The organism is Nonomuraea sp. MTCD27, from assembly GCF_041950495.1.
Classification (GTDB): domain Bacteria; phylum Actinomycetota; class Actinomycetes; order Streptosporangiales; family Streptosporangiaceae; genus Nonomuraea.
Genome location: NZ_JBGNUW010000018.1, coordinates 227,850 through 331,324, shown reverse-complemented (window position 1 = coordinate 331,324; position 103,475 = coordinate 227,850). Strand labels below are relative to the sequence as shown.

At 71.2% G+C, this 103,475-nt stretch carries 89 protein-coding genes; 43 read left to right on the top strand and 46 right to left on the bottom strand.

Translation table 11 applies throughout. The features are described from left to right. Positions 1–157: 157 nt before the first annotated feature. From ACBJ59_RS43460 to ACBJ59_RS43450, 3 genes are all read right to left on the bottom strand, one after another. Positions 158–3,061, bottom strand: a complete 2,904-nt coding sequence (locus ACBJ59_RS43460; RefSeq protein WP_375115939.1) for a ComEC/Rec2 family competence protein — start codon at positions 3,059–3,061, stop codon at positions 158–160. A 442-nt stretch (positions 3,062–3,503) separates the two neighbouring features. Further along, positions 3,504–3,917: a helix-hairpin-helix domain-containing protein gene (locus ACBJ59_RS43455; RefSeq protein ID WP_375115938.1), complete on the bottom strand. Its 414-nt coding sequence runs from the start codon at positions 3,915–3,917 to the stop codon at positions 3,504–3,506. Between the two features lie 831 nt (positions 3,918–4,748). Next, positions 4,749–5,525 carry a DegV family protein gene (locus ACBJ59_RS43450; protein ID WP_375115937.1) on the bottom strand — a complete coding sequence of 259 codons (777 nt, stop codon included), beginning with the start codon at positions 5,523–5,525 and terminating at the stop codon, positions 4,749–4,751. 133 nt (positions 5,526–5,658) lie between these two features. On the opposite strand from ACBJ59_RS43450, the gene ACBJ59_RS43445 reads away from it, so the two are divergent. Then, positions 5,659–5,838 carry a hypothetical protein gene (locus ACBJ59_RS43445; protein WP_375115936.1) on the top strand — a complete coding sequence of 60 codons (180 nt, stop codon included), beginning with the start codon at positions 5,659–5,661 and terminating at the stop codon, positions 5,836–5,838. 51 nt (positions 5,839–5,889) lie between these two features. Here ACBJ59_RS43445 and hutI read toward each other — a convergent pair whose 3' ends face one another. The 3 genes from hutI to ACBJ59_RS43430 all read right to left on the bottom strand — a co-directional run bounded on the left by hutI (position 5,890) and on the right by ACBJ59_RS43430 (position 9,761). Next, positions 5,890–7,098 carry an imidazolonepropionase gene (gene hutI, locus ACBJ59_RS43440; RefSeq protein ID WP_364133489.1) on the bottom strand — a complete coding sequence of 403 codons (1,209 nt, stop codon included), beginning with the start codon at positions 7,096–7,098 and terminating at the stop codon, positions 5,890–5,892. Between the two features lie 449 nt (positions 7,099–7,547). Then, positions 7,548–8,960, bottom strand: a complete 1,413-nt coding sequence (gene hflX / locus ACBJ59_RS43435) for a GTPase HflX (protein WP_375115949.1) — start codon at positions 8,958–8,960, stop codon at positions 7,548–7,550. A gap of 108 nt (positions 8,961–9,068) precedes the next feature. Then, positions 9,069–9,761 (bottom strand): DUF4097 domain-containing protein, encoded by a 693-nt coding sequence (locus ACBJ59_RS43430; RefSeq protein ID WP_375115935.1) that lies wholly within the window; start codon positions 9,759–9,761, stop codon positions 9,069–9,071. A 157-nt stretch (positions 9,762–9,918) separates the two neighbouring features. On the opposite strand from ACBJ59_RS43430, the gene aceB reads away from it, so the two are divergent. From aceB to ACBJ59_RS43405, 5 genes are read left to right on the top strand one after another with little or no spacing between them, the layout of a single operon-like run. Further along, positions 9,919–11,496 carry a malate synthase A gene (gene aceB / locus ACBJ59_RS43425; RefSeq protein WP_375115934.1) on the top strand — a complete coding sequence of 526 codons (1,578 nt, stop codon included), beginning with the start codon at positions 9,919–9,921 and terminating at the stop codon, positions 11,494–11,496. A 16-nt stretch (positions 11,497–11,512) separates the two neighbouring features. Then, positions 11,513–12,949, top strand: coding sequence for an FAD-binding oxidoreductase (locus ACBJ59_RS43420; protein ID WP_375115948.1), 1,437 nt, complete (start codon positions 11,513–11,515; stop codon positions 12,947–12,949). A gap of 8 nt (positions 12,950–12,957) precedes the next feature. Next, positions 12,958–14,124, top strand: coding sequence for an FAD-binding oxidoreductase (locus ACBJ59_RS43415; RefSeq protein ID WP_375115933.1), 1,167 nt, complete (start codon positions 12,958–12,960; stop codon positions 14,122–14,124). A gap of 1 nt (position 14,125) precedes the next feature. Further along, positions 14,126–15,328, top strand: coding sequence for a (Fe-S)-binding protein (locus ACBJ59_RS43410; protein ID WP_375115932.1), 1,203 nt, complete (start codon positions 14,126–14,128; stop codon positions 15,326–15,328). Further along, the gene (locus tag ACBJ59_RS43405; protein WP_375115931.1) at positions 15,325–16,077 is read left to right on the top strand and encodes an IclR family transcriptional regulator; all 753 of its coding nucleotides are present in this window, start codon (positions 15,325–15,327) and stop codon (positions 16,075–16,077) included. The genes ACBJ59_RS43410 and ACBJ59_RS43405 overlap by 4 nt, the downstream gene beginning before the upstream one ends. Here the strand turns inward: ACBJ59_RS43405 and ACBJ59_RS43400 are convergent. Both ACBJ59_RS43400 and ACBJ59_RS43395 read right to left on the bottom strand, forming a co-directional pair. Further along, positions 16,052–16,423, bottom strand: a complete 372-nt coding sequence (locus ACBJ59_RS43400) for a VOC family protein (protein WP_375115930.1) — start codon at positions 16,421–16,423, stop codon at positions 16,052–16,054. The genes ACBJ59_RS43405 and ACBJ59_RS43400 overlap by 26 nt on opposite strands. Further along, on the bottom strand, positions 16,420–16,791 hold the full coding sequence (locus ACBJ59_RS43395) for a VOC family protein (RefSeq protein ID WP_375115929.1): 372 nt from the start codon (positions 16,789–16,791) through the stop codon (positions 16,420–16,422). The genes ACBJ59_RS43400 and ACBJ59_RS43395 overlap by 4 nt, the downstream gene beginning before the upstream one ends. Positions 16,792–16,837: 46 nt before the next feature. On the opposite strand from ACBJ59_RS43395, the gene ACBJ59_RS43390 reads away from it, so the two are divergent. The 3 genes from ACBJ59_RS43390 to ACBJ59_RS43380 all read left to right on the top strand — a co-directional run bounded on the left by ACBJ59_RS43390 (position 16,838) and on the right by ACBJ59_RS43380 (position 19,761). Further along, entirely contained in the window at positions 16,838–17,578 is a 741-nt protein-coding gene (locus ACBJ59_RS43390) for an IclR family transcriptional regulator (RefSeq protein WP_375115928.1), read from the top strand. A gap of 3 nt (positions 17,579–17,581) precedes the next feature. Beyond that, positions 17,582–17,794 carry a DUF2277 domain-containing protein gene (locus tag ACBJ59_RS43385; RefSeq protein WP_364133512.1) on the top strand — a complete coding sequence of 71 codons (213 nt, stop codon included), beginning with the start codon at positions 17,582–17,584 and terminating at the stop codon, positions 17,792–17,794. 62 nt (positions 17,795–17,856) lie between these two features. Continuing rightward, positions 17,857–19,761 carry a hypothetical protein gene (locus ACBJ59_RS43380; protein ID WP_375115927.1) on the top strand — a complete coding sequence of 635 codons (1,905 nt, stop codon included), beginning with the start codon at positions 17,857–17,859 and terminating at the stop codon, positions 19,759–19,761. A 149-nt stretch (positions 19,762–19,910) separates the two neighbouring features. Here ACBJ59_RS43380 and ACBJ59_RS43375 read toward each other — a convergent pair whose 3' ends face one another. Beyond that, positions 19,911–20,330, bottom strand: a complete 420-nt coding sequence (locus ACBJ59_RS43375) for a hypothetical protein (protein WP_375115926.1) — start codon at positions 20,328–20,330, stop codon at positions 19,911–19,913. 92 nt (positions 20,331–20,422) lie between these two features. Between ACBJ59_RS43375 and ACBJ59_RS43370 the strand changes: the two genes are divergently transcribed. The 3 genes from ACBJ59_RS43370 (at position 20,423) to ACBJ59_RS43360 (ending at position 22,749) form a co-directional block, all read left to right on the top strand. Next, positions 20,423–21,100, top strand: a complete 678-nt coding sequence (locus tag ACBJ59_RS43370) for a response regulator transcription factor (protein ID WP_364133521.1) — start codon at positions 20,423–20,425, stop codon at positions 21,098–21,100. Beyond that, positions 21,097–22,335, top strand: a complete 1,239-nt coding sequence (locus ACBJ59_RS43365; protein WP_375115925.1) for a sensor histidine kinase — start codon at positions 21,097–21,099, stop codon at positions 22,333–22,335. The genes ACBJ59_RS43370 and ACBJ59_RS43365 overlap by 4 nt, the downstream gene beginning before the upstream one ends. Before the next feature lie 66 nt (positions 22,336–22,401). Next, entirely contained in the window at positions 22,402–22,749 is a 348-nt protein-coding gene (locus ACBJ59_RS43360) for a PepSY domain-containing protein (protein ID WP_375115924.1), read from the top strand. A 75-nt stretch (positions 22,750–22,824) separates the two neighbouring features. On the opposite strand, the gene ACBJ59_RS43355 is transcribed toward ACBJ59_RS43360, so the two are convergent. From ACBJ59_RS43355 to ACBJ59_RS43330, 6 genes are read right to left on the bottom strand one after another with little or no spacing between them, the layout of a single operon-like run. Next, a complete protein-coding gene (locus ACBJ59_RS43355) occupies positions 22,825–23,613 on the bottom strand; it encodes an endonuclease/exonuclease/phosphatase family protein (protein WP_375115923.1) in 789 nt (262 codons plus the stop codon). 33 nt (positions 23,614–23,646) lie between these two features. Then, entirely contained in the window at positions 23,647–24,318 is a 672-nt protein-coding gene (locus ACBJ59_RS43350) for an HNH endonuclease family protein (protein WP_375115922.1), read from the bottom strand. A gap of 60 nt (positions 24,319–24,378) precedes the next feature. Then, on the bottom strand, positions 24,379–27,564 hold the full coding sequence (locus tag ACBJ59_RS43345) for a 2Fe-2S iron-sulfur cluster-binding protein (protein WP_375115921.1): 3,186 nt from the start codon (positions 27,562–27,564) through the stop codon (positions 24,379–24,381). Next, positions 27,561–27,803 (bottom strand): sarcosine oxidase subunit delta, encoded by a 243-nt coding sequence (locus ACBJ59_RS43340; RefSeq protein ID WP_364133539.1) that lies wholly within the window; start codon positions 27,801–27,803, stop codon positions 27,561–27,563. The genes ACBJ59_RS43345 and ACBJ59_RS43340 overlap by 4 nt, the downstream gene beginning before the upstream one ends. Continuing rightward, positions 27,803–29,005, bottom strand: a complete 1,203-nt coding sequence (locus tag ACBJ59_RS43335) for a sarcosine oxidase subunit beta family protein (RefSeq protein WP_375115920.1) — start codon at positions 29,003–29,005, stop codon at positions 27,803–27,805. The genes ACBJ59_RS43340 and ACBJ59_RS43335 overlap by 1 nt, the downstream gene beginning before the upstream one ends. Beyond that, positions 29,002–31,452, bottom strand: a complete 2,451-nt coding sequence (locus ACBJ59_RS43330; RefSeq protein ID WP_375115919.1) for an FAD-dependent oxidoreductase — start codon at positions 31,450–31,452, stop codon at positions 29,002–29,004. The genes ACBJ59_RS43335 and ACBJ59_RS43330 overlap by 4 nt, the downstream gene beginning before the upstream one ends. A 149-nt stretch (positions 31,453–31,601) precedes the next feature. On the opposite strand from ACBJ59_RS43330, the gene ACBJ59_RS43325 reads away from it, so the two are divergent. After that, a complete protein-coding gene (locus ACBJ59_RS43325; protein ID WP_375115918.1) occupies positions 31,602–32,585 on the top strand; it encodes a helix-turn-helix domain-containing protein in 984 nt (327 codons plus the stop codon). 252 nt (positions 32,586–32,837) lie between these two features. Here ACBJ59_RS43325 and ACBJ59_RS43320 read toward each other — a convergent pair whose 3' ends face one another. From ACBJ59_RS43320 to ACBJ59_RS43295, 6 genes are all read right to left on the bottom strand, one after another. Beyond that, a complete protein-coding gene (locus ACBJ59_RS43320; protein WP_375115917.1) occupies positions 32,838–33,596 on the bottom strand; it encodes an SDR family NAD(P)-dependent oxidoreductase in 759 nt (252 codons plus the stop codon). A gap of 105 nt (positions 33,597–33,701) precedes the next feature. After that, positions 33,702–35,978: a tetratricopeptide repeat protein gene (locus ACBJ59_RS43315; protein WP_375115916.1), complete on the bottom strand. Its 2,277-nt coding sequence runs from the start codon at positions 35,976–35,978 to the stop codon at positions 33,702–33,704. Between the two features lie 19 nt (positions 35,979–35,997). Further along, a complete protein-coding gene (locus tag ACBJ59_RS43310; RefSeq protein WP_375115915.1) occupies positions 35,998–36,753 on the bottom strand; it encodes a hypothetical protein in 756 nt (251 codons plus the stop codon). Between the two features lie 48 nt (positions 36,754–36,801). Continuing rightward, positions 36,802–37,614: a diaminopimelate epimerase gene (gene dapF / locus ACBJ59_RS43305; RefSeq protein WP_375115914.1), complete on the bottom strand. Its 813-nt coding sequence runs from the start codon at positions 37,612–37,614 to the stop codon at positions 36,802–36,804. A gap of 9 nt (positions 37,615–37,623) precedes the next feature. Continuing rightward, complete coding sequence (gene miaA, locus ACBJ59_RS43300) at positions 37,624–38,529, bottom strand: tRNA (adenosine(37)-N6)-dimethylallyltransferase MiaA (RefSeq protein ID WP_375115913.1); 906 nt, start codon at positions 38,527–38,529, stop codon at positions 37,624–37,626. A gap of 12 nt (positions 38,530–38,541) precedes the next feature. After that, on the bottom strand, positions 38,542–39,051 hold the full coding sequence (locus ACBJ59_RS43295; protein ID WP_375115912.1) for a methylated-DNA--[protein]-cysteine S-methyltransferase: 510 nt from the start codon (positions 39,049–39,051) through the stop codon (positions 38,542–38,544). A gap of 1 nt (position 39,052) precedes the next feature. Between ACBJ59_RS43295 and ACBJ59_RS43290 the strand changes: the two genes are divergently transcribed. After that, entirely contained in the window at positions 39,053–39,970 is a 918-nt protein-coding gene (locus tag ACBJ59_RS43290; protein ID WP_375115911.1) for a ribonuclease Z, read from the top strand. Here ACBJ59_RS43290 and ACBJ59_RS43285 read toward each other — a convergent pair. The 3 genes from ACBJ59_RS43285 to ACBJ59_RS43275 form a co-directional block, all read right to left on the bottom strand. After that, on the bottom strand, positions 39,943–40,596 hold the full coding sequence (locus ACBJ59_RS43285; RefSeq protein WP_375115910.1) for a hypothetical protein: 654 nt from the start codon (positions 40,594–40,596) through the stop codon (positions 39,943–39,945). The two genes, ACBJ59_RS43290 and ACBJ59_RS43285, sit on opposite strands and share 28 nt — an antisense overlap. Before the next feature lie 32 nt (positions 40,597–40,628). Then, the gene (locus ACBJ59_RS43280; RefSeq protein WP_375115909.1) at positions 40,629–41,381 is read right to left on the bottom strand and encodes an isocitrate lyase/phosphoenolpyruvate mutase family protein; all 753 of its coding nucleotides are present in this window, start codon (positions 41,379–41,381) and stop codon (positions 40,629–40,631) included. 77 nt (positions 41,382–41,458) lie between these two features. After that, positions 41,459–42,022 carry a hypothetical protein gene (locus ACBJ59_RS43275; RefSeq protein WP_375115908.1) on the bottom strand — a complete coding sequence of 188 codons (564 nt, stop codon included), beginning with the start codon at positions 42,020–42,022 and terminating at the stop codon, positions 41,459–41,461. Positions 42,023–42,425: 403 nt separating this feature from the next. On the opposite strand from ACBJ59_RS43275, the gene ACBJ59_RS43270 reads away from it, so the two are divergent. After that, on the top strand, positions 42,426–42,851 hold the full coding sequence (locus tag ACBJ59_RS43270) for a hypothetical protein (RefSeq protein WP_375115907.1): 426 nt from the start codon (positions 42,426–42,428) through the stop codon (positions 42,849–42,851). 58 nt (positions 42,852–42,909) lie between these two features. Here ACBJ59_RS43270 and miaB read toward each other — a convergent pair whose 3' ends face one another. Further along, positions 42,910–44,406 carry a tRNA (N6-isopentenyl adenosine(37)-C2)-methylthiotransferase MiaB gene (gene miaB, locus ACBJ59_RS43265; RefSeq protein WP_375115906.1) on the bottom strand — a complete coding sequence of 499 codons (1,497 nt, stop codon included), beginning with the start codon at positions 44,404–44,406 and terminating at the stop codon, positions 42,910–42,912. 138 nt (positions 44,407–44,544) lie between these two features. Here miaB and ACBJ59_RS43260 point away from each other — a divergent pair, with 138 nt between their 5' ends. The 4 genes from ACBJ59_RS43260 (at position 44,545) to ACBJ59_RS43245 (ending at position 47,836) form a co-directional block, all read left to right on the top strand. Further along, on the top strand, positions 44,545–45,300 hold the full coding sequence (locus tag ACBJ59_RS43260) for an amino acid ABC transporter ATP-binding protein (RefSeq protein ID WP_375115905.1): 756 nt from the start codon (positions 44,545–44,547) through the stop codon (positions 45,298–45,300). Between the two features lie 31 nt (positions 45,301–45,331). Beyond that, the gene (locus ACBJ59_RS43255; RefSeq protein ID WP_375115904.1) at positions 45,332–46,171 is read left to right on the top strand and encodes a glutamate ABC transporter substrate-binding protein; all 840 of its coding nucleotides are present in this window, start codon (positions 45,332–45,334) and stop codon (positions 46,169–46,171) included. Positions 46,172–46,244: 73 nt separating this feature from the next. Continuing rightward, positions 46,245–46,934 carry an amino acid ABC transporter permease gene (locus ACBJ59_RS43250; RefSeq protein WP_375115903.1) on the top strand — a complete coding sequence of 230 codons (690 nt, stop codon included), beginning with the start codon at positions 46,245–46,247 and terminating at the stop codon, positions 46,932–46,934. Further along, complete coding sequence (locus ACBJ59_RS43245; RefSeq protein WP_375115902.1) at positions 46,931–47,836, top strand: amino acid ABC transporter permease; 906 nt, start codon at positions 46,931–46,933, stop codon at positions 47,834–47,836. The genes ACBJ59_RS43250 and ACBJ59_RS43245 overlap by 4 nt, the downstream gene beginning before the upstream one ends. Positions 47,837–47,925: 89 nt before the next feature. On the opposite strand, the gene ACBJ59_RS43240 is transcribed toward ACBJ59_RS43245, so the two are convergent. Further along, positions 47,926–48,360: a hypothetical protein gene (locus ACBJ59_RS43240; protein WP_375115901.1), complete on the bottom strand. Its 435-nt coding sequence runs from the start codon at positions 48,358–48,360 to the stop codon at positions 47,926–47,928. 327 nt (positions 48,361–48,687) lie between these two features. On the opposite strand from ACBJ59_RS43240, the gene ACBJ59_RS43235 reads away from it, so the two are divergent. Together ACBJ59_RS43235 and ACBJ59_RS43230 are read left to right on the top strand one after the other, a co-directional pair. Then, positions 48,688–49,536 (top strand): glutamate ABC transporter substrate-binding protein, encoded by an 849-nt coding sequence (locus ACBJ59_RS43235; protein WP_375115900.1) that lies wholly within the window; start codon positions 48,688–48,690, stop codon positions 49,534–49,536. Positions 49,537–49,761: 225 nt separating this feature from the next. Further along, complete coding sequence (locus ACBJ59_RS43230; protein ID WP_375115899.1) at positions 49,762–51,597, top strand: S9 family peptidase; 1,836 nt, start codon at positions 49,762–49,764, stop codon at positions 51,595–51,597. Positions 51,598–51,642: 45 nt separating this feature from the next. Here ACBJ59_RS43230 and rny read toward each other — a convergent pair whose 3' ends face one another. The 3 genes from rny to recA form a co-directional block, all read right to left on the bottom strand. Beyond that, on the bottom strand, positions 51,643–53,259 hold the full coding sequence (gene rny / locus ACBJ59_RS43225; protein ID WP_375115898.1) for a ribonuclease Y: 1,617 nt from the start codon (positions 53,257–53,259) through the stop codon (positions 51,643–51,645). Between the two features lie 822 nt (positions 53,260–54,081). Continuing rightward, the gene (gene recX / locus ACBJ59_RS43220) at positions 54,082–55,815 is read right to left on the bottom strand and encodes a recombination regulator RecX (protein ID WP_375115897.1); all 1,734 of its coding nucleotides are present in this window, start codon (positions 55,813–55,815) and stop codon (positions 54,082–54,084) included. A gap of 11 nt (positions 55,816–55,826) precedes the next feature. Beyond that, positions 55,827–56,933 carry a recombinase RecA gene (gene recA / locus ACBJ59_RS43215; protein WP_375115896.1) on the bottom strand — a complete coding sequence of 369 codons (1,107 nt, stop codon included), beginning with the start codon at positions 56,931–56,933 and terminating at the stop codon, positions 55,827–55,829. A gap of 548 nt (positions 56,934–57,481) precedes the next feature. Between recA and ACBJ59_RS43210 the strand changes: the two genes are divergently transcribed. Together ACBJ59_RS43210 and ACBJ59_RS43205 are read left to right on the top strand one after the other, a co-directional pair. Then, positions 57,482–57,676, top strand: coding sequence for a hypothetical protein (locus tag ACBJ59_RS43210; protein WP_375115895.1), 195 nt, complete (start codon positions 57,482–57,484; stop codon positions 57,674–57,676). 73 nt (positions 57,677–57,749) lie between these two features. Continuing rightward, a complete protein-coding gene (locus ACBJ59_RS43205; protein ID WP_375115894.1) occupies positions 57,750–58,028 on the top strand; it encodes a hypothetical protein in 279 nt (92 codons plus the stop codon). Positions 58,029–58,047: 19 nt separating this feature from the next. On the opposite strand, the gene ACBJ59_RS43200 is transcribed toward ACBJ59_RS43205, so the two are convergent. Further along, positions 58,048–58,242: a DUF3046 domain-containing protein gene (locus tag ACBJ59_RS43200; protein WP_364128329.1), complete on the bottom strand. Its 195-nt coding sequence runs from the start codon at positions 58,240–58,242 to the stop codon at positions 58,048–58,050. Positions 58,243–58,285: 43 nt separating this feature from the next. On the opposite strand from ACBJ59_RS43200, the gene ACBJ59_RS43195 reads away from it, so the two are divergent. Then, a complete protein-coding gene (locus tag ACBJ59_RS43195; protein WP_375115893.1) occupies positions 58,286–58,480 on the top strand; it encodes a hypothetical protein in 195 nt (64 codons plus the stop codon). A gap of 1 nt (position 58,481) precedes the next feature. Here ACBJ59_RS43195 and ACBJ59_RS43190 read toward each other — a convergent pair whose 3' ends face one another. Beyond that, positions 58,482–58,970: a VOC family protein gene (locus tag ACBJ59_RS43190; RefSeq protein ID WP_375115892.1), complete on the bottom strand. Its 489-nt coding sequence runs from the start codon at positions 58,968–58,970 to the stop codon at positions 58,482–58,484. Positions 58,971–59,087: 117 nt separating this feature from the next. On the opposite strand from ACBJ59_RS43190, the gene ACBJ59_RS43185 reads away from it, so the two are divergent. From ACBJ59_RS43185 to ACBJ59_RS43125, 13 genes are all read left to right on the top strand, one after another. Continuing rightward, entirely contained in the window at positions 59,088–63,788 is a 4,701-nt protein-coding gene (locus ACBJ59_RS43185; protein ID WP_375115947.1) for a DEAD/DEAH box helicase, read from the top strand. A gap of 183 nt (positions 63,789–63,971) precedes the next feature. Beyond that, positions 63,972–64,577: a TetR/AcrR family transcriptional regulator gene (locus ACBJ59_RS43180; RefSeq protein WP_375115891.1), complete on the top strand. Its 606-nt coding sequence runs from the start codon at positions 63,972–63,974 to the stop codon at positions 64,575–64,577. Next, complete coding sequence (locus ACBJ59_RS43175) at positions 64,574–65,323, top strand: ABC transporter ATP-binding protein (RefSeq protein WP_375115890.1); 750 nt, start codon at positions 64,574–64,576, stop codon at positions 65,321–65,323. The genes ACBJ59_RS43180 and ACBJ59_RS43175 overlap by 4 nt, the downstream gene beginning before the upstream one ends. Continuing rightward, positions 65,314–67,056, top strand: coding sequence for a hypothetical protein (locus tag ACBJ59_RS43170; RefSeq protein ID WP_375115889.1), 1,743 nt, complete (start codon positions 65,314–65,316; stop codon positions 67,054–67,056). Before ACBJ59_RS43175 ends, ACBJ59_RS43170 begins: the two co-directional genes overlap by 10 nt. Before the next feature lie 10 nt (positions 67,057–67,066). Further along, entirely contained in the window at positions 67,067–67,855 is a 789-nt protein-coding gene (locus ACBJ59_RS43165; protein WP_375115888.1) for a hypothetical protein, read from the top strand. 24 nt (positions 67,856–67,879) lie between these two features. After that, entirely contained in the window at positions 67,880–68,557 is a 678-nt protein-coding gene (locus ACBJ59_RS43160) for a GntR family transcriptional regulator (RefSeq protein WP_375115887.1), read from the top strand. Positions 68,558–68,648: 91 nt separating this feature from the next. Then, positions 68,649–70,268, top strand: coding sequence for an ABC transporter substrate-binding protein (locus tag ACBJ59_RS43155; protein ID WP_375115886.1), 1,620 nt, complete (start codon positions 68,649–68,651; stop codon positions 70,266–70,268). Continuing rightward, entirely contained in the window at positions 70,268–71,227 is a 960-nt protein-coding gene (locus tag ACBJ59_RS43150) for an ABC transporter permease (protein WP_375115885.1), read from the top strand. Before ACBJ59_RS43155 ends, ACBJ59_RS43150 begins: the two co-directional genes overlap by 1 nt. After that, positions 71,220–72,065, top strand: coding sequence for an ABC transporter permease (locus tag ACBJ59_RS43145; RefSeq protein ID WP_375115884.1), 846 nt, complete (start codon positions 71,220–71,222; stop codon positions 72,063–72,065). Before ACBJ59_RS43150 ends, ACBJ59_RS43145 begins: the two co-directional genes overlap by 8 nt. Further along, positions 72,062–73,027, top strand: coding sequence for an ABC transporter ATP-binding protein (locus ACBJ59_RS43140; protein ID WP_375115883.1), 966 nt, complete (start codon positions 72,062–72,064; stop codon positions 73,025–73,027). Before ACBJ59_RS43145 ends, ACBJ59_RS43140 begins: the two co-directional genes overlap by 4 nt. Beyond that, positions 73,024–73,992: an ABC transporter ATP-binding protein gene (locus ACBJ59_RS43135; RefSeq protein WP_375115882.1), complete on the top strand. Its 969-nt coding sequence runs from the start codon at positions 73,024–73,026 to the stop codon at positions 73,990–73,992. The genes ACBJ59_RS43140 and ACBJ59_RS43135 overlap by 4 nt, the downstream gene beginning before the upstream one ends. 50 nt (positions 73,993–74,042) lie before the next feature. Next, on the top strand, positions 74,043–75,797 hold the full coding sequence (locus ACBJ59_RS43130; RefSeq protein ID WP_375115946.1) for a gamma-glutamyltransferase family protein: 1,755 nt from the start codon (positions 74,043–74,045) through the stop codon (positions 75,795–75,797). Further along, a complete protein-coding gene (locus ACBJ59_RS43125; RefSeq protein ID WP_375115881.1) occupies positions 75,794–76,534 on the top strand; it encodes a sulfite exporter TauE/SafE family protein in 741 nt (246 codons plus the stop codon). The genes ACBJ59_RS43130 and ACBJ59_RS43125 overlap by 4 nt, the downstream gene beginning before the upstream one ends. Here the strand turns inward: ACBJ59_RS43125 and ACBJ59_RS43120 are convergent. The 3 genes from ACBJ59_RS43120 to ACBJ59_RS43110 form a co-directional block, all read right to left on the bottom strand. Beyond that, a complete protein-coding gene (locus ACBJ59_RS43120) occupies positions 76,531–77,616 on the bottom strand; it encodes a glutamate--cysteine ligase (RefSeq protein WP_364128293.1) in 1,086 nt (361 codons plus the stop codon). The two genes, ACBJ59_RS43125 and ACBJ59_RS43120, sit on opposite strands and share 4 nt — an antisense overlap. Positions 77,617–77,704: 88 nt before the next feature. Further along, the gene (locus tag ACBJ59_RS43115) at positions 77,705–78,355 is read right to left on the bottom strand and encodes a M15 family metallopeptidase (protein ID WP_375115880.1); all 651 of its coding nucleotides are present in this window, start codon (positions 78,353–78,355) and stop codon (positions 77,705–77,707) included. Positions 78,356–78,367: 12 nt separating this feature from the next. Beyond that, the gene (locus ACBJ59_RS43110; protein ID WP_375115879.1) at positions 78,368–79,516 is read right to left on the bottom strand and encodes an ROK family protein; all 1,149 of its coding nucleotides are present in this window, start codon (positions 79,514–79,516) and stop codon (positions 78,368–78,370) included. Positions 79,517–79,654: 138 nt separating this feature from the next. Here ACBJ59_RS43110 and ACBJ59_RS43105 point away from each other — a divergent pair, with 138 nt between their 5' ends. The 4 genes from ACBJ59_RS43105 (at position 79,655) to ACBJ59_RS43090 (ending at position 84,351) form a co-directional block, all read left to right on the top strand. Next, a complete protein-coding gene (locus ACBJ59_RS43105) occupies positions 79,655–80,980 on the top strand; it encodes an extracellular solute-binding protein (protein WP_375115878.1) in 1,326 nt (441 codons plus the stop codon). Positions 80,981–80,985: 5 nt separating this feature from the next. Then, complete coding sequence (locus tag ACBJ59_RS43100) at positions 80,986–81,990, top strand: carbohydrate ABC transporter permease (RefSeq protein WP_375115877.1); 1,005 nt, start codon at positions 80,986–80,988, stop codon at positions 81,988–81,990. Further along, positions 81,990–82,841, top strand: coding sequence for a carbohydrate ABC transporter permease (locus tag ACBJ59_RS43095; protein WP_375115876.1), 852 nt, complete (start codon positions 81,990–81,992; stop codon positions 82,839–82,841). The genes ACBJ59_RS43100 and ACBJ59_RS43095 overlap by 1 nt, the downstream gene beginning before the upstream one ends. Before the next feature lie 70 nt (positions 82,842–82,911). Beyond that, entirely contained in the window at positions 82,912–84,351 is a 1,440-nt protein-coding gene (locus ACBJ59_RS43090; protein ID WP_375115875.1) for a glycoside hydrolase family 3 protein, read from the top strand. 117 nt (positions 84,352–84,468) lie between these two features. Here the strand turns inward: ACBJ59_RS43090 and ACBJ59_RS43085 are convergent, their stop codons facing one another. Further along, entirely contained in the window at positions 84,469–85,650 is a 1,182-nt protein-coding gene (locus ACBJ59_RS43085) for an ROK family protein (protein ID WP_375115874.1), read from the bottom strand. A gap of 291 nt (positions 85,651–85,941) precedes the next feature. On the opposite strand from ACBJ59_RS43085, the gene ACBJ59_RS43080 reads away from it, so the two are divergent. Then, on the top strand, positions 85,942–86,391 hold the full coding sequence (locus ACBJ59_RS43080) for an RrF2 family transcriptional regulator (RefSeq protein WP_375115873.1): 450 nt from the start codon (positions 85,942–85,944) through the stop codon (positions 86,389–86,391). 15 nt (positions 86,392–86,406) lie between these two features. On the opposite strand, the gene ACBJ59_RS43075 is transcribed toward ACBJ59_RS43080, so the two are convergent. The 3 genes from ACBJ59_RS43075 to ACBJ59_RS43065 all read right to left on the bottom strand — a co-directional run bounded on the left by ACBJ59_RS43075 (position 86,407) and on the right by ACBJ59_RS43065 (position 92,496). Beyond that, the gene (locus ACBJ59_RS43075) at positions 86,407–88,494 is read right to left on the bottom strand and encodes an NB-ARC domain-containing protein (protein ID WP_375115872.1); all 2,088 of its coding nucleotides are present in this window, start codon (positions 88,492–88,494) and stop codon (positions 86,407–86,409) included. A gap of 175 nt (positions 88,495–88,669) precedes the next feature. Continuing rightward, positions 88,670–90,580, bottom strand: a complete 1,911-nt coding sequence (locus tag ACBJ59_RS43070; RefSeq protein WP_375115871.1) for a protein kinase — start codon at positions 90,578–90,580, stop codon at positions 88,670–88,672. Beyond that, positions 90,577–92,496: a protein kinase gene (locus tag ACBJ59_RS43065; protein ID WP_375115870.1), complete on the bottom strand. Its 1,920-nt coding sequence runs from the start codon at positions 92,494–92,496 to the stop codon at positions 90,577–90,579. The genes ACBJ59_RS43070 and ACBJ59_RS43065 overlap by 4 nt, the downstream gene beginning before the upstream one ends. Before the next feature lie 196 nt (positions 92,497–92,692). Between ACBJ59_RS43065 and ACBJ59_RS43060 the strand changes: the two genes are divergently transcribed. Next, entirely contained in the window at positions 92,693–93,472 is a 780-nt protein-coding gene (locus ACBJ59_RS43060; protein WP_375115869.1) for a DNA-formamidopyrimidine glycosylase family protein, read from the top strand. On the opposite strand, the gene ACBJ59_RS43055 is transcribed toward ACBJ59_RS43060, so the two are convergent. From ACBJ59_RS43055 to ACBJ59_RS43020, 8 genes are all read right to left on the bottom strand, one after another. Beyond that, complete coding sequence (locus tag ACBJ59_RS43055; RefSeq protein ID WP_090929002.1) at positions 93,469–93,825, bottom strand: helix-turn-helix domain-containing protein; 357 nt, start codon at positions 93,823–93,825, stop codon at positions 93,469–93,471. The two genes, ACBJ59_RS43060 and ACBJ59_RS43055, sit on opposite strands and share 4 nt — an antisense overlap. 286 nt (positions 93,826–94,111) lie before the next feature. Further along, entirely contained in the window at positions 94,112–94,603 is a 492-nt protein-coding gene (locus ACBJ59_RS43050) for a CinA family protein (RefSeq protein WP_375115868.1), read from the bottom strand. Between the two features lie 12 nt (positions 94,604–94,615). Further along, positions 94,616–95,188, bottom strand: a complete 573-nt coding sequence (gene pgsA / locus ACBJ59_RS43045) for a CDP-diacylglycerol--glycerol-3-phosphate 3-phosphatidyltransferase (RefSeq protein WP_364128255.1) — start codon at positions 95,186–95,188, stop codon at positions 94,616–94,618. Then, positions 95,185–96,594 carry a 30S ribosomal protein S12 methylthiotransferase RimO gene (rimO, locus tag ACBJ59_RS43040; protein ID WP_375115867.1) on the bottom strand — a complete coding sequence of 470 codons (1,410 nt, stop codon included), beginning with the start codon at positions 96,592–96,594 and terminating at the stop codon, positions 95,185–95,187. The genes pgsA and rimO overlap by 4 nt, the downstream gene beginning before the upstream one ends. A gap of 70 nt (positions 96,595–96,664) precedes the next feature. Continuing rightward, positions 96,665–97,426 carry a helix-turn-helix domain-containing protein gene (locus ACBJ59_RS43035; RefSeq protein ID WP_375115866.1) on the bottom strand — a complete coding sequence of 254 codons (762 nt, stop codon included), beginning with the start codon at positions 97,424–97,426 and terminating at the stop codon, positions 96,665–96,667. An 83-nt stretch (positions 97,427–97,509) separates the two neighbouring features. Beyond that, a complete protein-coding gene (locus tag ACBJ59_RS43030; RefSeq protein ID WP_375115865.1) occupies positions 97,510–100,020 on the bottom strand; it encodes a DNA translocase FtsK in 2,511 nt (836 codons plus the stop codon). Positions 100,021–100,108: 88 nt separating this feature from the next. Further along, a complete protein-coding gene (locus ACBJ59_RS43025; protein WP_375115864.1) occupies positions 100,109–100,723 on the bottom strand; it encodes a two-component system response regulator in 615 nt (204 codons plus the stop codon). After that, positions 100,720–103,475, bottom strand: a 2,756-nt coding sequence (locus ACBJ59_RS43020; RefSeq protein ID WP_375115863.1) for an ATP-binding protein, incomplete at its 5' end; no start/stop codon positions are given. The genes ACBJ59_RS43020 and ACBJ59_RS43025, both read right to left, overlap by 4 nt.

Genomic DNA, 103,475 nt, shown 5'->3' with positions numbered 1-103,475 from the left:
TAGGGCTCGATGAACTCCCACTCCGCGTCCGTCAATTGCACTCGCGTCACGCAAAACGATCTACCAGATCGGACCCCGAAACGAGGGCGGATCCCGCAGATTGATCACAACCAAATACACGCCCTAGTGCCTCACCTCCCGGCGGCCGGTGCTGCTGCTACGGCCCGCGCGGGACCACCGCCATCCGCCCGTCCCCCGCCTCCACCACCGCCAGGTCTCCCGACTGATCGGTGCGGTAGACGGTGAGCCCGAGCCGCCGCAGAAGCCCGAGTGTGGACATGGCGGGATGACCGTAGTCGTTGTCGGCTCCCACACTGATCAACGCGGCTCGCGCACCAAGCGACGCCAGGAAGGCCGGAGACTGCCGGTTCGACCCGTGGTGCGGAGTCTTGAGGATGTCAGCCCGTACGGCGAGCCCGCGCAGCAGTTCCTCCTGCGCCTCCGTTTCCAGATCGCCGCCGAGCAGGATCGATCCGGATCGCCAGCGTACGTGCATGACCACGCTCGAGTTGTTGATCGCGCTGCCCTCGCCATATCCGTTCATCTCGCCATGAGCGGGATCCGGGGCCAATACGGTCAGTTCCGACGGCCCGAACCTCCAGCGCGTCCCCGGTGAGGCCGTCCATTCGGGTATCCGGCGATGCGCCAGCGTGGCTGAGACACGTGAACCGGCCCTGTCACCGGCACGCAGCGGGCTGACGACCACCGCGCCAACGCGCCTGTTACGGAGAACACCCGGCAGGCCATCCACGTGGTCTGCATGGGGATGGGTGAGAACGAGCAACGGTATGTCCTCCACACCGAGTCTTCGCAGGCACCGATCCATGGCGACCGGGTCCGGTCCCGTGTCGACCACGACGCCTCGCCCCGGTCCGGCCGAGATCACCAGGCCGTCTCCCTGCCCCACGTCGCACATCACCATGAGCCAGCCCTTGGGAGGCCATGGACCGGCGATGGGCCGGACCACCAGCACCGCAATCAGGGCGGCACCGGCCACTGTCGCTGCGATGGCGCGCCAGGCCCGGCGTCGCAGGATCGGGATCGCCACGGCCACCGCGAGCAGGAGCAGGCCCAGCCCAGGCAGTCCAGCAGGCCAAGGCACGGTGGCGAACGGAAGGTTCACCGCCCACCGGGCCACCGTGACGATCCAACCGACCGCGTAACCGGCCGGGATCACGAGCAGCCGCGCACCATCAGGCCACAGGGGTGCCACCAGAGCGGCGCCGAAGCCGAGCAGCGTCGCGGGCGCGACTGCCGGTGCGACCAGCAGGTTGGCGATCACCGCGACGGGCGTCAGCTGTCCCGACATCAGGACCAGCACGGGGGTCACGGCGACCTGCGCTGCCGCCGGCACAGCCACTGCCTCGGCCACCCAGCGGGGTAGCCGGTACGTCGGCTTGTCCGAGGCCGAGTTCCCAGCCGAGGCCGGACTCTGGGCCGAGGCACCACGGGCCGGGGCCACACCACCGGCTGAGGCCTCACCTCGGGCGGAGGCCTCACCACGGGCCGGGGCCTCACCACGGGCCGGGGCCTCACCACGGGCTAGGGCCTCATCACGGGCTAGGGCCTCATCACGGGCTAGGACTGCGCCACGCACTGGGGCCGTACCACGGGCTGAGGCCGTACCACGGGCTGAGGCTGCGCTATCCGCTGGGGCGGTGGCACCGACCGGAACCGGGCTACGGACTGGTACAGGGCCGAATCCGGGGGTCGAGGCACCATCCGAAGACTGAGCACGGCCCAAAGCCGAGGCATCGAGCGGTTCAGGGCCGCCGTCCCGGTGTTGGTGAGGTTCGGTGTCAGGTGCTTCCGATGGGGCGGCCTCGTCTTTCGAGCCTGACAGCTTGTCTCGCCAGCGCGGTGCGAGGAGGAGGATGCCTGCTGTCGCGGCGACCGAGAGGGCGAAACCGTAGGAACGGGCAAGTTCGGGGGCGAACAGCACCAGGAAGAGGACCGTCGCCGACAGGGCCGCGAAGCCGTCCTTCGAGCGGCCTGTGCCCATGGCGATGGCTGCTGCCAGGCCCATCAGAAGAGCTCGCAGGACGCTCGGGGAAGGGCGCGCGACCACGGTGAACGCGAGCATCGCGACGGCGGCGAACACGGCTCTCACGGGGAGGGAGAGGCCGATCAGGCGGGAGAGTGCGAGGGTCGCACCCGCGACGATCGCCAGATTGGCGCCGCTTACGGCGTTCAGGTGGCTCAGGCCGGCTTCTCTGAGGTCGGAGGTCACCTGGGGGTCCATGCGGGACACGTCACCGACTACCAGGCCGGGGAGGAGGCCGCGCTGGTCGGGTGGCAGCACGTCGGCGGCGGATCGCAGGCCCGATCTGAGGGTGCCCGCTGCGGTCTGGAGGCTGGATGGGGATGTCAGGACTCGTGGTGGCTCTCGGACGAGCAGCGTGGCGGCTACCAGGGTGCCAGGGGTCGGTTTCGCCAGGCGGCCGGTGACCTCGACGTGTTGGGTCGGCAGGAGGGTGTTCCAGGCTCGGCCGGTGGCGAAGACAGTGATGGGGACGTTGATGGCTTCTCTGGTCGTGGACGTCTGAATGATCTTTAGGTCTGCGGGGATCACGTAGCTTTCTTGGTTGAAGCGTCCGTTTCCCTTGGGTCTGCGCTTGGGGTCGTCGGTCAGCGCGATCTGGGCGGTGATGAATGCGTTCTGGGCTGCGAGTTCTGCTGCTGGGCCCGTGGTGATGGCGTGGATTCGGAGGGCGACCGAGGCTGCGGCCGCGGCTGCGCAGATGAGTGTGGCTATGGCGATGTTCCGCCATGACCTCTGCCTGGCCCCGCGCCAGCCGGTCCGTTCGGCGCCCAAGCTGGTGGGAGCAGCGGCCCGACATTCGGTGCGGTAGGCGTCACGGCATTCGGTGCGGTCGGCGTGCTGGCGATTGGTGCGGTCGGCGTCCTGCCGTTTGGTGGGGTCGGCGTCCTGCCGTTTGGTGGGGTCGGCGTGCTGCCGTTTGGTGGGGTCGGCGTTATGACGCTCTGTGTGATCGACCGCTGCGCGAGTGAACCAGGCGGTCGCGGCGGCGGCGAGGACGGCGGAAGCGGCGACGATCATGCCGGTGCTGGCTGGGCATGCGAGGAGGGTGAGAGCGCTGGCCCAGGCTGCTAGAGCGGGGAGGGTGAGGGGCCAAGCGTGGTCGCGCGCGCTCGAGGCGGGATCCGAGTCCGGATCCGAGGAGGGGCCAGCACTGGGGTCGAGGCGGAATCCAGCGGCATGGCCCGAGTCGGAGGCGGGGTCATGACAGGGTGCGCAGCCAACGTCAGGGCATGGGGCGGGGACGGCGTCAGGGCATGGGGCGGGGGCAGCGTCAAGGCGGGGGGCGGGGGCAGCGTCGGGACAAGGGGCGGGGACAGCGCCGAGGTGCGGGCCCGGGCTGGGGTTGGATGTGGGGGTGTGGTCGTGCGGGTGGTGCCCTTCGTGGGGTTGATCGCCGGAGAGCCCGTGGGCGTTGTCGGTACGTGCTGGGCCGGTGGGTCCGGTGGGCGGGCCGGGCATGTCAGACCCGGACCTTTGGTTTGATCTCTTCGAACTTTCTTGGGCCGATACCGCTGACTTCGCGGAGTTGGTCGACGGTGGTGAAGCCGCCGCGGCTGGTGCGGAATTCGATGATGCGTGCTGCCAGGACCTCTCCCACGCCCGGAAGCTGCTCCAGTTGGTCGGCGGTGGCGGTGTTGAGGTCGAGGATGGCGGTGGCCGGGTCAGCTGCGGGAGAACCGGCCACCGCCTGGCCCTGGGTGGCGCCCACGACTATCTGCTCGCCGTCGATCAGGCGTCTGGCCAGGTTGAGTTGTCCCGTGGAGGCTCCTCGGGACACCCCTCCGGCGGCGGTCACGGCGTCCGCCACCCGAGACCCTGAGGGGAGGAGGTAGACGCCTGGTTCGCGAATCTTGCCGGCTACGTGGACGGTCACCTTGGCGGTGGTGGGCGACGGGGTCAAGGGCGTGATCGAGGCGATCGGGGTGGGCGGTGGGAGCGGTTGGGGGGAGGGTTGCGATCGCCAGACGAAGAAGGCTGCTACGGCCGTGGCGAGACCGCCTACGGCGAGTAGGACGCGTATGCCTGGCCTGCCTGGATCGAGGGCGGGGCTCTGCGAGCTGAGGATCTTGTGGAGTCTTTTGACCGAGGCTGGTAGCGGGATGGGGGCGGGCCTGGGCGGGGGCTGGGGTGTGGGCGGGGGGTCCTGGGAGATGTTGTCGTTGTTGGTGGTGGCGTGCGTGGCGGTGGAGGGGTCGATCCACTTCGTCCCGTTTCGCAGGGAGGTTGGGGGTGTCGAGGCGGAAGCTTCCTCCTGCCAGTTCTCCGTGGGGGCTGAGTGGTGCGTTTCCCTCCGGGCTCCAGGTCCGCTACCCGTGGCCCACGGCGGGCGGCCCAGGAGACGGCGGGGGCGGCGGGCAGGGGCCGTGATCGACCGTAGCCGGGATTCGGCTATGGCCCGCTCTGCCGACGGATCGGGGGTTCGCACGCAGGCGACGGTATGGCCTGGGAGCCAGCCGGAGCGGACCCGAGCGGCGTTCTGGGGACAGCGGCAGGAGTGGGGGACATGGCTGTGGATGGCGGTGGGAGCGGGTGCTCAGGGCAAGGGACAGGGGGGTTGTGGGAGGGGGCGACGCGTCTGGGATGGCGATGGTCGCGGCTTGCCGGCCGGTAGGGGGTGGTGGGGTGTCCCGTTCGATACGTGGCCGACAGGGCGGTCATGGGACTTATGGCAGAGGGTGCATGGTCACGCGAACCGGCAGGGTGGCTAATGGTCGCATGACGTGACGGTCAGGCCGAGCATGCCCGGCCCCACGTGTACGCCGATCACCGCCCCCACCTCCACCACCCGCAGGTCCACCAGCCCGGAGATCCGCTTCGGCAGCCGCTCCGCCAGCGCCTCGGCCCGTTCCCTCGCGCCAAGATGCTGCACCGCCACCTCGACAGGGCCGTCCCCCGCTGCCCGCACCGCGAGGTCCTCCAGGCGGGCGATGGCGCGGGCGGCGGTACGGACCTTTTCCAGGAGGGAGATGCGGCCGTCCACGACGTGGAGCAGGGGCTTGATCATGAGGGCCGAGCCGACGAGGGAGGCGGCGGCGCCGATGCGGCCGCTGCGGCGGAGGTAGTCGAGGGTGTCCACGTAGAAGAACGTGCGCGTGGCCTCCATGCAGCGGCGGGCGGCCGCCGTCACCGCCTCCAGGGAGGCCCCGCTCGCGGCGGTACGGGCGGCGGCCAGGACCGGATAGCCCAGGCCCATCGCGATCGAGCGGCTGTCGATCACTTCCACCGGTACGGGGGCGTCGCGGGCGGCGGCCCGGGCGGATTCGATCGTGCCCGACAGTTCACCTGATACGTGGATCGAGACGATCGCCGTGGCTCCGGCGGCGGCCAGGTCCGAATAGCACGCGGCGAAGCGGGTCGGCGATGGGCGCGAGGTGGTGGCCGAGGCGAAGTCTCCGGTGAAGGAGCCCTCGTCGAACGACACACCGCCGCCCGTGGGCCGCCCCGATGTGGCCGCATGGACCGTCTGCGAGGGGGTCGTCACGTTGGATGGCCGTGTCGGGCCGAGGTTCGCCGGGCCCGGAGGGGTTGCGGACCGGATCGAGGGGGCGCGCCCAGCGGTTGCCGGAGGCGCGGGCGCGGCGGGAAGAGAAGGGGCGGAGGCCGAGGAAGTGGTGATGGTGGAAGCGGTGGTGCTGGGTGACGTGGTGCCAGGTGACGTGGCGGCGGGTGACGTGGCGGCGGGTGACGTGGTGCCGGGTGACGTGGTGGTGGGCCGGGAGGTGCCGGCATCAGCGGGTGGTCGTGCGATCACCTGTACGGGAACCACGGCCACACCATCCACAGACCCCAGGTAAGCGGTTGAATCCGTGACAACAGCGACCAACGGCGACATAACCCGAGATTAACTACTGAACGGGCGTCCCACCCCGCCATACCCGACGCGGCTTGAGTCCGAACGACCAGGCGAAGGCGCCCTCGTGGTCGGCGTCCCACTGCACGATGTCCGCCAGCCGCCCCGGAGCCAGGACCCCGCGGTCCGGCGCGCCCAGGACCGTGGCGCCGCCGAGGGTGGCCGCGCGGAGCGCGTCGTTGACGCTCATCCCGAACGCCGACACCGCCATGGCGATCACCAGGGACATCGAGGTGATGCCGCAGTAGCCGGGGTTGTGGTCGCTGCCGAGGGCGATCTGGACGCCGTGCTTGATCATCTGGCGGACCGGCGGGAGGTGGCCGCGCTGGAGGGCGGTGGCCGGGCAGACGACGGCGGGCACGCCGTAGCGCGACATGATCGCGATGTCCTCGTCGGACATGTGGTGGAGGCCGTCAGCCGACGCGCAGCCGAGCTCGGCGGCCAGCTGGACGGCGCCGCGGCGGCTGTAGGTGCCGGCGTGGATGCGCGGCAGCAGGCCGACGTTGCGGCCGGAGGCGAGGACCCAGCGGGACTCCTCGGTGGTGAAGTGGCCCTCGTCGCAGTAGACGTCGACGCTGTCGGCGCCCGCCGCGGCCGCGTCGGCGCACCAGGCGCCCACGGCCTCGACGTATTCGCGCTGCCTGCCGAAGTATTCGGGCGGCACCACGTGCGCGGCCAGGAACGTGACGTGCACCCGCGGCATCATCGGCTCCTTCTCCAGCTCGCGAAGGAGCCGCACGTCGGCGAGCTCGCCGTCGCGGGTGAGGTGGTAGCCGGTCTTGGCCTCGACGGTGGTGGTGCCGCTGAGCAGCCAGCCGCGCAGCCGCTCGCGCACGCCGTTGCAGAGCGTCCACGGGTCGGTGCCGCGGGTCACGGTGACGGTGGAGCCCACGCCGCCGCCCGCCGCGGTGATGGAGGCGGAGGTGGAGCCGCCGGTGCGGATGGCCAGCTCGGCGTAGCGGTTGCCGGCGTAGACGGGGTGCGTGTGGGCGTCGATGAGCCCGGGCGTGACGAGAGCGCCGCCCAGGTTTTCGACGTGGTCGACGTCGACGATGTCGTCGACGACTCCGGGAACGCTCTGCGGCAGGTCGGGCGCGCGCCCGACCCACGCGATGCGGTCGTTGTGCACCAGGATGGCGGCGTTGCTGAGGACCTCGTTGCCGGTCCAGAGGCGGCCGATGTTGGTAAGGAGCCGAACGGTCACCGCATCACCACCCAGCACGACCCCCAGGGCATGCGCAGAGCCCAGCGCACGGCCTGGGCCGCGCCCACTGAGTCCGCTCCGGGTCCGGACGACATGGGGGGTCTCCTGCTCTCATCCGCATCAGTGCGGTGACCGTATCGCCGGACGCATGATCCGGCGATTTCAGTTCAGTTACGTTATTTCACATGTTGGGCTGCTGTACAGGGTTATTCGGAAGAAAGACCACTCATCCCACGCGTCACGCAGCCCTACCTTGCCCCCATGACCCCCGCTGACGACTCGACCACCTGCAGTCAGCATTGAAACCAGAACCCAAACCAAAGACCAGACCAACGTTAGGTCTGGCCAATCCTAGCAATCCCAGGGTTCGGGGACCACTGCCGCTTTTGGGCAGCTCTGCGCGCTTTGCGGCGAGAGCTGCCCAACCATGCCGGACAGCGAAGAAAGGGCTAGGAGACGCGCTCCACCGGCTTGCCCACGCGCAGCAGCTCCTGGGACAGGCTCGGAAGCACCCTGGCGTGCAGGATCGTGCCGTCCTCCACGTGGTCCACCGAGAGCACCTCGCCCTCCTTGTGGGCCCGCGAGATCAGGTCACCCCTGTCGTACGGCACCAGCAGATGGACCTCGTGATCCAGCCGCGGCAGCCGCTCCTCGATGAGCCTCAGCAGCTCGGGGATGCCCTTGCCCGTGCGCGCCGAGACCACGATGCTGTCGCGCTCGCGCCTGGCGATCCGGTCGAGCACCTCCTGGTCGGCCGCGTCGGCCTTGTTGATCACCACGATCTCGGGCACGTCGGGCGCGCCCTCGATGTCGGCGAACACCTCGCGCACCGCCGCGAGCTGCCCCTCGGGGTCGGGGTGCGAGCCGTCCACCACGTGCAGGATCAGGTCGGCGTCGGCGACCTCCTCCAGCGTGGAGCGGAAGGCCTCGACGAGCTGGTGCGGCAGGTGCCGGACGAAGCCGACGGTGTCGGCGATCGTGAACAGCCTGCCCTCCGGCGTGCGCGCGCGGCGCACGGTCGGGTCGAGGGTGGCGAACAGCGCGTCCTCCACCAGCACGCCCGCACCGGTGATGCGGTTGAGCAGCGAGGACTTGCCGGCGTTGGTGTAACCGGCGATCGCCACGGCCGGCACCTCGCGGCGCTGGCGCTGGTAGCGCATGGTGTCGCGCGAGGTGGACATGCCGCTGATCTGCCGGCGCAGCTTCGACATCCGCTCGCGGATGCGCCGGCGGTCCAGCTCGATCTTGGTCTCACCGGGGCCGCGGCCACCGATGCCGACACCGCCGGCGGCGCGACCGCCGACCTGCCGGGACAGGTTGCCACCCCAGCCGCGCAGGCGCGGCAGCAGGTAGGAGAGCTGAGCCAGCTCGACCTGGGCCTTGCCCTCTCGGCTCTTGGCGTGCTGGGCGAAGATGTCGAGAATCAGCGCGGTGCGGTCGATGACCTTGACCTTGACCGTCTCCTCGAGCTGGCGGAGCTGCCCGGGGGCCAGCTCGCCGTCGCAGATCACGGTGTCGGCCCCGGTGGACTCGACCACGTCACGCAGCTCCAGGGCCTTGCCCGAGCCGATGTAGGTTGCCGGGTCGGGCTTCTGGCGGCGCTGGATGAGCCCGTCGAGCACCTGCGACCCAGCCGTCTCGGCCAGGAGCTTGAGCTCCAGGAGGGAGTTTTCGGCGTCCTCCGAGGTGCCGGAGGTCCAGACGCCGACAAGGACGACCCGCTCGAGCCGCAACTGCCGGTACTCGACCTCGGAGACATCCTGGAGTTCGGTGGAGAGGCCCGCCACGCGCCGCAGCGCCTGGCGCTCCTCGAGGTCCATGTCGCCGGTCTCGAACTCGTCGAGCGCGGTGTATTCGTGCATTCGTGTCATCTCTATTAGGGAACGTCTGGACACCTCGATGTCTTCCCACGATGGTGGCATGACATCCCCGGCGCAATCACCTGGTTATCCAGGTACCTCACGTCCCTGTCAAGCAGGCGCCACGGTGATGTCACCGGAACCCGCGGTGAGCGAGATCTTGTTCGGTGAGGCGCCGTCGTTCTTGACCGAAACGTTGGCGTCGCCGGATCCAACATCCGTTTTCACGTCATAAGCACCATCGGGAACATTCAGCGTGATATCCCCCGATCCTGTCTTCAGCTCGGCGCTTTCCGGCGCGGCGGCGTACTTGAGGTCGATGTTCCCCGACCCCGCGTCGGCGATCACCTTCTTGCCCCGCAGGTCCGCGGCGTCCACGTCACCCGAGCCCACGTGCACGTCGATCGGCCCGGTCAGGCTCCTGAGCGTGAGGTTGCCCGAGCCGCTGTCCAGGTCGACGTGCAGCCCCTTGGGAATCTCGATCTTGTAGTCGACGCCGCAGCTCCCCCAGTCCGAGGGGCAGCTGTACGTGAGGAACAGCGCGTCACCCTCGACCTTGTGCTCCGGCTTGGGCTTGTCGCCGCCGCGCCAGCGCAGTGTCTCGACGACGCGTACCGCGGAACCGTCCGTCTCCGTGATCACGGCGTCGCCGGAGTTGCTCTTGAGCTGGAGCTTGGTGACCTTCTCCGTCACCTGGTACGAGGCCGTCTCCTCGCTCCCCGGACCGGCCACGCTCGCGAGCCCGCATCCGGTCAGCAGCACGGCGGAGGCCAGCAGGCCGCCCGCGATCGCCATCGTCTTCATGCTGGAAATCCTGCCGTGAAGCGCCCTCGACCGACATCCGGAACACCCCCTAGGCGCCCCCGAGGTAACCCCAACCTTTGACCCGCCTATGTCAGGGGGGTAGCTTAACTTCCACAATCCAGAAGTCGTTTTCCAGGATGCGGAAAGATGAGGACCCATGGAGATCACCGGCCCGATGCTCGACCGGTTCGACGAGATCCTCACGCCGGAGGCGCTCGACTTCGTGGCGGCTCTCCAGCGGGAGTTCGGCGCCAGGCGGCTGGAGCTGCTTGACGCCCGCCAGACGCGCCAGGCGGAGCTGTCGGCGGGCGGCATGCTCGACTTCCTGCCGGAGACCAAGGAGGTCAGGGAGGCCGACTGGCAGGTCGCGCCCCCGGCGCCCGGGCTGGAGGACCGTCGCGTCGAGATCACCGGCCCGGTCGACAAGAAGATGACCATCAACGCCCTCAACTCCGGCGCCAAGGTGTGGCTGGCCGACTTCGAGGACGCCAACTCCCCCCTGTGGGAAAACTGCGTGTCCGGCCACCTCAACCTGCGCGACGCGCTCGACCGTACGATCGACTTCGAGTCCGGCGGCAAGGCGTACGCGCTCAGGCCCGACGCCGAGCTGGCCACCGTCGTGGTGCGCCCGCGCGGCTGGCACCTGGACGAGAAGCACGCCCAGGTGGACGGGCAGCCGGTCTCGGGGTCGCTGTTCGACTTCGGGCTCTACTTCTTCCACTGCGCCCAGCGGCAGCTCGACAAGGGCAAGGGCCCGTACTTCTACCTGCCCAAGATCGAGTCCCACCTGGAGGCCCGGCTCTGGAACGACGTGTTCACCAGGGCTCAGGAGCTGCTCGGCATCCCCCACGGCAGCATCAGGGCGACCGTGCTCATCGAGACGTACCCGGCGGCGTTCGAGATGGAGGAGATCCTCTACGAGCTGCGCGACCACTCGGCGGGGCTCAACGCGGGCCGCTGGGACTACCTGTTCAGCGTGATCAAGAAGTTCCGCACCCGGGGCCGCGAGTTCCTGCTGCCGGAGCGGAACGCGGTGACGATGACCGCCCCGTTCATGCGCGCGTACACCGAGCTGCTCGTGCGCACGTGCCACAAGCGCGGCGCGCACGCGATCGGCGGGATGGCGGCGTTCATCCCGTCGCGCCGGGATCCCGAGGTGAACGCGGTGGCGCTGGAGAAGGTGCGGGCGGACAAGACGCGCGAGTCGGGCGACGGGTTCGACGGGTCGTGGGTGGCGCACCCGGACCTGGTGCCGATCTGCCGCGAGGTGTTCGACGGGGTGCTGGGCTCGCGGCCCCACCAGCTCGACCGGCTGCGCGAGGACGTCAGCGTGTCCGCCGCCGACCTGCTGGCGGTGTCCGAGACGCCGGGCGGGATCACCGAGTCGGGGCTGCGCAACAACGTGGACGTGGCGCTGCGCTACCTGGCCGCCTGGATGGGCGGGCTGGGCGCGGTGGCCATCCACAACCTCATGGAGGACGCCGCCACCGCCGAGATCTCGCGCTCGCAGATCTGGCAGTGGATCCACAACGACATCAGGCTGAAGGACACGGGCGCGCAGGTGACGAAGGAGCTGGTCGAGCGGATCATCTCCGAGGAGCTGGCCAAGATCGCCCAGGAGCCCGCCTACGACGAGGAGTTGTTCGGGCAGGCGACGGCGTTGTTCAAGGAGGTGGCGCTGGACGACGACTTCGCGGAGTTCCTGACGCTTCCGGCCTATGCTCAAATGCCATAAGAAAGGGGGATCGGTGATGGAAACGCTGATAGCAGCCCTGCGGTCGCTGCTGCCCCACGACTCGGTGATCACCGATCCGGTACGCCTGCGCACCTACGAGTGCGACGGCCTCACCTACCACCGGGCGACCCCCGCCGTGGTCGTGCTGCCGAACACGGCCGAGCAGGTCGCCCGCGTGGTACGCCTGTGCAACGACTTCGGCGTGCCATTCGTGGCCCGGGGGTCGGGCACGGGCCTGTCGGGGGGCGCGCTCCCCCGCGAGGACGGCGTGCTGATCGTCACCTCCAAGATGCGCGCGATCCTGGAGGTCGACCTGGACGACCGCCGGGCGGTCGTGGAGCCCGGCGTCACGAACCTGGCCATCACCGAGGCCGTCCGCGACCGCGGCTACTACTACGCCCCCGACCCCTCCAGCCAGCAGGTCTGCTCGATCGGGGGCAACGTGGCGGAGAACTCCGGCGGCGCCCACTGCCTCAAATACGGTTTCACCGTCAACCACGTCGAGGCCTGCGAGATCGTCACCCCCGACGGCGACCTGGTCACGCTCGACCGCATGGACCCGGGCTACGACCTGCTCGGGGCGTTCATCGGCTCGGAGGGCACGCTGGGCATCGCCACCAAGATCACGGTACGGCTCAGCCGCGCGCCCGAGGCCGTGACCACGGTCCTGGCCGCGTTCGAGAGCATCGAGCAGGGCGGGCAGGCGGTCTCGGCGATCATCGGGGCCGGCATCGTGCCGGCCGCGATCGAGATGATGGACGCGCTGGCCATCGCGGCGGCCGAGGCGGCGGTGGCCTGCTCCTACCCCGAGGGCGCCGGGGCCGTGCTGATCGTCGAGCTCGACGGGCCGGCGGCCGAGGTGGAGCGGCAGTTCGCGCAGCTCCGGGAGATCTGCTCGGGGGCGTTCGAGCTGCGGGTGGCGGCCGGGCCGGACGAGCGGGCGGCGATCTGGAAGGGCCGCAAGTCCGCGTTCGCCGCCGTCGGGCGCATCAGCCCGGCCTACATCGTGCAGGACGGCGTGGTCCCGCGTACGTCGCTGCCCGCCGTGCTGGCCGCCATCGACCGGCTCTCGCAGGAGCACGGGATCAGGGTGGCCAACGTCTTCCACGCCGGGGACGGCAACCTGCACCCGCTGGTGCTGTTCGACGACGGGGAGCCGGGGGCGGGCGAGCGGGCCGAGGTGGTCTCGGGCGCGATCCTGGACCTGTGCATCGAGCACGGCGGCTCCATCACGGGCGAGCACGGAGTCGGGGTGGACAAATCCCGATACATGCCGAGGATGTTCAGCGAGGACGACCTGGACACCATGCAGCTCGTCCGGTGCGCGTTCGACCCCCGCGGGCTGGCGAACCCGGGCAAGGTGTTCCCCACCCCGAGGTTGTGCGGCGAGGTGCCGGGCGTGCGCAAAGGCGTGCATCCGCTCGTCGAGTCCGGGAAGGCGGAGCAGTTTTGATCGGCGGGGTGACGACCAGGCCGGCCGGCGCGGACGACGCGGTGAGCGGGGTGCGGCCCAGCCTGGTCGCGCTGCCGGAGACCGTGGAGGAGGTCGCGGCCGTGCTGCGGGCCTGCGCCGAGCAGGACCTGGCGGTGGTGCCCGCGGGCGGCGGCACGAAGCTGCACTGGGGCCCGCCGCCCGAGCGGTGCGACGTCCTGCTGGACATGTGCTGCATGAACGAGGTCCTGGAGCACGCGGCCGGCGACCTCGTCGTGCGGGCGCAGGCCGGGGTGACGATGGCGGCGCTGTCGGAGACCCTGGCGGGCAAGGGGCAGGAGCTGGCGCTCGACGTGCCGTTCGCCGAGGACGCGACGGTCGGCGGCACGCTGGCCGCCCCGATGCCGGGGCCGCGCGCGTTCCGCTACGGCACCGCCCGCGACCTGCTCATCGGCATCACCGTCGTGCTCCCCGACGGGACCGTCGCCAAGTCGGGCGGCAAGGTGGTGAAGAACGTCGCGGGCTACGACCTGGGCAAGCTCTTCACCGGCTCGTACGGCACGCTCGGCGTCATCGCGGAGGCCACCTTCCGCCTGCACCCGCTGCCCGCCGGCCGCCGCTGGGCGGTCGCGGAGCTCGACCCCGCCGAGGTGCCGCCGATCGCCGCGGCGCTGGCCGCCTCGCAGGCCGAGCCGAGCGCGGTCGAGGTGGACCGGCCGGACCCCGCCGGACCGGTCGGCCTGGCCGCGCTGGTGGAGGGCACGGCGGCCGAGGCCAGGGCCGAGGCGCTGCGCGAGCTGATCGGCAAGGGCACGGTGACCGGGGAGCCGCCGTCGTGGTGGGGGCTGATCCAGGGTGACGAGGTGCTGGTCGAGGTGCGGTTCCCGGCCTCGGGCACGCTGGCCGTGCTCGACGCGGCGGCCAGGGGCGGGCTGGCCCTGCGCGGCTCGCCGGTCTCCGGGCGGGTGCTGCTGGAGTCGTGGCGGGCGATGGAGGAGGACGAGCTGGCCGCGGCGGTCTCCGGGCTGCGCGAGCGGGTGGAGGCGGCCGGGGGGCGGGTGAGCGTGCTCGCCACGCCGTACGAGGGGGTCGACAGGTGGGGGCACGTGAGCGGGCTGCCGTTGATGCGGCGGGTCAAGGAACGGTTCGATCCCGGGCGCAGGATGTCTCCCGGCCGGTTCGTGGGAGGCATCTGACGTGGATCCGAAGCTGATCAACGACTGCGTGCACTGCGGGTTCTGCCTGCCTACGTGCCCGACGTACGCGCTGTGGGGGGAGGAGATGGACTCGCCGCGCGGGCGCATCCACCTCATGCAGCAGCACGTCGAGGGCACCCCGATCACCCCTGAGATGGCCGGGCACTTCGACGCCTGCCTGGGCTGCATGGCGTGCGTGACGGCGTGTCCCTCCGGGGTCCAGTACGACCGGCTGATCGAGCTGACCCGGGTCGAGGTGGAGCGGCACCACGTACGCCCGCCGCAGGAGCGGGCCGTGCGCGGCATCGTGTTCAGCCTGTTCCCCTACCCGCGCCGGCTGCGGCTGCTGCGGCCGACGATGTGGCTGGCGGAGCGGATGGCGCCGTTCCTCGCCCGGGTGCACCCGAGCCTGGGCGCCATGGCCACGCTCGCGCCGCACGTGGAGCACCGCCAGCGCCTGCCGCGCGTGGTGCATGCCAGGGGCGAGCGGCGGGCCGTGGTCGGGATGCTCACCGGGTGCGTGCAGCGGGAGTTCTTCCCGCAGGTCAACGCGGCCACCGCGCGGGTGCTGGCGCTGGAGGGCTGCGACGTGGTCATCCCGCCCGAGCAGGGCTGCTGCGGGGCGCTCAGCGTGCACTCCGGGCTCGACGCGCAGGCCAAGCGGCTGGCGCGCGGCACGGTGCGGGTGTTCGAGCGGGCCGGCGTGGACACCGTCGTGGTGAACGCGGCCGGCTGCGGCTCCACGATGAAGGAGTACGCCGAGCTGCTCGGGCACGAGCCCGCGTTCCGGGTCATGGACCTGTCGGAATACCTGGCCGAGCTGGGCCCCGTGGCCAAGCGGCACCCGCTGCCGCTCACCGTCGCCTACCACGACGCCTGCCACCTGGCCCACGCCCAGGGTGTGCGGGCGCAGCCGCGCGAGCTGCTGAGGGGCATCCCGGAGCTGGAGCTGCGCGAGATCCCGGAGTCGGCCATCTGCTGCGGGTCGGCGGGCACGTACAACCTGTTGCAGCCCCAGGCCGCCCGCGACCTGGGCGACCGGAAGGCCGCGGCGGTCGCGACCACCGGCGCCGACCTGCTCGTCTCGGCCAACCCCGGGTGCACGATGCAGATCGCGGCGGCCGTGCGGCGCGGCGGCGCGGACATCAGGGTGGCGCACACGGCCGAGGTGCTGGACGCCTCCCTGCGCGGGGTCACCCTATGAGTGTCCAGTCGGTCGAGCGGGCGCTCGACGTGCTGGAAGCCCTGGCCGAGCACGGGGGCGAGGCCGGCCTGTCGGAGATCGCCACCAGGACCGGGCTGCCGTACGGCACCATCCACCGGCTGCTGCAGACGCTGCTCGCCCGCGGCTACGTACGCCAGGAGTCCGACCGGCGCTACGCCCTGGGCGGCGGCCTCGTACGGCTGGGCGGCATCGCGGAGAGCATGGTCGGCGTGTGGGCGCAGCCCTACCTGACCAAGATGGTCGAGCTGTCCGGCGAGACCGCGAACCTGGCCGTGCTCGAAGGCGACTTCGTCGTCTACGTGGCCCAGGTGCCCTCGCCGCGCAGGCTGAGGATGTTCGCCGAGGTCGGCCGGCGGGTGCTGCCGCACAGCACGGCGGTGGGCAAGGTGCTGCTGGCCGGGCGGCCCGCGCCGGACGCGGTCGCCGTGTTCGAGCGCACGGGCATGCCCCGCCGCACCCCGAACACGATCACCGACGTGGCCGCCATGCTGGCCGAGCTCGGCACCGTCAAGAGCCGTGGCTATGCCATGGACCTGGGCGAGGAGGAGCTCGGCGTGCACTGCCTGGCCGTGCCCGTGTGGGACGGCGACCGGGTGGTGGCCGCGATGTCGGTCTCGGGACCGGCCGAGCGGATCGACGCGCTGGACCGCGACGACCTCGCCGAGGGCATGCGCAAGATCGCCCTCGACTTCGGCGGCGAGCTCAGCCCCGTGGCTGGCGCAGGCTGAAGAAGCCGCCCCCGCCCGGGTGGTGGACGACCGCGATGCGGCCATGGGGGGAGTCGAACGGCGGCACCGGCACCTCCGCGCCCAGCTCGGGCAGCCTGGCCACGGCGGCGCCCAGGTCGGCCACGTCGAAGTAGACCATCCAGTGCGGCGCCACCCCTTCCCAGTGCTCGTCCATCCGCAGCCGCCCGCAGACCGGCTCGCCGCCCACCTTGTAGACCGCGTAGTCGATCCCGCCCGGCACCGGCTCCCTCTCGTAGGGGAACAGCGCCCCGTAGAACGCGTCGGCCGCCTCGCCGTCGGGCACGTTGACCTCGGCCCAGCTCATCGCCCCCGGCTCGGCGGTCACCCCCGCCCCGGCGACCCCCCCCCCGGCTGGTAGATCGCGAACTTCGCCCCGGCCGGATCGCTCACCAGCGCGTAACCCCCGGCGGGGCCCTCGATCAGCTTGCCGCCCGCCGCATCCACCTTGCCGACGGCCGCCGGGAGGTCGGCGGTGGCCAGGTAGACCGTCCAGGCGGCCGGGTCGCCGGCCTGCGGGTCAGGGGTGATCGCGGCGACGGGACGGCCGTCGAGCCGGGCCATCGACCATCCGCCCTGGTCACGGCACTCCCATCCGAACAGCCCGGCGTAGAAGCGCTCGGCGGCGACGGCGTCTCGCGTGAGCAGTTGCGCCCAGCAGGGCGCGCCGTCGGGATAACCGGTTCTCTCTGCCATGCTCGGCAGGCTTTCACACGGCCCCGACAAAGTACTCTGTTGCGCTATGAGCAACAGCACGTCGATCCAGTCCGTCGATCGTGCCATCGCGATCCTGGAGATCCTCGCCCGCGACGGCGCCACGCGGGTGACGGATCTCGCGGTGGAGCTCGATGTGCACAAGTCCACGGCCTTCCGGCTGCTGGCGGCGCTGGAGCAGGGCGGGCTGGTGGAGCAGACCGGCGACCGGGGGCGCTACCGGCTCGGGTTCGGCGTCGTACGGCTGGCGGGCGCGGCCACGGCCCAGCTCGACCTGTCGCGCGAGAGCCGGCCGGTGTGCCTGCGCCTGGCGGAGGCGATCGGCGAGACGGTCAACATCGCGGTGCCGCGCAACGGCGACACGGTCAACATCAGCCAGGTGCGCGGCCCCGCCGCCATCAGCGGCCACAACTGGGTCGGGCAGCGCACCCCCTCCCACGCCACCTCCAGCGGCAAGGTGCTGCTGGCCTACGGCGCGCTGCGGCCGCCGGCCGAGCTGGAGCGCTACACCCCGCGGACCGTCACCTCGGCGGCGGAGCTGCGGCTCGACGAGATCAGGGAGCGCGGCTGGGCGGCCACGGTGGAGGAGCTGGAGGTCGGGCTGAACGCGGTGGCGGCGCCGATCAGGGGCGCCGACGGCTCGGTCGTGGCCGCGGTCAGCGCCTCCGGGCCGTCCTACCGGCTGACGCCGGACCGGCTGCCGGAGGTCGGGGAGCTGCTCGCCGAGGGCGCGCGGGAGATAAGCCAGCGCATCGGCTATTACGGTTGAGGCATGTGTAGAAGCATCAAAACCCTCCGCCCGCCGTTCACCGAGAGCGTGACGGAGGAGGACGTGCGCGCCGCGGCGCTGCAGTACGTCAGGAAGATCTCGGGCTTCCGCGCACCCGCCGCGCACAACGCCGAGGCCTTCGACCGGGCCGTCGAGGCGATCACCAGGGCGTCGGAGGAACTGCTGGGGGCACTCCAAGTTCGCGGGAGTCGTTGACAGGGCCTGTCTCCGGGAGAAGTGTGCCCGTATAACCCCCAGCGATCCCCCAGGGAGCTCCCATGATCAGCGGGTTGTACGAGGGACAGGACGGCGACTCGCGGCTGGCGCTCCGCGTCGACGTCGACGGGGCCAGGCCGACGGGACGGATCAGCGGCGACCTGTTCACCGTGGCCGGCGCGACCACCTCGTACGCCGGCTCCTTCCTGGTCGACGCCCCGGCGATCGACGGCACGCTGATCCACGGGCGCGGGCGGTTCTCGTTCGACACCTCGGTCCGGGACGTGAGCATCACGATCAACGACCGGACGGGTACGGCCTCGGTCGCGGGGCGCACGTACCAGGTGTCGTTCGCCTCGCCGTACTTCCGCAGCGTGCTGCTGGAGCAGGACTCCGTGGTCGGGGCCGTGCCGTTCGTGTCGTACCGGACCGGTACGCTGCCCGGGCCGAGCGGCTCGCCGGCCAGGGAGCTGACGGTGGGCGCCGCCTACGCGGAGGCGGGCATCGAGCTGCGGGTGAGCGAGCCGGGGGTGATCCCGGTCGACGGGTCGGGCTCCGACCTGGCGTGGGACGACGCCGAGCTGCACCACGCGATGACCCGGCACTTCAGCGCGTTCGGCGACGCGCCGGCGTGGCGGGTGTGGCTGCTGGTGGCCAGCAAGCACGTGGGCGGCTACCGGGGGATCATGTTCGACTACAACGACGCCCGGCAGCGGCAGGGTGCCGCGGTGTTCCACGACGCGATCCAGGGGACGTCGCCGCAGTCGCAGCGGGCGCAGTTACGCACGTACGTGCACGAGCTCGGGCACGCCTTCAACCTGCTGCACTCCTGGCAGAAGAACCTGGCCCGCCCGCCCCAGCCGCTGGGCCCCGACGGCGGCTTCGGCGACCTGTCCTGGATGAACTACGTGCAGAACTACCGCCCCGGCGGCGAGGCGGGCTACTGGGCCGCCTTCCCGTTCCAGTTCACCGAACCGGAGCTGGTGCACCTGCGGCACGGCTTCTACCGCGACGTGGCCATGGGCGCGAACGCGTTCGGCACCGGGGCCGCCGAGATCGACCCCTTCGAGCAGCCGGTCGAGGACCGCTCGGGGCTGCGGCTGGAGGTGCGCGCCAAGGAGTCGTTCGAGCTCGGCGAGCCCGTCGTGGTCGAGCTCAAGCTCTCCTACGCCGGCGAGCCGCGCACCACGCACGGGCACCTGCACCCCGACACGGAGTTCACCCAGGTCTCGATCACGCAGCCGGGCGGCCGGACCGTGCTGTACCGGCCGATGATGCGGCACTGCGTGGACACCTCACCGGAGATCCGGCTGGACCCGGGCAATCCGGCCATGTACCGGAGTGCGTACATCGGGCACGGGCGCGACGGCCACTACTTCCAGCAGCCCGGCGACTATCACGTGCGCGCCCAGTACATCGCCGCCGACGGCTCCCGCATCGTCTCCCCCGCCTGCCTGGTCAGGGTGCGCTTCCCGGTCACCCGCGACGACCACCAGGTGGCCGAGCTCATGCTGGGCGAGGAGCAGGGCAAGCTGTTCTCGCTGCTCGGCTCCGACTCGCCGGAGCTGCGCTCGGGCAACCTGGCGCTGGACGAGGTCATCAGCCGCTACGGCGGCCACCCGCTGGCCGTCTACGCCCGGCTGGTCAAGGGGCTGAACGCCGAGCGGGAGTTCAAGGAGCTGACCCCCGGCAACGAGTTGCGCATCCGGCCGCCGGACCCCAAGCAGGGCATCGAGCACCTGACCCACGTCGCCCGCGCGGCCACCATCGACAACATCACCCTGAACCTGGTGATGCGCCGCCTGGCCAGGGCGGAGGCGCGGCAGGGCGACCTGGCGCGGGCGAACGCGGTCATGGACAGGATGGTCGCCACGTTCGAGGCCAAGGGGGTCAACGCCGTCGTCCTCGGCCAGATCCGCCGCCAGGCGGAGCTGACCAAGGCGGCCCTCGGCGCCGAGATCTCCTGAGCGCTCCCGGCATGTTCCGCGAGGCCGCACCCCGCGCTCACCCGGTCGGCCTCCCCTTACGCCGGGCTCGGGCAGGCCCTCGACCCACGCCTTCTACCGGGCCCGCGGCTTCTCGGGCGACGCCAAGACGGCGTACGTGGCCCGGCCGGCTACCGGGTGCGGGTGACGGGACGGCCGCCGGAGCAGACGATGGTGAGCTCGATCTCCTCGCCCTCGTCCGGCTCGAACTCGACCTTCGCCTCCCGCGCCGGCCCCGACTCGACCTCGTCCACCGAGTAGTTCTGGGCGGGGCTCCACGAGCGCAGCGTGACCAGGTCGCCGTCGCAGGAGGCGATCACGTTCCCGCCCGCGCTGCGGATCAGCTTGCCCTGTGACGTCTGCGACGGCGCGGCGGCCGGCGTGGCGGGGGCGCGCGTGGTGGCGGTGGCCAGGGCCTGGCGCACCTCGGCCGGGCCGAGGACGCGGCTGTCGGTGCCGGTGAGGCCGTTGCCGAGCAGGCCGAGCACCGCCACGGCGGCGCCGGTGGCGGCGAGCACGGTGGCGGCCCAGGCCACGACGAGTCTCTTCATCCCGCTCAGGTTCCCCCATGTACGGCTAAGGCCAGGTTAAGGCGGCGCTAAGGCTGCCCGAGTCATCGCCACAGAGCGTCTACGTTCTTGATATGGCTGACATTCTGCTCATCGAGGACGATGTGGCGATCCGCACGGCGCTCAGCCGGGGGCTGCGGGAGCTCGGCCATGCCGTGTCCTCCTCCCCGACGGCGCTGGACGGGCTGCGGCTGGCCGTGCAGGACCGTCCCGACCTGATCGTGCTCGACCTGGGGCTGCCCGACCTGGACGGGGTGGAGCTGCTGCGGATGTTGCGGGCGGTCAGCCGGGTGCCGGTCATCGTGGCCACGGCCAGGGACGGGGACGCCGAGATGGTGCCGGTGCTGGACGCGGGCGCCGACGACTACGTGGTGAAGCCGTACAGCGCGGCGCAGCTCGACGCCCGGGTGCGGGCCGTGCTGCGGCGGGCCGGCGGGTCGGCGCCCGAACCGCTGGCGGTGGGGGCGCTGCGGGTGGATCCCCGGGCACGGACGGCCACGCTCGACGGCGCGGCGCTGGACCTGACGCCGCGCGAGTTCGACGTGCTGCACTACCTGGCCGCGCGGCCCGGCGAGGTGGTCACCAAGCGGGAGCTGCTGACGGAGGTGTGGCAGCTGCCGTACGGCGGGGCGGACAAGACCGTGGACGTGCACCTGTCGTGGCTGCGCAGGAAGCTGGGCGAGACGGCCGCCGAGCCCCGCTACCTGCACACGGTGCGCGGCGTGGGCGTCAAGCTGGTCGAGCCCTCATGAGGCGGTGGCTGGCGCTGCTGGTCGCGGCGACGACCTCGCTGGTGCTGATCGCGCTGCTGGTGCCGATGGCGCTGCTGATCCGCGCCGTGGCCGAGAACGGGGCGATGAGCCGGGCCACGGCCGCCGCCGAGTCCGTCGCGGTCACGGTGGGCACGCCCGACCTCGAGCTGGCGGTGGAGCAGGTGTCGCGGCCGGTCACGGTGTTCCTGCCGGACGGGAGCGCGGTGGGGGCGCGGGCCGCGCGGTCCGACGCCGTACGCCTGGCCGCGACCGGCCGCAGCGTCACCGCCGAGGCCGCCGGGGGCAGGGAGGTGCTCGTCTCGGCGCAGTCACCCGGCGGCACGGCCGTGATCAGGGTGTTCGTGCCGGACGCCGAGCTGATGAGGGGCGTGCGGGAGGCCTGGCTGGCCCTGGTGCTGCTGGGGCTGGGGCTGGTGGCGCTGGGCATCGTGCTGGCGGACCGGCTCGCGCTGGCCGTGACGAAGCCGGTGGACGGCCTGGCGCGGGTCTCGCACCGGCTGGCCGGCGGGGACCTGACCGCCAGGGCCGAGCCGGGCGGGCCCCCCGAGGTACGTTCCGTGGCGCTGGCGCTCAACCACCTGGCCGGGCGGATCGACGAGCTGCTGGTGGCCGAGCGGGAGTCCGTCGCCGACCTCTCGCACCGGCTGCGCACCCCGCTGACGGGCCTGCGGCTGGACGCCGAGTCGCTGCGGGACCCGGAGGAGGCGGCCCGGGTGCAGACCAGGGTGGACGCGCTGGAGAGGGCGGTGAGCGCGGTCATCACGGAGGCGCGGCGCCGCTCGGCCGGGCGCGACTCGTGCGACGCGGCGGCGGTGGTGGGCGAGCGGGTGCGGTTCTGGTCGGTGCTGGCCGAGGACCAGGGGCGGGAGGTGTCGATCTCCCTGCCGGACGGGCCGCTGCCGGTCGCGGTGGGGGCCGAGGAGCTGGCGGCGTGCGTGGACGCGCTGCTGGGCAACGTCTTCGCGCACACGCCGGAGGGGGTCTCCATGTCCGTACGGCTCCGGCCGCACCCTCCCGGGGCCCTGCTGGCCGTGGCGGACGCGGGGCCCGGGTTCGAGCCCGCGCTGCTGGAGCGGGGGAACAGCGCGGGCGGCTCCACGGGGCTCGGGCTGGACATCGCCCGGCGTACCGCGGAGTCCTCCGGCGGCGGCCTGTCCGTGTCGCGGCCGGAGGAGGGCGGGGCGCGCGTCGAGATGCTGCTCGGTGCGCCCTGAACGCCTTCTCGTGGCCTTAACCGTCGTTTAGCGCCCGGTTACCCGCTCTCGCGGTTTCGTGGAGTCATGCAGATCACGAAGAAGCTCATTGTCACTGGTGCCGGGATCGTCGCGCTGGTCGCGGGCGGCGGCGCCGCCTACGCCGCCACCGCCACCGCCCCCGCCGCCCCCAAGGTCACGGCCGAGCAGGCCATCGAGATCGCCCACAAGGCGGTGCCGGGAGCCTGGGTCAGCGAGCTCGACTTCGACCGCCGTGGCCGGCAGGCGGACGTGTGGGAGCTCGAGCTGACCAAGGGCTCGGAGCGGCACGAGGTGGACGTCGACGCGGCCTCGGGCAAGGTCACCAAGCAGGAGACCGACCGGAACGACCGGGACGACAGCGACGACCGGCAGGACGACGGCGACGACGACTGATCCCCTTTGCCCGACGACGCCGGCCCGCCTCTCGGTGGGCCGGCGTCCCCATGCCGCGCCACCCTCCTCAGAGATTCAATGAACCATTCTCATCACGATGGGCCGGTGGTCGGACAGCGTGGTCGGCAGCACGGACCCGCTCGTCGTCGTGACCCCTCGCGTGTAGACGTAGTCGATGCGGGCGTCGCCGAGGGTGGGCTTGTTGGCGTATCTGGCGCCGGTGTCCGTCCAGCCCGCGCTCACGAACCGCTTGGACAGCGCGTCGGTGGGCCTGGCGTTGAAGTCGCCGGTGAGGACGATCTGCGACCTGGAGCCGAAATAGTCCAGCACCTTGGCGGCCTGGGCCTCGCGGCGGCTGACCGAGGTCTGCGAGAGGCCCGGCGACAGGTGGGTGGTGAACACCCGGATCTGCGAGCCGCCGCCGAGGTCGAGCTTCACCCCGGCCATGGACCGGTTGACGGGGCAGGTGGTGAAGTTCGTGAGCGGCAGCGTGACCCGCTCGACGATCTTGTACGAGGACAGGATCGCGTTCCCCGCCTTGCCCGGCTGCGGGTCGTCGCAGGGACCGACGTCGTCGCCCGCGCCGAAGTGGGCGTTGGCCGTGATGTCCCAGCCGAGCTCGTCGGCGAGCTGGCGCACCTGGTCGGCGCCCGGCCGGCGATGGATCTCCTGGAGCGTGACGACGTTGGCGCCGCTGTCGCGGACGACCTCGGCGATGGCCTTCATGTCGGCGCTCTCACCGTGGACGTTCCAGTCGAGCACGACGACGTTGGCGGCCGCGGCCTGGGCGGGCGGTGCGGTCAGGGCCGCGGCGGTGAGGAGGGCGGACACGGCGATCGCATGGGTACGTCTTGTCACACGCATGAATCGTGATCTTACGGACACCGCCGCGTGACGTCAGCAGTTCTCCAGGATGCCTTCCATCGCGGTCTTCTCCGCCGAGGTCACCCAGACCCCGTACTTCGCCTTCACGTCGACCTGCCGGGCGATGTAGGTGCAGCGGTACGACTTGCGGGGCGGCAGCCAGGTGGCGGCGTCGGAGTCGCTCTTCTGGCCGTTCAGCGGGCCGTCCACGGCCATGAGGTTCAGCGGGTCGTTCGCGAACTCCTTGCGCTTGGTCGCCGACCACTGCCGGGCGCCCTTCTGCCAGGCGTCCGACAGCGGGATCACGTGGTCGATCTGGACATCCATGCTGGTGTCCTGGCCGCGCCGGAACTTGATGGTCTTGCCGCTGTACGGGTCGTGCAGGGTGCCGGTCAGCACGATGCAGTCGTGGGTGCCGGACCGGAACGTCTCGTCCACCAGGTCGCGCTTGAGGATGTCGTTGCGGGTGTCGCAGCCGTTGCGGTCCACGTCGGACCAGGCCGGGCCGAACTCGTCGCGGTCGAAGCCGGTCTTGGGCGCGCGGCCCTTGACGGCCAGCTTGTCGAGCTTCTCGCGGGCCTCGGAGATCGAGGCCGAGTCCGGTTTCGTGGCCTTCGGACCGCCGGACGACCGGGCTTCGAGCCCGCCGCACCCGGCCACTGCCACCGCCGTGGCCAGACCGGCCATGAACGCCCGTACCCGCACGTCCGCCCCCAGACTTTCGTCGATGTTTTCGTAAAGTCTAGGTAATGCCCGGATATAGACCTATAAAGCGTCAATCGCGTCGAGGAGCCACTCCGCCAGATACCGGGTGAAGGACGACCTGACGTAGATCCGGTACGTTCCGGGAGCCGTCCGCTCCAGGACGACGGAGGTCCGGCCCAGCAGCGTCTGGGCGTGGCCGGAGAGGGAGCGCAGGTCCAGCGGGCAGCCGGTGATCAGCACCTCCTCGGCCTCCGGGCCGGACAGCTCCAGGATCGTACGCTGCCCCGACACGTCCACCCACCCCGGCCGTGGCGTGATATTTCCGGACACGAGCCACCAGGACGGGCCCAGCCGCAGCCCCACCCCCGGATCCGCGCCCCGCACCTCCCACATGGGCTCGAACGCCACCTCCCGCAACCGCACCCCGTCCCCGCCCGCAGCCTCGAACGCGGCCTCGAACCGGGCGGCGAACGCGGCGGCGGGACTCTCGGCCCGGCACTCCCCCTCGTAGGGGAGGGGCGTGCCCGTCCACGGCTCGCCCTCGCGGCGGGTGTTCTCCGGGTCGTAGAAGACGGGCTCCACCACGGTCACCGGATGCGCCGCTCCCCCGGACACGGCGGTCAGCCGGTCACCGGCCGCGACGTCCTTGGCCAGGGCCAGGGCGAACGTGCGGCCGAGCGCCACGCTGTCGTAGCTGGAGGTCACGTGTCCGAGCATCGGCACCACGCCGTCCAGGGACCGCCCGGCCGCGACGAGCTGGGCCCCCTCCTCCATCCGCGCCGCCGGGTCGTCGGGCAGCAGGCCGACCAGCCGCTTGCGGCCGCTCCGCGCGGTGTCGGGGCGGGCGTGCGAGCGCTTGCCGACGAAGTCCGGCTTGCGCTTGGAGACGATCCAGGCCATGCCGAGGTCCTGCGGGGTGACGGTGCCGTCGGTCTCTTGGCCGACGATCGCGAACCCCTTCTCGGCCCGCAGCACGTGCATGGTCTCGGTCCCGTACGGCACCGCGCCGGCGTCCAGCACGGCCTCCCAGAGCGCCCGCCCGTAGGGCCAGGGCACGTTGACCTCGTAGGCCAGCTCGCCCGAGAAGCTGATCCGGAACACCCGTCCCGGCACGCCCAGCACGTCGGTGGCCGCGTACCGCATGAAGGCCAGGTCGAGCGCCCCCGGCGCGACGGCCGCGAGCACCTGCCTGGCGCGCGGTCCCGCCACGGCGACGGTCGCCCAGTGGTCGGTGACCGAGGTGAACGACACGTCCAGTCCGGGCCACTCTGTCTGGTGCCACTCCTCCAGCCAGTCGAGCACCGTGGCGGCGTTGCCCGTGGTCGTGGTCATGAGGTAGTGGTCCTCGGCGAGCCGGGTGGTGGTGCCGTCGTCGAGCACCATGCCGTCCGCCCCGCACATCAGGCCGTAGCGGCAGGCGCCGACGGCGAGGGTGGAGTACATGTTCGTGTAGATCCGGTCGAGGAACGCGCCCGCGTCCGCGCCCCGGATGTCGATCTTGCCGAGCGTGGAGGCGTCCATGGCGGCCACGGCGGTGCGGGCCGCGTGGCACTCGCGCCGCACGGCCGCCTCCATGGGCTCGCCGTCCTGGGGGAAGTACCAGGGGCGCTTCCACTGGCCGACGTCCTCGAACACCGCTCCCCTGGCGACGTGGGAGTCGTGCAGGGCGGTGGTCCTGACGGGGTCGGACAGCTCGCCGCGGTCGCGTCCGGCGAGGGTGGCGAAGGAGACCGGCGCGTACGGGGGCCGGAACGTCGTGGTCCCCACCTGGCCCGGCGCGGCCCCGAGGAGGGCGGACATGACGCCGACGACGACCGCGCCCGAGGTCTTGCCCTGGTCGGCGCCGGTGCCCGCGGTGGTGTAGCGCTTGACGTGCTCCACCGAGCGCATCCCGGTCCCGGCGGCCCTGGCCAGGTCGGCGACGGTCACGTCCCGGTGCAGGTCGGCGAAGGCGGGCTCGCCGGAGGTCCCCGCGACCGTCCAGAGCGCCGCCGGCGGCCGCGGCGGCTGTTCGTCGCACTGCGGCACCCGCAACCCCTGCGTGCCCGGACCGGCGGGCACGCTCCCGGCCGCCTCGCCGGCCGCAGGGGGCGTGCTCGCGGCCGGCCGGCCTGACAGCGCCAGCTCGGCGGCCTCCTGCCCGGCGGCGTAGCCGTCCGCGATGGCCTCGCGGGTGCCGTAGAGGCCCCTGCAGGCCCCCGCCGACCGCTCGGCCTGGGCCGAGGTGCCCGGCACGAACGCCTGCAGCTCCTCGTCGAACCGGACCCGCCCCTGCGACTGGCTGAACAGGTGAACGGCCGGGTTCCAGCCCCCGGCCACCGCCAGCAGGTCGGCCTCGATGTGCCGGGAGCCCACCTGGACCCCGGTCAGCATGCCCGCCGCGTCGCCGGTCGTGCCGGTCACCACCTGAGCGGCGTCGTCACGGGGATCGGCGATCGCGACCACCTCCACCCCGGCCGCCGCCAGGTCCCGCGCCGCCTCGTAGCCCGAGTCCGCGCAGGCGAACACGACCGCCCGCCGCCAGGGCGCCACGCCGTACCGGTTGGCGTAGGCACGGGCGGCCGAGGCCAGCATCACCCCGGGCCGGTCGTTGCCCGGGAAGGCGAGCGAGCGCTCGTGCGCCCCCGTCGCCAGCACCACCCTGCGCGCCCTGATGTGCCACAACCGCTCGCCGCGCGCCCGCCGCTGCACGGCCACCACGTAGTTGTGGTCGTAGTAGCCGACGGCGGTCGTCCGGGTGAGCACCCGGCCCGGCAGCTCCAGCCCGTCCACCCAGTCGAGCGCGGGCGCCCCGTCCAGGAGCAGGCGGGCGTTCAGCAGGTCGCCGCCCAGCCGGGGCTGCTCGTCCACGAGGATCACCCGCGCGCCCGACCGCCCCGCCGCCACCGCGGCGGCCAGCCCGGCCGGCCCGCCGCCGACCACGAGCACGTCGCAGTGCAGGTAGCCCTTGTCGCACCGCCGCTCATCCGCTGTGCCGAGGCCGCCGTCCGGATCCACCCGCCCCTTGCCGCGCAGGCTCCACGCCTCCAGCCCGTCGTACAGCTCCACGGTCGTGGCCGCCAGCATCGGGTCGGCGCCCACGCGGACCAGGGCGTTCGGCTCCTCGGAGCCGGCGGTGAAGACGCCGCGCGGGCGGTCGAGCTCGACGCTGCGGCCCACCACGCGCACCCCGTTGCGCAGGAGGGCGGCGGCCAGCGTGTCACCCGGCTCGCCCCGCATCGGCCGGCCGTCGAACGTGAACCTCATGAGGGCTTCCTGATCTCGTGGGTGACGGTGTGCCGCTCGACGGCGAACCAGGTCCGGCAGCCGTGCACGTGGAACCAGCGCTCGCGGAACCAGCCCTTGGGGTTGTCGCGCAGGAAGACGTAGGCGGCCCACTCCTCGTCGGAGGTCTCCTCTCGCGGATACGCGATCCCGGCCTGGCCGCCGTAGTGGAACTCGTTCTCGTCGCGCGGGCCGCAGTGCGGGCAGTCGATGAGCAGCATCAGTGCGCCACCGCCGCCGCGCCGTGCTCGTCGATGAGCGCTCCCGTGCTGAACCTCTCCAGCGCGAACGGCTCCGCCAGCGGGTGGGGCCGCCCGTGGGCGAGGGTGTGGGCGTAGACCCAGCCCGATCCGGGGGTGGCCTTGAAGCCGCCGGTGCCCCAGCCGGCGTTGATGTACAGGCCGTCGACAGGGGTGGGGCCGATGATGGGCGAGGCGTCCGGGGAGACGTCGACGATCCCGGCCCAGGTGCGCAGCACGCGTACCCGGCTGAAGATCGGGAACAGCTCCAGCGCCGCCGCCATCTGCGCCTCGATGACGTGCACGCCACCGCGCTGCCCGTAGGAGTTGTACGCGTCGATCCCGGCCCCCATGACCAGCTCGCCCTTGTGGGCCTGGCTGACGTACACGTGGACGGCGTTCGACATGACCACGCAGTCGAGCACCGGCTCCAGCAGCTCCGACACCAGCGCCTGCAGCGGGTGCGACTGCAGCGGCAGCCTGATCCCGGCCTGCGCGGCCAGCACCGAGGTGTGCCCGGCCGCCGCGAGCGCGACCTTCCCGGCGGCGATCCGGCCCCGCGAGGTCTGTACGGCCGTCACCCGGTTGTTCGTGATCTCGAAACCGGTGACCTCGCAGCCCTGGATCAGGTCGATCCCGTACGCGTCCGCCTTGCGGGCCAGCGCCCAGGCCACGTGGTCGTGCTTGGCGATCCCCCCGCGCCGCTGCAGCGTAGCTCCCATGACCGGGTAGCGGGCCTGCCCGGACACGTTGATGACCGGGCAGAACTTCTTGACCTCGGCCGCGTCCAGCCACTCGGCGTCCACGCCGTTGAGCCGGTTCGCGTTCACCCGGCGCCTGCCCTCGCGCACGTCGCCCAGGTTGTGCGCCAGGTTGAGCACGCCGCGCTGGCTGAACTGCAGGTCGTAGTCCAGCTCCGCGCTGAGCCCCTCCCAGAGTTTCAGCGAGTGCTCGTAGATCCCGGCGCTCTCGTCCCACAGGTAGTTGGAGCGGATGATCGTGGTGTTGCGGGCCATGTTCCCGCCGGCCAGCCAGCCCCGCTCCAGGACGGCGACGTTCGTCAGGCCGTGGTTCCTGGCCAGGTAGTAGGCGGTGGCCAGGCCGTGCCCGCCGCCGCCCACGATCACCACGTCGTAGGCGGGCCTGGGGTCGGGGTTGCGCCAGAGGAAGTCGGGGTGGGTCAACGCCTGATCTTCTCCATCCCGGGGTCGTACAGCGGCTCGGCGGCGACCTCCGCGGGGACACGGCGGCCGAAGTAGGAAATGTCCACATGCGTTCCGGGTTCTGCGAGCTCGATCGGCAGCCACGCGTACGCGATGGGGCGCCGGACGGTGTGGCCGTAGGAGGCGCTGGTGACGTGGCCGACCGTGCGGCCGGCGTGCCTGACCGGCTCCTTGCCCATGACCACCTCGGTGCAGACCAGCGGCACCAGCTTACGGGTGATCTCCGTGGTGAGGGCGTCGCGGCCGATGAAGTCCTTGCCTTCCTTGACGGCGAAGCCGAGCCCGGCCTCGTACGGGTTGTGCTCGGTCGTCATGTCGACGCCCCAGAGCCGGTAGCCCTTCTCCAGCCGCAGGCTGTTGAACGCCGCCCGCCCGCCCGCGATCGCCAGCCCGGGCTCCCACAGGGTGTCCCAGAGCTTGAGACCCATGTCCGCGCCGGTGTACAGCTCCCAGCCCAGCTCGCCCACGTACGAGACCCGCAGGGCCAGCACCGGAACGTGCCCGACGTATCCACTCTTGCAGCCGAAGTAGCGGAAGTTCTCGTGCGACAGGTCCATGTCGGTCAGGCCCTGCACCAGCTCCCTGGCCCGCGGCCCCCACACGCCGACACAGCAGGTCCCCGGGGTGAGGTCGTGCACCCGCACCGCGCCCGGCGCGTGCCGGGTCAGCCAGTCGAGGTCGAGGTTGCCGTTCGCGCCGATCTGGAAGCGGTCCTCGGCCAGCCGCGCGACCGTGAGGTCGGACCGGATGCCGCCCTTCGCGTCCAGCAGCAGCGTGTAGGTGACCGAGCCGGGCTTCCTGTCCACGTTGTTCGTGGTCATCCGCTGCAGGAACGCCGCCGAGCCGGGGCCGCTGACCTCGATGCGCTTGAGCGGGGTCATGTCGTAGAGCGCGACCCCCTCCCTGGTGGCGTGCGCCTCGGCGGCGGCGACCGGCGACCAGTGCCGGCTCGCCCACTCGCCCCGCTGGGAGACGCCCAGGAACGGCTCCGCGGCCATGCCCTTCGCCTCCTCCGGCACGTCGGCGAACTCGTCCCTGCGGCGGCGTACGAGCCGCTCCAGCAGCGGCACGTTCGCCTCGAACCAGTGCGGCCGCTCCCACCCGGCCGCCTCCAGGAAGTACGCCCCCAGCTCCCGCTGCCGGGGGTGGAACGGGCTGGTACGGAGCGGTCGCGGCGACTCCATCGGCTGCAGCGGGTGGATGACGTCGTAGACCTCGACGAAGTTCTGCTTGCCCCGCTCCTCGATGAACGCGGGCGAGAGCTGCGCCTGCTCGAACCGGCTGAGCTCGCACTCGTGCAGGTCGATCTCGGAGCGCCCGGTCACCAGCACCTCGGCCAGCGCCCGCGCCACCCCGGCCGAATGCGTCACCCACACGGCCTCGGCCAGCCAGAACCCGTCCAGCTGCGGCGCCTCCCCGATCAACGGGAATCCGTCGGGGGTGAAGGAGAAGATCCCGTTGATGCCGTCCTCGTACTTGGACTCGGCCAGCGCGGGCAGCAGCTCGACCGCGTCCCGCCAGGAGGGGTCGAAGTCCTCCTCGGTGAACGCCTGCACCGACGGCATCGTGGTGGACTTGGGGCCGATCTCGTCCTGGGTGACCGGCATGGGACGGTGCGCGTACGAGCCGATGCCGACGCGGTCGCCGTGCCACCGGAAGTACAGGTCACGGTCCTGGTGGCGCAGGATCGGGCCCTCCCCCTTCGCGGCCAGCGGGCCGGACCTGGCGTACTGGTGGGCCAGGGGCAGCAGCGGCACGGTCAGCCCGGCCATCCGCCCGATCGAGGGCCCCCAGAACCCGGCCGCGCACACCACCACGTCGGCCGGGATCGTCCGGTACTCCCCCGAGGTCACCACCGCGACCCCGGTGACCCGGCCGCCCCGCGCCTCGATGCCGACCACCGTGTGCCCCGCCAGGAACCTGGCGCCGCGCTCGGTGGCCCGCGCCGCCTGCGCCTCACCGCAGGCGACCGCCGTCGCCAGCCCGTCACTGGGCACGTGGAACCCGCCGAGCACCTTGTCCCGGTCGAGCAGCGGCCACAGCTCGGCACATCCGGCGGGGTCGAGCAGGCGCGCCTCGACCCCCCACGACTCGGCCCAGCCCTGCTTGCGGTGCAGGTCGGTCCAGCGTTCGGGGGTGGTGGCCACCTCCAGGCCGCCGACCTGGCGGAAGCAGCGCTCGCCGAGAGCGGTGTACTTGCGCACGGTGTAGGCGGCGAACTCGGTCATCGTCTTCGACGGGTTCGTCTGGAAGACCAGGCCGGGAGCGTGCGAGCTGGACCCGCCCGCCGCGAAGAGCGGTCCCTGGTCGACGACCGTGACGTCCGTCCACCCCCGCTCGGTGAGCTCGTCGGCGAGGGCACAGCCCACGATCCCCGCCCCCACGATCACCAATCGGGGCCGACTCATGACGCCTCCGGTTGTTCCATAATGCGCAACACGTACCGGACTACGCAACGAACATAGATCCCCGCGCTTCGGGGAACAAGGGCCCCTTCACCGCCGGAGGTGGCCCCCATACTCTTGTTCCGGATCATGGCACGTCAGGAAGAGGCGACATGGCGCAGCGACGCTTACTTGAGGGACTCGGCGTCACCGTCGCCGAGGAGACCTCCTACCGGGCCCTGCTCCGGCACGGCCCGGCGACGCTGAGCGAGCTCGCCGCCGAGACCGGCTCGTCCGCCGCCGCCATCCGCCGCATGTTGCCCCGGCTGGAGGACCTGGGCCTGATCTCCCGGGTGGCGGGCCGGCCGCTGCGGCTGGTCGCCACTCCCCCGAACGTCGCCATCGACATCCTCGTCGCGCGCCGCCAGGAGGAGCTCACGCACAGCCGGGCCGCCGCCGCGCTGCTGGCCACGGAGGTCGCCGAGCGCAGCGGGCCACATCCGGAGGAGGTGCTGGAGGTGGTGACCGGCCGCGACGCCGTGGCCCGGCGCTACCTCCAGCTCGAACGCAACGCGACCCGGGAGATGCTGGTGCTGGTCCATCCGCCGTACGCGGTGGACATCAGCGACGACCAGGAGAACCGGCAGCGCGCGGCCCGCCAGGGAGCGCCGACCCGTGGCATCTACAGCCCGCTGGCCTTCGAGCACCCCGGCATGCTGGCCCACACCCGCCGCGCCATCGCCGACGGCGAGCAGGCCAGGCTCGGGCAGGTGCCGGTCAAGCTGGCCATCGCCGACGCCCGCACCGCCATCCTGCCGCTGGTCTCCGACGAGGACCGGGCCGTGGAGAGCGCGCTCGTGGTGCACCCGTCCGCGCTGCTCGACGCGCTGGTGGGGCTGTTCGAGACGCTGTGGCGGGCCGCCGTGCCGCTGCGCCTGTCGGCCGACGCCCTGGAGCCGGAGGCGTGGCCGCAGGCCCCGGACACGGAGGTGCTGGCGCTGCTCGCGGCTGGCATGAAGGACGACGCCATCGCCAGGCAACTCGGCCTCAGCCCGCGTACGGTGCAGCGCCGCGTGCAGGTGCTCTGCGAGCGCCTGGGCGCCCGGACCCGCTTCCACGCCGGCTTCCTCGCCGCCCAGCACGACCTGCTCGCCTGACCACACCCGCTTCTCACCTGACCACACCCGCCTCAGCCCGACCCACCCGCCGAACCGCACACCCTGCCCGGCTCGACCCGCTCGCCCGGCCACACCCCGCCCGGGCACGACTCCCCCGCCGAACCTCACATCCCAGCCAGCACGACCGCCTGCCGACCGCGGCTTCCGCGCAGCCGCCACGGCCCCGCCTCCCTGCCCCCTTCCACAGGACAACGGGACACCCGCCGAAGTACGGCGGGACGGAAACGGACCTCAGGTGAGCAGGATCCCGCCGTCCACCGGGAGCGTCACCCCGGTGACGTACGAGGACGCGTCGCTCGCCAGGAACACCGCGGCGGCCACCAGCTCGGCCGGGTCACCGGCGCGCTTCATGACCACCCGCGACTCCACGACCTGCTGGAGGTAGCCGGTTTTGTACTGCTCGGTCATCTCCGAGGCGAAGAACCCGGGCTCCAGGCAGTTGACCCTGATCCCCCGCCGCCCGGTCCACTGCTGGGCCAGGTCGCGGGTCAGCCCGGCGACGGCCGCCTTGGACGCGGTGTAGGCGGCCTGCGGCAGCCCGGCGGTGGTCTCGGCGAGCACGCTGCCGATGTTCACGATGGACGAGCCGGGCCGCATCACCCGCGCGCACGCCTGGGCCATCCAGTAGGTGCCGTGCAGGTTGATGTCGATGACCTGCCGGAACTCCTCGGGCGTCTCGCGCAGCGCGGGCACGGCCGTGCCGACTCCCGCGTTGTTGATCAGCACGTCGACCCCGCCCATGGTCTCGACGGCCGCGGCCACCAGGGCGTCGCAGTCCTCGGGTCGCGCCACGTCGGCGGGCACGGCCAGGCACCGGCGGCCGGTCTCCTCGACCAGCCGCCGCGTCTCCTCCAGCCGCTCCTTGCGCCGGGCGCCGATCACCACGTCGGCGCCCGCCTCGGCCAGGCCCCGCGCGAAGGCCACGCCCAGCCCCGCGGAGGCCCCGGTGACGATGGCCACCTTCCCGTCGAGCCGGAACCGCTCCAGCACGTCAAACCTCCCGGTCGAGACCGAAGCCCGGCACCACGCCAGACCCCGTCACAGGGACCGGAGCCCGGCACCACGTCGCCGGGGCCGGAGCCCGGCGGCGACTCGTTACAGGCCGTATTCCTTGACGATCCGCTCGTGCCGCTCGACCTCGACGTCGATCTCGCGGGCCAGGTCGAGCCAGGCCAGCGGGTGCACCCACCGCTCGGTGGCGTCGTCGAGCAGCGCGTCGACCTCGGAGGGCGCCACGTTGGGCGGCACCGCGACCCAGCCGAACACGCCCGGCAGCGGCTCGCCGCTGGTCGGGTGGGTGACCTGGTAGTTCTCGTCGCTGTAGACCCACATCGGCCAGCCGCGCTCGGCCATGACCTCGGTGAACTCCGCCCAGTCCTCCTCGCTCGGCGCGGCGCCGTCGAAGAAGTAGCTGGTGTAGCCGCCCGGCCGCAGGATGCGCACCGCGGCGAAGGGCGGAACGAAGTTCTGCTGCTCCTGCGGGTCGTCGGGGACCGGCTCCAGCAGCTGCGGGTCGAACACGACCAGGTCGCCGGCGTTGTAGTCCATCCCGCGCGGCTGCGGCAGGGCCAGCCTGGCGGTGGCGGGGCCGGTGCGGATCGACAGGACCTGGCGCTGGCCGCCGTCGGGCGCGGGCAGGATGAGCCTGATGAGGCCCATCTCCTCCTCGATCGGGCCCTCCTTGGACTTGATCGGCATGCCGATCTTGGCCGCGCCCTTGCGCACGGTCTCCCAGTCCTCGGCCGAGGTCGCCATGACGATCATGCGCCAGACGTCCTCCTCGACCAGGTCGTCGATCACCTCGAGGAGCACCTCGGCAGCCCTGGCGTTGTGGTCGAGCTGCTGGGCGGCGCCGGACAGCAGGCGGCGGGCGTCGAGCCCGGCCCCGGCCGCGACGGCGTGCTCGGCGGCGTCGAGCGTCTCCTGCCAGCGCTCGCGGGCGCTGTGCAGCCTGGCCAGCGTGAGGTATTGGGCGGCGTGCGGCAGCATCGCGGCCATCTGCTCCAGCCGCTCGTCCTGGCGGGCCTCGACGAGGAGCGTGGTCAGGTAGGCCACGTCGTCGGGGTCGGCGGTGGCGATGTCGCCGGAGTCGACCAGCAGTTTCCAGTAGATGTCGGCGCCGGTGGCCGGGTAGCCGAGGAAGCCCATCGTGGTGGTGTGGCGGCGGGTGGCCTCGAGGTCCTGGCCGGACAGCGGGGCCAGCCAGCCGACCCACTTCTCCGGGTCGGCGTTGAAGCCGTCGGCGGCGTCGAAGAGGCCCACCCGCTCCTCCGGGGCGCCGGGCGCCTCGGGCTCGGCGGTGGTCTCGGCGGCGGCGCGCAGCGCGGCGATGCGCTCGCTCAGGTCGCCGGTCTCGCGCAGCTCGGCGGCGCCGGACTCGGCCACGTCGGCCAGCAGCCGGGCCTGCCACACGCCCTGCCTGGCGATCGCCAGGTCTCCCGCGACCAGCGCGAGCTCGACGCGGGCGCGGTAGCCGCCCATCATGCCGAAGTAGTCCATCCACTGGCGCAGGACGCGGCCGAGCTGCCAGGTGTTGGTGATCTGGGAGGAGCCGGCCAGCTTGTTGACGGCCTGCGCCCACTCGACCCACACCCGCGGGTGCTCGCCCACCACGTCGAGGTCGGGCAGCGCGTCCACGGCCTCGGCGGTGCGGCCGAGCGTGGCCAGGATGAGGGCCCGCCGGACGCCGTCGCGGTGCTCCTTGGCCACCGGGTCGTCGGCCTGGAACCCGGCCGCGGCCTGCAGCGCGTTGAGCGCGTCGTCGGTGCGGCCGACGGCCAGCAGCGCGCGGGCGCTCTCGGCGCCGAGCTCCCAGCTCGCCTCGCGGCCGGCCACCCGCAGCCGCTCGACGGCGGACTCGGCGTAGGTCACCGCCTCGCCCGGCTTGCCGGCGTCGATGAGGGCGGCGACGTATTGGGTGACGAGCCCGGTGAAGGCCGGCTTCTCCGGGGTGGTGGCCTCGATGTAGGCGCCGAGCGTCTCCAGGCGCTCGGCGGCGTGGCCGGGCCCGTCGGCGTTGGCCCACACGACGGCCAGCGCCTCGACGGCGGCCGGGGTGGCGGGGCACTCGCGCACGTCTTCGCGCTGGGCGAACGCCAGAAGTTGCTGCGCGTCGTCGATGGCGACCGCGCCCTGGGCGCGGTCGCCGATGCGGCCCATCAGGTGCCAGTAGCGGGCGTAGAACTCGAGCCACGGCAGCTCCAGGGTCTCCGCCTGCTGCGCGATGGCCGGGGCCATGACGTCGAGCTGGGGATAACGGCCCTCATAGGCCTGTGCAGGGAGGTCTCCCAGCGCCATGGCGAGGCCAACGTTGCCCGCCTCGGAAAGCTGCTGCTGGGTTTCGCCGACCCAGGCCCAGATGTCCACGTCCATGGGCAGTCAGTCTGCCAGGTCAATGACCGTGCCCAAAACGCAGAAGCTCGATCAGCTCGTCCGATTCGCTGTCGGTCAGGACCGAAAACACGTCGGCCATGAGGTCGTCCGTGGTCTGCTCGACGGCCGCGCGCCGGGCCACGACGTCCGGGCCGGGCTTGTCGTACGGCTCGGGCCAGGTGAAGAACTTGGCGATCATCTCGCCGGTCGTCTGCCCGAACGGGGTCGCGTCGTGGTCCGTCGCCAGCGTCGCCTCCAGCGGCCGCAGCCCGGCCGCGAGCACGGCGTTGGCGTGCAGGCCGCCGCGCAGCTCGCGTACGACGTGCATGAGCTGCACGGCCCTGGCGGGCGGGTCGGCGGCCAGCGGCACCGCCCGCCACCCCGCGAACAGCGGCGCCCCGACCGACGAGGCCCGATCGACGACCGGCTGCAGCAGCTCGGCGATCCGGGCACAGCCGTCGTAGCCGCCCAGCTTGCGCCGCCCCCACGCCTGGCACACCTCGGCGTAGAGCTCGACGGCCCGGTCGACCGGGAGCTTGCGGCCGCCGTTCCAGCTCTCCTCGACGTGTGCGGGAGGGAAGAAGACGACGACCGAGTTGACCACGTCGGCGTCGCACTCGCCGAGGACGCCGCAGCGGCCTCTGAAGTAGAACTCGCGGGCGCCGAGCCCGTGCTCCTCGCAGACGGCCTTGGCCTCTCTGGAGATCATGAATCCGCCGCCGAACTGGCCGATAGGCGCCTTGACCTGTGCAGCGGTGGTGCGTGGGTCCGCCATGTCCACCTCTCAGTTCGTGAAGTGAACCCAGCATCCCCTATTAGAACTTCATTCTGCAAGCATCAGTTCGCCGCTGGCGATGATGACCGCGGGGCCGGACAGGTAGCTCGTGTCCTCGTCGAGGATGACGGTCAGCGTGCCGCCCAGCACCTCGACCGTCCACGTGCCGGTGGTGTCGCCCGACAGCTGCGCGGCGGCGACTGCGGTGGCCACCGCGCCGGTGCCGCAGGCGCGGGTCTCGCCGGAGCCGCGCTCGTAGACGCGCATGACGGCCCGGCTGACGCCGACCGGGTTGAACAGCTCGACGTTCACCCCCGCCGGGAAGACCCTGGTGTCGAAGCCCGGCTGGTGGTGGAGGTCGAGCTGGAGGACGGGGTCACCGATGGCGCAGGCCAGGTGGGGGTTGCCCATGTCGACGTGGATCCCGGGGTATTCGTGACCGCCCACGCTGGCCACGCTCTGGCCGCGGATGACGGGCTTGCCCATGTCCACCGTGATGTCGCCGTTCGGCTCGGCGCGGACCTTGCGCAGGCCGCCCCTGGTCGCCACCCCGAACTCCGTGGCGTGCACGAGACCGGCGTCCATCAGGTAGCGGGCGAACACGCGCACGCCGTTGCCGCACATCTCGGCCATGCTGCCGTCGGAGTTGCGGTAGTCCATGAACCACTCGGCGGCGGACGCCTGGTCGGCCACCTCGTGGCTCTGCTTCGTACGGACCACCCGGAGCACGCCGTCGGCACCGATGCCGGCTCTCCTGTCGCAGATCTTGGCGACGAGCGAGGCCGTGACGTCGACCTCGCCCTCCGGATCAGGCAGGATGACGAAGTCGTTCTCGGTGCCGTGCCCCTTGAGAAAGCGCATTGTAGGAGTTTATGCGTACGGGTGTGCGGCAATCAGCGCCAGGGATCGGTCAAGCAGCTCCGGATCGTCGTACGGCAACCAGCACACCCGCGGATCCCGGCGGAACCACGACTCCTGGCGGCGGGCGAAGCGCCTGGTCAGCCTGACGGTCTCGGCCTTGGCCTGCTCCTCGCTCCACTCGCCCGACAGGAAACGGATGATCTGGGCGTATCCGAGGGCGCGGCCGGCCGTACGCCCCTCGGCCAGCCCCTGCCCGAGCAGCGCGCGCACCTCCGCCACCAGGCCCGCCTCCCACATGCGCTCGACCCTGACCTCGATCCGCTCGTCCAGCACCGGCCTGGGCACCTCGACGCCGATCTGGACGCTCGGGTAGACGGCGTCGTAGGACGGCATCGTCGCCGAGAAGGGGCGCCCCGAGAGCTCGATCACCTCCAGGGCGCGCACGATGCGGCGGCCGTTGCTCGGCAGGATGGCCGCCGCGGCGGCGGGATCGCTCCCGCGCAGCCGCTCGTGGAGAGGGGCCGGGCCGCGCTCGGCCAGCTCGGCCTCCAGCCGGGCCCTGATCTCCGGCTCCGTTCCGGGGAACTCCAGCTCGTCGATGGCCGCCCGCACGTAGAGGCCGCTGCCGCCGACCAGCACGGGCACCTCGACGGCGTCGATGACGGCCCTGGCCAGCTTCTGGTATTCGGCCACGCTGGCCGTGACCGTGACGTCCCAGATGTCCAGCAGGTGGTGGGGGACCCCGCGCCGCTCGGCGGGGGTCAGCTTGGCCGTGCCGATGTCCATGCCGCGGTAGAGCTGCATGGAGTCGGCGTTGACGCACTCACCCCCCAGCCGGAGGGCGAGGTCCACGGCGAGATCGGACTTTCCTGCCGCGGTGGGGCCCACGACGGCGATGACTGGCTGCTGGCGCACACGACCAGTTTGCTAGAGATCGAGCAGAGTCGGTTGCAGGTATCCCTCGTGGGTCAGCAGCCAGCGCTTGGTCTCCACGCCCGCACCGCCGCTGAACCCGCCCAGCCCGTTGCCCGCGATGACGCGGTGGCAGGGCACGACGATCGGGATCGGGTTGGAGCCCATGATCGAGCCGATGCCGCGGGCGGGCACGCCGGAGCCGCTGAGCGTGGCCAGCTCGCCGTAGGTGACCGCCTTGCCGTACGGCACTCCGTGCAGGGCCCGCAGCACCCGCAGCCGGGAGCCGGACATGAGCCGCCAGTCGATCGGCGTCTCGAACCTCTTCAGCTCCCCGGCGAAATAAGCGTTCAGCTCGGCGACCGCGAAGGCCGTACGATCCGCATCATGAACCTCACCCAGGTCGAGCCCGCCGGCCAACCGGGCGCGGGACCCCCAGCCCGACGCGACGAGCCCGATCTCGGTGACAGCCAGCACGAACGTGCCCACCGGCGTGGGCACCTCGGCGAAAGAGACCGTGGTCATCGTGTCCTCACGTGAGCTCGTGGTGCTGGGCACCTCCAGCGCGGTTCCTACCCGACACCGTAACCACAACGGCTACCTCCTGCGCTGGGACGGTCAAGGCTTCCTCTTCGACCCCGGCGAGGGCACGCAGCGGCAGATGGTGCACGCCGGGCTGAGCGCGCACGACGTCCACTGGCTGTGCGTGACGCACTTCCACGGCGACCACTGCCTGGGGGTGCCGGGGGTCGTGCAGCGCATCGCCCGCGACAGGGTCCGCCATCCGGTGCGCGCGGTCTTCCCGGGCTCCGGCGAGATGTACTGGCGCCGGCTCCGCCACGCCGCCGCGTTCGCCGACACGTCGGTCATCTCCGAGCACCCCGTCTCCGGCGACCTGGCCGGTGTCGGCCCGCTCATCGCGCGCCGCCTGTCCCACCCCGTCGAGTCGTACGGCTACCGCGTCCAGGAGCCGCACGGCCGCCGCATGCTCCCCGAGAGGCTGGCCGCCCGCGGCATCCGCGGCCCGGAGGTCGGCGAGCTCCAGCGCACCGGCTCCGTGCGCGGCGTCACCCTCGACGAGTGCAGCGTGCCGAAACCGGGGCAGAGCATGGCGTTCGTGATGGACACCCGGCTCTGCGACACCGTCTTCGAGCTGGCCTCCGGGGCGGACCTGCTGGTGATCGAGGCCACGTTCCTGTCGGGTGAGAGCGCGCTGGCCAAGGAGTACGGGCATCTGACGGCCTTCGAGGCGGGGCTGGTGGCGGCGGACGCGGGGGTGCGCCGGCTGGTGCTCACGCACTTCTCCGAGCGGTACGGGTTCGACGACGAGCCGGCCTTCATCCAGGAGGTGCGCCGCAGCTTCGAGGGCGAGGTGGTGCTGGCCCGCGACCTGATGCGGATCCCGGTGCCGAAGCGTCAGGCCGCCCACAACCCGGCGAAATAGCCCACCCCGTAAGGGGCGGCGGCCATCAGCAGGCGGCCGCCGAAGGCCCGGGTGCCGGCCGCGCCCGCCAGCACCTGCAGCGCCGCCCGCCCGCTCACCCACAGCCTGTCGGCCTGCCCGGGGTCGAGGGCCGCGAGGGCGCTCGCGTCGCCGGCGGCGATGGCCTTGGCGATCCCGTCGTTGTACGGCCCGGCCGTCTCGTCGTACCTGCCCGGGGCCCGCGGGCTGAGGCAGGCCGAGCCGTCGGCCATGACCAGCAGCGCCACCCGTTCCCCGGCCTCCGCCAGCTGCTCCCCCAGCTCGCGGCACTCCCCGGCGGTGGCGTCGAAGGCCACGGACCGGAAGCCGTCCGGGGCGGGCTCGCCCATGAGCAGGCGGGCGACGGTCAGCGACAGCGGGAGGACGGGCTCGCCGGTGCCCGCGGTGAGGTCCGGGCCCCAGGGGCGCAGGGTGCCCGCCGCGCCGCCGGCGTACGCACCGGTGGTGTCCGCGCCGCCCACCACGATCAGCGCGTCGGGACGTGCCTCGCGCAGCGCGGCGATCGCGGTCCGGCAGGCGGAGCGCAGGTCGGGCATCTCCAGCAGGACCAGCGGGGTTGGCGGGCAGACGGCCGCGGCGACAAGCACGAGCGCAAGCGTACGGGGCGACGCCGCCCAGGTCAGTACGGGGTGCGGCCTTCCCGGACCTTCGCGAACAGGCCCTCGGCGTAGGCGTGGGCCGCCTGGTGCAGCCCTCCCCCGAAGCTGATCCTGGCCACCCCGAGCTCGGCCAGCCTGCCCAGGTCAGGGGCGCCCGGCCGGAACAGGATGTTGACCGGCCCGCCCAGCTCGCCGGTCAGGGCCCGGATCTCGTCCTCGTCCGCCAGCAGGATGGGGTACACGCAGTCGGCTCCCGCCTCCAGGTAGCGCCGCCCGCGTTCCAGGGCCTCCTCGCGGGTGGCCCGGCCGTGCAGGTAGACGTCGACCCTGGCGTTGATCACCAGCGCGTCCCCCGCGGCGGCCCGCACCTCGGCCAGGAAGTCCGCCTGCTCCCCGGGGTCCACCAGCTCGCCCCGGCCGGGCACGGAGTCCTCCAGGTTGCAGCCCACGGCCCCGGTCGCGGCCAGGCGCTCGACCAGCTCGGCGGGCTTGAGCCCGTAGCCGCGCTCGACGTCGGCGGTGACGGGCACGTCGACGGCCCTGACCACGCGGGCGACGGCCGCCATCATCTCGCCGACCGGCGTGCCCTCGCCGTCGGGGTACCCCAGCACGCGGGCGACGGCGGCGCTGCCGGTGGCGACGGCCGGGAACCCGGCCTCCTGCACGGCACGGGCGGAGGCGGCGTCCCAGACGTTGGGCAGGATCAGCGGGGCGCCCGGGACGTGCAAAGCCCGCAGCTCGGAGGCCCCGCCGGAAAGTCTGTCGGTCATCATGCCCCGACCCTACGGAACGGAGTGGCTCCCGCCGAAGGTCCAGTACGACCCATTAGCGGCAAGCCACTTCCCGGGGTTCAGCAGCCGCTCTTCGAGCACTGGCCGCTGACCTCGCCCGCCGGCCCGTCCGCCGGGGTGTCGACGGGGGCGTCGCCCGCGGACTGCGGCGACTTGGTGGGCGACGTCGTCGCCGGCTTCTTGCCGGTGCCGGTCTTCGTGGTGCCGTCGGAGGAGTCGCTGCCCGTCGAACCCTGGTCGACCGGCTCGCTGACGCCGTTGCCGGGGTCGGCCACGTCGCCCATGCTGCCGTCGTCGTCGGCGTCGGTGGGCAGGCCGTCCTCAGGGGAGTCGGTGGTGACGTCGCCCATGGTGGCGTCGTCGCCGCCGAGGTCCTCGCCCGCGACGCTCTGCGAGGGGGCGGGGCGGCCGCCGCTCTGCTGGGCGGCCTGGCCGGAGTCCGACGCCAGCAGGTAGCCGGTGCCGCCCGCCGCGAGCACGGCGACCAGCGCCGAGGCGGCGATGAGGATGGTCTTCTGGTTGCTCTTCGCCCTTTTTCTCGGAGGTCTGTTTCTCGAAGCCGGGCGGATGTCTCCGGGGCCGGTAAGGATCTCCTGGCGATCCGCCTCGATCGGATCATGCATGGTGGTGCAGCTCCCTGCGGTCGTATCGGGGAAAGCTCGCCGGCTTCCGCGGGTGATGGACCACACTAGCCGCAACAGCTGAATGCTCGCACACCAATCACAAAGGAATCACGACTTGTCCCCCCTTAGATCCATTTGCCCAGGTAGCCGCGCCCGCCTGGCACCCGTGGCCGGAGCCGTCGGGGTACTCGTCACCGCGACGCTGGGAATATTCCTGGCATTCACCAACAGCCACGAACCATCACCGCAAAGACCACCCGAATTTGATCAGGAAACTCCGCTTTCCTCAAGATCACCGCTACTCTGGGCGTCGAACGCGCCACAAAGTGCGACCGCGGTTCTGCTCTCTTCGACGCCTTCCGATGGATCGCTCCAATTCGCGTCGCCCCAGCCTGCCGACGTCATGCTCGGCCCGCTGTCACCGCCCTGGATCGAGCCCGTCCCGCCGTGGCACGCGCCGATCTCCGCCGTCCCGCCCGTCGTCGCCGTCCCGCCGATCTCCGCCCTCCCGTCCGTGACCGGGGTCCCGCCGGTGACCGTCCTCCCGTCGGTGAGCGCGGGCCCGCCGGTGTCGCCGTTCCCGGCCGTCGAGGTGCCCCGCCGGGACCGGCGGCCGGACAGGCCCCTGGCGCCGCCCCAGGACCGGCCAGCCCGTCCGCGGCCGCAGGGCTCGCCGGCCCCGCAGGCACCCCCCGAGGCGCCCGCCCCGGAACGGCCCGCCGATCCGCCGCCGTCGTCGCGGGGGCGGGGGATGCCCGACCCGTGCGCCACGTTCCACGACTTCCGCCGGCAGCCCTGCTACGACATCCTGGGCGGCCTCACCCGGTGACCTCGTACGGACGGAAAAAGGGCGGCGCCGGTGGCACCGCCCTTCTCCGCTGACTCGCTCAGTGCGCCGAGCACGCCCCCGTGGCCGCGGGCGCGGGCGCGGGGCGCCCGATGGTCGGCATGCCCAGCAGCACGCCGGTGCCGGCGTTCGCGGCCCCGCCCTGGCGGGACTCCCAGGCGTCACCGGCCCGCGTGCGCCGGACCCCCAGCACGGCGCCGTCCGCCACCAGGTGGTGCGGTGCCGCGTAGGTCACCTCGACCGTCACCATGTCACCGGGCCGCGGCGCCTCGGACCCCACGGCGAAGTGCACCAGCCGGTTGTCGGCCGCACGCCCGGACAGCCGGTGCGTCGCCTCGTCCTTGCGCCCCTCGCCCTCGGCCACCAGGACCTCGAGCGTCCGGCCCACCTGCTTCTTGTTCTCCTCCCAGGAGATCTCCTCCTGCAGGGCGACCAGCCGCTCGTAGCGCTCCTGCACGACCTCCTTGGGCACCTGGTCCTCCATGGTGGCCGCGGGGGTGCCGGGGCGGATGGAGTATTGGAAGGTGAAGGCGTTGGCGAAGCGGCTCTGCCGGACGACCTCCAGCGTGCCCTGGAAGTCCTCCTCGGTCTCGCCGGGGAAGCCGACGATGATGTCGGTCGAGATGGCGGCGTCCGGCATGGCGGCGCGCACCCGCTCGATGATGCCCAGATAGCGCTCCGCCCGGTAGGAGCGCCGCATCGCCCGCAGCACCCGGTCCGAGCCCGACTGCAGCGGCATGTGCAGCTGGTGCATGACGTTGGGCGTCTCGGCCATGGCGGCGATCACGTCGTCGGTGAAGGCGGCCGGGTGCGGCGAGGTGAAGCGCACCCGCTCCAGCCCCTCGATGGTGCCGCAGGAGCGCAGCAGCTTGCCGAAGGCGAGCCGGTCGCCGAACTCCACGCCGTAGGTGTTGACGTTCTGCCCCAGCAGCGTGACCTCCAGCACGCCCTGGTCCACCAGCGTCCGGACCTCGGCGAGGACGTCGCCGGGGCGGCGGTCCTTCTCCTTGCCGCGCAGCGACGGCACGATGCAGAACGTGCACGTGTTGTTGCAGCCGACGGAGATGGCGACCCAGGCGGCGTAGGCGGACTCGCGCTTGGTGGGCAGCGTCGAGGGGAAGACCTCGAGCGACTCCTTCAGCTCGACCTGCGCCTCGCCCTCGATGCGGGCCCGCTCCAGCAGCACCGGCAGCGAGCCGATGTTGTGGGTGCCGAACACCACGTCGACCCAGGGCGCCTTGCGGACGATCTCGCCCTGGTCCTTCTGCGCCAGGCAGCCCCCGACGGCGATCTGCATGCGAGGGTTGCTCACCTTGGCCGGCCTGAGATGGCCGAGGTTGCCGTAGAGGCGGTTGTCGGCGTTCTCCCGCACGGCGCACGTGTTGAACACCACCACGTCGGCCGTCTCACCGTCGTGAGCGGCCACGTAGCCGGCGTCCTCCAGCAGGCCTGACAGCCGCTCGGAGTCATGGACGTTCATCTGGCACCCGTATGTGCGCACTTCGTACGTGCGGGCGCCCTCCTGGGTCACAGTCATGGCACGTTCAAGAGTAGTCGTTGTCCGGCTTGCGGCGGCCCGTACCGATCTAAAAGGCCAGCTTGACGGCATGATGTGATCGGATCGGTACCGCTCGGTTAGTGACCAGCGCTCTAATGCCCTCTACCGTTTTACTCCATGACGGAGAACGGCGACGTCACTCCACTGGTCCAGTTGGAGAACGTCAACAAGCACTTCGGGGCGCTACATGTCCTGAAGAACATCAACTTGACCGTCTCTCGTGGCGAGGTTCTGGTCGTCATCGGTCCCTCGGGCGGCGGCAAGTCCACGTTGTGCCGCACGATCAACCGACTGGAGACGATCAACGACGGGAAGATCATATTTGACGGGCAAGAGCTGCCGGACGAGGGTAAGGCGCTGGCCAGGCTCCGCTCTGACGTCGGCATGGTGTTCCAGTCATTCAATCTGTTCGCGCACAAGACGATCCTCGAAAATGTCACGCTGGGGCCCATCAAGGTTCGCGGCAAGGCACGTGAGGCCGCCGAGAAGCGGGCGATGGAGCTGCTGGAGCGCGTCGGCATCGCGGCGCAGGCGCAGAAATACCCCGCACAGCTCTCCGGCGGCCAGCAGCAGCGCGTGGCGATCGCCCGGGCGCTGGCCATGGACCCGAAGATGATCCTTTTCGACGAGCCGACGTCTGCGCTGGACCCCGAGATGGTGCAAGAAGTCCTGGACGTCATGATCGGGCTGGCCCGGGACGGCATGACGATGATGGTCGTCACACACGAGATGGGCTTCGCCCGCAGAGCCGCGAACAGGGTCGTGTTCATGGCCGACGGCCAGATCGTGGAGGAGAACAATCCTGAGGCGTTCTTCGGCTCACCGCAGACCGACAGGGCCAAGGATTTCCTTTCTAAGATCCTGACACATTGAGAGAGTCGAGGTAACGATGCAGATCCGTCGCATGGGCGCAGCCCTCGTCGCGGCCGGCGCCATGGTCGCCGGCCTTACCGCCTGCGGCGGCGGCGAGGCGACCACCGTTTTGCAGAAGGCCAAGGACGAGAAGAAACTCGTCGTCGGCGTCAAGTACGACCAGCCCGGTCTTGGCCTGAAGAAGCCCGACGGCACGGTCGAGGGCTTCGACGTGGACGTCGCCAAATACATCGCCGGCAAGATGGGCGTGCCCGAGAGCGGGATCGAGTTCAAGGAGGCCCGCTCCGCCAACCGGGAGAGCTTCCTGAAGCAGGGTCAGGTCGACCTGGTCATCGCGACCTACTCGATCACCGACGCCCGCAAGCCGCAGGTCACCTTCGCCGGCCCCTACTACCTGGCGCACCAGGACTCGCTGATCCGGGCCGACGACAGCTCGATCACGAGCCTCGAGACGCTGAAGGGCAAGAAGGTCTGCCAGGTCAGCGGCTCCAACTCGTGGAAGAACATCACCGAGGGCACCAACAAGATGAGCCTCAAGGTCGAGGCGTCCCTGGTGCCGGCGGGTGGCTATGACGAGTGCATCGCCAAGCTCAAGAGCAACGCCGTCGACGTGGTGACGACCGACGACACCATCCTGGCCGGCTTCGCCAAGCGCGAGGGCAGCGCCCTGAAGGTGGCCGGCGCGCCGTTCACCGACGAGAAGTACGGCATCGGCATCAAGAAGGGCGACATCGAGACCTGCAACGAGATCAACAAGATCGTCGCAGGGATGTGGACCGACGGCACGGCCGCCAAGCTGCTGGAGAAGCACTTCGCCGGGACGGGCCTGAAGGTGGAGACCGCGGCGCCGCCGGCTGAGGGCTGCGCCTGATCCCCGTTCAGACCCGGTCGCTCGCCGATGAGCGCGTTCTGCTCATCGGCGAGCTCTCCTGACGAGGAACGTCATGGACACTTCTGCCCTGTTTGATTTCTCGCCGTTGGTACAGGAATTCGACAAGATCCTCATCGGGTTCTGGTCGACGATCCGGCTGACGGTCATGAGCGCGATCATCGCGCTCGTTCTCGGCACGATCCTGGTGGCGATGCGGGTCGCGCCGACCCCGGTCCTGCGCTGGGCCGGCACGGCGTACGTCAACGTCGTCCGCAACACGCCCCTGACGCTCGTGCTGATCCTCTGCGCGCTGGGGCTCAGCGACACGATGCAGCTCACGTTCTCCGAGGACCCCACCACCAACTACTTCTGGTGGGCGGTGGCCGGTCTGTCGGCGTACACCGCGACGTTCGTGTGCGAGGCGCTGCGCTCCGGCATCAACACCGTCGCCCTGGGGCAGGCGGAGGCCGCCCGGGCGATCGGGTTCACCTTCATCCAGTCGCTGCGGCTGGTGGTGCTGCCGCAGGCCTTCAGGTCGGTCATCTCGCCGCTGGGCAGCATCCTGATCGCGCTCACCAAGAACACCACGATCGTCATCGTCGCCAGCTATCTCGACGCGGCAGCCCAGATGAAGCAGATGTTCGACGACTACGGCGGCACGATCCCCATCTTCTTGGGCTTCGCCTTCGGGTACATGGTCCTGACCCTGCCCACCGGCTTCCTGTTCGGCTGGCTGGCCAAGCGACTGGCGGTGGCGCGATGAGCACGAGTGTCCTGTTCGACGCCCCCGGGCCGCGGGCGCGGCTGCGCAACAACGCGCTGACGCTGCTGTCCGTCGTCGTCCTGCTCCTCATCGCCTACCTGGTGATCACCACGCTGGGTGAGAAGGGCCAGCTCGAGGCCGCCAAGTGGGAGCCGTTCCTGCGTGGCGACACCTGGACCGGATTCATCATCCCCGGCCTGATCGGCACCCTGCAGGCCGCGGTCGTGTCGGCGGTGCTGGCGCTGGTGTTCGGCGTGGTCTTCGGTCTGGGCCGGCTGTCCGACCACCGGGTGATCCGGGTGGTCTCCGGCGGGGTCGTGGAGTTCTTCCGGGCGATCCCCCTGCTCATCCTGATCTTCTTCGTGCAGGCGGGGCCGGCCACGCTGAGCGGTTACACGGTGAGCGTGCCCGCGTTCTGGGCCGTGGTCATCGGCCTGACCCTGTACAACGGGTCGGTGCTCGCGGAGATCGTCCGGGCCGGCATCCTCTCCGTGCCGAAGGGCCAGTCGGAGGCCGCCTACTCCATCGGGCTGCGCAAGTCCGGGGTGATGCGCATGGTGCTGGTACCGCAGGCGACGACCGCGATGATGCCGGCGATCGTCAGCCAGATGGTCGTGCTGCTCAAGGACACCGCGCTGGGCTGGATCATCGCGTACGAGGACCTGCTGAACGCCGGGCTGAAGCAGTTCGCGGTCAACTACGGCAACCTCATCCCGAGCGCGATCGTGCTGGCCATGTTCTACGTGCTGATCAACCTGGCACTCGGTTACCTCGCGCACTGGCTCGAGCGCCGCAGCCGGCGCAGCCGCAAGTCGGCCGCGGGTCCGATCGCGCCGCCCACGGCCATCGGCACGGGGCCCAGCGGCGGTCCGGGCAGGGAGGCCGTCTCCACCATGGAATGACGGCTCCCGGAAGGAACGCCACGGCGGTGGGGGGGGGGGGGCGCGAATCGCCCACCACCGCCGTTCGTTCGTCCACGAGATTTCGTGGACTAGTAGCGGAATGAGACGCGGGCGGGCGGCGGCTCTATGGGTGGCCCGATCCCGGACAGGGTGAGCGCCACCCACGACTGGCGCCCTCTGGGATTGTCGACGTAGAACGACATGCTGCAGTAGCGGCTGGTGAGTCGCCGGACGTAGCAGTACTTCGTCTTGACGACGCCGCGGATGTTGACGGTCAGCGAGCCGCCCATGCGCCGCGAGCACTCGTAGAAGCCCTTGACGTGAAGGCGGCTCCCGACGGCCGTGACGCCGATGTAATTACGGCAGGCGTACGACTGCGGGAAACCGGCCGGCCCGCGGTACCAGGCCCCGTAGTGCTGCCATCCCACCGCGGCGGAAGCGCTGTGGGACGGGACGGCCAGGGCCGCCATCCCGAGGATGATCGCGCCGGCCCAGCGGGCCGGTGTCGTGCGTGATGCCCCCATACGAACTCCCTTGTGCTCCGACGAAGCACCGAGCCCCCTTGTTCATCGAACGCTCGCCACGCTACGGCGGCCCATCGGCGACAACAAGAAATCATCGCGCATCGGTAATGCCCGTTGGACATTTGACACTTTTCCACCATGGTGTTATTTATTTCTGGCGATCAATACCCGGATATCCCGTTGTTGCGGTAAAAGCGATTTTTGCGGAAATGCTTCCCGTAAAGCCTCAAGAAGGTGCCACGGCTCGGTTAGAACCGCGCACACGCTCTCTCGCACCGCCTGACCGGCGGCAGACTTTGTTGTAGGGGAAGCATCGGGGGGTGGCGCATGCGTCAGGCGTACGTGGCGATCGCCGGCGCCATGGTGACGGGTCTGGCCGCCTGCGCGGGCGGCGGCTCGTACGCCACCGTCGTCGAAAAGATCAAGGGAACCGGGACTGTCGTCGTCGGCACCAAGTGGGACCAGCCGGGCCTGGGGCTCAGGACGGGCGAGGGCGAGCCCGAGGGCTTCGACACGGACGTCGCCCGGTACGTCGTCAAATACCTCGCCGGCGACACCCCCGTGAAGATCACGTGGCGGGAGTCGCCGTCGTCCACCCGGGAGGCGCTGCTCCAGAACGGCACCGTGGACATGATCTTCGCCTCCTACTCCATCACGGAGGCCCGCAAGCCCAAGGTGACGTTCGGCGGCCCGTACGTGATCGTCCGCCAGGACACGATGGTGCGCGCGGACGACACGAGGATCCGCAAGGTGACCGATCTCCGGGGCAAGCGGATCTGCCTGGCCGAGGGCTCGAACTCGTACCGCCGGATCGTGGACCCGCCCCCGGACGGCCGGCTCGACCTGCCTGCCGAGCTGGTGAACGCCAGCAACTACTCCGACTGCGTACGCAAGCTCGCCGCCGATCAGCTCGACGCGGTCAGCACCGAGAACCTGATCCTGGCCGGGTTCGCCGAGCACGATCCCGGCCGGTACCGGCTGCTCAACGAACCGATCAGTGACGAGAAGTGGGGCGTCGGCATCAAGAAGGGCGACATCGAGACCTGCGAGGCCGTCAACCGGGCGATCGCCCAGATGTGGCACGACGGGACGGCCACGCGGCTGCTGCGCAAGTGGTTCGGCCGGACCGACCTGCGACTGCCCTCCACCCAGCCACGTGCCGAGGGCTGCCACTGAACGGCGGGCACCGGCCCTGCGGACTGCGGAGACCGGCCACTGCGGAGACCGGCGACCGCGGAGACCGGCGACTGCGGAGACCGACCCGCCAGCTGCCGCGACCGCCCCGGGAATTGTGCGGACTGCCCGGTAACTGTGACGACCAGCCCGTCAACTGTGACGACCGGTCGCGTCAACTGTGAGGACCGGCCCGCACTCCCGGCGATCTTCCGGCAGGATGCGGGTATGCCTTTCTGGCCCTCCCCCATTTCGACCAGAGACGTGGCCGGTTCCGGCGTGCGCCCCGGCTGGCCCACGGCCAGGGACGGCCGGGTGTGGTGGACCGAGGACCGTCCCGACGAGGGCGGGCGCACCACGATCGTCCGCCGCGCCGCCGACGGCACCCACCGTGACCTGCTCCCCGCCCCGTGGTGCGCGCGCACCCGGGTCCACGAGTACGGCGGCAGACCGTACGCCGTGACCCCGGCGGGCGAGGTGGTGTTCGCCAACCTGAAGGACCAGCGCCTGTACTTTCTGGGCGAAAACGGCGAACCGAAACCCATCACGGACGAGGATTGCCGCTACGCGGATCTGCTGGTGCACGACGGCCAGGTCTGGTGCGTACGCGAGCGCCACGCCGAGGACGGCAAGGTCACCAGGGCGATCGTGTCGATCCCGCTGGACGGCGGGGAGGCCCGCGAATGGGCCACCGGGTGCGACTTCTACGCTTCTCCCGCCATTTCCCCAGACGGGCGGCATCTGGCCTACGTCTGCTGGAACCACCCACGCATGCCCTGGGACGGCACAGAACTACGCGTCACCCGCCTGTCCGGCGTCTCCGGCGGCCAGGGTTCGTGGACGGTCAGGGGCGGGCCCGCCGAGTCCGTGCTGGCCCCGGCCTGGAAGGACGACTCCCGGCTCTACCTCGTCTCCGACTCCTCCGGCTGGTGGAACCTCTACGAGGTCGGCCTCCAGGGCGACGACGCACGAGCCCTCCATCCAGCCGAGGAGGAGTTCACGGCACCACCCTGGCGCCTGGGCGGGATGCCGTACGCGCCGCTCCCCGACGGCCGTCTCGCGGTCCTGCACGGGCGCGGTGACCTGCGCCTGGGCGTCCTCGACCCCGGCTCGGGCACGCTCACCGACCTCGACGTCCCCCATACCGGCTGGGACGCGGCGCTGGCCACCGAGGGCACGAGCGTGGTCGGCATCGGGTACGCCGCCACCACCCCCCGCTCCGTCGTCACCGTCGACACGACGACAGGCGAGCACGCTCCCCTCAAACGCGACGTCTCCACCCTGCCCGACCCGGCCTACCTACCCATCCCCCGCCCCGTACGGGTGCCCGGCCCCCAGGCGGACGTCCACGCGTTCCTCTACCCGCCGCACGCCCCCGCCACCGACGGCACACCCCCCTACGTGATCTTCGTGCACGGAGGTCCGACCGCGCACGCCGACACCGCCCTCGACCTGGAGAAGGCGTTCCTGACCTCACGCGGCATCGGCGTGCTCGACGTCAACTACGGCGGCTCGACCGGCTACGGCCGGGCCTACCGGGACCGGCTCAGGGGCCAGTGGGGCCTGGTGGACGTCGAGGACACGGTCGCCGCCGCCAGGTGGCTGGCCGCGGAGGGCCTCGCCGACCCCGGCCGGATCGCGGTGCGCGGGGGCAGCGCGGGCGGCTGGACCGTGATGGCCGCCTGCTGCCGGTCGGACGTGTTCGCCGGAGGGGTGTCGTACTACGGCGTCAGCGCGCTCGGGCCGCTGGTCGCGCACACTCACGACTTCGAGTCACGCTACGTGGAGGCGCTGGTGGGCCCCGAGGACCCCCAGCTGTACGCGACCCGCGAGCCCCTCGCCCTCGTGGACGGCGTGACGTGTCCCATGTTGCTCCTGCAGGGCCTCGATGATCCGGTGGTGCCACCCGGGCAGTCCGCCGCGTTCGCCGACGCGCTGTCCGAACGCGGCGTGCCGTGCACGTACCTCGCCTTCGAGGGCGAGTCCCACGGCTTCCGCCGCACGGAGACACGAGCCGCCGCCCTGGCCGCCGAACTGGCCTTCTACCAGCAACTCTTCAGCTAGGGAGACCACCGGCCCCGAACAGGCTCGAACAGGCTCGATCCCGGCTCAGCGGGCGAACTCCGTGGCGCGCGACTCCCGGACCACGGTGATGCGGATCTGCCCCGGGTACGTGAGCTCCTCCTCCACCTGCTTGGCCACGTCCCGGGCGATCACCTGGGCCTGGATGTCGTCGATAGCGTCGGGCTTGACCATGACCCGGATCTCCCGCCCAGCCTGCATGGCGAACACCTTCTCCACGCCCTCGTACGACTGCGCGATCTCCTCCAGCCGCTCCAGCCGCTTGACGTACGCCTCCAGGGACTCCCGCCGGGCTCCGGGACGGCTGCCGCTGATCGCGTCGGCCGCCTGGGTGAGGACCGCCTCGACGGTGCGGACCTCGACCTCGTTGTGGTGCGCCTCGATGGCGTGCACCACGTCTTCCTCCTCGCCGTACCTGCGGGCGATCTCCGCCCCGATCAGCGCGTGGCTGCCCTCGACCTCGTGCGTGAGCGCCTTGCCGATGTCGTGGAGCAGGGCGCACCGCTTCATCAGCGTCTGGTTCATCTTCAGCTCGGCGGCCATGATCCCGGCGATGTGCGCGGACTCGATGAGGTGCTTGAGCACGTTCTGCCCGTACGAGGTGCGGTAGCGCAGCTGTCCGAGCAGCAGCGTCAGCTCGGGATGCATGTCGGTGATGCCCAGCTCGACGAGGGCGTCCTCGCCGGCCCGCGCGCACAGGTCCTGCACCTCCTGGCGGCTGCGGTCGTGGGCCTCCTCGATGCGCTGCGGATGGATGCGGCCGTCGAGCACCAGCTTCTCCAGCGTCAGCCGCGCCGTCTCCCGCCTGACCGGGTCGAAGCACGACAGCAGCACCGCCTCCGGCGTGTCGTCGATGATGAGGTTCACCCCGGTCGTGGACTCGAACGCGCGGATGTTGCGCCCTTCGCGCCCGATGATCCGGCCCTTCATCTCGTCGCCGGGCAGGTGCAGCACGCTGACGACCGACTCGGCCGTCTGCTCCGCCGCCACCCGCTGCACGGCCAGCGTCACGATCTTCGTGGCCCGCTTCTCGCCCTCCTTGCGGGCCTCCCCCTCGATCTCCCTGATGATCAGCGCGGCCTCGCGCTTGGCCTGGTTCTCGATCTCCTTGACCAGCTCGTTCTTGGCCTGCTCGCCCGTGAGCCCGGCCACCCGTTCCAGGATGACCCGCCGCTCCTCCTCGACCTGGAGCAGCTCCTCGCGGCGGTCGGCCAGCTCGACCTCGGTCTCGGCCAGCTTCCTGTCCCGCTCCGACTGCCGCCTGGCCTCGTCGTCCAGCCGCTGCTCCCGCTCGGCCAGCCGGGCCTCCCGGCGCTCCAGATCGGCCCGCAGCTCCTTGAGCTCGGTCTTGAGGATGCGGCTCTCCTCTTCGACCTCCCGCCGCATCTGCGTGGCGCTCTCGGCGGCCGCCTCGGACCTGCGCAGGATCTCCTCGGCGTCGGTCTCCGCCTTGTGGCGGATCTCCTGGGCCTCCTCACGAGCCTGTTCGAGCTCCTCGTGCACGGCCTGCACCTGCTCGGGGCTCGGCTTGGCAGCCCGGGGCAGGCCGCCCGAGGTGCGCCGTATGACGACGAGGAGCGCCACGATCATCCCGAACGCGAGCACGAGCACCGCCACCATCAGCACCACGACCAGCGGCCCCATGCGTGCCCCGCCCTCCTCGCGTCGTCAAGAACTCATAACGCGGCCACAGAACAGGAGGGGTCACAGGCGCGCCACGGAGAGCCCGGTCGGCGTCATCTTCGGGATCGAGGTCAAGCCAAGGCTGACCGGGCGTCGACTGCCAAAGCCGACACCTCGCCTGCCTCGATCAACCAAGCTCGTTCGTCCGTCGTTCACCGGTATGGCAATCCGCGCTGCGCGGAGTAACTCCTCACTGCCGTCGAGGTTATGCGTCGAACAGGTCACGAGCAAGCAAACGCGTCATCAAGCGTGTCTTACGGCCTCCCCTCCGGGAGGATAATGCACCGTTTGATCCAAAAAGGCCGACGTCGCCCACATAGCCCACCGCAGACATCAAACGAGCCTCAGGCGCTGGCCACCGCCATGAACCACCCATCCAGGCATACGACCACGAACCCACCTCAACCGGGGAAATCCTGACCACAAGCCCTCCCACCCAGGACCAACCCCAACCAGGAGACCACCCTGATCAGGACCAACACCGGCCAGGAGCAGCGCTGGCCAAAAGCGGTGCTGGCCAGAAGCGCAGTGCTTACCTGGAAGAGGTGCTGGCTGGGAACAGTGCCGGTTGGAAGGGGTGCCGCCTGTTGGGAGCGGTGCCGCCGGTTGGGAGCGGATCAAGCCAAGAGGCAGTACTGGCTAGGAACAGCCCCGCTCAAGAGGCAGACCTAGCCAGAAGGCAGTCCTGACCAGGAGGGCAGTGCTGGCCGGGGACACCAACTGGGAGAGGCCAGCTGGAAGAACGGCGCTGCCCGGAAGGCATCCCCAGCCCTAGCCCTAGCCCTAGCCCTGGGGATAGGGCTCTTCCATCTCGATGCCCTCCTGCTCGAGGGCTTCTCGGATGACACGGAAGGCCAGCCCCGAGGGGTAGCCCTTGCGTGCGAGCATGCCCGCCAACCTCCGGGTACGGGTCTGAGGATCCAGGGACCGGGTGGCGGCGAGCTTGCGCTCCACCAGCCGCCGGGCCGTCTCCGCCTCCTGGTCGGGATCCAGCCGCTCCACGGCCTCCTTGACCGTGTCACCGTCCACACCCCGGTGGCGAAGCTCGGCCGCCAGAGCGCGCTTGGCCAGCCCGCGGCCGTGGTGCCGGGAATCGACCCAGGCCGCCGCGAACGCCTCGTCGTTGATCAGCCCCAGCTCGGAGAACCGGCTGAGCACCGCCTCGGCAGCCTCCTCCGGCACGTCCCGCTTGCGCAGGGCCTCAGCGAGCTGGGCACGCGTCTTGGGCGCCATGGTGAGCAGGCGCAGGCAGATCGCCCGGGCCACCGACTCCGGATCGACCTGAGCCCCCGAACCGGCCGCACTCTCGGCATCGGGCCCGTCGGACGACCACCCCCGCTTCCGACCACCCTTCCGGCCCCTCCCCCCGAACCGTCCGGAGGATTTGCCACCGCCCTGCCCAGAATCCTCACCAAATTCCCCAGAGCCCGCTCCGAACCCCCCAGGACCGTCACCAAACCGCCCTGAGCCCGTACTGAACTCCCCCGGGCCCGCCCTGAACTCCCCCGGGCCCGCCCTGAACTCCCCGGCGCCTTCACCGAACTCCTCGGGACCCGCACCGAATCCCCCCGGCGCTGAACCCGCTCCGAACCCCCCAGGGCCCTCACCGAACCCCCCGGGACCCGCGCCGAACTCCTCGGGACCCGTGCCGAACGGCGAAGAGCCTCGGTCGGAACGCCGGGACTTCCCACCGGAACGCCCGGCCCGGTTGCCGGATCCCCCGGATCGGCGCCCCTTTCCCGGCTGTCCCGTTCCTGCGTCACTCTGCTCGCGCCCGAACCAACTGCTCCCAGCCAGCACCTCGGAGTGCCATTCATCCGCGGCCCGTGCCTTGGGCGAGGTCTCCGTACGACCACTCCGGTCGTCCTGGCTCCCCGCCCCGCTCTCATCGCCCGGCCCCTCCCCGGCGTCCGAACGAATCTGACCAACCGGACCAACCGGGCCAACCCGACCGACCGGATCACCTTGACCACCCAGGTTGTTCTTGCTCCTCAGACTGTCCTGGTCGCCCAGGTTGTTCCGGCCCCCCAGGCTGCCCCGGCCACTCGGGTTGTCCCGGTCGCTCAGACTGTCCTGAATGCCCAGGCCGTCCTTGCCACCCTGGCGCTCGCCGCCGCCCAGGTCGCCAGGTGAGTCGCCAGAAGGCCGGTGGGCCGGGGTGGCACCGGGTGAGTCGCCGGCGGGGTCATGGGGCCTCTCCGGCTCTCCCAAGGGGGAAGGGCCGGTGGGGATGGCGGAGGACACTTCCTCGGAAGGATCCGTGGCGGCAACAAAGGCCGCCTCCTCAGGAGCGTCCGTGGTGGCAGAGGAGGTTGTCTCCTCGGGAAGGTCTGCGGCGGCGGCGGAGGAGGTCTCCTCGGCACGCCGTTGGCGGTCGCGTTGCTCGCGCCACTCGTCCACCGACGGCCAGCCGTCCGTGGCCGAGCGGGCCAGGTCGCCTTTCCGGGGAGACGTGTGGTCGGGCCAGGCGCCCCGGTCCGGTGGAGGGGGCGCTTGCGGCCGGTCCGTGCTGCTCATGCGATGATCGATCAGACGTCACCCGGCTTGGGGGTGGACTTCGAGCCGCGGCCCGAGGGAGCGGCGGCCGGGGCCGGAGCGGCGGCGGCCGCAGCTGCTGCTGCTTCGGCGGGAGCGTCGAGGCGCGGGCCCACGCCCAGCTTGTCCTTGATCTTCTTCTCGATCTCGTTGGCCATGTCGGGGTGAGTCTTCAGGAAGTTGCGGGCGTTTTCCTTGCCCTGGCCGAGCTGGTCGCCCTCGTAGGTGTACCAGGCGCCGGACTTGCGGACGAAGCCGTGCTCCACACCCATGTCGATGAGGCCGCCCTCGCGGGAGATGCCCACCCCGTAAAGGATGTCGAAGTCGGCGACGCGGAAGGGCGGGGCCATCTTGTTCTTGACGACCTTGACCCTGGTGCGGTTGCCGACGGCCTCCGTGCCGTCCTTGAGGGTCTCGATGCGGCGGATGTCCATGCGGACCGAGGCGTAGAACTTCAGCGCCTTACCGCCGGTCGTCGTCTCGGGGCTGCCGAACATGACGCCGATCTTCTCGCGGAGCTGGTTGATGAAGATGGCGGTGGTGCCGGTGCTGCTGAGGGCGCCGGCGATCTTGCGCAGGGCCTGGGACATGAGGCGGGCCTGGAGGCCGACGTGGCTGTCGCCCATCTCGCCCTCGATCTCGGCCTTGGGCACCAGGGCCGCCACCGAGTCGATGACGATGATGTCGACGGCGCCGGACCTGATCAGCATGTCGGCGATCTCGAGCGCCTGCTCACCGGTGTCGGGCTGGGAGACCAGCAGGGCGTCGGTGTCGACCCCCAGCTTCTTGGCGTATTCGGGGTCGAGGGCGTGCTCGGCGTCGATGAACGCCGCGATGCCGCCGGCCCGCTGGGCGTTGGCCACCGCGTGCAGGGCGACCGTGGTCTTGCCCGAGGACTCCGGGCCGTAGATCTCCACGATGCGCCCGCGCGGCAGGCCGCCGATGCCGAGGGCCACGTCAAGGGAGATTGACCCCGTGGGGACCACCTCGATGGGAGCCCGGGCGTCATCGCCCAGTCTCATGACGGAGCCCTTGCCGAACTGCCGCTCGATCTGAGCGAGTGCGGTCTCGAGGGCCTTCTCGCGGTCGTTGATAGCCATGGAACTCCCCTGGAGGGTCGTGGTCCGATCAGTCGAGTGAAAGCTACGGCCTGCCACCGACATTTTCTGCCGTAGTCGGGGAAGACGTGGCCCGGCGTTGTCCATCGTAGCCGAACGGCTGTTCGATCACAGCAGGAACACGCCCGAACACCCGTCTCCCGTCAATCACCCGTCTTGGAGGCTCCGAGCAGGCGCAGAACAGGTGGAGGCGCAGGGCAAGCGGGCGTAAGGCAAGCGGGCGTAGGGCAGGGCAATAGGTCGGGGGAACACGCGCGTACCCGTTCGGGTCCGCCATCGGCTCGTCGGCGTCGCGCCCGGAGTGCAACCAAGGGATCAGGGCCAGGCAATGCCAGGCGGTCTGCAAGCCTGGGCCTCGCGGCCGAGGCGGTGCATGGCCATCAGCGGCAGGTGCTCTCTGCCGCGAAGTTGACGGCGCCCTTGATGAGCCCGCCTCCTCGTCGGCGGGACCCTGGATGTGCCGCTCCGCGAACGCCTTCTCCGCCTCCTCCAGCGGGGCGAGCCCGTTGCGCTCGCGTTGCCTCCCACTGGTGTTCCTCGACGGCCGGGGAGGTGACCGCTGGGATCCGGTTTCAGGTGCCGGGGCTGCCGGGGCTCCCGAGTGGATCGAGCACGAATTCGGGTTCCGCGTCTGCGGTCTGCCCACGCACGAGTTCTTCGACCCGTACGCGCACACGTTCGACTTCGAGCGCGTACGCATCCTCGTGGAGCCGCCCGCGCGATGATGCCCGCCGACGTGTTGTCATGCGCCGTGAGCTGGGGAGACTCACTGCACAGGGCGACGGTTGGAGGCGGCACGTGGCGAGCGGCTACACCGGGGAACGGCGCGTCCATCTCGAGGCGCTCGCCGAGTTGCTGCCCGCCCACGGCCTGGTCAGCCGGATGGTGGGAGGCGAGGATCCGGTGTTGTGGGTGTGGCACCCGCGTACCGGTAACCAGACGATCGTCTTCGCCACCCCCTCGAACCGCGGATGGCAGTTCCTGTGGTCGCCGGGCGGGCAGGGCTCGGCCGACGACCTGCAGCGCACGGGCGCGGCCCTCCGCCAGACGCTCGCCCCGGCCGAGCCGGAGGGCTGACGAGCCGGCGGACGAGGAGTCAGCGCAGCTTGGACGGGACGTCCTCCACCTGGCAGACCGCGCGCCACACCGTCTTGACGCTCTCCCCGTCGGCCAGCGCCTGCACGACGGTGCGACCCCCGAGAGGGGCTATCACGTAGTCGCGGGCCCACGACTCGGCGTACGTCTCACCGAAGTGAGCGTTCATCCGTCTCCAGAACTCGGTCAGGCGCATGACTCAAGTATGGAATCGCACCGGGAGTGGGTAGGACACCCGCATGCCAAAGACCCCCAAGTCTTCACCCCCGAAGACAGCCAAGACGAAGGCCAACAGGGCCAAGCGCCGCCGCTTGTTACTGGCGATGCGGCTCACCGTGCAGAAGGAGAAGGCCGAGCGCGCCGAACGGCACGCGAACATCAGGCAGGCACCACGTGCGGGCAAGCCGCGTACGCGGAGGGCGTCGCGACGCTAGTTCACATCACCCGCGCGCCGTACATCTCACCGAGATGGTCGGCGAGCAGCTCCAGCCGGGCGCCGTCGGGGTCCTTGAAGTAAATGGAGGCGCCGCTCTCTATCTGGTGCGGCACGCCGGCCATCTCCAGCTTCCCGCGCAACCGCTCCCACGTCGCGGGATCGACGGAGATCGCGACGTGGTGCAGCCCGCCGAGCACTTCCTGGTACGGCTCCAGGTCGAGCCCCGGGAAGTCGAAGAACGCCAGCAGGTTGCCGTTGCCGATGTCGAAGAAGAAGTGGTTCGAGCCCTTGTAGTCGCGGTTCTCGATGATCTCCGTCAGCGGGAACTCCAGGAGTTCCTGGTAGAACTTGATGGTCCGTTCCACGTCGGACGACAGCAGGGCCATGTGGTGCAGGCCGCGCGCGCTGCTGGAGGGCCGGTGCGGTAACACGTAGCGCTGTCGCAGGTCAGAACGGCGGGCTTCGATGGCCGCGTAATCGATGGTCACGGTCGCTGTATGTCCGCCAGGGCCGCCCCTCAATCACCTGCCACCGGGCCAAATGCGTTTTCTGTCGGTGGCGCGAGGCAGTATGTGCTGGTGAGCTCGCTAGACCAGTTCAGCCAGATGACCAGGCAATGGTTCGATGGAGCCTTCCAATCTCCCACGGCCGCCCAGGAGGGGGCGTGGGAGTCGATCTCGCGTGGCGACAACACCCTGGTCGTCGCGCCCACCGGGTCGGGCAAGACGCTGGCGGCCTTCCTGTGGTCCCTCGACCGGCTCGCCGCCTCCGGCGAGGAGCGCACGGGGACGAGGGTCCTGTACGTGTCGCCGCTCAAGGCCCTGGCCGTGGACGTCGAGCGCAACCTTCGCGCGCCGCTGGCGGGGATGAAGCAGACGGCGCGGCGGCTCGGGCTGCCGGTGCCGGAGATCTCGGTGGCGATCCGCTCGGGCGACACCCCGGCCGAGGACCGCAGGCGGTTCGCGGCCCGGCCGTCCGACATTTTGATCACCACGCCGGAGTCGCTGTTCCTGCTGCTCACGAGCCAGGCGCGGGAGGCGCTGCGGGGCGTGGAGACGGTGATCGTGGACGAGGTGCACGCGGTCGCGGGCACCAAGCGCGGCGCCCACCTGGCCCTCAGCCTGGAGCGGCTCGATGCGCTGCTCGACCGGCCGGCGCAGCGGGTGGGTCTGTCGGCGACCGTGCGGCCGGTGAGCGAGGTGGCGGTGTTCCTGGGCGGGGCGCGGCCGGCCACCGTCGTGCAGCCGCCGTCGGACAAGCGGATCGAGGTCGAGGTCGTCGTCCCCGTCGAGGACATGACGGAGACGGAGGGCCGGCCGCAGGCCGGCGGTGACGAGTTCGCCCCCGAGCCCGCCAACCGGTCGATCTGGCCGCACGTCGAGGAGCGGCTGTTCGACCTGATCGAGGCGCACAGCTCCACCATCGTGTTCGCGAACTCGCGGCGGCTGGCCGAGCGGCTGTGCACCCGTCTCAACGAGCTCGCCTACGGCCGCGACCAGGGCCTGGAGGCCGTAGACCTGTCGATCTGGGAGACGGGCCCGCCGTTGGAGGACTCGAAGGGCGCGGAGGACGCGGAGGGCGCGGAGGGCGCGGAGGGCGGGCCTCTGCGGGAGGACGCAGGGCCCGGGTCGCTCCCGGACGACGCAGGGGGTTGGCCGCCGCGAGACGGCGCCGCGAGCGGGTCGGCGCGGCCGGGAGGGAACCCTGGGCCGCCCAGGTGGGCACCGGCCAAGCGGATGCCGGCCGAGATGATGGCGCAGGCCGGGGCGAGCAAGGGCGTCGTGACGGAGATCGTACGCGCTCACCACGGCTCGGTCTCCAAGGAGGAGCGGGCGCAGATCGAGGAGGCCCTCAAGTCGGGCCGCCTGCCGGCCGTGGTCGCCACCTCCAGCCTGGAGCTGGGCATCGACATGGGCGCGGTCGACCTGGTCGCGTGCGTCGAGGCGCCGCCGAGCGTGGCCAGCGGGCTGCAGCGCATCGGCCGGGCGGGCCACCAGGTGGGGGCGGTGTCCAGGGGCGTCATCTTCCCCAAATACCGGGGTGACCTGGTGCAGACGACCGTGGTGGCCGAGCGGATGAAGAGCGGCCTGATCGAGGAGCTGCGCTATCCGCGCAACCCGCTCGACGTGCTGGCCCAGCAGATCGTGGCGATGACCGCGCTCGACGAGTGGACGGTCGACGAGCTGGAGACCGTGGTGAAGCGGGCCGCCCCCTACGCCACGCTGCCGAGGAGCGCGCTGGAGGCCACGCTCGACATGCTGGCCGGCCGCTACCCGAGCGAGGAGTTCGCCGAGCTGCGGCCGCGCATCGTGTGGGACCGCGTCACGGGCGTCCTCCAGGGCCGGCCCGGCGCGCAGCGGCTGGCGGTGACCAACGGCGGCACGATCCCCGACCGGGGCCTGTTCGGCGTGTTCCTGGTGGGCGAGCGGGCCTCCAGGGTGGGTGAGCTGGACGAGGAGATGGTCTACGAGTCGCGCGTGGGCGACGTGTTCGTGCTGGGCGCGACCTCCTGGCGGATCGAGGACATCACCGCCGACCGGGTGCTGGTGTCCCCGGCGCCGGGGCAGCCGGGCAAGCTGCCGTTCTGGCACGGCGACGCGCCGGGGCGGCCGGCCGAGCTGGGCCGGGCGATCGGGCAGTTCCTGCGCGAGCAGGCCAAGCAGGACTCGACGGAGCGGATGCGGGCGGCGGGGCTGGACGAGTTCGCCGCGGGCAACCTGCTGGCCTATCTCAAGGAGCAGCGCGAGGCCACCGGTTACGTCCCCGACGACCGCACGCTGCTGGTCGAGCGCTTCCACGACGAGCTGGGCGACTGGCGGGTGGTGATCCACTCCCCCTACGGCGCGCGGGTGCACGCCCCGTGGGCGCTGGCGATCAACCGGCGGCTGCGCGAGCGCTACGGCATCGACGTGCAGGCCGTCCATTCCGACGACGGCATCGTGCTGCGCATCCCCGACACGCTGGCCGAGCCGCCCACCGACGTGGCGGCCTTCGACGCCGAGGAGATCGAGCAGATCGTCACGGAGGAGCTGGGCGGGTCGGCCATGTTCGCCTCCCGGTTCAGGGAGTGCGCGGGCCGGGCTCTGCTGCTGCCGCGCCGCACGCCAGGCCGGCGCAGCCCGCTGTGGCAGCAGCGGCAGCGGGCCGCCCACCTGCTGGGCGTGGCCTCGCAGTACGCCTCGTTCCCGATCGTGCTGGAGACGATGCGCGAGTGCCTGCAGGACGTCTTCGACGTCCCAGGGCTGGTGCAGCTCATGCGCGACCTCGCCGCGCGCAGGGTGCGGCTGGTGGAGGTGGAGACGTCGCAGGCCTCGCCGTTCGCGGCCTCGCTGCTGTTCCACTACGTGGGCGCCTTCATGTACGAGGGCGACGCCCCGCTGGCCGAGCGCCGGGCGCAGGCCCTGGCGCTGGACACCACGCTGCTGGCCGAGCTGCTGGGCCAGGCCGACCTGCGCGAGCTGCTCGACCCCGACGTGATCTCCGACAGCGAGCGCGAGCTGGCCCGGCTCGACCGCCCGCTGCGTGACCTGGAGGACCTCGCCGACCTGCTGCGCTCGCACGGGCCGCTGCTGGCGCCCGACGTGAGCGTGCGCGGCGGCGACCCCGGCTGGCTGGCGGAGCTGGAGCGGGCCCGGCGAGCGATCCGGATCCGCATCGCGGGCGAGGAGCAGTGGGCGGCCATCGAGGACGCGGCGCGCATGCGTGACGCGCTGGGCGCGCCGCTGCCGGTGGGGGTGCCGCACGCGTTCCTGGAGCCGGTGGCGGATCCGCTGGCCGACCTGGTGGCGCGGCACGCGCGTACGCGGGGGCCGTTCCACGCCGGCACGGCGGCCGCGAGGTTCGGGCTCGGCGTGGCCGTGGTGACCGACGCGCTGCGCCGGCTGGCGGCGACCGGCAGGGTGGTCAACGGCGAGTTCCGGCCCGGCGGGCGGGGCGAGGAGTGGTGCGACGCCGGCGTGCTGCGGATGCTCCGCCGCAGGTCGCTGGCCAGGTTGCGCAAGGAGGTCGAGCCGGTCGCGCCGGAGACGCTGGCGCTGTTCCTGCCCGCCTGGCACGGCATCACCCAGGGCGACCCCGGCACGCGGGGGCCCGTCGGGGCGGCCCGGGCGATGGACGCGCTGGTCCGCTCGCTCGAGCAGCTCCAGGGGGCCGCCGTGCCCGCCTCGGCGCTGGAGACGCTGGTGCTGCCCTCGCGGGTGCCCGGCTACCACCCCTCGCTGCTCGACGAGCTGACCTCGTCGGGTGACGTGATGTGGGTGGGGCAGGGGTCGCTGCCCGGCGGCGACGGGTGGGTGTCGCTCTACTTCGCCGACACCGCGCCACTGCTGATGCCCGTGCCCGCCGAGATCACGATGACGCCGGTGCACGATCGCGTGCTGGAGCTGCTCGGCGGGGGCGGGGCGCTGTTCTTCCGGGGGATCTCCGATCAGCTCGGGTCGCTGGACGACGCCTCGCTGGTGTCCGCGCTGTGGGATCTGGTGTGGGCGGGGCGGGTGTCCGGTGACACCCTCGCGCCGCTGCGGGCGACGCTCGGCACCGGGCGGCCCGCCCACCGGCCGGCCACGACGCGGCGGCGCCGGGCCGTGCTGCCGAGCCGGAGCGGCCCGCCCACCGTGGCGGGCCGGTGGTGGTTGCTGCCCTCGCCGGCCGCCGACGCGACGCAGCGGGCCAACGCGCAGGCCGAGGTCCTGCTGGAGCGGCACGGGGTGGTGACGCGGGGCGCGGTGACGTCGGAACGGCTGCCGGGGGGATTTACGCCGATTTATCAGGTCCTGCGGGCCTACGAGGAGGGCGGACGGTGCCGCCGGGGCTACTTCGTCGAGGGGCTCGGGGGCGCGCAGTTCGCGCTGCCGGGGGCGGTGGACCGGATGCGGGCCATGGCGCCGGGCATCGCACCGACCTCCCAGCCCGCCCCCGGGACACCCCAGGCGGGTGGCGGGCGGCGGGCCGTGGTGCTGGCCGCGGCCGACCCGGCCAGCCCGTACGGCGCCGCCCTGCCCTGGCCGCAGCGCCCCGACGACGTCGGGCACAAGCCGGGCCGGAAGGCCGGGTCGCTGGTGGTGCTCGTGGACGGGCATCTGGTGCTGTACGTGGAACGGGGCGGCAAGACGCTGCTGTCGTTCTCCGACGACGAGCGGTTGCAGCCGGCGGTGGACGCGCTGGCCCTGGCCGTACGCGACGGGGCGCTGGGAAAGCTGACGGTGGAGCGGGCCGACGGCGCCTCCATCGTGGACTCCCCGCTGGCCGCGGCTCTGGAGGCGGCCGGCTTCCATCCGACGCCACGCGGGCTGCGGCTGCGGGCCTGAGCGAAGGGGCGGCGCCCAGCGGGGTGGGCGCCGCCCGGTGCCGCGGTTGCGCAGGCTGAGGCAGCTGCCGCCGAGGCCGCGGACCGGCGCGTATTCGCCTTGAAGGCGTGACATCTCGGACCTGAGCATGCCGATGCCTGATTGCTCTTCCAAAAATTTGAATGACTGTTTAAAGTTCTGCATGTGCAGCCAGAAAGTCGCACGTTCATTGAAGAGGCCCGCCGGGCGCAGATCATCGCGTGTGCCATCGAGGTGTTCGCCGAGCACGGCTACGCCCACGCCACCATGGCCAGGATCGCCAAGCAGGCGAAGATCAGCACCGGCGTGATCTCGTACCACTTCGGTGGGAAGGACCAGCTCATCCAGGCCGTCGTCGCGGAGGTGGCCAAGCTGGCCACCGACCTGATGGTCCCGCGCATCCTGGCGCAGACCTCCGCGACGGAGGCGCTGCGCGCGTACATCGAGGGCAATCTCGAGTTCATGCGGCTGCACCGCAAGCCCCTCCTGGCGCTGGTGGAGATCGTCACGCACGCCCAGGGCGACGAAAGCGGCCCGGGGCCGTACGCCGAGCAGGCCGACGTGGCCGTCACCGACCTGGAGAAGGTCCTGGACTGGGGCCGGCAGACCGGCGAGTTCCGCGACTTCCACCAGCGGACCATGGCCATCGCCATCCGGGGAGCCATCGACGCCGTGCCGGGGCGTCTCCTTCACGACCCCGACTTCGACCTCGACCTGCTCACCCGCGAGCTGGTCACCACCTTCACCATCGCGACCAGGAGACAACCATGACAGCGGCCTTGGAGATCAAGGGCTTAGTCAAGACCTTCGGCGACAAAACCGCCGTGGACCACGTCGATCTGACCGTCCCCCAGGGCTCCTTCTACGGCCTGGTCGGGCAGAACGGCGCGGGCAAGACGACCACGCTGTCCATGGCGGTCGGGCTGCTGCGGCCCGACTCGGGGGCGGCGTGGATCTTCGGCTCGGACGTCTGGTCCGACCCGGGGAAGGCCAAGCAGCTCGTCGGCGTGCTGCCGGACGGCCTGGCGATGCCCGAGCGGCTCACCGGGCGTGAGGTGCTCACCTATCTCGGCCTGCTGCGCGGGCTGAGCAAGGAGGTGGTGGCCGAGCGGTCCGCGGAGCTGCTGTCGGTGCTGGAGCTGGACAGCGCGGAGAAGACGCTCGTCATCGAGTACTCCACGGGCATGCGCAAGAAGATCGCTCTGGCCACGGCGCTCCTGCACGCGCCCAAGCTGCTGGTGCTGGACGAGCCGTTCGAGGCGGTGGACCCGGTCTCGGCAGCGACGATCAAGACGATCCTGCGCGGCTTCGTGGCGGGCGGCGGCTCGATCGTGCTGTCCAGCCACGTGATGGCGCTGGTGGAGCAGCTCTGCGACCACGTGGGCGTGATCGACAAGGGCCGGGTGGCGGCGGCCGGCACGCTGGACGAGGTACGCGGCACGGCCACGCTCGAGGACAGGTTCGTGGAACTGGTCGGCTCCGGCACCACCGCGACCAAGGGGCTGTCATGGCTGTAGCCGTCACCATGGCCCGGATGAAGCTCGCGATCCTGCGCCATTCGCTGAAGGGCGACAAGGGCACCATGATGGCCTCGGGCGGCACGCTCGGCCTGGTGCTCGCGGCGGGCACGATCTACCTGGCCTTCCTGGAGGGCGACTGGCTGGCCGCCGGGCTCGCGGTGTGGATGCTGGGCTGGATCATCGGCCCCGTCTTCTCCGGCGGCGGTGACGAGACGCTGCGCCCGGAGTTCTTCTCCCTGATGGGGCTGCCCCCGTGGCGGCTGGCGGCCGGGCTGCTGGTGTCGGCGTTCGTGGGCGTGGCCCCGGTGATCGGCCTGATCGCGCTGGCCGGTCTGGTCGTCGCGGCCACCTCACCGGTGAACGCGCTCGTGGCGGTGCCGGCGATGGTGTTGCAGCTGGCGGTGTTCGTGCTGCTGTCGAAGGTGGCGGTGGCGCTGCTGGGCATCGCGCTGCGCTCGCGGGCAGGGGCGATCGGCGCGGGCCTGCTCAACGGTGTGGTGCTGGCCTTCCTGGGCCAGGCGTGGGTGTTCGCGGTGGCGTTCGGGCAGGGCGCGCAGATCCCGGAGTTCGTCCGCTACCTGCCGTCCGGCTGGGGGCTGCTCGCCGTCCAGGGCGACTACCTGGCGCTGGCCGCGATGGTCGTGCTCATCGCGCTGCTGCTGGCGGCGTGGGCGGGGCTGCTGACCCGCCGGGCGGGCGCGAACCGGCCCTCGACCCGCGGCCGGCGGCCGATGCGGGCCCGCAACGGCCGGGAGGCGGTGGTGGCCAAGGAGCTGCGCACCTGGTCGCGGGACCTGGTGCGCAACCACCAGCTCACGTTCGCCCTCGCCTACGGGGTGTTCTTCGCGGGCGCGCCGCTCGTGCTGGGCTCGACGGACATGCTGCCGTGGGCGGCTCCGATCTTCATCATCATGGCGGCCGCGATGACCTCCAACCTGTACGGCACCGACGGCACCTCCCTCTGGCTCGCCCTGATGACGCCGGGCTCGTCCGACGTGCGGGGCAGGCAGCTGGCCTGGCTGGTGACGGTGGGCCCGGTGGCGGTGCTGGTGGCGGTGGCGTTCACGCTGATCACCGGTGGCCCGTGGGCGGTGATCCTGACGGCCACGGCCGCGCTGCTCGGCGGCGGTGCGGGGCTGGTGCCGCTCATCTCGGTGTACGCGCTGGTGCCCAGCACCGACCCGCAGAAACGGGCCGGCAACCCGCTGCGCACGAGCGAGGAGGACGGCGCCCTGACCGGGCTGGCGTACCTGATGATGGTGCTGGTGGTCCTGACCGGCGCGCCGGCCATCGCCGTCGCGGCGCTGTACGGCTGGTGGGGCGTCGCGGCCGGGCTGGCCACCGGCGCGCTGTGCTACTGGGGCCTGGGCCTGCTGGCGGATCGGCGGCTGGCGGCCCAGGGGCCGGAGCTGCTGCACCTCATGCGTACGGGACGCAGGCCGGAGAGCGCCAAGCCGTCCACGTTCAAGATGCCCGACATGCCGACGTCGCATCGGGCGATCGTGATGATCTGCTGGTCGCTGGGCGCGATCCCGCTGATCCCGCAGGGCGTCGTGGCGGCGATCATGGTCTCCAACGGGCAGCTGCGGCACTCCTGGTTCCTGGCCACGCACATGGAGCCGGGGTTGCGCTGGCCGGTGGCGATCGGTTTCATCCTGATCGGCCTGACCATGTACGGCACGGGCCTGTGGCTCCCGTACCGGGCGAAGAAGAAGGCGGCGGCCGGGTAAGAATCAGCGCATGCGGCTACTGGAGCGGTTACGCGCGGACCTCGGCACCGGCAAGAACCTCGAGATCTACGTGACGGCGCTGATCGCGCTGGTGGTCGGCGTGCTCGGCGTCTTCGACAAGGTCGACGCCAAGGTCGTGGGCGCCGCGACGCTGGCCACGCTCGCCCTCGTGGCGGTCAACGCCCTCGGGCCCCGGCACCAGGTGGCCGAGCTCGAGGAGCGGGTGGTCGAGCTGAGCCGCCTGGTGGAGACGAAGCTGGCCGGCGACGGCTTCCTGAGCGACGAGCGGGCGGATCTCAGGGAGCGGATCGCGCGGGCGGACGACATCCGCTTCACCGGGGTGACGCTCGGCCGCACGATCCGCGCCTACGTTGACGATCTACGCAAAAGCCTGGAGCGGGGTGCTTCGGTCAAGGTGCTGGTGATCGATCCCGCGGGCACGGCTCCGGCCGAGGCGGCGCGGATATGCCTGATCCCCGACCAGTCGGAGGTCTTCGAGCATCGGGTCAGGTCCACGCTCTACATGCTGCGCGACCTGCACACCGAGGAGCGTCTCGAAGTGCGGCTGCTACCGTTCCTGCCCGGGTTCGGCATGCTCATGCTGGATCCGGCGGACGACAATGGCGTGATCCAGATCGAGATGGGCACCCACCACTCGCCGACCCGCAATCCGGGCTTCACGCTCGACGGCCGCCGCGATCGCGACTGGTGCCGGCACTTCATCGGGGAGTTCGACGGTCTCTGGGAGGCGGCCAGGGAGGTGTCGGACGCCGACTGGTACCCGACGCAGCGCGGCTGACCTCCTGTATACGATTAGCCCGATATGACTGATCTCACGCTGGGCGCGGCCCACCGGACCTTGCGGGACGAGGTCACCAACGAGCTGCGCCGCCGCATACTGTCCGGCGAGCTCGCCCAGGGTGAGCGGCTGGTCGAGGACCGGCTGGCCGCCGCGCTCGGCGTCTCGCGCAACCCCGTGCGCGAGTCCATCCGGGTGCTGGCCGCCGAGGGGTTCATCCAGGTCGTCCCCCGGCTCGGCGCCACGGTCGCCCGCCTGTCGGCCGAGGAGGGCGAGGAGCTGTTCGACGTGCGGATGGCCGTCGAGGGCCTGGCGGCCCGACTGGCGGCCCGCAAGCGCACCCCCGCCTCGGCCGAGCGCCTGCGCCGGGTCCTGGAGCAGGCCAAGGAGGCGGTCGAGAGCGGGCGGCTGGAGGAGGTGGCCGACCTCAACACCGCGTTCCACCTGGCCGTGGGTGAGGCAGCGGGCAACTCCTACCTCGCCCTGATGATGAAACCGATGCTCCAGCGGGCGCAGTGGATCTTCAGCCAGACCGCGGCCGCGCGCGGGCCGCACTCATGGCAGGAGCACCTGAGCCTGTGCGAGGCCATCGAGGCCGGTGACGAGGACGAAGCGCAGGCCAGGGCCATCGCGCACGTGGCCGCGGCGAGGCGGTCGTTCCTGGCCTCGGCCCGCCGGGAGCCAAACCCCCCAAACAATTAGGAAACACTCAGATAACGACATAGGGTCATGAAACATCCCTGAAATGTCAGATCTTGTATACAGTCTCCTAAACGTTTTCATCGGAGGCACCATGCGACCGTCCCCCAAGGTCGTCGCGGCGCTCGTCACCCTCCCCCTCGCCCTGGCGGCTTGTGGTGGCGGCGGCGGAACGAGCACCACACCCGCGGCACCCAGTTCCATAGCCAGCGCCTCGGCCGACCACCGGCCGGTCAAGGCCGGCGGCACGCTCAACATCGCGCTCCCCGCCGACCCAGACGCCCTGGACCCGAGCATCTCGACCACGCTGGTCGGTCGCGAGGTGTTCGCGAACATGTGCGAGAAGCTCTACGACATCGACGCCTCCTCCACCCTGATCCCGCAGCTCGCCGCGGCCATGCCGGAGCTCTCGGGCGACGGCAGGGAAGTGACGATCAAGCTGCGCGAAGGCGTCAAGTTCAACGACGGCACCGCCCTCGACGCCGAGGCGGTCAAGAAGTCGCTCGACCGGCATCGCACCTGGGAGAAGTCCGCCCGCCAGGCCGACCTGGCGGCGGTGTCCAAGGTCGAGGTCGTCGACGCCACGACGGTGAAGCTGACGCTGACGCAGGCGTTCACGCCGCTGACCGCGCAGCTCGCCGACCGCGCCGGCATGATCATGTCGCCGAAGGCGCTGGACGCCGGGAGCGACAACTTCGGCGCCAGCCCGGTCTGCGTCGGGCCGTTCAAGTTCGCCAGCCGTACGTCCGGCAGCCAGATCGTGCTGGACAAGGCGCCGGACTACTACGACGCGGCCAAGGTCAAGCTGGACAAGCTCGTATACAAAATCATCGTCGACCCCAACGTGCGGGCCGCGAACCTGAAGTCCGGCGACGTGCAGGTGGGCGACCAGCTCGCGACCAACACCGTCAAGGGCGTGCAGTCCGACCCGAACCTGACCGTGGTGTCGGGCGGTGGCCTGGGCTACTACGGCTTCCAGATCAACATCGGCAACGCCAGCGGCTCCACCGAGAAGCCGGGCGCCGTGGACACGGCGCTGGCCAAGAGCCCGCAGCTGCGCGAGGCGTTCGAGCTGGCGCTCGACCGCGACGCGATCAACAAGACCGTATACAACGGACTGCACGAGGTCGACTGCTTCCCGGTGCCGCTGGACAGCCCGTACCGGTCGAAGGACCTGACCTGCCCCAAGCGTGACCTGGCCAAGGCCAAGCAGCTGGTGCAGGCCTCCGGTGTCCCGACGCCGATCCCGGTCTCGATGGCCACCCCGAACGACGCCGTCAACCAGCGCCTGGCGCAGGTCATCCAGTCGATGGCCAAGGAGGCGGGCTTCAACGTGAGCGTGCAGACCGCCGAGTTCGTCAGCGTCCTGGAGCAGGGCAAGGCGGGCAAGTTCGACGTGCTGCTGAGCGGCTGGTCGGGCCGCGTGGACCCGGACGGCAACCTCACGAACCTGGTCACCACCCAGGGCAGCAACAACTACGCCGGCATGTCCGACCCGGGCATCGACGACCCGATCAAGCAGGCCGCCGCCGAGACGGACCCGGCCAAGCGCGCCGAGCTCTACGGCGCCGCGATGAAGAAGGCCGCCGAGCTCCGGGGCGTCGTGTACCTGTACCACAACAAGTACTACCTGGGCATGCACAAGACCGTCGCCGGCGTCCAGTACTTCAAGGACGGCCTGCCACGCTTCATCACCGCCGGGTTCGCCGCCTGATGGTCTGGTTCATCCTCCGGCGCTGCGGGTCGGCCGTCATCGTGCTGTTCCTCTCCAGCGTGCTGATCTTCCTGGGAATCCGGGCGCTGCCCGGAGACCCGGCCTCGGTCATGGCGGGCCAGGAGGCCTCGCCCGCCGCGATCGAGGCCATCAGGCACGAGTTCGGCCTGGACAAGCCGCTGCCCGCGCAGTATCTCGACTACGTCGGCCAGACCCTCACCGGAAACTTCGGCCGCTCGACCCAGGACCAGCTCCCCGTGGCTGACATCCTGGCCGAGCGGCTGCCGGTGACGCTGGAGCTGTCGGCGCTCGCCATGCTGGTCGCCATCGTCGTCGGCGTGGGCGCCGGCATCGTGGCGGCCGTCCGGCGGGGCAGGTTCGCCGACTACGTGGCCACCGGGTTCGGCCTGGCCGGGCTGTCGGTGCCGCACTTCTGGCTGGGCCTGCTCGGCATCCTGCTCTTCGCGGTGACCTGGCGGGTCCTGCCCGCCTCCGGGTACGTCCCCTTCACCGAGGACCCCGCCCAGAACCTGCAGCGCATGCTCCTGCCCGCGCTCGTGCTCGGCACCGGCTTCGCCGCGATCCTGATGCGGCAGACCCGCTCGGCCATGCTGGGCGCGCTGTCGGCCGACTACGTCAGGACCGCCAGGTCCAAGGGCCTGTCCGAGGCCAAGGTCGTGGGCGCGCACGCGCTGCGCAACAGCCTGACGACCGTGGTGACCGTGCTCGGCCTGCAGCTCGGCGCGCTGATCAGCGGCGCCGTGGTGACCGAGCAGATCTTCGTGATCCCCGGCTTCGGCAAGCTCACCGTGGACGCGGTCCTGACCAGGAACTACCCCGTCATCCAGGCGGTCGTGCTGGTCACCGTCATCGGTTACGTGGTGGTCAACCTGCTGGTGGACATCGCCTACGCCTTCCTCAACCCGAGGATCCGCCTGTCAGGAGCCCGCCATGACTGAGGTGATGCGACGGACCAGGCTGTGGCGGCGCTTCCGCCGGCGGCCGATGCCGATGGCCGGGCTGGTGCTGGTGGTCGCGTTCGTGCTGCTGGCGCTGCTCGGGCCGCTGGTGACCGGCGACCCGGCGGCGCAGGACTACATGGCCACCCTCGCTCCCCCGTCGGGCGCCCACCCCATGGGCACCGACGACCTGGGCAGGGACGCCTTCGCCAGGATCGCGCACGGCGCCCAGGTCTCGTTGCAGGCGGGCGTGCTGTCCACGCTGCTGGCGATGGTCGTCGGCATCCCGATCGGGCTGGTCGCCGGGTTCTACCGGCGCTGGCTGGACCCGATCGTGATGCGGCTGGTGGACGTGACGCTGGCCTTCCCGTTCCTGGTGTTCGCGGTCGGCCTGGCGGCGATCATCGGGCCCTCGCTGAAGGGCGTGGTGCTGGCGCTGGGCTTCTCCCAGCTCCCCGCCATCATCCGGATCACGCGCGGCGAGGTGCTGGCGGTCCGGGAGATGGACTACGTGGCCGCGGCCATCGCCGACGGCGCGGGCGACGGGCACATCATCTTCCGGTACGTGCTGCCGAACTGCGCCAGCCCGCTCATCGTGCAGGCCACGGTGGCGATCCCGGCGGCGATCATCGGCGAGTCCACGCTGTCCTTCCTCGGCCTGGGCGTGCAGCCGCCGACGCCGTCGTGGGGCGTGATGCTGACGACCGCGCAGCAGTACCTGGGTGACGCGCCCTGGCTGGCCATCTGGCCCGGGCTGATGATCGCCCTGGCCACGCTGGGCTTCAACCTGCTCGGCGACGGCCTGCGTGACGTACTGGACCCGAGGAGCGCGCGATGAGCCTGCTGGAGATCTCCGACCTGAGCGTCGGTTTCGCCACCGAGGACGGCCTCGTCCAGGCGGTCAGGGACATCTCGCTCACCCTGGACGAGGGCGAGATCCTCGCGCTGTGCGGGGAGTCCGGCTGCGGCAAGTCGGTCACCGCGATGTCGGTGCCCAGGCTGCTGCCGCCCGACACGACGCGGCTGTCCGGCTCGATCCAGCTGGAGGGCCGCGAGCTCACCACGCTGCCCGAGCCGGAGATGCGGCGCGTGCGCGGCAAGACGGTCTCGGTCGTCTTCCAGGAGCCGATGACCTCGCTGAACCCGTCGTTCACCGTCGGGTACCAGATCGCCGAGGTGCTGCGCCGGCACGAGGGCCTGTCCCGGCAGGCCGCCGCCAGGCGGGCGCTCGAGCTGCTGGAGCTGGTCGGCATCCCGGCGCCGGTCCGCAGGATGAAGGAGTACCCGCACCAGCTCTCGGGCGGCATGCGGCAGCGCGTGATGATCGCCATCGCGGTGGCCTGCTCACCCCGGGTGCTGATCGCCGACGAGCCCACCACGGCTCTCGACGTGACGATCCAGGCGGGCGTGCTGGACGTGTTCCGCGACCTGCGGGACCGGCTGGGCACCGCGATCATCCTGATCACGCACGACCTGGGCGTGGTGGCCGACATCGCCGACCGGGCCGTGGTCATGTACGCCGGCCGCGCCGTCGAGCAGGCCCCCGTGACGGAGCTGTTCGCCAACCCGCGCCACCCGTACACGCTGGGCCTGATGAAGGCTCTCCCGTCCGCCGCCGTGAACGGCCGCCTGGCGGAGATCCCCGGCATGGTGCCCTCGCCGATGTCGGACCCCGACGAGTGCGCATTCCAGGACCGCTGCCCGCGCGCCCAGGCGGACTGCCGGCTGTCCAGGCCCCCGCTCGCCCGCCAGGCCGAAGGCCATCTGGCGGCCTGTTTCCACCCAGGAGGTGGGAAGTGATCCTGCGGATCGACAACCTGGTCAAGCACTACGGCCCGGTACGCGCCGTGGACGGCCTCTCGCTGGAGATCGGCCAGGGCGAGGTGCTCGGCCTGGTCGGCGAGTCGGGCAGCGGCAAGTCCACGGTCGGCAAGTGCGTGCTGCGCCTGACCGAGCCCACCTCGGGCTCGATCGAGCTGAACGGCCGGGACATCACCCACCTGTCGCGCCGGGCCATGCGCCCGCTGCGCCGGGACGTCCACATGGTCTTCCAGGACCCGTTCTCCTCGCTCAACCCGCGCTTCACGATCGAGCAGATCGTGGGCGAGCCGCTGCTGCGGCACAAGGTGAGCGACCGGCGGGAGACGACCACGCGCGTGGCCGCCATGCTGGAGAAGGTCGGGCTGCGCCAGGAGATGCGCAAGCGCTTCCCGCACGAGCTGTCCGGCGGGCAGCGGCAGCGGGTGGGGCTGGCCAGGGCGCTGATCCTGGAGCCCAAGCTGGTCGTGGCGGACGAGCCGGTGTCGGCGCTGGACGTGTCCGTGCAGGCGTCGGTGCTCAACCTGATCACCGACCTGCAGCGGGACATGGGGTTCTCGTGCCTGTTCATCACCCATGACCTGTCGGTCGTGGAGTTCCTGGCCGACCGGATCGCGGTCATGTACCTGGGCCGGATCGTGGAGTCGGGGCCGACGGCCGAGATCTTCGCGGGGCCGCGGCATCCGTACACGCAGGCCCTGCTGTCGGCGGCGCCGGTGGCCGACCCGGTCAGGCAGCGGGAGCGGCGCAGGATCGTGCTCGGCGGCGACGTGCCGAGCCCGGTGGACCCGCCCTCCGGATGCCGGTTCCACACGCGGTGCCCGCTGGCGTACGACGAGTGCCGTACGTCCGAGCCCCTCTTGAACGATCCACGTGGCAACGGTCACCCGGCCGCCTGCCACCTGGTCACGGCGGATCGCGTCCCCGACGCGGCCGCGAACCTATAGAAGGAGTCAGTTTGTTCACCACCAGGCCCGAGCTGTCGGGCGACTTCGGCATGGTCGCCGGCACGCATTGGCTGGCCTCCGCCACCGGTATGGGCGTGCTGGAGCGCGGCGGCAACGCCTATGACGCGGCGGTCGCCGCCGGTTTCGTGCTGCAGGTCGCCGAGCCGCACCTGAACGGCCCGGGCGGCGAGGTGCCGATCCTGTCGTGGAACGAGGCCGAGCAGAAGGTGTCGGTCGTGTGCGGGCAGGGCGTGGCTCCCGCCGCGGCCACCATCGAGCGCTTCGCCGAGCTCGGCTTGGACGTGGTGCCCGGCACGGGGCTGCTCGCGGCCACCGTGCCGGGGGCGTTCGGCGGCTGGATGTTGATGCTGGAGCGCTGGGGCACGTGGTCGCTGGCCGACGTGCTGGCGCCCGCGATTCACTACGCCGAGCACGGCGTGCCGGTGCTGGAGCGGATCGCGGCCACGATCGAGTCGGTCCAGGGCCTGTTCCGGGAGGACTGGCCCACGTCGGCGGCGACCTGGCTGCCCGGCGGGAACGTTCCCGAGCCCGGCTCCAAGCTGGCCAACCCCGTCCTGGCCGCCACCTACCGGCGGCTGGTCGCCGAGGCCGAGTCGGCTTCGAGCACCCGTGAGGGCCAGATCGAGGCCGCCAGGAAGGCGTGGTACGAGGGCTTCGTGGCCGAGGAGATCGCCGCGTTCAGCGCCGGCACCGCCTGGCGGGACAGCTCGGGCGAGGTGCACGGCGGCCTGCTGACGGGCGACGACCTGGCGGGCTGGTCGGCCTCGGTGGAGGAGCCGCTGACCTTCGACTACCACGGTCACACCGTGGCCAAGACGGGGCCGTGGGGCCAGGGGCCGGTGTTCCTGCAGCAGCTCGCCCTGCTGGAGGGCTTCGACCTGGACGCGATGGACTTCCTCGGCGCCGACTACCTGCACACCGTGACCGAGGCCGCCAAGCTGGCCTTCGCCGACCGCGAGGCCTGGTACGGCGACACCGACGTGCCCATGGCCGATCTGCTGAGCCCGGCGTACAACGCCGAGCGGCGCCGGCTGATCGGCGACCGGGCCAGCCTGGAGCTGCGGCCCGGCGCCCCCGGCGGGCGCGCGCCCCGGCTGCCCGTCTTCCCCGACCCGGGCACGGCGAGCGACGCGCCGGGCCTGTCCGGCGCCCGCAAGCCTCAGGGGGTGGGCGAGCCGACTGTGGCACGCGATGGCGTGGTCAAGGGTGACACGTGTCACATCGACGTGGTGGACCGGTTCGGCAACATGGTGTCGGCCACCCCCAGCGGCGGCTGGCTGCAGAGCTCCCCGACCATCCCCGCGCTGGGCTTCTGCCTGGGCACGCGGGCGCAGATGTTCTGGCTGCAGGAGGGCGTGGCCACCGCCCTGCGGCCCGGGGCGCGCCCGCGGACCACGCTGTCGCCGTCGTTCGCGCTCCGGGACGGCAAGCCGTGGCTGGCGTTCGGCACCCCCGGCGGCGACCAGCAGGACCAGTGGAGCCTGAACTTCTTCCTCGCGGTCGTCCACGGCAACCTGAACCTCCAGGAGGCCATCGACGCCCCCATGTTCCACTCCGAGCACTTCCCCAGCTCCTTCTTCCCGCGCGGCTCCCGCCCCGGCGTCATGCACGTCGAGGACCGGGTGGACGCGGGCGTGGTGGCGGAGCTGCGACGGCGCGGGCACGAGGTCGAGGCTCAGGGCCCGTGGTCGCTCGGCCGGCTCAGCGCGGTCGCCCGTGACGGCGCCTTCCTCAAGGCCGCCGCCAACCCGCGTGGCGCCCAGGGCTACGCTGTCGGCCGATGACCGACCTGCTCTTCCTGGTCGGTGCCGGTCTGCTGGCCGGTGTGGTGAACGCCCTGGCCGGGGGAGGCACGCTCATCTCCTTCCCCGCCCTGCTGGCGATGGGTTACCCGGGCCTGACCGCCACCGTGACGAACGCGGTGGCGCTGTGGCCCGGCTATCTGGGCGGCGTGCTCGGCTACCGGGCCGAGCTGCGCGGCCAGCGCCGCAGGGCGACGCTGCTGTCGGTCACGGCGGTGCTGGGGGCGTGCGCGGGCAGCTCGCTGCTGCTGCTCACGCCGGGCAAGCTGTTCGAGTCGATGGTGCCGTGGCTGGTGGCCTTCGCCAGCCTCGCCCTGCTCGCGCAGCCGTGGCTGCGCAAGCTCTTCGGCGGCGAGGCGGACGGCCCGACCAATCGGATGGTGTACGTCGGGGTGTTCTTCGGCGGGTGCTACGGCGCCTACTTCAACGGGGGCATGGGCGTGGTGCTGCTGACCGTGCTCGGCATGTTCCTGCACGACAACCTGCATCGCGTGAACGCCCTGCGGGCCACGCTCGCGCTGGTCGTCAGCTCGGTGTCGGTCGTCGCGTTCTCGCTGTTCGGCGCCGTGCGGTGGGAGGCCGTGGCGGTGATCGCCCCGGCCAGCCTGGCGGGCGGGTTCCTGGGCACGCGGCTGGCCCGGCTCATGCCGCCGAAGGTGCTGCGCGGCGTCGTCGTCGCGTTCGGCCTGGGGGTGGCCGCCGCCCTCGCGTTGCGCTAGGCGACGGTCGCCTCGATCAGGTCGTCCACCACCTCGGCCAGGTCGTTGCCCTTCTCGTACGCCCGCCGCTGCCGCATGGCCCCGGAGCCCTTGCGCAGCAGCCGGTCGAGGCCCTCCTGGATGAACGTCAGGTCCCCCGCCTCCCCCAGCGCCGGGCGTACGTGCTCCAGGAGGCGCCCGGCCATCACCGCGGCGGGCACCAGCGTGCCGTGCCGGACGTCCAGGCTGTCGCCCTGCAGCCCGTCGCGGGCCGCCCGCCAGTAGGCGGCGCGCAGCACCTCCGACGGGACGGGCAGCCCCCGGTCGCCGCGCCTGACGGCGGCCAGCGCGGTGACCACCAGCGCGCGGATGAGCCCGATCAGGGTGAGGCTGTCGGCCACGTCGAGCGGCACGTCGGCCACCCTGATCTCCACCGTGGGCAGGCGCGGCGAGGGCCGGGTGTCCCAGTAGACGGTCTTGGGATCGAGCAGCGCGCCCGACTCCGCCAGCGCCCTCAGGGCCAGCTCGTACGCGCCGAACGACGGGAAGAACGGCGGCGCCCCGGAGACCGGCCAGCGGCCCCAGCTGATCACCCGCCAGGACGCGTAGCCGGTGTCGCGGCCCACGAAGAACGGCGAGTTGGCGGCCAGCGCGATCAGCGTCGGCAGCCAGGGACGCAGGTGGTTGCCCACGTAGACGGCGTGCTCGGCGTCCGGCACGTCCACGTGCACGTGCAGGGCGCAGATGCTGATCTCGTCCTGCAGGGCGCGGTAGAGCACCTTGCCCTGCAGGTAGCGGTCGTCGTCGGTGAGCGGCGGCGGCATCACGTTCCCCAGCACGGGGATGCCGCTCGCGACGACGGCCAGGCCGCACGAGCGGGCCGCGCCCGCCACCTCCTTGCGCGCCGCGCGCAGCTGCGAGCCCAGCTCGCTGAGGTCGGCGGAGGGCGGCGTACGGGCCTCCACCTGGAATCTGGTGATTTCGTGCACCACGTCAAGCATGTCCGTCGCCGCGGTCAGGACCTCGGCCGCCCGGGGGGCCACGTGGCGAGTGCGGGGATCGACTATGAGGTATTCCTCTTCGATCCCGATGAGCGGAACCATGCCCACACCTCGCAGGGGAGTCCACAAGCCTCCGTACGAGGTTGTGCCCGTACCACACCGTCGGGAAAACCCTCCCGACAATCGGTTGTCAACCGGTGAACTCCACGGGGCCGTACAGTGCGTGCCCAGCCTGCGTGGACATCGCCCAGTAACGGTCTCCGTACGACCAGTGCCACCATTCGGTCGGGTAGTTGACCAGACCGGCGGGCTCCAGGGCGGCGGCCAGGAGCTTGCGGTGGGCCCGGGCGTCGTCGGAGATGTTGGGGGCGGCGGTGTAGCAGGCGCCGTGGCTCTGCTCGGGGTTGTCGTTGACCGCGGTGCCCATGTCGTATTCGGTGCCGTCGGGGGCGCAGAGGGTGAGGTCCACAGCGGCGCCGGCGGTGTGGGGGGCGACTTCGACGGGCGACACGTACCGACTTGCCGCGATATATGACTCGTCGGGCGTCAAGTCGGAGAATGTGGCTCTGTACTCGTCGAAGATGCGGCGCTGCGTGGCGATCGGCCGGTAGCCCTCGACGATCAGGAGGTGGTAGCCGTCGGGCAGCAGACTCTCCGCGTGCTCCAGCCGCCGCAGCAGGCCGGAGCGCAGGTGGGCGTACGCGCCCGCGTCGTCGGCCAGCCGCTGGTCCACGCGCAGCCGGCCGCGCACGTCCGCCAGTGGTTCGCCGCTCTCCCGCACCGGGATGGAGGTGACGCGGGGGTCGGAGATGAGCACGACATCGTTCGGGGACTGCCACATGGGCAGAAATTCTCACACAGTGTCGGAGAAGACCTGCTCCCGGGCCTGCTCCAGAGCCGCCACCAGGGCGCCCCGCAGCACCGGGTTCCCGGCCACCCTGGTGGTGACGACGGTCGGCTGGCTCGGGCACACGCGGGCCACGGCCTCCTGCACCTTGGCGGCCAGCCGGTCGCCGCCCGCCCGGCCGATGTCGCCGCTGAGCACGATGAGCCCGGGGTCGAGCACGACGGCCACGGCCGCGGCGCCCAGGGCCAGCCGGGCCGCGACGGCGTCCAGATAGCCCTCGTCGCCGCCGCGTACCAGGTCGGGCACCGTGGCACCGGCCACGCCGTGCTCCTCGGCCAGCCCGCGCAGCGCGTCGTGGCCCACCAGGCGCTGGAACGAGCCCGACTGCGGCCGGGAGACGTCGGACGGCAGCGGCTCCCCCGGGACCGGCAGCCAGCCGATCTCGCCCGCGCCCCCGGTGATGCCCCGGTGCAGCCGGCCGCCCAGCATGACGCCGAGGCCCTGGCCGACGCCGGCCCAGATGACCACGAAGTCGTCGAACCCGACGGCCGCGCCGTGCCTGTGCTCGGCGAGCGCGACCAGGTTGACGTCGTTCTCGATGGTCACCGAGGCGCCGAGCGTCTGGCGCAGGCTGGCCAGCACGCCGACGTGCCAGGACGGCAGGTCGACGGACAGGCGCACGTCGCCGGTGACCGGGTCGACCACGCCCCTGGTGCCGATGACGAACGCGCGCAGCCGCGACAGGCTGACGTTCGCCGCGTCGCAGGCGCGCTGCACGGCCGCGTGCACCGCCTTGACCGGATCGCGGCCGTCGGAGGGGTTGAGCGTGATCTCCACCACCACCCTGCCTGTGATGTCCGCCACACCCACGGTGAGGCTGTCGGGCAGGACTTCGAGGCCGGCCACGTACGCGCTGGAGGGAACCACGGCGTACAGGGCGGCGTGCGGTCCCCGGCCGCCCGCGCGCTCTCCCGCGACCTCCACGAGCCCTCGATCTTCCAGTCGAGCGAGGAGCTGACCTGCGGTTACCTTGGAGAGCCCGGTCCGCTCGCCGAGTTCGGCACGGGTGAGAGGACCGTCTCCGAGGAGCAGTTCGAGCGCCGCGCGATCGTTCAACCGGCGCAGCAGCCGGGGGGTTCCCGGGTCTCGACTCATCGGCGCGCCCTCTCTCGTCACGATCGGCTAACGAGCGTTTCTTTTAAGAAAGTTTCTTGTTAGTTTAACAGCATCGTTCGGCATTTGACGATCAGCCTGGTGCGGACCGTAGGCCAGCACCCGGGAAGGGAGAACCCTGTGAGGATCGCGAAGATCACGGCCACTACGGTCACCACGGCCACGCTGGCCCTGGGACTGGCCGCCTGTGGATCCGGTGAAGAACCCCCCACGTCCTCACCCAGCGCAGCCGCCTCCGCCAGCGGCCCCAAGTACGCCGGCAAGACGCTGACCTTCTGGCGCCTGGGCGACAGCAACCCCGACGCCAAGAAGTACACCGACGAGCTGGTCGCCGAGTTCGAGAAGCAGACCGGCGCCAAGGTGAACGTCGAGTGGATCCCGTGGCCGCAGGTCAACGACAAGTTCACGGCCGCGGCGGCCGGTGGCGCCGGCCCCGACGTGACCGAGATCGGCAACGACCAGGTGCCGCTCTGGCAGAGCCAGGAAGCGCTGGAGCCGATCACCGACATCGTCGCCGCGGGCGACCAGGCCCAGATCCCCAAGAACCTGATGGGGCTGGAGACCATCGACGGCGAGACGTACGCCGTGCCGTGGGGCGGCGGCAGCCGGGCGGTGCTCTACCGCGCCGACTGGTTCAAGGAGCTCAAGATCGAGGTCCCCAAGACCTGGGACGACCTCGTGGCCGCCGCCAAGAAGATCCAGGAGAAGAAGGGCTCGGACGTCGACGGCTTCGCCTTCAACGGCGGCTCCGACGCCAACCACCTGCTCGGCGCCCTCGCCTGGACCTCCGGCGGCGAGTACGCCGTCAAGGAGGGCGACAAGTGGGTCGGCAAGCTGACGGACCCGGCCTTCAAGACCGGCTTCGCGCAGTACACCGGCCTCGTCACCGACGGCCTGTCCAGCAAGTCGCGGCTCAACCAGAACACCACCGAGATCCGCACCCGCTTCTCCAACAACAAGGTCGGCATGTACCTCACCGCGGCGTGGGACCTGGCGACCATCGAGGAGGAGAGCAAGGGCAAGGTCAAGGGCGACAAGCTGGCCTTCTTCCCGCTCCCGTCCAAGGACGGCGGCGAGGCGCAGTCGTTCCTCGGCGGCAACGACATCGCCGTCTGGGGCACCGCCAAGGAGAAGGACGCGGCCAAGGAGTTCGTGAAGCTCGCCTCCGGCAAGCAGTGGGGCGTCAAGTACGCCACCGACGGCGGCCTCCTGCCGGTCTACCCCGAGGCGCTGGCCGCGCTGTCCAGCGACCCGGTGCAGGCGCCGTTCGCGGCCGCCTTCGCCAAGGCCAAGGCCTTCCCCGCCGACCCGCAGTGGACCGAGGCCAACGAGACCAAGGCGGTGCTGCAGAACGCGGCCCGCAAGGTCATCGAGGGCAAGGCGTCCGCGGATGAGGCGCTGGCCGCGGCCAACAAGGAACTCGAAGACATCCTCAACGCGTCCTGAGTCCTATGACGAACACGTCAACGCTCCCCCGGGGTGGAGGTCGTTCCACCACCCCGGGGCGGCGCCGCGCGCGCCCGCCCCAGAAGGCCAGCGGGCTCCCCGTCTGGTCGATCCCCTACGTCCTGCTGGTCCCCGGGCTGCTGGTCATCGGCGCACTGCTGCTGTACCCGCTGGCCCAGATGGCGATCATCGCCTTCCAGAAGGTCGGCCTCGTCCAGATCTCGGGCCGTAAACCCGCCACCTGGGTGGGCCTCGAGAACTTCGCCAACATCCTCGAGAACGACATCTTCTGGTCCTCGCTCCGCAACTCGGTCGTGTTCGCCGCGATCGCGGTGCCGCTCACGCTCATCCTGGGCACCGCCGTCGGCGTACTGCTGCAGCGGCTCGGCAAGAAGATGTCGCTATTCGTGATCATCGGCATCATGTTCGCCTGGGCCGTCCCGCCGGTGGCGCAGGGCGTGATCTGGCGCTGGTTGTTCGACGCCGAGGCCGGGATCATCAACTGGGCGCTCAACCTGCTGCCCGACTGGCTCTCCAGCGCCCTGTTCGGCCGCGCCGACTGGACCGGCGAGCCCTGGCTCAACGACGCCTGGTCCATCTACATGGTGCTGATCATCTGCGTGGTCTGGGCCGGCTTCCCGTTCGTCGCCGTCTCGGTGCTCGCCGGGCTCAAGGGTGTCCCCGCCGAGCTCTACGAGGCCGCCAAGGTGGACGGCTCCGGGCCGTGGCGGACGTTCAGGAAGATCACGTTCCCGCTGCTGAAGCCGGTGTTCGCGGTGCTGACGGTGCTGTCGATCATCTGGGACTTCAAGGTCTTCTCCCAGCTGTACGTGCTGGCCGGGACCAACAACCGGGAGGCGTACAACCTGTCGATGTACGCGGTGACCGAGGCGTTCAAGGCCCCGCCGAAGATGGGGTCGGGCGCGGCCATCGCGGTGGTGCTGACGGTGATCCTGCTCGTCATCACCGCCGTGTACATCCGCCAGATCTTCAAGCAGGAGGAGCTGTGATGAGCCCGCTGGCCCGCAGGCGCCTGGGCAAGGCCGCGCTCAACACCGCGGGCGTGCTGGTCTTCCTGACGGCCACCTTCCCGGTGTACTGGATGGTCTCGACCGCCTTCAAGTCGAACGACCAGATCTTCACCACCGACTTCATCCCGATCCCGACCCACCTCACCTTCGAGCACGTCTCGCGCGTGCTCACCGACGGTGTGGCCGGGCACTCGATCTGGCTGTACATGCGCAACAGCGCCATCGTCGCCATCGCGACGGTGCTGATCGGTGCGGTCTTCGCGCTGCTGTCGGCCACGGCGATCGCGCGCTTCCGGTTCAAGGGCCGCACGGCGTTCCTGGGCCTGCTGCTCGTCGCCCAGATGATCCCCGCCGAGGCGCTGCTCATCCCGCTGTTCCTGAGCGTCAAGCGCCTGGGCCTCTACGACCAGCTGCTCGGGCTGATCGTCACGCAGGTGGCCCTGACGCTGCCGTTCGGGATCTGGATGTTGCGGACGTTCGTCGCCGCCGTGCCCAAGTCGCTGGAGGAGGCGGCCTGGATCGACGGCGCGAGCCGGTTCACCACCTTCTGGAAGGTGCTCTTCCCCCTGGTGGCTCCGGGTCTGGTCGCGACCAGCATCTTCTCGTTCATCACCGCGTGGAACGAACTGATCATGGCGCTGTACCTGCTCGGTGATCCCACCAAATACACCATGCCCGTCGCCCTGCAGTACTTCTTCGGGCAGAAGGGCACGGACTGGGGCGCCATCATGGCGACCTCCACGATGATGACCCTCCCGGTCGTCATCTTCTTCCTGCTCGTCCAACGCCGCATGGTCTCCGGCCTGGTCGCCGGGGCCGTGAAGGGCTGACAACACCAGCAAAGTCCCGTACGGCACGACGATGCCGTACCCGACCATGCCTGAAAACTGATGAGGAGCCATGAGTCAGAGTGATCGGGGGCTGCGCCGCCTCGCGGCCGGCACACTGCTCGTCGCCTTCCAGGGCACCACGGCGCCCGACTGGGTGCTGCGCGAACTGGAGCACGGTCTGGGCGGCGTCACGCTCTTCGGCTTCAACGTGGCCGACCCCGGCCAGGTGCTCGAGCTGACCACCGCGCTACGGGGAGCCGGTGAGCCCGTCATCTCGCTCGACGAGGAGGGCGGGGACGTCACGCGGCTCGCCTACCACGTCGGGAGCCCGTACCCGGGGAACGCGGCGCTGGGGGCCGTGGACGACGTCGAGCTGACCCGCCGGGTCTACCGGGCGATCGGCTCCGAGCTGGCCGCCTGCGGGATCAACCTGGACATGGCGCCCAGCGCCGACGTCAACACCGAGGCCGACAACCCGGTGATCGGCACCAGGTCGTTCGGGTCCGACCCGGAGCTGGTCGCCAGGCACACGGTCGCGGCCGTACGGGGCCTGCAGTCGGTGAACGTGGCCGCCTGCGTCAAGCACTTCCCCGGCCACGGCGCCACCCGGGTGGACTCGCACCTGGCCGTGCCCGTCGTGGACGTCAGCATGGACGTCCTGCGGGCGCGGGAGCTGGCGCCGTTCCGCGCCGCGATCGGCGCGGGGGCCAAGTCGGTGATGACCGCGCACGTCGCGGTTCCGGTGGTGACGGGCGAGACGCCCGCCACGCTGTCCGGCGCCGCGCTGACCGGGCTCCTCAGGGGCGAGCTCGGCTACGACGGCGTGGTCGTCACCGACGCGCTCGACATGCACGCGATCACCCGCAGCGTCGGCCTGGCCGGGGGCGCCGTGCTGACCATCGCGGCCGGGTCCGACCTGCTGTGCCTGGGCCCGCTGCCCACCTATGACGATGTGCAGGCGATCATCGCCGAGATCGTCTCCGCCGTGCACGAGGGCCGGCTGCCGGCGGCCCGGCTGGAGGAGGCGGCCGCCCGGGTGGCCGCCCTGCGGGCCTGGGCCGGCGCGCCGGAACGGTTCGCGGCCGAGCAGAACGTCGTCGGCCTGGACGCGGCGCGCCGCGCCGTACGCCTGACCGGCTCCGCCAAGCCCCTGGTCGAGCCCCTGGTGATCGAGGTGGACACCCCGCCGACGATCGCCGTGGGCGACGTGCCGTGGGGGGTGGGCCCGTGGCTGCCGGACGCCGAGATCGTCCGGGTCAAGCCCGCGGCCGCCGACGTCCAGGACCTGCTGGCCAAGGCCGCGAACCGGTCACTGGTCGTCGTGGTCAAGGACGCGCACCGCCACCACGAGAGCCGGGATCTGGTCTCCGCGCTGGTCGCGGCCCGCCCCGACACGACCGTGATCGAGATGGGCCTGCCCGTCTGGCAGCCCGGGAGCGCGGCCTACATCGCCACGTACGGCGCCGCCCGCGCCAACGCCCAGGCGGCCGTCGAACTCCTGACCGCCTGACCCCGCCTTACCCGGCTCTCTCCTCTTCCCCGCGCTCCGGGGGTGGAGAGGGCGTGGGGCGGGTGACCGGCGGGCGATCGAGCCAGGGCCCCCTCCGAGGAGGCCGGCGGGCCGGGATCAGGTGGCCAGCAGCTCCTCGCGCGCCTGGTCCAGGGCGGCCAGCACGGCGCCGCGCAGGACCGGGTTCTTGTCGGTCACCGTCGTCGTGACCACCTGGGGGCGCACCGGGCAGATCCGGGCCACGGCCTCCTCCACCCGCGACGTCAGCGCGGCCCCGCCCGCGTGCCCCACCTCACCTGCCAGCACCACCAGCCCGGGGTCGAGGATCACGCACACCGCCGCCACCCCCAGGGCCAGCCGCCGCGCGACCTCGTCGAGCAGCGGCTCCCCCTCGGCGCCGGCGGCCACCGCCACCTTGACGCACTCGCCGGCGCTGCCGGCGGCGAAGCCGTAGCTCCGGGCCAGCTCGCTCACCGCCTCGGCGCTGACCAGCGACTGCAGCCCGCCCGCCAGCGAGGGCAGCCGCCCCGGCTCGGTACGGATGTCCTCGGGCAACGGCACGCCGGGCACCGGCAGGTAGCCGATCTCCCCCGCGCTGCCCGAACGTCCCCGGTGCAGCTTGCCGCCCAGCATGATGGCCAGGCCCAGGCCCCGGCTCGACCACAGCAGCACGAAGTCGTCGATGCCCGTGGCCGCACCGTCGACGCGCTCGGCGATGGCGGCGAGGTTGACGTCATTCTCGATCGTCACCTCGCGCCGCAGGTCGCCGGCCAGGGCCTCGTGGATGCCCTCGTGCCAGCCGGGCAGGTCGAAGGAGAAGCGGATGTCGCCGCTGCGCGGGTCTACCACGCCGGGGGTGCCGATCACCACGCCGCGCAGCTTGGCGATGCTCACCTTGGCGCTGCGGCACGCCTTGACGATCGCGCCGTGCACCACCGAGACCGGGTCGTCGTGGCCGTTGGGGTCGACCGTGACCTCGGCGATCGTACGGCCGTGGATGTCGGCGACGGCCGTGGAGATCAGCTCGGGGCCGACCTCGAGCCCCGCGACGTACGCGCTGGAGGGGATCACCGAGTAGAGCGCCGCGTTGGGGCCGCGCCCGCCGGCCTGGGCGCCGACCACCTCGACCAGCCCGCGCTCCTCCAGCCTAGCCAGCGTCTGCGAGGCGGTGACCTTGGACAGGCCGGTCAGGTCGCCGATCTGCCCGCGCGTCATCGGCCCGGTGGCCAGCAACAGCTCCAGCGCGGCCCGGTCATTGATCTCCCGCAGAAGTCTGGGCACACCAGGGCGTCGCTCCACGCTGAATCCCGCCGTCGCAATCGAATGACCGTAATCGAAAAGATTATTGGAAGTTTAGCGCCACGGCCTTGCGCGCCACCGCAGGTGAACACGAGGATGCCTCATGGTCATCCCGGGGCCCGGCCACCGTGCTCGCGCTCGGCATCGTAGTCCTCTTCGATGTCCTGCGCGTCCAGGCGAGGGTTCGCAGGCCGTGTCCGCCCAGGTGCCGAGGTTGCCGTATTCGGATCACCTGCCCGTTCTGAGGACCTTGCGCCTAACCAGTGTTGACCAGGAGGGATAATCGAGAACATGCGCCTATCCGCTCGTGTCGACTACGCCCTCCGCGCCGCCGCCGAACTCGCCGCAGCCGGTGCAGGCCCGACTACTGTGGGCGAGCTCGCCAAAGAGCAGGACATGCCGCCCAAATACCTTGAGAACATCCTGCTGCAGATGCGCCGCGCCGGGCTCGTACGCGGCCAGCGCGGGCCCGAGGGAGGCTACGTGCTGGCCAGGCCGGCCGCCCAGATCTCCCTGGCCGACGTGATCAGGGCGGTCGACGGCCCCCTGGCCAACGTCCGCGGCGAGCGGCCCGAGCACGTCGGCTACCGGGGGCCCGCCGAGTCGCTGCAGCAGGTGTGGATCGCGCTGCGGGCCACCGAACGCTCGATCCTGGAGGAGGTCACGCTCGAGCACGTCGCCTCCGGAGCGCTGCCCGAGCGCATCCGCCTGCTCGCCGCCGACCCCGCCGCCTGGGACTGACACCACCCCGGAAGATCAGCGCAGGGTGGGTCCACCCAGCGCGTACGCCACACCCGCGTCCAGATCTGCCTCCCGACCGGCCCGGAAGGCGCTGTCGTAGGCCCCGTCGCCGAGCACCTTCCGCACCCGGCTCTCGCACGCCTGGCGGGCGGTCACCACCTCCGGCAGGCCGATCCGCCGCTTGCCGAGGGTGTCCCAGATCGCCTCGGCCAGCCCGAGCATGCGCGCGGCCCGCTCCCCCTCCCCCGCGGCCACCGCCGCCGGGGCGAGCACGTCGATCGCCATCGCCATGCCCACGCTGTCGTGCAGCCGCCACTTCACCTCCAGCCCCGCCTGCGCGTACGCCAGGGCCTCCGCGGCCCGGCCGCCCGCCAGCTCGGCCTGGGCCCGCAGGACGTCGCCGTAGGCGCGCTGCCAGCGCTCGCCGTGCCGGTCGCACAGCGCCCGCAGCCGCTCCAGCACGGCGATGGCCTCCTCGTGGTGCCCGGTGACCGTCAGGGAGAGGCTGTAGCAGTTGAGCACCAACAGCGTGGGGAAGACGACGACGGAGTCGCCGGCCTCGTCGATCAGCCTCCTGGCCAGCTCGGCGGTGCGCGCGTGGTCGCCGGCGAGCAGCCTGGAGCACACGACGGCGCTCCTGGCGGCCAGCACCGCTTCCGCGTCGCCCTGCCGCTCGGCCTCGGCCAGGCACTCGACGGCCAGCTTCTCCGCCAGGGCCGCCTCGCCCTGGCACAGCATGACGAAGCTGCAGGCCCACAGCGCCTTGTTGCGGGCCGGGCCGGGCTCGCGATCCTGGGCGAGCGCGCGTTCCAGGTAGTGCTGCCCCTCCTTGGGGAACCCGCAGGGATACCAGAGGAACCACAGCGCCCCGGCGAGCTCCAGCGCCGCGTGCCCCTCCGGCCGGGCCAGGCAGAACTGCAGCGCGGCCCGCAGGTTGTCGTGCTCGGCCGTCATCCGGTCGTACCAGGAGTACTGGTCGGGCCCGATCCAGCAGGCGTCCCCCTCGCGGGCCAGCGCCAGGTAGTAGTCGCGGTGCCGGCGCCGCAGGCGCTCGTCCTGGCCCAGGTCCTTCAGCCAGATGCCGCCGAACTCGCGGATGGTGTCCAGCATCCGGTAGCGGTCGCCGGCGCCGGTCGGCTCCCAGATCAGGATCGACTTGTCCGCGAGCGACTCGAGCAGCTGGGGGATCTGCCAGCTCGGCAGCCGGTCATCGGCGCAGACCTCCTTCACCGCGACCGGGTCGATGCCGCCCGCGAACACCGAGGCCCGCGCCCACAGCAGCCGCTCCGCCGGGGTGCACAGCTGGTGGCTCCAGCCGATGGCCGTGCGCAGGGCCTGGTGCCAGGGCGGGTCGGCCTCGTACACCTTGCGCTCGGTGGTGCCCAGCACGTCGAACCGGTCCTCCAGCCGCTCGGCCAGCCGTTCGACAGGCAGCTCGCGCAGCCGGGCGGCGGCCAGCTCGATGGCCAGCGGCAGCCCCTCCAGCCGCCGGCACACCCGCATCATGGCCTCGCGGTTGTGCTCGTCGACGGCGAAGCCGGGCACCGCCGCGGCGGCCCGGTCGGCCAGCAGCGCCACCGCGTCGCCGTCCGCCCAGGTGGACCCGCTCGGCACCGGCAGCGGCTCCACCGCGAAGACCTGCTCGTCCCGGCAGCTCAGCGAGCGGCGGCTGGTGGCCAGCACGCGCAGCCCGGGCGCGGCGGCCAGGAGCGCCTCGACCGTCGCCGCGCACTCCCCCGCCACGTGCTCGCAGGTGTCGAGCACGAGCAGCAGCTCCCGCCCGGCCAGGTAGCCGGCCAGCATCTCGGTGACCGGGCGGGCGGCCTGGTCGGTCAGCGGCAGCGACTCCGCGATCGCGTACGGCAGCGCACTGCCCTCGGCCAGCGGCGACAGCGCCACCAGCCAGACCCCGTCGGCGAAGTCCCCCTGCAACCCGGCGGCGGCGCGCAGGGCGATCCTGGTCTTCCCGACCCCCGCCACCCCCGTGACGGTCACCAGCCGGGACCCGGCGAGCAGCGCCCGCAGCGCGGCGACCTCCTCGCGGCGCCCGATCAGCGTCGTGGTCTCGCTGGGCAGGTTCCCCCGCCACCGGCTTGCTTGCACGATCGTCACCTCACAGCGCTAGGCATGCACCACAGTTTGCCGGAACCACGCCCGCACCGTCACTAAAAGTGAGAAGGTGACTACTCACCACCAGACCAGCCCAGAAGTCCGTTGCCGCCCTCCGACGGGCTGACGCTGATCCTGGCCCAGCCCGCCCGAGCCCCGGTCCACGAAGTCACTTCCTGGAGTACCAGAGCACGATCGCGTCGAGTTCGGCCTTGGGCCCGGTCGCCAGGGTCCGTACGACGCGCCCGGTCGCGTCCATCATGACGACGTCCGTGTTCCCGCCGTCCGGCCTGGACCCGAGGAAGTGCTGATCGTCCAGCCAGCCGCTGTAGCCGACGCCCTTGGGCAGCCGGATCTCGCCCTTCCTGGCGCCGGTCTTCTCATCCCAGACGCAGATATTGTGCGAATTCTCCCGGCATTTCGTGGCGAAAATCGTCCCCAGGGCCGTCCGCTCCGCCTGCCTCACCACCAGCTCCCCCAGCCCCGAGAAGGCCCGCAGCTGCCTGCCGTCGAGGTCCAGCGCCCGTATCACTCCACCGGGCGCCTGATACAGCACGCTGGCGTCGTCGGAGCCCCACACATAGCGGATCCTGCCCGCCCCGGTCACCTTGGTGACCTTGACCGACCCGGCGACCGGGTCCACCACCGCGAAGCCCACCGCCCGGTCCGACGCGCTGGTGTCGATGACGGTCGCCAGCAGCCGCCGCCCGTCGCCGGACCAGCGCGGGGCCATCAGCGTGGCGGGCTTGTCCACGGTACGCAGCTCGCGCTCCCGGCCGGTGCGATCGCGCAGCCGGATGGTCTCGAAGTCGTCCCGCTTGAGCCGGGTGAAGGACAGGGACGCGACGTAGCCGCCCCCGGGCGAGGTGATCGGCTCCTCCCACATACCGAAGAAGGAGAAGGCGCCCGTGGCCGGATCCCGCACGTACGTCGGGTAGGTGCCGGTCTTGCGCTGGTCGTGGTAGGAGGACACCCAGACGGCGTCGGCGGGGTTCTCGAACAACGTGATGCGGGTGTCCGGGATCTTCAGCTCCGACTGCGACGTGAGCGCCATCGGCCCCGGACGCGGCACCGGCAGCGGCGCCGGGGTGGGCGCGGGCGGCCTCGGCGCCGGCGCGGGCCTCAGGAGCAGTACGGTGGCCGCGACCGCCAGGGCGGTGCCCGCCGCCCCGGCCATCAGCGGCCATCGCCTGCGGGCACGTGCGGGAGGCGTGGGAGGCGCCGCGGACTGGCGGCCCTCGGCCAGCAGCCGCTGCGCCCCGGTGTCGCGCAGCGCCTGCTCCGGCAGGCGGTGCCCGAGCAGGGTGAGCAGCGCCCGCGCCGCCGTGGGGCGGGCCCTCGGCTCCTTGGCCAGGCAGCGCGCGGCCAGGTCCCGCAGGTCGCCGTCGAGGCCGCCGAGATCGGGCTCGGCATGCATGATGCGGTTGATCAGCGCGGGCAGGGCGCCCGTACCGAACGGCGGTCGCCCCGTCGCGGCGGCCACCATGGTCGCGGCCCACGCGAACAGATCCGAGGCCGCCCCCGCCGGACGGCCGTCGAACTGCTCGGGAGCCATGTACGGCGGCGTCCCCACCAGATGCTCGCCGCTCTCCGACTCCCCCAGCGCGCGGGAGATGCCGAAGTCGATCACCCGGGGCCCGTCCCTGCTGAGCAGCACGTTGCCGGGCTTGAAGTCCCGGTGCACGACTCCCGCCTGGTGGATGGCGGCCAGCGCGGTGAGCGTCCCGATCGCCAGCCGCCGCAGCTCCGCCCCGCGCAACGGGCCCCGCTCCTGGATCACCTCGGCCAGCGAGGGGCCGTCCACGTACTCGCTCACGACGTACGGGGTGCCGCCGAGCTCCCCGCTGGCCAATACCTGCGCGGTGCAGAACGCCTTGACCCGGCGCGCGTACCCGATCTCCTGGCCGAAGCGCGCCAGCGCGTCGGGTTCGTCCAGGCCCGCGCCCAGCATCTTGATCGCCACCCGCGTCCCGTCGGTCGACTCGCCCAGGTAGACGACGCCCTGGCCGCCCTCCCCGAGCCGCCCCACGACGCGGTGGCCGTCGATCTGGACGGGGTCGCCCGTGGCCAGCGGTTTCATGAGCGGGGCACCGGCGCGTACTGCAGCAGGGCCGGCTTCTTGGTGGAGACGTCGGCCAGGACGCGTGCGGTCTTGCCGAAGAAGTCGATGACCTGGACGACCTCGGTGTCCTTCTTCTTACCGGGATCCTGCACGAGGAGGTGCTTGTCGTTGAACCAGCCGATGAAGCTGCCCTCGGCGGTCCCGGAGGGCACCGTCGCCAGCCGGGCGCCCGTCCGGGCGTCCCAGACGCAGTAGTCCTTCTCGCCGCCCGGGCAGATGGTGGCCAGCCGCTTGCCGGACGGCGAGAACCACTGCGTGCCGCGCGGCAGGCCGAGCCAGTGCCACGTCTTGGTGACCTCGCCCGACATGTCGTAATACTCGATCCCACCCCGCTTGCCGTCCCAGTAGCCCCGGACGATCGAGCCGTCCGGGGCGAAGGTGTAGGCGAGGGACGGGTTGTCGAGGTACTCGGTCTCGACGTGCACGGCCTTCCTGGTGGCCAGGTCGACGACCACGAACCCCACGAGCCGCCACGGTTCCTTGCTGGTGTCGTGGACCGAGAGCAGCAGCCTGCCGCCGTCCCTGGACCAGACGGGATTCAGGTGCTGCAAGGGTCTCTTGACCGTGCTGACGACGAAGGATTCGCCGGTGGACATCCTGGTGAACTTGATCTGGTCCAGCTCGGAGGTCTGGAACTTGAGCATGGGGTTGAGCGCCACCCAGTCACCGCCGGGCGAGATGACGGGCTGCTCGCCCGTACCCACGGCCTTGAACGTGCCGTTCCTGTCCCGGGCGTAGGACGTGTACTTGTCGGTGGAGCCCATGTAGGCCATCATCCGGACCGGGTCCTTGGAGTGCTCGTGCAGCGTGATGCCGATCGCCGGCAGCTCCGTGTCCTTCTCCGCCTTCTTCTCCACCGCCTCCAGCGGCGCCTCCGTCTGGGCCGACGTGATCGTGGGCGTGCCCGCGGGGGTGGCCGAGGTCGTGGCGGCGGCCGTGCTCCTGGCCGGCGTGGGGTCACCGGCCACGGCGTACACGCCCGCGCCCGCCACGAGCGCCCCGGCGGCGAACGCGGCCACCAATGCCGGCACGCTCCCGCCCCGCCGGGCCGGCGGCTTGGTCTCGTGGACCGGCGGCGCGGCGACCTCCACCCGCCCGGTCAGGAACGACGTCTGGCCGACCAGCCGCAGCAGCACCTCGCTGGCGGCCGGCCGGGCGGCCGGATCCTTGTCCAGGCAGGCCACGATCAGGCCGTGCAGCTCGCCGAGGTCGGGCAGGTCCGGCTCGCCGTTGACGATGCGATCGACGGTGCCGCTCATGGAGCCGCCCTCGAAGGGCGAGGCGCCGCTCGCGGCGAACACCATGGTCGCCGCCCACGAGAACACGTCGGCCGCCGGCTCGGCACCACCGCCGCGCAGCCGCTCGGGCGCGGTGTAGGCGGGCACGGCCACCTTGCGGGTCGAGACGGACGCCTCGGCCATCGCCTGTTCCAGGCCGGCGTCGAGCACCCGGGGCCCGTCGGGGCCGAGCACCACGTTGCCCGGCCTGATGTCGCCGTGGACCAGCCCCGCCTGGTGGATGGCGACCAGCGCGGTGATCGTGCCCGTCGCCAGCCGGTAGAGCCCGACCCCGCCGGCGGATCCGCCGACCTCTTTCAGCGTGGGACCGTCCACGAGCTCCGTGACGAGGTACACCTGCTCGTCGTGCACGCCCATATCCAGGATCTGCGCGCTGCCCACCGCGGACGCGGCCCGCAGCGGCTCCATGACCCGCAGGAAGGGCTCGGCCTCCATCTCGGCCGGTAACAGGCGGACGACGACGGCCTCCCCGGTCCTGGAGATCCCGGCGAAGACGCCGGACCCCAGCCGCCCGCTCAACCGGTATTCCGCGACCTCCGCGGGATCTCCCGCGCGTAAATCCGTGATCTCCGGCATGCCGCGCTCAAGCCTTCCGTCAAGGCCCAGTCCTGATCAGCATTATGTCCGCGAACACCCGCAAAGGCAGCAAAACGGGTCAAGGTTCATCACGCGATCGGTCAAGAAGACGCGCGTGAAGCCCTCCGCCGTCACCATTGCCCACACCGCCACAAAGCCCGCAGCGTCACGAAGGGCGGATTTCTACACTGGAGGGGTGCCCGAAGGAGATGCCGTCTACCGCACGGCCGCCCGCCTGCGGGGCGCGCTCGACGGGCGCGTCCTCACCCGGTCGGACTTCCGCGTCCCCCGGCACGCCACCGCCGACCTCACCGGCCGCGCGGTCGTCACCACTGTCTCCCGGGGCAAGCACCTGCTCACCCGCGTCGACGGCGGCCTCACCGTCCACACCCACCTGCGCATGGACGGCAGCTGGCAGATCATGCCCGCCGGCCGGCGCACCGCCCCCGGCGACCGGGTGCGGCTGATCCTGGCCAACGAGCAGTGGCAGGCGGTGGGGATCAAGCTGGGGATGGTGGATCTCGTCCGCACGGACGACGAGGCACGCCTGGTGGGCCACCTGGGGCCGGATCTGCTCGGCGCGGACTGGGACCCGGACGAGGCCGTGCGAAGGCTGCGAGAGGCACCCGACAGGACCATCGGGGAGGCGCTGCTCGATCAGCGCAACCTGGCGGGGATCGGCACGATCTATCGCGCCGAGACCCTTTTCCTGCGCGGAATCTGGCCGTGGAAGAAGGTCGGGGAGATCGAGGATCTCAACGGGCTCGTGTCACTGGCCCAGCGACTGCTGGACGCCAACAGGGGACATGCGGGCACGGTGACCACAGGCGATCGCCGCCCGGCGAATCAGACCTGGGTCTATGGCAGGGCAGGGAGACCCTGTCGCCGATGCGGCACCCGCATCAGCCGTGGGGAGATGGGGGCGCAGCCACAGGAACGGCTGATCCTGTGGTGTGCTGGCTGCCAGCCGCGTTAGGCAGCCACCATGTCCTTGACTTCGGGGAACACGGAGTCGGAAATCGACCCGGGAACCGTCTCCGAAAGGGGCAGCCGCTCGTGCTCGGGCACGTCGGCAAGCACAGGGGCAGCCTGGAGCTCCGCCAGCGCGAACTGGTCGGAAACCTCACGCAACACCTGCGAAAGCGGCACTCCGAGCGCGCCGCAAATGGACGCGAGCAGCTCGGACGAGGCCTCTTTCTGGCCACGCTCCACTTCGGACAAGTAACCGAGCGAAACCCGGGCCAGCGTGGACACCTCGCGTAGCGTGCGTCCCTGCCGCACCCGCAACCGCCTCAGCACGTCGCCGAGCAGCTGACGCAGCAGAATCATCTGTCGCTCCCTCCCCGGCGCGGATGTCTTCACCACGCCCCGCGCGATCGGATCGTGCCGCACATTGGTCTTCTTAGCTTCGTACATACTCCTCGCCGTCATCACTGGGCGTCGCCGCCCCTGGACCGCCGCTCGTGCCTCGTTGCGCGACTCATCAGGCCCGCCTGCCGGGCGCTCGGTGCTTGCAGTTGGCTCACGGACCTCACTCACAGCTCCACCGTACCCGTATCCACCGACACCGCGTCAGACCGCGCATCGCATGTTCGCTCGGGACGTAACACGGTAATCACCCGGAATGTTCCCCTATGTTCGCCTTCAGCACACCTGACAGTAGATCGACTGCCTCGTCCACCGTCTCTACCCTGATACGTTCACGCGACCCTTCAAGGCTCAATTCCCGGGCCCAAATCCGCCCGCCAGGCCCGCAGACGGCGATGTGCACGGTGCCGACGGGCTTGCCGTCCTGCGGCTCCGGCCCGGCCACCCCCGTCACGGCCACGCCGTACGTCGCCCCGCACAGCCGCGCGACCCCCGCCGCCATGCCCGCCGCCACCTCGGGGTGCACCGCCCCTTCGCGCCGCAGCAGCCCCTCCGGCACTCCCAGCAGCTCCCGCTTGAGATCGGTGGCATAGGAGATGACCCCGCCCCTGAACGCCTTGGAGGAGCCGGAGACCGAGGTGATCGCCGCCCCGATGAGCCCACCGGTCAGCGACTCGGCCACGGCCACCGTGGCGTCCTGGGCCACCAGCATCGCCAGGGCCTCGGCCACGTCAGCCATCGCTCACTCCGATCACTCCCCGCGCGCCTGCCTGGCCACTTTACGCAGCTTCAGAGCCCGGAAGATGTAGTCGGCGCCCGTGACCACGGTGACGACGGTCGCCGCGCCCATCACCACCCACCGGACGGGCCCCGGCACGAAAGGCAGGAGATAGAGCACGATGGCGGCGATCTGCAGCACGGTCTTGACCTTGCCGCCGTAGCTGGCCGGGATGACCGCGTGCCGCAGCAGCAGGAACCGGAGGATCGTGATGCCCACCTCCCTGCCGAGGATCACGATCGTGACCCACCACGGGAGCTCGTCGAGGATCGACAGGCACACCAGCGCGGCCCCGGTGAGCGCCTTGTCGGCGATCGGGTCGGCGATCTTGCCGAAGTCGGTGATGAGGCCGTAGCGCCTGGCCAGCTCCCCGTCGAGGTGGTCGGTGAACGAGGCCACCGCGAACACCGCCAGGGCGGCCACCCGCCACCCCGTGCCGGGCAGGAAAAGACAGACGACGAAGAAAGGGACGAGCGCCAACCGGAGGACCGTGAGGACGTTGGCGATGTTCCACGGGCTTACCACGCGGCGCTCGTCCCTTTTCATGGACCGGCCTTGATGCGCGCGATCAGGTCAACCCCCTCGGCATCGACCACGAGCGCGCGCACGATCTGCCCCTTGACCAACCCGATGCCCTGAACCGTGACGGAGCCGTCGACCTCGGGCCCCTGGTGGGCCGCCCTGCCCTCGTAGCCGCCGTCGCCCAGGTCGTCGTCGATCAGCACGTCGACCTCGGTGCCGATGCGCTCTTCCGCGCGCTGGGCGGTCAGCTCCTCGGCCAGCTCGGTGAGCACGCGCACGCGCTCGTCGATGACCTCCTGCTCCAGCTTGCCCGGCAGCCCGGCCGCCTCGGTGCCGTCCTCGTCGGAGTAGCCGAACACGCCGATGACGTCGAGCCTGGCCGCCTCCAGGAACCCGACCAGGTCGCCGAACTCCTCCTCCGTCTCGCCCGGGAAGCCCACGATGAAGTTGGAGCGCACGCCCGCCTCGGGGGCGCGCTCGCGGATGCTCTCGAGCAGCCCGAGGAAGCGCTCGGGGTCGCCGAAGCGGCGCATCCGGCGCAGCACCGTGCCGCTGGCGTGCTGGAAGGACAGGTCGAAGTAGGGCACGACCCCGTCGGTGCCGGTGAGCACGTCGATCAGGCCGGGGCGCAGCTCGGCCGGCTGGAGATAGCTGACGCGCACGCGCTCGATGCCCTCGACGGCCGCGAGCTGGGGCAGCAGCTTCTCCAGCGCCCGCAGGTCGCCCAGGTCCTTGCCGTAGGAGGTGGAGTTTTCGCTCACCAGGACGAGCTCGCGCACGCCCCTGTGGGCCAGCCAGTCGGCCTCGGCCAGCAACTCGTCCGGCTTGCGCGAGACGTAGGAGCCGCGGAAGGCCGGGATGGCGCAGAACGAGCAGCGCCGGTCGCAGCCCGAGGCCAGCTTGAGCGAGGCCACGGGGCTCTCGTCGAGCCGCTTGCGCAGGACCCGCGGCCCGCTGGCGGGCGCCAGGCCCTCCGGCAGGTCGCCGTGGCCCGGGATGTTGGCCTTGGGCGCGCCGGCACGATCCACCGGCGAGATGGGAAGCAGGGTGCGGCGGTCGCGTGGCGTGTGCGGCTTGAGCGGCCGGCCGGCGAGCACGTCGTCGAGACGGCCGCCGATCTCGGCATAGTCGTCGAAGGAGATGACCGCGCTGGCCTCCGGCAGAGCGTCGGCCAGCTCGTTGCCGTAGCGCTCGGCCATGCAACCCGCGGCCACCACCTTGGCGCCGGAGTCCGCGGCGGCCAGGAGGGTGTCGATGGAGTCTTTCTTGGCCGAGTCAATGAAGCCACACGTGTTGACGACGACGACCTCGGGGTCGTCGTCGCCCAGCTGCCAACCGGCAGCCTCGAGTCGCGCGGCCAGCTCCTCGGAGTCGACCTCGTTGCGCGCGCAGCCCAGAGTGATCAGCGATGCGGTTCGGCGGGATGACATGGTGAACACTACGGTATCGGGAGTTGGCCACCACCCGATGCACGGGATCCCCCGCGTGACCTCCGCGTGACTACCGGGACTGCGGTTTCGGCGGCCCGAACGAGCGCCGCACGACGTCTCCCCGGCCGCCCAGCCGCTTCACTTTCTTGCCGTTGACGTGCAGTGTCACGGCCCCGGCGTCGGCCAGCAGCACGTTGACCTTCTCGGCCGCGCGCCAGGTGGAGGTCTTTCCCGCCTTGAGCGTGCCGGCGAACAGCTTGTGCCCCTCGGCGTCGTGCACGTTGACGTACGACGACCGCTTGGCCTTGATACGCACCGTGACCATGTTCTTGGCGTCCATCTTGGACGGAGAGGGCTTGGGCGACTCGGTGATGGGTGTGTTCGGCGGGACGCTGGGCCGGGCCGAGGCCACCCGTACGTCACCCGTACGCACCTGGTCGCTCGCGCCGCCCAGCACCCGCATCATGCCGAAGACCACCACGATGGCCAGGGCCACGCCCAGCGCCATCGTCCAGTTGGGCCCCCGCCGCTCCGGCAGGTGGATCTTGCGGTCGGCCTGGAACACCGCCGAGGCCGCGACGGGCCGAGGCACCCCGCCGTGTTGCTGGTCATAGAGATGGACAGTGGCCTCGGGGTCCAGCCCCACCGCCTCGGCCACGGCTCTGACGTGCCCCCTGGCGTAGAAGTCGCCGCCGCATTGGCCGTAATCATCCTGCTCCATGCACTGGATGATCGCCTCGCGGATCCTGGTGGCCGCGCTGACCTGCGCGACCGTCAGTCCGGCCGACTGCCTGGCCGCGGCCAGCATGGCTCCGATGCTCTGCTCCTGCACAGCGAAACGCCCCCCACCACAGCGACTACTCTTCGTGGTGGTACATATTCAATCAGTTATCGCCGTGCAAGCACGCATTGGGGTCATTCGCCACGCAGATCAGCCAGCAAACCCGGCAGATCGTCGGGCTTCACGAGCACCTCGCGCGCCTTCGAGCCCTCGCTCGGGCCGACCACGTTGCGGCTCTCCAGCAGGTCCATCAGCCGGCCGGCCTTGGCGAACCCGACCCGCAGCTTGCGCTGGAGCATCGAGGTCGAGCCGAACTGCGTGGTCACGATCAGCTCGGCCGCCTGGACCAGCAGGTCGAGGTCGTCGCCGATCTCCTCGTCGATCTCCCGCCTGACCGGCGCCGCCGCGACGTCCTCGCGGTATTCGACCTGCATCTGCGCCTTGCAGTGCCCGACGATCTCGGCGATCTCCTTCTCGGAGACGAACGCGTTCTGGATCCGGATCGGCTTGCTCGCGCCCATCGGCAGGAACAGCGCGTCGCCCTGGCCGACCAGCTTGTCGGCGCCCGGCTGGTCGAGGATGACCCGCGAGTCGGTCAGCGACGAGACCGCGAACGCCAGCCTGGACGGCACGTTCGCCTTGATCAGGCCGGTCACCACGTCGACCGAGGGCCGCTGCGTGGCGATCACCAGGTGGATGCCCGCCGCGCGGGCGAGCTGCGTGATGCGCACGATCGAGTCCTCGACGTCGCGCGGGGCCACCATCATGAGGTCGGCCAGCTCGTCCACGATCACCAGCAGGTACGGGTAGGGCTGGTAGACCCGCTCGCTGCCCGGCGGCGGCTGCAGCTTGCCCGCCCGCACGGCCTTGTTGAACTCGTCCACGTGCCGGAACCCCGACGCGGCCAGGTCGTCGTAGCGCCGGTCCATCTCGCCCACGACCCATTCCAGGGCCTCGGCGGCCTTCTTCGGGTTCGTGATGATGGGGGTGATCAGGTGGGGGATGCCCTCGTACACGCTGAGCTCGACCCGCTTGGGGTCCACCAGCACCATCCGCACCTCGTCCGGGGTGGCCCGCATGAGGATGCTGGTGATCAGCCCGTTGACGCAGACCGACTTACCGGCGCCGGTGGCGCCCGCGATGAGCAGGTGGGGCATCTTGGCGAGGTTCGCGACGATGGTCCGGCCCTCGACGTCCTTGCCCAGGCCGACGATCATCGGGTGGTGGTCGGCCTGCGCCACCTGGGCGCGCAGCACGTCGCCGAGTGCCACCAGGTCCTTGTCGGCGTTCGGGATCTCGACCCCGATCGCCGACTTCCCCGGAATGGGAGACAGGATGCGGACATCTGCGGACTTGACCGCGTACGCGATGTTCTTCGTGAGCGCCGTGACCTTCTCCACCTTCACGGCCGGCCCGAGCTCGATCTCGTAGCGCGTCACCGTCGGCCCGCGGGTGAACCCGATCACCTGCGCGTCGATGGTGAACTGCTCCAGCACGCTGGTCAGGGCGTTCACCACGGTCGTGTTGGCCTTGGTCTGCGGCTTGGGCGCCGTGCCCGGCTTGAGGAACTGCAGGTCGGGCAGGCTGTACGGCCCCGCCTGCGGCGACAGCACGAGCTGCTCGACCTTGCGCGGCGCGGGCGTCGGCTGCGGCGGCTCGGGCTTGCGCTCGAGGTCGGGAGCGGGCGGCTCCTCCTCGTCCGTGAGCCCCGGCACGATCTCCGGCGAGTGATCGGCGCGCTTGTCCTTCTCGGCCAGCACCGGCGTGTCATAGGGCTTGATGATCTCGCCGTCCTCGCCGAGCTCGGGCTTCTTGGCCCTGACCCGCTTCTTGGGCGGCGACTTCGGCTGCTCGGTCTCGGCATGCCGCTCGAACAGCAGGTGCTTGAGCTCACCCAGCCGCTCGGGGATCCGGTGCACCGGGGTGGCGGTGATCACCAGCACGCCGAACCCGGACAGGAGCAGCAGCAGCGGGATCGTGACCCACGGCGGCAGGATGCTCATCGGCGGCGCCGACACGATGAACCCGATCATGCCGCCCGCCTGCGACACCTTGTCCATGCCCTGGCCCTCGCCGGCCGGATAGGGGGTGTCGTTGGCCACGTGGATGACGCCGAGCACGCCCACCAGCAGCGCGGCCCAGCCGATCACCATGCGCCCGGTGTCGGCGTTCTGGTCGGGGTGGCGCAGGTAGCGCCAGGCCAGCAGCCCGAGCAGCAGCGGCAGCGCCCAGGCCAGCGAGCCGAACACGCCGCGCACGGTCGCGTTGACCACACCGGCCACCGCACCGTCGGAGTTGCGCCACGTCATGGCCGCGAGCACGATCGCGCCCGCCAGCACCGTCAGGCCGACGCCGTCGCGGCGGTGCGCGGGATCCAGCTCGCGGGCGTTCTTGCCGAGCGCCCGCGCCGCGCTGCCGATGCCGTTGGCGAGCAGCATCCACAGCCCGACGACCAGCTTGCCGATCATGGTGAAGACCCAGCTGATCGGGTCGGGATGGGTCACCGAAGACCTGCGGCCGGAGGCGGCTCCCTTCGCCCTGGACCGCCCCGCCGACGTGGTCCCGCGCTTGACGGGGGTCGAGCGAGACGAGGTCGACCGCTTCGCCGGCCCCTTCGATGCGCTTTTCGGCGTACGGGTGGCCATGATGCCAAAGGTACGACGGAGACACCGCTGTACGCGCGTAGGCTCGCCGGTGTCCTGGCAACCGCGTTACGTCCCCGGCGTGTTGCGTTCATTCCCTGACCCGGGTCGTGGAGACCGCCTCGAAGGCGGACTGCATCGCCGCCACCCGGTCGGCCAGGTCCTTGACCGCCTCCCGGACCCCCTCGTCCTCCGAGGCGGCCCCGGACATGCCCGCCAGGCGCGACTCGACCGCTCCCAGCCGCTGCGCGAAGTCCGCCAGGGCCTCGTGGTCCTGGACGAGCTGGGCGAGCAGCGCCGCCTGCTCCATCAGCACGGCGGTCTTGCGGAACAGCTCCATGAAGACCGCCACCTTGGACCGGAGCACCCACGGGTCGAAGGGCTTGGTGAGGTAGTCGACCGCGCCCACCGCGTATCCCCGGAAGGCCGCGCCCGAGCTGGGCTCGGTGCCGGTCAGGAAGATGATGGGCACGTCGCGGGTCTGGTCGAGCCGCTTGATGTGGGTGGCGGTCTCGAAGCCGTCCATGCCGGGCATGAGCACGTCGAGCAGCACGACCGCGAAGTCGTGGCGCAGCATCAGCTTCATCGCCTCGGGCCCCGACCTGGCCTTGAACAGCAGTTGCTGCAGCGGCCTGAGCACGGCCTCCAGCGCGATGAGACTTTCCTCGTTGTCGTCCACCAGCAGGATCTTGACCTGACGGTTCATCCGTCGCTCTCCCCCTCTCCCGCGAGCCACCCCCGCATCACCTCCAGGAGCTGGTCGAGGTCAACGGGTTTGGGCACGTAGTCGGAGGCGCCGCAGGAGATCGTCTTCTCCCGGTCGCCCGGCATCGCCTTGGCGGTGAGCGCGATGATCGGCAGGTCGGCGAACCTCGGCATCTCCCGTACGGCGGCGAGCGTCTCGTAGCCATCCATCTCGGGCATCATCACGTCCATGAGGACGAGCGAGATCTCCTCGTCCCGCTCCAGCGCCTCGATGCCCTCCCTGCCGTTCTCGGCGTAGACGATCTCCATGCCGAGCCGGCCGAGCACGTGGGTCAGGGCGTACACGTTGCGGATGTCGTCGTCCACGATGAGCACCCGCCGGCCCGCGAACACCGCCGCGAGCGGGCCGTCCTTGAGCCGGGTGAGGTTGGGGGCGGACTGCCACAGGTCCTCGCCGTCCGCCGCCGGCCACTCGGCGTGCGGCGGCGCGGCGCGGGTCTCCGCCGCCTCCGGCGAGGGCTGCTCCACCGCCCACTCGGGCTCGCCGGCCAGGTTGGAGGCGGGGCAGCTGGCGGGCACGTACAGCGTGAACGTGCTGCCCACGCCCGGGGTGCTGCTGGCGTGGATCTCGCCGCCGAGCAGGCGGGCGATCTCGCTGCTGATCGACAGGCCCAGGCCGGTGCCGCCGTATTTGCGGCTGGTGGTGCCGTCGGCCTGCTGGAAGGCGCCGAAGATGGCCGGCAGCTTGTCGGCCGCGATGCCGATGCCGGTGTCGCTGACCGCGAACGCGATCATCGGGCGGCCACCGGGATCCGGCCGGTCCTCGGCGACCGAGACCGCCAGTCGCACCTCCCCCGCGGAGGTGAACTTGACCGCGTTCGACAGCAGGTTGCGCAGGATCTGCTGGAGGCGGCGCTCGTCGTTGTACAGCTCGCGCGGGGTGCGCGGGCCCACCTCGATCTCCAGCTTGAGCCCCCGGTCCACGGTGAGCGGCCGGAAGGTGGCGTCCACGTAGTCGAGCAGCTTGCTCAGCGGCAGTTTCTCCGGGCGTACGTCCATCCGCCCGGCCTCGATCTTGGACAGGTCGAGGATGTCGTTGATGAGCTGGAGCAGGTCGCTGCCGGCGTTGTGGATCGTGGTGGCGAACTCGACCTCCTGCTCCGACAGGTTCTCCTCGGGGTTGTCGGCCAGCAGCCTGGCCAGGATGAGCAGGCTGTTGAGCGGGGTGCGCAGCTCGTGGGACATGTTGGCCAGGAACTCCGACTTGTAGCGCGAGGAGGTGGCCAGCAGGTGGGCCTTCTCCTCCAGCGCGGCGTTGGACCTGCGCAGCTCGGCCTGCTGGCGCTGCAGCTCGTCGGAGCGGCCCTGGAGCTGCTGGGCCAGGCGCTGCGACTCCGACAGCAGCGCCTCGGTGCGGGCGTTGGCGATGATGGTGTTGATCGCGACGCCGATGGTGACCACGAACTTGTCGAAGAAGGCCAGGTGCACGTCGCTGAACCGGCTGAACGAGGCCAGCTCGATCACCCCGAGCACCTTGTCCTCGAACACGATGGGCAGCACCACCACACTGGCCGGCGCGGCCTCCCCCAGCCCCGAGTGGACCTTGATGTAGCCGGGCGGCACGTCCTCGAGCAGGATGCGCTTGCGCTCCAGCGCGGCCTGCCTGATCAGGCCGGGCCCGGGAGTGCCCTGGCCGGGCAGCACGTCGTGGGCGGCGCCGTAGCCGGCGATGAAGGCCAAGGAGCCGTCGAGCGAGTCGGCGTCGGTCAGGAAGAAGGCGCCGTACTGGGCGTTGACCAGCGGTGTCAGCTCGCGCAGGATCAGGTCGGCCACCTCGACCAGGTTCCGGTGCCCCTGCATGAGGCCGGCGATGCGGGCCAGGTTGCTCTCCAGCCAGTCCTTGGCGCGGGTGGTCTCGCGCAGGTTGGCGACCATGAGGTTGACGTTGTTCTTCAGCTCGGCGACCTCGCCCTTGGCCTCCAGGCTGATCGAGCGGCTCAGGTCGCCGTTGGCCACGGCGCTGGCCACCTCGGCGATGGCGCGCACCTGGGTGGTGAGGTTGCCGGCGAGCTCGTTGACGTTCTTGGTGAGGCGTTCCCAGGTGCCGTAGACGCCCTCGACCTCGGCCTGGCCGCCCAGCCTGCCTTCCGAGCCGACCTCGCGGGCCACCCGGGTCACCTCGGAGGAGAACGACGACAGCGTGTCGACCATGGTGTTGATCGTGGTCTTGAGCTCGAGGATCTCGCCCCGGGCGTCCACGTCGATCTTCTTGTACAGGTCGCCGTTGGCCACGGCGGTGGCGACCTGGGCGATGTTGCGTACTTGGCTGGTGAGGTTGGAGGCCATGAAGTTCACGTTGTCCGTCAGGTCCTTCCACACCCCGCTCACCCCCCGCACCTGCGCCTGACCGCCCAACCGGCCCTCCGTGCCCACCTCGCGGGCCACCCGCGTCACCTCGTCCGCGAACGCCGACAGCTTGTCCACGGTGGCGTTGATGGTGTCCTTGAGCTGCAGGATCTCTCCGCGCGCGTCCACGGTGATCTTCTTGGACAGGTCGCCGTTGGCGATGGCCGTGGTGACCATGGCGATGCTGCGTACCTGGCTGGTGAGGTTGGAGGCCATGAAGTTCACGTTGTCCGTCAGGTCCTTCCACACCCCGCTCACCCCCCGCACCTGCGCCTGACCGCCCAACCGGCCCTCCGTGCCCACCTCGCGGGCCACCCGCGTCACCTCGTCCGCGAACGCCGACAGCT

Coding starts and splice junctions, on each gene's coding strand:
- recX (WP_375115897.1), bottom strand. CDS start 55,815: ATGAGCAGCACGGACCGGCCGCAAGCGCCCCCTCCACCGGACCGGGGC.
- ACBJ59_RS43430 (WP_375115935.1), bottom strand. CDS start 9,761: ATGAAGACGATGGCGATCGCGGGCGGCCTGCTGGCCTCCGCCGTGCTG.
- ACBJ59_RS43360 (WP_375115924.1), top strand. CDS start 22,402: ATGCAGATCACGAAGAAGCTCATTGTCACTGGTGCCGGGATCGTCGCG.
- ACBJ59_RS43325 (WP_375115918.1), top strand. CDS start 31,602: ATGGCGCAGCGACGCTTACTTGAGGGACTCGGCGTCACCGTCGCCGAG.
- ACBJ59_RS43145 (WP_375115884.1), top strand. CDS start 71,220: ATGACTGAGGTGATGCGACGGACCAGGCTGTGGCGGCGCTTCCGCCGG.
- ACBJ59_RS43170 (WP_375115889.1), top strand. CDS start 65,314: ATGGCTGTAGCCGTCACCATGGCCCGGATGAAGCTCGCGATCCTGCGC.
- ACBJ59_RS43065 (WP_375115870.1), bottom strand. CDS start 92,496: ATGCCGGAGATCACGGATTTACGCGCGGGAGATCCCGCGGAGGTCGCG.
- ACBJ59_RS43155 (WP_375115886.1), top strand. CDS start 68,649: ATGCGACCGTCCCCCAAGGTCGTCGCGGCGCTCGTCACCCTCCCCCTC.
- dapF (WP_375115914.1), bottom strand. CDS start 37,614: ATGCGCTTTCTCAAGGGGCACGGCACCGAGAACGACTTCGTCATCCTG.
- ACBJ59_RS43365 (WP_375115925.1), top strand. CDS start 21,097: ATGAGGCGGTGGCTGGCGCTGCTGGTCGCGGCGACGACCTCGCTGGTG.
- ACBJ59_RS43030 (WP_375115865.1), bottom strand. CDS start 100,020: ATGGCCACCCGTACGCCGAAAAGCGCATCGAAGGGGCCGGCGAAGCGG.
- ACBJ59_RS43255 (WP_375115904.1), top strand. CDS start 45,332: ATGGGCGCAGCCCTCGTCGCGGCCGGCGCCATGGTCGCCGGCCTTACC.
- ACBJ59_RS43385 (WP_364133512.1), top strand. CDS start 17,582: ATGTGTAGAAGCATCAAAACCCTCCGCCCGCCGTTCACCGAGAGCGTG.
- ACBJ59_RS43250 (WP_375115903.1), top strand. CDS start 46,245: ATGGACACTTCTGCCCTGTTTGATTTCTCGCCGTTGGTACAGGAATTC.
- ACBJ59_RS43160 (WP_375115887.1), top strand. CDS start 67,880: ATGACTGATCTCACGCTGGGCGCGGCCCACCGGACCTTGCGGGACGAG.
- ACBJ59_RS43125 (WP_375115881.1), top strand. CDS start 75,794: ATGACCGACCTGCTCTTCCTGGTCGGTGCCGGTCTGCTGGCCGGTGTG.
- ACBJ59_RS43115 (WP_375115880.1), bottom strand. CDS start 78,355: ATGTGGCAGTCCCCGAACGATGTCGTGCTCATCTCCGACCCCCGCGTC.
- ACBJ59_RS43120 (WP_364128293.1), bottom strand. CDS start 77,616: ATGGTTCCGCTCATCGGGATCGAAGAGGAATACCTCATAGTCGATCCC.
- ACBJ59_RS43090 (WP_375115875.1), top strand. CDS start 82,912: ATGAGTCAGAGTGATCGGGGGCTGCGCCGCCTCGCGGCCGGCACACTG.
- ACBJ59_RS43100 (WP_375115877.1), top strand. CDS start 80,986: ATGACGAACACGTCAACGCTCCCCCGGGGTGGAGGTCGTTCCACCACC.
- ACBJ59_RS43230 (WP_375115899.1), top strand. CDS start 49,762: ATGCCTTTCTGGCCCTCCCCCATTTCGACCAGAGACGTGGCCGGTTCC.
- ACBJ59_RS43380 (WP_375115927.1), top strand. CDS start 17,857: ATGATCAGCGGGTTGTACGAGGGACAGGACGGCGACTCGCGGCTGGCG.
- rny (WP_375115898.1), bottom strand. CDS start 53,259: ATGGGGCCGCTGGTCGTGGTGCTGATGGTGGCGGTGCTCGTGCTCGCG.
- ACBJ59_RS43295 (WP_375115912.1), bottom strand. CDS start 39,051: ATGACCACGGTCTCTTTCGCCGAGGTGCCCACGCCGGTGGGCACGTTC.
- ACBJ59_RS43200 (WP_364128329.1), bottom strand. CDS start 58,242: ATGCGCCTGACCGAGTTCTGGAGACGGATGAACGCTCACTTCGGTGAG.
- ACBJ59_RS43240 (WP_375115901.1), bottom strand. CDS start 48,360: ATGGGGGCATCACGCACGACACCGGCCCGCTGGGCCGGCGCGATCATC.
- ACBJ59_RS43280 (WP_375115909.1), bottom strand. CDS start 41,381: ATGATGACCGACAGACTTTCCGGCGGGGCCTCCGAGCTGCGGGCTTTG.
- ACBJ59_RS43375 (WP_375115926.1), bottom strand. CDS start 20,330: ATGAAGAGACTCGTCGTGGCCTGGGCCGCCACCGTGCTCGCCGCCACC.
- ACBJ59_RS43420 (WP_375115948.1), top strand. CDS start 11,513: ATGGAAACGCTGATAGCAGCCCTGCGGTCGCTGCTGCCCCACGACTCG.
- miaB (WP_375115906.1), bottom strand. CDS start 44,406: ATGACTGTGACCCAGGAGGGCGCCCGCACGTACGAAGTGCGCACATAC.
- ACBJ59_RS43235 (WP_375115900.1), top strand. CDS start 48,688: ATGCGTCAGGCGTACGTGGCGATCGCCGGCGCCATGGTGACGGGTCTG.
- ACBJ59_RS43445 (WP_375115936.1), top strand. CDS start 5,659: ATGGTGGAAGCGGTGGTGCTGGGTGACGTGGTGCCAGGTGACGTGGCG.
- ACBJ59_RS43390 (WP_375115928.1), top strand. CDS start 16,838: ATGAGCAACAGCACGTCGATCCAGTCCGTCGATCGTGCCATCGCGATC.
- ACBJ59_RS43270 (WP_375115907.1), top strand. CDS start 42,426: ATGCTCGGCCCGCTGTCACCGCCCTGGATCGAGCCCGTCCCGCCGTGG.
- aceB (WP_375115934.1), top strand. CDS start 9,919: ATGGAGATCACCGGCCCGATGCTCGACCGGTTCGACGAGATCCTCACG.
- ACBJ59_RS43315 (WP_375115916.1), bottom strand. CDS start 35,978: ATGGACGTGGACATCTGGGCCTGGGTCGGCGAAACCCAGCAGCAGCTT.
- ACBJ59_RS43370 (WP_364133521.1), top strand. CDS start 20,423: ATGGCTGACATTCTGCTCATCGAGGACGATGTGGCGATCCGCACGGCG.
- ACBJ59_RS43175 (WP_375115890.1), top strand. CDS start 64,574: ATGACAGCGGCCTTGGAGATCAAGGGCTTAGTCAAGACCTTCGGCGAC.
- ACBJ59_RS43260 (WP_375115905.1), top strand. CDS start 44,545: ATGACGGAGAACGGCGACGTCACTCCACTGGTCCAGTTGGAGAACGTC.
- ACBJ59_RS43310 (WP_375115915.1), bottom strand. CDS start 36,753: ATGGCGGACCCACGCACCACCGCTGCACAGGTCAAGGCGCCTATCGGC.
- ACBJ59_RS43330 (WP_375115919.1), bottom strand. CDS start 31,452: ATGAGTCGGCCCCGATTGGTGATCGTGGGGGCGGGGATCGTGGGCTGT.
- ACBJ59_RS43165 (WP_375115888.1), top strand. CDS start 67,067: ATGCGGCTACTGGAGCGGTTACGCGCGGACCTCGGCACCGGCAAGAAC.
- ACBJ59_RS43460 (WP_375115939.1), bottom strand. CDS start 3,061: ATGATCGTCGCCGCTTCCGCCGTCCTCGCCGCCGCCGCGACCGCCTGG.
- ACBJ59_RS43070 (WP_375115871.1), bottom strand. CDS start 90,580: ATGAAACCGCTGGCCACGGGCGACCCCGTCCAGATCGACGGCCACCGC.
- ACBJ59_RS43080 (WP_375115873.1), top strand. CDS start 85,942: ATGCGCCTATCCGCTCGTGTCGACTACGCCCTCCGCGCCGCCGCCGAA.
- ACBJ59_RS43140 (WP_375115883.1), top strand. CDS start 72,062: ATGAGCCTGCTGGAGATCTCCGACCTGAGCGTCGGTTTCGCCACCGAG.
- ACBJ59_RS43150 (WP_375115885.1), top strand. CDS start 70,268: ATGGTCTGGTTCATCCTCCGGCGCTGCGGGTCGGCCGTCATCGTGCTG.
- hflX (WP_375115949.1), bottom strand. CDS start 8,960: ATGCACGAATACACCGCGCTCGACGAGTTCGAGACCGGCGACATGGAC.
- ACBJ59_RS43095 (WP_375115876.1), top strand. CDS start 81,990: ATGAGCCCGCTGGCCCGCAGGCGCCTGGGCAAGGCCGCGCTCAACACC.
- ACBJ59_RS43355 (WP_375115923.1), bottom strand. CDS start 23,613: ATGCGTGTGACAAGACGTACCCATGCGATCGCCGTGTCCGCCCTCCTC.
- ACBJ59_RS43195 (WP_375115893.1), top strand. CDS start 58,286: ATGCCAAAGACCCCCAAGTCTTCACCCCCGAAGACAGCCAAGACGAAG.
- ACBJ59_RS43055 (WP_090929002.1), bottom strand. CDS start 93,825: ATGATTCTGCTGCGTCAGCTGCTCGGCGACGTGCTGAGGCGGTTGCGG.
- ACBJ59_RS43405 (WP_375115931.1), top strand. CDS start 15,325: ATGAGTGTCCAGTCGGTCGAGCGGGCGCTCGACGTGCTGGAAGCCCTG.
- ACBJ59_RS43395 (WP_375115929.1), bottom strand. CDS start 16,791: ATGGCAGAGAGAACCGGTTATCCCGACGGCGCGCCCTGCTGGGCGCAA.
- ACBJ59_RS43025 (WP_375115864.1), bottom strand. CDS start 100,723: ATGAACCGTCAGGTCAAGATCCTGCTGGTGGACGACAACGAGGAAAGT.
- ACBJ59_RS43185 (WP_375115947.1), top strand. CDS start 59,088: ATGACCAGGCAATGGTTCGATGGAGCCTTCCAATCTCCCACGGCCGCC.
- ACBJ59_RS43340 (WP_364133539.1), bottom strand. CDS start 27,803: ATGCTGCTCATCGACTGCCCGCACTGCGGCCCGCGCGACGAGAACGAG.
- ACBJ59_RS43050 (WP_375115868.1), bottom strand. CDS start 94,603: ATGGCTGACGTGGCCGAGGCCCTGGCGATGCTGGTGGCCCAGGACGCC.
- pgsA (WP_364128255.1), bottom strand. CDS start 95,188: ATGAAAAGGGACGAGCGCCGCGTGGTAAGCCCGTGGAACATCGCCAAC.
- ACBJ59_RS43130 (WP_375115946.1), top strand. CDS start 74,043: ATGGTCGCCGGCACGCATTGGCTGGCCTCCGCCACCGGTATGGGCGTG.
- recA (WP_375115896.1), bottom strand. CDS start 56,933: ATGGCTATCAACGACCGCGAGAAGGCCCTCGAGACCGCACTCGCTCAG.
- ACBJ59_RS43110 (WP_375115879.1), bottom strand. CDS start 79,516: ATGAGTCGAGACCCGGGAACCCCCCGGCTGCTGCGCCGGTTGAACGAT.
- ACBJ59_RS43275 (WP_375115908.1), bottom strand. CDS start 42,022: ATGCATGATCCGATCGAGGCGGATCGCCAGGAGATCCTTACCGGCCCC.
- ACBJ59_RS43345 (WP_375115921.1), bottom strand. CDS start 27,564: ATGAGGTTCACGTTCGACGGCCGGCCGATGCGGGGCGAGCCGGGTGAC.
- ACBJ59_RS43245 (WP_375115902.1), top strand. CDS start 46,931: ATGAGCACGAGTGTCCTGTTCGACGCCCCCGGGCCGCGGGCGCGGCTG.
- rimO (WP_375115867.1), bottom strand. CDS start 96,594: ATGTCATCCCGCCGAACCGCATCGCTGATCACTCTGGGCTGCGCGCGC.